Raw genomic sequence first — 115,343 nt, forward strand, 5'->3', positions numbered from 1 at the left:
GGGACGGCGAAGGCCGCCGCCGTGGCCCAGATGATCGAAGGTCCGCTGGGCGCCTTCTGCCCGGCCACCGCCCTTCAGCTTCACGCCAATGCGACGGTGATCATCGACGAGGACGCCGCCTCGGAGCTACAACACTCCGCGTACTACCGGCACACTGAGGCGAACCGGCCCGCCTGGCAGCTACCCTGAGTCCGGTGACCTTCCATCCGGCAACGCAGCCCCTCGTTCTCCACTCCGCCCGGCGCTTCACCGGGACCACCCTCGTGCCCGATGCCTGGCTCCGGGTCGAGAGCGGCGTCGTCACCGACGTCGGGACCGGGGACTCCTGGCGCGGGCTCACTGTGGGTGCCGGGACCGAGGGAGCCGGTCCGGAGGCCGGCGTGCTCGACGCGGCCGGAGCGTACGTAGCGCCCGGGTTCGTCGACCTTCACTGCCACGGCGGGGGAGGGGCGTCCTTCGAGGATGGTGACATCAGCCCGGCGCTGCGCGTGCACAGGGCGGCGGGCACCACGAGCCTCCTGGCGTCGCTGGTGACCAACCCGCTGCCCGTCCTTGAGGCCTCCCTGCGGTCGCTCGGCGCCGTCCGGGATCCGATGCTGCGCGGCTTCCACCTCGAGGGGCCCTTCCTTGCGACGAGCCACTGCGGGGCCCACCGGCCCGACTACCTCGTGGCACCCACCGTTGAGGCCGTGGACCGGCTCGTTGAGGCCGGGGGAGGGTCGCTCGTGCAGGTCACGATGGCTCCCGAGCTCGACCCCGACCTCGCGGCCCTGCGGCGCTTCGTCCACCACGGCGTGCGGGTGGCCGTCGGGCACACCGCGGCGGATTACGAGACGGCGCTGCGCGCCTTCGACGCCGGGGCGAGCCTGCTGACGCACACGTTCAACGCCATGGAGCCGCTGCACCACCGGAAACCCGGGCCGATCGCGGCCGCACTTGATTCCCCGCATGTCACCCTCGAACTCATTGCCGACGGCCTCCACGTCCACGACCCGATGGTCCGGCTGGCGTTCGCCTCCGCGCCGGGACGGGTAGCCCTGATCACCGATGCGATGGCCGCGGCAGGCGCCGGCGACGGCCAGTACACGATCGGTTCCCTCGATGTCACCGTGGCGGACGGGGAGGCCCGCCTCGCGGGCAACGGGTCAATCGCCGGCAGCACCCTGACCCTCGACGCCGCCGTCCGCCGGGCTGTGGCCGCCGGGGTCGGGGCGGCCGAGGCGGTTGCGGCGGCGACCCTCGTTCCGGCACGCGCCCTCGGGCTCCCGGGCTACGGCACGACGGAGGTCGGGGCGCGCGGGGGCGTAGTCCTGCTGGACGAGGACCTTAAGGTGCTGCGGGTCCTGTCCTGACGAGGTCGGAGTACTCGGGGTTCTCCGCCAGGAAGTGTTCGACGAAGCTGCACCCGGCGACGACCCTGAGGTTCCGGGCGCGGGCATCGGCCATGGCGTGATGGATCATGTCCGTGGCGATGCCGCGGCCCTCGAATTCCTCGTCGACGATGGTGTGCGTGTACTCGATGACGCCGTCGTGAAGGCGGTAGGCGGCCAGGCCCACCGGGGTCCCGTCCAGGTAGGCGATGTAACGGCTCTTCTCCGGGGTGTCGGTGACAGTGAGCTGTCCCTTGGGATTTCCGGAACCGGTCGTCTGCTCGCCCGCTGAATTGCCTGCCGGGCTGCCTGGCTCTGTGCCGCTGGTCATGGTGTCCCCTTCGTGAGATACCGCAAGTTTTTCACTGTGCCGGGGGCTGGTCAACGCGGGCACCCCTCCGTCGAGGGCAGTGGTCAGAGCCGCCGGACGCACTCCCCGGTGCCCAACCGGGCCAGGCCGGCGCGGTCACCGTCGGCAAAGTCGGTCACGTTGCTGTTCCGCGCGTTCATCAGCTGGTTGGGGTCCTCGACGTGATCGAGGCCGACGACGTGCCCGAGCTCGTGCATGATCACTGCGCGGACGAGGTCCGGGCCGCCCGGATAGGTGAGGATGTTCGAAAGGGCCGGGGCGTCGAGCTGCACCTGGCCGGTGACGTAGACATAGGGATTGCCCGGCGTCGTGACCGCGCTGCTGCCGCCGAGCCCGGCGGTGTCTCCCGCAAGCTCGGGGCTTTCCTGCGGCGTCGACCAGGTGATGAGGACCGGCGCCCACCGCTTGCCGTAGGCCTCGGGCTGGAAGGACTCTCGGTCTTCCGAGGGACCCTCCGACGTGGTGCCGTCATCGATGAACTGCAGCCCGGTCGCGGCGGAGACCTGCGCGACCGCCTCATCGATGAGCGCCTCAGAGCCGGCAGGGGCGTTGTCGGGGCGGACGACGTAGTGGACCGGGCGGCAGGGGTCGTAGGCGACGAAGTCCTGCTCATCGGTGGGGGCGGCGTGAAAGCGATAGGCGTCCGAGGCGGCGACTTCGGGAGGCTGCCCGAGCGGTGCGTCCGCCGCCCCGACACCCCAGGGCGGCACGCTGGCGCCGGGGAAGTAGGGCAGTGCCGCCGGGAGGATGTGCCGCTCGAAGACGCCGGGCCCGAAGTAGAGCCCTGCCACCAGGGCGATGGCGAGACCGGTACGCAGTCCGCCGCCTAAACGCCGGCGGGGCCGCGGCCTGAGCGCCGTCGGAGGGAGGGTGTGGGAGAGCGGTGGAGCGGGCGGCCGGACGTTGGACCGGCGCTGCGAGGCATGGAACTCCCGCAGCTGCTGATTCAGGGATTCTTCAAGAGCCCAGGCGGGCGTGCGGCCACTCGGCGACTGCCGTTGGGGTGGTGCGCCGTCACGCGGCGCACTCCCCGGCCGTCCACTGCCCTCGGGCTCGCTGTCGTGGGGGTACGGCATACCGACACCGGTCCTCAGCCGACGAGCTTTGCGTAGACGACGTAGTTGTCGTCGAACTCACCGGTCTCCGGGTCGAACCCGTCGCAGGTGATCAGGCGCAGCTCGGCTCCCGCGGTGTTCCCGTAGACCTTCGAGGTGGGGAAGGCGTCCTTGGCGTACTGCTCGCCACGGTCGAAGGTGAAGACCGCCTTCGTGCCGTCCTCCCGCGTCACCTCGATGGTGTCCCCGGCCTTGAGCTTACGCAGCTCGGCGAAGATGCCCGGTCCGCCGTCGGTGGCGTTGACGTGGCCCAGGAGGACCGCCGGTCCGCGCTCGCCGGGCGTCGGGGAGCCGTTGTACCACCCGGCGGGTGCGCCGGGGCCGTCCGGGGGAACCTCGAGGGTGCCGTTATCGCGCAGGCCGAGGCTGAGCAGCTCCGAGGTCGCGCCTGTCGAGGGGATGAGGAAGGAGGCCGGCCGGGACTCGGGCAGCACCGGAAGCTCGGGAACCGTCGTCGGCGTCTGGACCTGCGGTGCCGTCGTCGCCGGTGCGGGACTGGGCATGGCCGAGGGCGACGTCGTCGGCGGGTTCTCGAGCATCTGGGCCGGAGCCTCAGAGGCGCAGCCGGAGAGCAGGAAGAAGGCAACCGCCGCAGCAGCCAGGCGGCTTCTGCGGCGGCTGCCGGGAGAACTGATCATGCGTAGGACGATATCCGATTCGGTTCGACGGTGGGCGGTCAGACGCTGCCGGTGCTGCGGCGGCGGACCAGGTAGGTACCGCCGGCTGCCACCGCAAGGACGAGGCCGCCCCCGAGGACGAGCGTGCCCGTGTTGTCGTTCGCGGGCTCCTGGACGACGCCGGTGCCGACGCCGCCGACGGGCATTGTCGGAACCTGGGGCGGTGTCACCGGTGCCGGCTGGTTGTTCTCCATGATGATGCGGTCCACGATGCTGGCGTCGTAGGCGGGAGTGCCGGCGGCGTCGCAGCCGAAGCCGTCGCTGTCGGCGTCGAGTTTTGGCTGGTAGCCGGGCGTGCCGGCCGGGATGTTGTAGACGCCGACGGCGGCCGCAGCATCACAGTTGGCGAAGGGTATTGTCACGGCGGCCGTGGCCGGTGACGCCGAAAGTGCAGTGAAGCCGGCCGCAGCGGCAACGGCAAGAATTGCTGAGCTCTTTTTCACTTTTATCCCCATAACTTTTGCAGTGACAGAAGTTATCCCTGTGACGGGACACAAGGGATTCTAAGCACCCTGCACATTCTTGGGGAAGAGTTTCCGACGTCCGATATGTCTCGTTGAACTAGTGATTCGACATGCGACGAGCCGCTGGTTTTCCCGACTGCGTGGGAGGGAAAGACGCCGGCTGCGGTGGGTTCTGTTCTTTCCGTATCGAGTCCGCACCAAGGGGGTGAGCCTTCGTGACTTACTGTGACGAACCGTTCTCGACTCCACGGCCTGATCGCCCGTAGGGTCGAACCCAGAATCAAGAGTTCCAACGCAAAACCCTGGTTTGTTGGACGGCAACCCTCTCGCTGTAGCGGGGTGCCCCAGGTGAGGATTCGGCCCGGCCGGCGCAGATGACCGGAGGGCAAGTACGGCACTTCCTCCCGGTCGTGCCCTGAACGAGGGTTTCTTTGCCATGTCCTTATCCCCGCACGCCTCCGGCTCACCCCGCCGAATCCGCTTCAACGCCTTCGACATGAACTGCGTCGGCCACCAGTCCCCGGGCCTGTGGCGCCACCCCGAGGACCAGTCCTGGCGGTACAAGGACCTCCGGTACTGGGCAGGCCTCGCCGAAACGCTGGAAAAGGGCCTGTTCGACGGCATCTTCATCGCCGACGTCCTCGGCACCTATGACGTCTACGGCGGCTCCAACGAAGCGACGCTGCGCCAGGGCACCCAGACCCCGGTCAACGACCCGTTCCTCCTGGTCTCCGCCATGGCCCTGGTGACCGAGCACCTCGGCTTCGGCGTCACCGCCGGCACCGCCTATGAGCACCCGTACCCCTTCGCCCGCCGCCTCTCCACACTCGACCACCTCACCAACGGGCGGTTCGGCTGGAACGTCGTCACCGGGTACCTTCCCTCGGCGGCCCGGAACCTCGGGCAGACCGACCAGCTTGAGCACGACGAGCGCTACAACCACGCCGACGAGTACCTCGAGGTGCTCTACAAGCTGCTCGAAGGCTCCTGGGAGGACGACGCCGTCGTCCGCGACGCCGAAAGCGGTGTCTTCACCGACCCCGCGAAGGTCCACGGCATCGGCCACGAGGGTAGGTACTTCACGACGCCGGGAATCCACCTCAGCGAACCGTCCCCGCAGCGCACCCCGGTGATCTACCAGGCCGGCGCCTCCCCGCGGGGGATCGCCTTCGCCGCGGGCAACGCGGAGGCCGTCTTCGTCGGCTCGCCAACCAAAGCGATCCTCAAGGAGACCGTCGCGAAGATCCGCGACGCCGTCGAGGCCGCCGGGCGCGACCGCTACTCCGTGCGCATCTACACGATGCTCACCGTCATCACCGACGAGACCGAGGAAAAGGCGCACGCCAAGCACGAGGAATACAAGAAGTACGTCAGCTACGAAGGGGCGCTCGTGCTGCTCTCGGGCTGGCTCGGCATCGACCTGTCGGTGTACGACCCGGATGAGCCGCTCGGCAATGTGAAGTCGAACGCCATCCAGTCGGCCGTGGCGAACTTCTCCAAGGTCGAGGACGACGGCAAGCCGTGGACGGTGCGCGACATCGCCGAGTGGGCCGGCATCGGCGGGCTCGGCCCGCGCGTCGTCGGTTCCGGCGCGCAGGTCGCCGGAGAACTCCAGGCGTGGGTCGAGGAGACCGACGTCGACGGGTTCAACCTCGCCTACGCCATCACGCCGGGCTCGTTCGAGGACGTGGTGAAGTACGTGGTGCCCGAACTGCAGAAGCGCGGCGCGTACCCCACCGAGTACGTCGAGGGGACGCTGCGCCACAAGCTCTTCGGCCGCGGCGACCGGCTGCCCGCCGAGCACCACGGCAGCAGCTACCGCCTCCAGCCTGCCGCCCGCTGACTTTCCAAGGACGAACCCATGATCTCCCTGAATGAACTGACGAAAACCTACGGACGCGGTGCGGATTCGGTCACCGTGCTCGACCGGCTCAACTTCGAGGTCGGCGCCGGCGAGATCTTCGCCGTCACCGGGCCGAGTGGCGCCGGCAAGAGCACGCTGGCCCAATGCATCAACCTGCTGGAGCGGCCCACCTCAGGATCGGTGGTCGTGAACGGCGAGGACCTTTCGAGCCTTCCGGAGAAGCGGCTGCGGGCGGCGAGGCGGCGGATCGGCACGGTGTTCCAGTCGGCGAGCCTGTTGAGCCGGCGCACGGCGTCGGAAAACATCGCCCTGCCGCTTGAATATCTCGGCGTGACGCCGGGGGAGATCCGGGCGAGGGTCGGGGAGCTGATCGACCGGGTCGGCCTTGGGCCCAAGGCCCACTCGTATCCGTTCCAGCTCTCCGGCGGGCAGGCGCAGCGCGTCGGCATTGCCCGGGCGCTGGCCCTGCGTCCCGCCATCCTGTTAGCGGATGAGGCGACGTCGGGCCTGGACCCGGACACCACGAGCTCCGTGGTTGAACTGCTCAAACAGCTGCGGACCGACCTCGATCTCACGGTCGTCTTCATTACCCACGAGATGGACACGGTGCGGCAGATCGCCGATTCGGTGGCCCGGCTGGAGCGCGGGCGGATTGTTGAGACCGGTGCGCTGGTCGACCTGCTGACCGACCACGGCTCCCCGCTGGGCCGGGCGCTGCAGCCGCGACTTAGGTTTGCAGCGGCCGACGACGACGCCGCCACCTGGTACGTCACCTACGATTCGGCGGACGTGCCGGGGGACTGGATCCAGCGGGTCTCCGTGGACCTTGCCGTTCCGGTACATCTTCTCGGTGCGTCGGTCGAAACGGTTCACGGGATCAATACCGGCAGTGCAACCCTCGGGATAGCCGCTGCGTCCGACGACGCAGTCCGGGCGGTCCTGGCCAAGTATGGGTTGAGCGGAACCCCCGATGCCAGTCGGGAGACCGGCGTCGGGGGAGCACCGGTTTCACCGGTTCGATCCGGGGCGGTTCCGGCGCTGGAGGGCGCAGCGTGAGCGCCGTCGTCGGTGGGTCGATCTATGTCCCGCGGGCCGATGTGCCGGTCGCCGAGCTTCCCGCACTGCTGCTGCCCGCCTACGGCGAGACCGTGGTGATGGTCGGCATCGTGATGGCGATTGTTCTGGTGGTTGGGACCCCGCTGGGCGTCCTGCTCCACAATGCCGCACCAGGCGGGCTCTTCGAGCGGCCGGCGCTGCATGCGGTGCTGGGATGGATCATCAGCGTGGGGCGGTCGCTGCCGTTCCTGATCCTGATGGCGTCGATCGTGCCGTTCACCCGCTTTCTCACCGGAACAAATATCGGCATTGCCGCCGCCGTGGTGCCGATGTCCCTGGCCGGGATCGCCTTCTTCACCCGGATCGTCGAGAACGCTCTGCGGTCCGTGCCGCCGTCGATCGTGAGGGTGGCCCGCGCGTCGGGCGGATCGAACCTGCAGATCATGAGGTCGGCACAGTTCGGGGAGGCGGTGCCGGCCGTGCTCGGCGGGCTGACCATCCAGGTCATCGCCATGATCGAGTACTCGGCGATCGCCGGGACGATCGGGGCCGGCGGCATCGGCTACGTCGCGGTGACCTACGGCTACCAGCGGTTCGACAACACCGTCATGCTCGCGACCATCCTCATCCTCGTGGCGACCGTCGCCTTCGTGCAGGTCGCCGGCGACCGGCTGGTCCGCTGGGTGACGCCGCAGAAGCGGCTGCAGCGGGCCTGACCTACTCCTCTCCTTCCTTTTCTTTCCATTCCCGCGCTGTATTTCAGCGCGCCCCTCGAAAGGCTTTGCCATGTCTGAAAATCCATCTCCTTCCGCGTCCACCACCCCTGCCGCCTCCCCGGAGCATGGCTTCACCCTGCGGAAGCGGCGCAAGGCGCCGTGGATCGCCGGGGGTGCCGCCGCCGTCGTCGCCGCGGGCGCCTTCATCGCGGTGCCGCTGCTGAACCCCGAGCGGTCGGCCGCCGAGACCGAGGGCGCCACCCTGCTGGTGGCCACCGCCGAGGGCAACTCTGCCGAGCAGGCCCTGGTGGAGTTCATCGATGAGGAGGTGGCCCCGAAGTACGGGATCGATATCGAGTTCAAGGGGCTCAGTGACAGCAACACCATCAACCGGGCGGTGAGCGAGGGTGAGGTCGCGGCCACGATCTACCAGCACAAGCTGTGGCTGGGGCAGGTGCTCGAGGCCAACCCTGACTTCCGGGAGACGGCGGTGGGCCCGGTGTTCCGGTGGGGCTTTGGCATCTGGTCGGATAAGTACAAGACCGTGGAGGAGATCCCCGAGGGCGGGACGGTGTCGCTGTATTCGGATCCGGCGAACGAGGCCCAGGGGCTGTGGCTGCTGGAGCGGGCCGGGCTGATCACCCTGAAGGAGGGGGTGAACAAGTGGGAGGCGACGCAGAAGGACATTGCCGAGAATCCCAAGAACCTTCGGTTCCGGCTGCTGGATTTCGCGGCGCAGTCGCGGGCCCTGCCGGACCTCGATGCCGCCGTGGGGTATACGGAGTACTACACGGCGGCGAAGATCCCGCTGGAGCAGCAGATCTTCGCTCCGCCGGCCCCGGATGAGTTCGCGTCCCAGCTGACTGTGGGGACGGACTACCTGGAGACGGAGAACATCAAGAAGCTCACCCAGGCCTTCCAGGATCCTGCCGTGCAGGAGTTCCTGGCCACCGATCCGGAGGTGAAGGAGCTGCTGCTGCCAATCGAGGGGAACTGACCGGCACCGGGAGCAGGCGCTTACCGACGGGCGCGGACCAGCCTGCCGGCCTCCTGCATGGCGTGCAGGATCTGCTCGCGATGATGCGGCCGGGTATTCAGGTTTGTGGCACTGGGGTGGGGCACCGCGGTCCAGTTGAGGGCTGCGGTGCCCGGAGACCGACGGCGCAGCACCTCCCAGCCCTCCCGGGCGAAGGTACCCATGGTGACCACCCGGTCGAGGTCGGTAAAGAGCTCGACGAAGGATTCCAGATGCGGGCCCGCCTCGAGGGTGTCGGCGCGCTTGGTTGCCTTGGTGCGGGTGCCCTCGGGCAGGTACCACGGCACAATGTTCCAGAGGGCGAACGTTGCCCGGTCCAGTCCAGCCTTTTGCGTGAGGGCGTACAGGTTCGCCGCCGTTGCGTCGTTGTTGTCGATAGAGATGAATCCGGATCCCCGTGACGCCGAGGACCGGCTGCCGGGCGCTTCGAGGAGGAAGAGCACCCTGGCGTTGACGCCGCCCCCGCTGGGGTCGAACCACGGAGCCGTGGACTCCGGATCCGCCGTCGAGCCCGTGCGGGCGTGGTTCAGCGACCGCACCCAATCGTTCAGCGGCCGAACGTGCGGCTCATCGACCAGCTTGAGCTTCCGCTTCACTTCAGCAGGATCGCGATGTGCGCGCGGCCTTTTCGGCCAAGCCACGGCGGCCTCAACCGACAACGGCACAGCGCCCCGGCGTCCAGCGATGCCAAACGTGCCGTCTCCTGAATTCATGAAGTCAACCTACATTCCTCAGCGGGGGAAGGTGCACCAGGCCAGTGACATCAGGCGGAGGCAGATAGCCGCACCCCGCCCTTTCATTCTCATAAGCGAGACGTCACCTATCCAGACCTGTTGACACAAAATGTGATCCCTGTCATATTTTCCGAACAGCGCATTATGCATTGAGTTGTGCAATGCGCAATTCGGCGGTTCCCAAGGTCACACGACGTATGAGGAGACTTTCGTATCATGGCAGAATCCGGTTACGACTACGTCATTGTCGGCGGTGGAAGCGCAGGTTCAGCGCTTGCTAATCGATTGAGTGCCGACGGTAACCGGACAGTGCTTGTGCTTGAGGCAGGACGCAGCGATTATCCGTGGGATTTATTCATCCAAATGCCGGCCGCCCTCACATTTCCCAGCGGCAACCCCTTTTATGACTGGCGTTACCAGTCGGACCCGGAACCCCACATGGGGGGCCGCCGCATTGCGCACGCCCGCGGCAAGGTGCTGGGGGGATCGAGTTCGATTAACGGAATGATTTTCCAGCGGGGCAATCCGTTGGACTACGAACGCTGGGGCGCGGACCCCGGAATGGATTCCTGGGATTTCGCCCACTGCCTTCCCTATTTCAACCGCATGGAGACCGCGCTGGCCGCAGACGCCGATGATGAACTGCGCGGCCATTCCGGGCCGCTCAAGCTCGAACGGGGACCGGCGACCAACCCCTTGTTCAAGGCGTTCTTCGAGGCGGCCCAGGAGGCGGGCTACCCGCTCACCGACGACGTCAACGGCTATCGGCAGGAGGGGTTTGCCGCTTTCGACCGGAACGTCCACAAGGGGCAGCGACTCTCCGCCTCACGGGCGTATCTCCGCCCCGAACTCCGCCGCCGCAACCTCACCGTGCGCACGCGGGCACTGGTCACCAAGGTGAACTTCAGCGGCAATGTCGCAACCGGCGTCACCTACCGCAGGAACGGCCGGCTCCACACCGTGGCTGCCGGTGAGGTCATCCTTTCCGGTGGAGCCATCAACACCCCGCAGCTGCTGCAGCTCTCGGGGGTGGGCGACAGCGCACACCTTTCGTCGCTCGGCATTGAAACTGTTGCCGATCTGCCCGGCGTTGGGGAGAACCTCCAGGACCATCTCGAGGTGTACATCCAGCACGCGTGCACCGAACCGGTGTCGATGCAGCCCAATCTCAGCCCCTGGCGGTATCCGTTCATCGGGCTCCAGTGGCTGCTCGGCCGCACCGGCCCGGCGGCCACCAACCACTTCGAAGGAGGCGGCTTCGTCCGCTCGAACGATGAGGTCGCCTACCCGAACCTCATGTTCCATTTCCTCCCGGTCGCGGTGCGCTACGACGGCCAGAAGGCCGAAGCCAAACACGGCTACCAGGTGCATATCGGCCCCATGTATTCCGACGCCCGCGGCACCCTGAAAATCAAATCCACGGACCCGACGGTCCACCCCTCGCTGCTGTTCAACTACCTCTCCACCGACCAGGACCGCCGGGAATGGGTGGAGGCTGTGCAGGTAGCCCGTGACATCCTCGGCCGGCCGGCGATGTCCCGGTTCAACGGAGGCGAGATGTCGCCGGGGCCGGGCATCCGCACCGATGCGGAAATCCTTGAGTGGGTGGCCCGCGACGCCGAGACTGCCCTCCACCCGTCCTGCACGGCGAAGATGGGCCCCGAATCGGACCCTCGGGCGGTGGTGGACCCCTTGAGCATCAAGGTCCACGGCACGGAAGGACTCCGGGTCGTCGATGCATCGGCGATGCCCTATGTCACCAACGGCAATATCTACGCGCCCGTGATGATGCTCGCGGAAAAGGCGGCGGACCTGATTCTTGGCAACGCACCCCTGGCCCCGCAGCACACGGACTTCTACCGGCACGGCAGCAGCCCGCTGGCCCGCAGCTGACCCGCCCGTTGCCCCAAGGAGAACCATGACCGATATCTCGACCCAACTCCTTCGCGGACTCTATGTCGGCGGAGAATGGCAGCTGCCCCGGGACGGCCGAACGCGCCACATCAGCAACCCCGCCGACGGCAGCCCCGTGGCCGTCGTCGCCGAGGGCAGCGCCCCCGACGCCGAGGCGGCGGTCGCCAGCGCGCGGAAGGCGTTCGACGACGGCGGCTGGCCGGGGACTCCGGAAAGGGAGCGCGGGCGCATCCTCGGGCGCGTCGCTGACCTGCTGGAGAGGGACAAGGCCGGTTACGCGCGCGCCGAGGCCCTCGACACCGGCAAGCGCTACGTCGAGGCGGAATACGACCTCGACGACATCATTTCCTGCTTCCGCTACTACGCCGGCATCGCCGGAACGGACAGCGGGCGGGTCATCGACACGGGCAATCCCGCGGCCCTCAGCAGGATCGTCCACATGCCGGTGGGTGTCTGCGCCCTGATCACCCCGTGGAACTACCCGCTCCTCCAAGTCTCCTGGAAGGTCGCACCGGCCCTCCTCGCCGGCAACACCTTCGTGCTGAAACCCAGCGAGCTGACGCCGTCCACGGCGATCCTGCTGATGGAGACGCTGTCCGAGGCGGGGGTCCCCGCGGGTGTGGCGAACCTGGTCACCGGTACCGGCCCGGACGTGGGGGCCACCCTCACCATCGATCCCCGGGTGGACCTCGTGTCCTTCACCGGCGGGCTCGCCACCGGCAAACGGATCATGGAGGCCGGGGCCGGCACGGTGAAACGGGTGGCGCTGGAGCTGGGCGGAAAGAACCCGAACATTGTCTTCGCCGATGCCGACCGGGAAGCCGCGCTCGACAACGCCCTGACCGCGGTGTTCCTCCACTCCGGCCAGGTCTGCTCCGCCGGAGCGCGGCTGATCGTCGAGGAGTCGATCCACGCTGACTTCGTGGCCGAACTGGCACTGCGTGCTCGCACCATCCGTCTGGGTGGTCCGTTCGACGAGCACGCGGAGGCCGGACCGCTGATCTCCTTCGCCCACCGCGACAAGGTGCACGCCTACGTGCAGGCGGGCATTGCTGAAGGGGCGCGGCTCGTATGCGGAGGATCCGTGCCGGACGATCCAGACCTCGCCGGCGGCAGCTACTACCCGCCGACCATCCTCGACGGCTGCACCACCTCCATGAAAGTGGTCCAGGAAGAGTCATTCGGACCCGTGCTCACCGTCGAAACCTTCCGATCCGAGGAGGAGGCCGTCCGCCTCGCCAACGACACCGTCTATGGGCTCGCAGGAGCAGTGTGGACCGGCGACGGATCCCGCGCCCAGCGCGTCGCCGAGGCGCTGCGCCACGGCACGGTCTGGATCAACGACTACCACCCCTATGTTCCCCAGGCCGAGTGGGGCGGTTTCGGTCAGTCCGGAAACGGCCGCGAACTGGGGCTCCTGGGGCTGGCTGAATACCGCGAAACCAAGCACATCTGGCAGAACATCGAGCCCGGCCCCAGCGGCTGGTTCGGTTCAGCGGAAGCGGGCTGACAAGGACGTCTGCCCGATGGAGGGCCGGCTCCGGCCGGCGGGTTCATCCGCACCCCAAAGCGGAAGAGGCGAGCGCCGATCCACGGCGCAGGCTGGCATCATCGCGCGCTATTTACCTTAGGAGCTCGGATGTTAGATCGGAACAGAACGGCCGATTCCAGTGGCATGGAGGAATTCGGCTACACCCAAACGCTTGACCGGAGCATTGGAAAATTCTCGAGTTTCGCCGCCGGGGTCAGCTATATTTCAATTCTCACAGGCGTCTTCCAATTGTTCTATTTCGGCTTCGGGACGGCCGGTCCGGCCTATGCCTGGTCCTGGCCCATTGTTTTCGCCGGTCAATTGATGGTGGCGCTGTGTTTCGCGGAATTGGCCGGCCGGTACCCCGTCGCGGGATCCGTCTACAACTGGGCGAAACGGCTCAGCACCGGGACCTGGTCCTGGCTCTCCGGCTGGCTGCTGCTCGTCTCCTCCATCGTGACCCTCGGGGCTGTTGCCCTGGCCCTGCAGCTCACGATGCCGCAGATCTGGTCGGGGTTCCAGATGGTGGGCGACGGGACGGGACCCTACGACTACGCCGCCAACGGCGTCATCCTGGCCACCGTTCTGATCGCCATCTCCACCCTGATCAACGCCTTTGGTGTAAAGCTCATGACCCGGATCAACAGCGTGGGGGTCTTCATCGAACTCTTCGCCGCCGTGCTGCTGATCCTCGCTCTCGGCTGGCACATCCTCCGCGGCCCCGGCGTGATGTTCGAACCCAAGGGGTTCGGCGCGGATCACCCGATGGGCTTCCTCGGCGTCTTCCTGATCGCCGCCATGGCGTCGGCCTATGTCATGTACGGCTTCGACACCGCGAGCTCCCTCGGCGAGGAGACCAAGGACCCGAAGCGGACGGCGCCCCGTGCCATCCTGCGTGCCATCACCGCTTCCTTCATACTGGGCGGCCTCATCATCCTGTTCGGCATCCTCGCCGCGCCCGACCTCGACGACCCCAAGCTCGGAGCCGTTGACGGCGGCCTGCAGCACATCGTGCTCTCGGTGCTCGGCGGGCCCTTCGGCAAGGCCTTCCTGGTCTGCATCGTCATCGCCATCACCGTGTGCACCCTCGCCGTCCACGCCGCCGCCATCCGGATGATGTTCGCCATGGCCCGGGACAACAACCTGCCGTTCAGCAGGCAGCTGGGCAGGATCCACCCCGTCCGGAAGACGCCGACGGTCGCGGCGATCGTCATCGGCCTGCTGTCAATCGTGCCACTCCTGGTCAACATCGGCCGGCCGGCGATCTTCACCATCCTCTCAAGCATCGGCATCGTCCTGATCTACCTCTCCTACCTGCTGGTCACCGTGCCGATGCTGCGCCGGCGGCTGCAGAAGAAATGGCCGGTGGCCGACGACGGCGCCGGATCCGGCTTCAGCCTCGGCCGATGGGGGCTGCCGGTGAACATCCTCGCCGTCCTCTGGGGCGGAGCGATGATGGTGAACCTCGTCTGGCCCCGGCAGGAGATCTACAACTCCGTGCCTCCGTTCGAGTGGTACCTCCAGTGGGGCGGTGTGCTGTTCGTCGGTGCCGCGATCCTGGGCGGCCTTGCCCTGTACCACTTCCGGATCCGCCACCGCACCGGGGTGCTGCCCGAGCACCTCGCCCCGCAGCATCCCGCGCCGGTCCCCCCACCGGAGGATGACGGCCTGGATGCCGACCTCCAGACCGCCCGCTAGTTTCTGCACCTCCTCCGACCGGCACGGTGAAGGACCCGCCCCTCGGGAGGCGGGGCCTTCACCGTGCCGGGGTGCCCAGCCGCCGGGTTCCATGACCTGGCGGAACCACCGCGTCACGACAAGGCCCCGCCTCCGTACAGAGGCGGGGCCGTTGCGGTGACGGCGCCGGGACGGCGCGTTGGCAGAAATCGGGACTCAGCCGCGCAGGCGCTCCATCGCCGGATCGAACAGGGGCTCGGCCGCCACGGTGGCCCGGACCCGCTCACCGAAGTACTCGATCTCCACGGAGTCCCCCTCGGCCACCGCGGCCGGCAGCCAGGCGTAGGCGATCGGCCGGCCGATCGAGTAGCCGTAGGCGGCGCTCGTCACATAGCCGGCGGCCTCGCCGTTCACGTACACCGGCTCCTTGCCCATCACCACCGAAACGCCGTCGTCGACCGTGAGGCAGCGCAGGGCCCGAACCGCTGGCTCCTCCCGGCGGGAAGCGAGGGCACCGGCACCCCGGTAGCCCTCCTTGTCCTTGCTGACCGAGAAACCGAGCCCGGCCTCGTAGGGGGAGTGTTCGGAGGTCATGTCGGCACCCCACAGCCGGTACCCCTTCTCGAGGCGCATGGCGTTGAACGCACCGCGGCCGGCGGCGATGATGCCGTGTTCCTGGCCCGCCTCGAACAGGAGGTCCCACAGCCGAAGCCCGTGCTCCGCCGTGGTGTAGAGCTCCCAGCCGAGCTCGCCGACGTAGGAGAGGCGCATGGCGGTGACGGGGATGCCGCCGATGCTGACCTCCTTGGCGCGGAAGTAGCGCAGCGCCTCGTTGCTGACGTCGTCGTCGCTGACCTTGGCCATGACGGTCCGCGCCAGCGGCCCCCACAGGCCGATGCAGCAGGTGGCCCCGGTGATATCGGCGATGTGAACCCACGCACCGGGTTCGGCGGCTGCCTGCTGCCGTGCCTCGCGGCGCAGGTATTCGAGGTCGACATTGCTGTTGACGCCCAGCTGAAAGCTCTCCTCTCCGAGCCGCGCCACCGTGACGTCGCTGCGGATGCCGCCGTCGTCGTTGAGGAGGAGGGTATAGGTGACGGCGCCGGGCTTCTTCGCGATGTTTCCCGTGCTGAGCCGCTGCAGCAGCGCCAGGGCGCCCGGCCCGCTCACCTCGAGGCGCTTCAACGGCGTCATGTCAAAGAGCCCGACGGCGGTGCGGGTCCGCCACGCCTCGGCCGCCGAGATCTCCGAGTGGAACATTCCGGCCCACGCGCTGCGCGGCGGCGCCTGCCATTCCTCCGGGAGCTCGGCGAGCAGCGGGCGGTTGGCCTCGAACCAGTGAGGGCGCTCCCAGGCCGCCGACTCCAGGAAGTACGCCCCGAGTTCCCTCTGGCGGGAGATGAACGGGCTGACGCGCAGTCCGCGCGGGGATTCCCGCGGCTGCAGCGGGTGCAGCACGTCGTAGATCTCCACGAAGTTCTGTTGCGAGGTTTCACTGACGTAGGCATCGCTGGTCTGCACCTTCTCGAAGCGGGTCACCTCGCACCCGTGGAGGTCGGTGCGGGACTGCCCCTCGACGAGCAGCTCCGCCATAGCCTTGGCCACGCCGGCAGAGTGGGTGACCCAGACCGCCTCCGCTACATAGAAGCCGTCGACCTCGGCGGATTCGCCAAGGAGCGGACCGCCGTCGGGGGTGAAGGAGAAGATCCCGTTGAAGCCCTCGTCGATCTGCGCCCCCTGCAGCGCGGGGAGCAGCTCCTGGCTGTCCTTCCACGAGGGCAGGAAGTCGGCTTCGGTGAAGTCGAGGCGCGACGGCATGCGGTGTTCGGACATCTCCTCGGCGCCGACGCGGGGGAGGGTGTCGAGGTCCACGGGCATCGGGCGGTGGGCGTAGCTGCCGATCCCGATCCGGTCCCCGTGTTCCCGGTAGTAGAGGTCCTTGTCCTGGTGGCGGAGGATCGGCAGCCGCGCGCCACCGGGCTCGTTCTGTGCGCCGTGCCCGGGCAGCGGCGTCGTCCGAACGTACTGGTGGGCCAGGGGAAGCAGCGGCAGCTTCATGCCGACCATCTTCCCGACCTCCCGGCCCCAAAAACCCGCGCACGTGACGACGATGTCCGCGGGGACCACGCCGTCTGCGGTCTCGACGCCGGTCACCCTGCCGTTGGACTGGGCGACGCCGGTGACGGGAGTGGAGCCGATGAACGTCACTCCTGCCTCTGAGGCGCGGCTGATGAGCAGCTGGACGGCCCGGGCGGCGGAGGCCAGGCCATCTGTCGGTACATACAGCCCGCCGAGCACCGCGTCCGGCTTCAGCAGCGGGTAGTGCTTCTCGCACTCGTCGGGGTCGATCAGCCGGGCTTCGATGCCCCAGGAGGTCGCAAATCCCAGCCTGCGCTTCAGCTCGCCCAGCCTCGCCCCGGTCGTGGCGAGCTCGAGCCCGCCGACCTGATTGAAGCAGGAGGCCCCGCCTTCCCGCAGCGAGAGCAGTTTGTCCACCGTGTAGCGGGCGAAGTCCGTCATGGTCTTCGAGGGGTTGGTCTGGAAGACGAGGCCGGGCGCGTGCGAGGTCGACCCGCCGGCAAGGTGCAGCGGCCCCTGCTCGAGGACGGTGATGTTGCTCCAGCCTCGGGTCGCGAGTTCGTCGGCGAGGTTCGCTCCAACGATGCCGGCGCCGATGATGACTACGCGGGGTGATGCGTTCATTCAGGTTCTCCTGGGTGGGCGTCAGCGGAATACGACAGTGCGGGTGTTGCTCAGCAGGACCCGGTGCTGGCAGTGCCACCGCACGGCCCGGGCGAGCGCTTGCGATTCGGCATCGCGGCCCACCGTCACCAGGGCGTCGGCGTCCTGGGTGTGGTCAACCCGGAACACTTCCTGCTCGATGATTGGCCCCTCATCGAGGTCAGGGGTCACGTAGTGGGCGGTGGCACCGACCAGCTTCACGCCCCGGTCGTACGCCTGGTGGTAGGGCTTGGCGCCCTTGAAGCCGGGCAGGAAGGAGTGGTGGATGTTGATGGCGCGCCCGCGCAGTGCGGTGCACATACCGTCGGAGAGCACCTGCATGTAGCGGGCGAGCACCACCAGGTCCGCGTCGTATTCCTCGACCAGGTCGAGCAACCTGCGCTCGGCCGCCGGTTTGGTGTCGGCGGTGACGGGCACGTGGATGAAGGGCAGGCCGGCCGCCTCCGCCATGCCCCTGAGGTCCTCATGGTTGGAGACGACGACGGCGAGCTCCGCGCCGAGGCTGCCCGCCTTCCAGCGGGAGATCAGGTCGTTGAGGCAGTGGCTGAACCTCGAGACCATCACCAGCACCCGCTGCGGGCGGCCGTCGTGGATGGTGAAGTCCATCCCGAACTCGGCGGCGACCGCCGCAAACTCTTCGGTGAGGCCGGCGGCGGTCACCTCGGCCGACTCGCCGGTGAAGGCGGTGCGCAGGTACAGGTTTCCGCTGACGTGATCGTCGAACTGCTGGTGCTCGACAATGTCAAACTCCCGGTCGGCAAGGAAGCAGCTAATTGCCCGGACGATGCCAGGGCGTTCCGGGCAGACGAGGGTCAGCACGAACTGGGCGGTGCGGGTCGGGGGTGCTGTCACGGAGCCGCCGGAGGGGCGGCGTCCAAGAGCAGTTGTCACAAATTCTCCTACTGGGTGGTTTCGGCGGCGAGAGGACAGCGCTGCTTGCCGGTGGCACAGCGCTCGTCGCATTGATGCTTGGTGACCAGGTCGAACTGCGCGCCCCGGTGCTGGCTGACTCCGGAGCGGACGGCCCGTTCGACGACGGAGCTGGCAAGGCGCCGGCGCAGCGACAGCGGATCCCTGCGGAGATCCCGGGTGAGGGCGAAGCAGAGCAGCAGCATCACCAGGACGAAGGGAAGGGCGGCGATGATCGTGATCCGCTGGAGCCCGGAGAGGGCCTCCGCCGGTTCGTCACCACCGGCCATCAGCATCACCGCCGCGACCGCCCCGGTGAGGACGCCCCAGAAGATGACCAGGCCGCGGGTCGGGTGCTCGGTGCCGTTGGAGCTGAGCGAGGACATCACCAGGGAGGCCGAGTCGGCGCCGGTGATGAAGAAGATGGCCACCAGGACCATGGCCAGGATCGCTGTTGCGGCGGCGATACCGCCGGAGATGGGAAGGTTCCTCAGCAGGTCGAACAGGGCGCCGTCGAAGGAGATCGAGGGTGCGCCGTCGACAATGGTGACGAGCCCGTCGTCCGGGTCATCGGTTGCGTCGGCCGCCTGCTGGACGCCGAAGGCGGCTCCGCCGAAGATGCCGAACCAGATGACGCTGACCATGCTCGGCACGAGGAGGACGCCGGTGACGAACTGGCGGATGGTCCGGCCGCGGCTGATCCGGGCGATGAACATGCCCACGAAGGGCGTCCAAGAGACCCACCAGGCCCAGTAGAAGATGGTCCAGCCGGACATCCACTCGCGCAGCGCCTCATCACCGACGGCCTCGGTGCGCGACGCCATTTCGGCGACGTCGCGGGCGTAATCGCCGATGGCTGCGGGGATCAGGTTCAGGATGAACAGGGTGGGACCGGCGACGAACACGATCAGGGCGAGGAGGACGGCCAGCACCATATTGATGTTGGCGAGCCATTGGATGCCGCGCCGGATGCCGGAGACGGCAGAGGCAACGAAGCAGACAGTCAGGACGGCGATGATCGCTACGAGCACCGGGGTGCCGAGTTCGCCGACCCAGCCGTTGGAGGCGAGGCCGCTTCCGATCTGGAGCGACCCGAGGCCCAGCGACGCGGCGGTGCCGAAGAGTGTCGCGAAGATCGCGAGGATATCGATGAACTTGCCTGCCGGGCCTTCAACCGTCCGGCGGCCGAACAGGGAGGTGAAGGCGGCGGAGATCAGCTGGCGGCGGCCGAGGCGGTAGGTGCCGTAGGCGATGGCGATGCCGACGACGGCGTACATCGCCCAGGGATGGAGCGTCCAGTGGAAGATCGAGGTCGCCATGGCGGTCTGGATGGCGGCCGGCGTCTGCCCGTCCACGGTTCCGGGCGGCGGCGACACATAGTGGTAGAGCGGTTCGGCCACCCCGTAGAACATCAGGCCGATTCCCATGCCCGCCGCGAACATCATGGCGATCCAAGAGATGGTGCGGAACTCCGGCTTCTCCCCGTCCTTGCCGAGGGGAATGTCCCCGAAGCGGCCCAAAGCCAGCCAGAGCACGTACACCACGAAGAGGGATGCCAGGGTGATGAAGAGCCAACCCGTGTTCCGCATGACCCAGTTAAGTGCCGTCTGGGAGGTGGAGGACATGCTTTCGGTGCCGAGGAAACCCCACAGCACAAAGGCAAGGGCCAGCGCACCGGTGATCCCGAAGATCACCTTGTCGAGCCCCGCCGGGCGGGCGGGCCGGGCAGCCGTGGACTCCGAACGCCCGGTGCTCTGCTGCAGTTCGTCGAGAATCCGCTCATTGTCTTCGCTGGGCGGGAGGGGTTCATAGCCGGCAGGGTGCAAGGATCCACCCCGAAGGCCATTCTCCGTGCCTGGTGCGACAGGGATTTCGTTGCTGGTTGCCATGGCTCTTCCTTTGGATGGATGCTCGGGCGGGTCAGAGCTGGCCGTTGATGCTCAGTCCGGGCGGGAGGTTGGGGGCATCGCCTGACTCGCTGACCATAATGTCGCCGTCGACCACTGTTACTTCATGGACGCGCACGGGAAGCTTGGCCGGCGGGGCGTCCACCCTGCCCGTCCGCAGGTCAAACTTTGAGGCGTGGAGTGGGCATTCGACCTCGCAGCCCTCGACCCACCCATCGGCGAGTGAGGCGTCCTGGTGGGTGCAGGTGTCATCGATCGCGAAAAGCTCGCCGTCCTCCGTGTGGAAGACGGCGATGGGTGGCGAGGTGTCGAGACGCAGGGCATCGCCCGGCGCCAGTTCGGTGAGGGGGCATGCCTTATGCATGAAGGTGGCCTCTCTGTGGTGAGGAGCGGTCCCGGCAAGCGGTTGTTCCATATGAATCAACAAAGTCCGCGATAAGCAACAGAGTGAGCTATATCACAGGGGATGTCAAGGGTTGCTTGAGGATAGACGACCTCTTGACATGATATAGGAGCTCCCTGCAGAGTGTTCCGTATGACGAAGCACGTTGCGCATTACGCACAGCCTTCCGAGGAGTTGATTTGCAGACGCTGGTGATCGTGGGGGCGTCCCTCGCGGGGCTTTCGGCAGCACGGGCAGCGCGCGCCCAGGGGTTCACCGGGCAGCTGGTTATCATCGGGGACGAACTGCACCGCCCCTACGACCGGCCCCCGCTCTCAAAGGATTTCCTGCTCGGCAGGATTCAGGCCGAGGAGCTCGGCCTCGAAGCGGACCTCGACGAACTGCAGGCCGAATGGGTGCTCGGTGCGCCGGCAGTCTCCCTTGACGCCGCAACGCGCACCGTCCACCTCAAGGGTGGACGATCCATCGAGGCCGACGCGGTGGTCATCGCGACCGGAGCCCGGGCGCGGACGCTTCCATGCCTGGCGGGGCTGCACAATGTCTTCACCCTGCGGACGATGGCCGACGCGCAAAACCTCGCCCCGGAGCTTGTGGCCGGCAGCAGGTTAACCATCATCGGCGGTGGATTCGTTGGCGCCGAAGTCGCGGCGGTAGGGGTCGCCCGCGGCATGGAGGTCACCATCATCGACACCAAGCCCGTGCCCTTCGCCGCCCAGCTGGGTGAAGAGATGGGGGCGCATGTCGCGGCACTCCACCGGGCCAACGGCGTGAACCTCCTGTCGGATGCGGCAGTCGAGGACTACTACTGCACCGAAGGCAACGTCACCGGAATGCGGCTCGCGGACGGGCGGTACGTCCCTGCCGACGTCGTCGTTGTCGGGATCGGCGCGGAACCGAACACCGAGTGGTTGAAGGGTTCGGGCGTCCTGCTGCACGAAGGCGTCGTCTGCGACGGCATGGGACGCACCAATGTGCCCGGCATCGTCGCGGTGGGAGACTGCGCCGCCTGGTTCGACAATTCCCGTGGAAGCCACCGGCGGCTGGAGCACTGGACCGGAGCGCTCGAACGTCCGGCTCTCGCCGTCGCCGCCCTGCTGGATGCGGATGCCCCTCAGCAGCCGATGCGGCCCGGCTATTTCTGGTCCGATCAGCACGGGGTGAAGCTGCAGTTTGCGGGCGACCGTGCCGGCTCCGACCGGCTGCGGATCGAGGCGGGTGACCCTTCGGTCCACAGCTTCCTCGCCGTGTACTACAGCGGCGACCGCCCGGTGGCCGTTCTCGGGATGAACCAGCCACGCCTCTTCACGAAGTGGCGCCGCTCCCTGAGCACCACCCCGGTTCTGGCCGGGGCCGTCTTGTCGTCCTGATCGTTGCTTTCTAGTCCGATTCCTGGGAGGAGTTGTTGTGTCTGTTGAGGTAAATACGCCGAGTCTGCTCCCGACGTTGCCGGGGTACACCTATGTGGATGAAGGGGTGTTCCGGGCAGAGCAGGAACGGATCTTCGAACAGATGTGGTTCTGCGCCGTGCGGTCGGCGGACCTGGATAAGCCCGGCGCGTACAAGACGGTGCAGATCGGACGGGAGAGTGTGCTGATCTCACGGACCCGCAAGGGCGGGATCCGCGCCTTCTACAACATCTGCCGCCATCGTGGCGTGAAGCTGTGCATGGAGGAATCGGGGCAGGCCGCGCGGTCGTTCCAGTGCCCGTATCACGCGTGGACCTACGACTTCGAGGGCAAGCTGATTGCCGCGCCGAACCTGACGAAGATGCCCGACATCGACCGGGATGAGTACGGCCTGGTGAAGGTGCACCTGCGCGAGTACCTGGGGTACGTCTGGGTGTGCCTGGCCGCCGAACCGCCCTCCTTCGAGGAGGAGGTCATGGGTGCCATCGAGGAGCGCCTCGGGGATCTGCGGGCCATCGAGGGCTACGACGTGGAACACCTGAGCGTGGGCAGGCGGATCCGCTACGACGTGAAGGCCAACTGGAAGCTCATCATCGAGAACTTCATGGAGTGCTACCACTGCGCCACGATCCACCCCGAGCTGACCGAGGTCCTGCCGGAGTTCGCTGACGGGCTCGCGGCGCAGTTCTTTGTGGGCCACGGGGCGGAGTTCGGCGGAGACGTCAAGGGCTTCACCGTCGACGGCTCCGAGGGCCTTGACCGGATTCCGGGCATCGAGGAGGACCAGGACCGCCGGTACTACGCGATCACGATCAAGCCCACGGTGTTCGTGAACCTGGTTCCGGACCATGTGATCATCCACCGGATGTTCCCGATGGCGGCCGACCGCACCATCGTGGAGTGCGACTGGCTGTACCTGCCGAGCGTCGTGGAGTCCGGGAAGGACCTCACCGCCTCGGTGGAGCTGTTCCACCGGGTGAACCAGCAGGACTTCGACGCCTGCGAGCGCTGCCAGCCGGCGATGAACTCGAAGGTCTACGCGAAGGGCGGGGTGCTGGTTCCCAGCGAACACCACATCCGTGCCTTCCACGACTGGGTCGAATCGAAGGTCGGCGATGTTGCGCCGAACCGGTAGCCCTCAGCGTCCCGTGTAACCCATCTTCGAACTGATCAGCTGCCCGGCCTGTGCGAGTGATTCGACCAGGCCGGGTTTGTTGGTGGGATCGAACCGGAAGGCCGGCCCGGAGATGCTGACGGCTCCGATGACGACGCCGAGATGGTTCCGGATGCCCACGGCAATCGCACACAATCCGATCTCGAATTCCTCTATCGCCGTGGCGTAGCCGTTGTGGGCGACGTCGAGGAGTTCGGTTTCGAGCTCCTTGCGGCTCGTGATGGTGCGCAGGGTGCGCGCGGGGAGCCCCGTCTCCCGAAGGATCCGGTCCCGTTCGTCGGCCGTCAGGGAGGCCAGCAGCACCTTGCCGCTCGAGGTGGCATGCAGGGGGGTGAGGCTGCCGATCCAGTCGTAGGTCGCCAGCGTCGACGGGCCCATCGCCTGGTCGACATTCACCGCGAAGTTTGAGCGGAGCACCGCGAGGTTGACGGTTTCCTTGAATTCGCTCGCCAGCGCTTCAAGGACCGGCCGGGCCTCCTGCACCAGGCTGAGCCGGCCCGGGATGGAGCTGGCCAGGCGCAGGATGCCGAAGCCCAGCTGGTACTTGCCGCGCTCGCTGTTCTGCTGGACCATTTCGCGGGAGACGAGGGAGCCCAGCAGGCGCGATGCGGTCGACTTATGGATGCCCATTTCCTCGGCGATTTCGCTGACTCCGGCGTTGCCGTCGCGGGCCAGGATTTCGAGGATGGCCATGGCCCGGTCCACCGACTGGACGCCCCCCGCCTGGGCGATGTCGACGTCGGGATCCGGGTCGGAGCCGGGAAAATTATCTGAGGCCATGGCTCATGCTCTCACCTAATGTCCGGTGCCCGCTTCAGCCCCCGGCGGCGGGTCCGCGCTTGCCATCCCGGCGCGCAGCCGCCGCCAGGGGGCGGTTTCGGTTCGGACCGCGGGTCCGGGCCCGGCACCGTGCCTCAGCACTCGATGACGTTGACGGCGAGGCCTCCCCGGGAGGTCTCCTTGTATTTGGTCATCATGTCCGCACCGGTCTCGCGCATTGTCTTGATGGCCTTGTCGAGGGAGACCACGTGGCTGCCGTCTCCGTGCAGGGCCAGGCGCGCGGCGTTGATGGCCTTGACGCTGGCGATCGCGTTGCGCTCGATGCAGGGAATCTGGACCAGCCCGCCGACCGGGTCGCAGGTGAGGCCGAGGTTGTGTTCGATACCGACCTCGGCGGCGTTTTCGACCTGCGCGGGGGTGCCGCCGAGGACCTCGCACAGCCCGGCGGCGGCCATGGAGCAGGCGGAGCCAACCTCGCCCTGGCAGCCGACCTCGGCCCCGGAGATCGAGGCGTTGGTCTTGAAGAGGATGCCGACGGCGGCCGCGGTGAGCAGGAAGCGGACGACGCCGTCGTCGTTGGCTCCGGGGACGAACTTCACGTAGTAGTGGAGCACCGCGGGCACGATGCCGGCCGCCCCGTTGGTGGGCGCGGTGACGATGCGGCCGCCGGCGGCGTTTTCCTCGTTGACGGCCAGGGCGAACAGGTTCACCCATTCCATGGCCAGCAGCGGGTCGGCGGGTGCCTGGACCAGGTTGGCGGGCCCGGCGTCCGGGGAGGTGCCGTGTCCGGGGGTTGTTGAGGCGAAGCTGCTTGAGGCTGTGCCGGCGGACGCCGCCGCAGCGAGGGTACGGAACAGGGCCGGGGCGCGGCGCTTGACCTTCAACCCGCCGGGCAGGATTCCCTCGGCGGCGCACCCGTTCTCGACGCACTCGCGCATCACCGCCCAGAGGGCAAGCAGTTTGTCGCGCAGTTCGGCCTCGGAGTGCCAGGTGAGCTCGTTGGCGAGCATGATCTCCGGGATCGACTTGTCCTTCCGCCGGCAGATCTCCAGCAGCTCGTCGGCGCTGGTGAAGGGGTAGGGCAGCGCCGTGGCGTCGGGGACGACCTTGGCGGCTCCCTCCTTTCCGACATCGCCGGCGTCCCCGCCCACGACGAAGCCCCCGCCGACCGAGTAGTAGCTGCGCTCCCGCAGCACCGCGCCGGAGTGGTCAAGGGCCCAGAAGGTCATGCCATTGGGGTGAGCCGGCAGGGACTTGCGGCGGTGCAGCACCAGGTCTTCCTCCCAGTTGAAGTCGACCCGGTGGTGTCCGGCGAGGTGAAGTTCGGCGTTCAGGGCGGCGGCGGCCGCCTGGTCGTCGGCGGTCGACGTGTCGACGGTCTCGGGGTCCTTGCCCTGAAGGCCGAGGACGACCGCCTTGTCCGAGCCGTGCCCGCGTCCGGTGGCGCCAAGGGACCCGTACAGTTCGGCGCGCACCCGGGCCGTGGCAGGGAGGAGCCCGTCCTCGGCGAGTCCGTCGGAGAACCGCTTGGCCGCCCGCATGGGTCCGACCGTGTGGGACGAGGAGGGACCGATGCCGACCGAGAACAGGTCGAGCACGCTCAGGGCCATCAGGGGACCTCGGGGGAGGCGTATTCGCGCATCGCGTCGAGGAGCCAGTGGCCGAGGAACGTGGCGAAGGAGGCCCGGGGGAGGATGCGGTAGGTGGACTCGGCGGTTTTCCAGAGGATCACGGGGATGCCGCCGACCTCGGTGGACAAGGCGGTGCCGGCGGGGTGGATGCGAGGGTGGAGGTCCAGGGAACATCCCTTTTCGAGCACGGCGCGGGCGCGGGGTCCGGTGAGTTCGAAGGTGGTGCGGTTTGCGGAGAGGTCGACCACCTGCCCCTGCCCGTCCGCCAGCGCTTCAACCAGGGAGGGGACGAGGGTTTCGTGCGCCTCCGGCGGGGCCACGACGAGGAACTCAGTGGGGCCGAGCCACAGCGCCGAAGTGTTTGCAAGGCCGCTGGAGGTCGCCGTGCTGTCGATGCTTCCGGTGCCAGTGCCAGTGCCAGTGCCGTTGCTGCCGGTGCCGGCACCGTTCCGGGGTTCGGCCTCCAGGACGCCGTCGCCGGCCACGTCCCCGCAGCGGGACGGCAGGCCGCCGGTCACCGCCGCGATCCGCTGGCCTTCCGCGGAGCCGGGATCCACCCGGACGCCGGCCATGGTGAGGAACTCGACCTCGGACAGCTCCACGACACCGGCGGTGGAGCCGGCAACAAACGCCTCGTGCAGCAGCGACGCCGGGCTCCGCCGGAGGCCGTGGAGGTCCCGGGGGATGTCCTGCGGGGTGTCGAGTTGCTGGGTGTCAGCCATCTTTGCGGGTCCCTTCGGGGTCAAAAAGCACTGTCTCGCCGACGACGACGTCCACCAGTCGGTCCCCGGCGGCGGCCACTAGGGTTTCGCCGATTCGGTTGCGGCCGTTGGTGATCAGGGCCAGGGCGAAGGTGCGTCCGAGCGCGGCGCTGGTGTAGCTGGAGGTGACGAACCCCTGCATCGGTACTGGCTCCGGCGCGGGACCCCGGGTCAGGTCGACGGACAGGCCCTTGTCGATAAGCTGGGAGCCCTCCGGGAGGCGGAAGGTCCGGTCCACGGGCAGCACGCTGACCAGGTGCCTGCGGTCCGGTCGGGAGGCGTCCGCCCTGGCGTAGGAGCGCTTGCCGATGAAGTCCTTGACCTTGGAGACCACCCATTCCATGCCGGCGTCCTGCGGGGTGACGGTGCCGTCGGTGTCCTGCCCGACGATGGGGTAGCCCTTCTCGGCCCGCAGCACGTGCATAGTCTCGGTGCCGTACGGGGTGATGTTGTACTCGGCCCCGGCCGCCGCGACGGCCTCCCAGGTGGCGAGCCCGTACCAGGCGGCCACATTGATCTCGTAGGCGAGCTCTCCGGAGAACGAGATCCGGCAGACCCGCGCCGGAATCCCGTTGGCCAGGGTCGTTTCCCGGAAGGTCATGAACGGGAACGCCTCGGCCTCCAGCCCGCCGTCCGCCGCCAGATCCGGGGCCAGCGTGGCCAGCACCGCCCGGGACTGCGGGCCGACGACGGCGATGGTGGTCCACTGTTCGGTCACCGAGGTGCAGTGCACGTCGAGGTCCGGCCATTCGGTCTGCAGCCATTCCTCGAGCCAGTCCAGGACCTTCGCGGCGCCGCCGGTGGTGGTGGTCATGAAATAGCGGTCGTCGTCGAGGCGCAGGGTCACGCCGTCGTCGAAGATCATGCCGTCGGCCATGCACATCACCCCGTAGCGGGCCGAGCCCGGGGCGAGTTTCTTGAACGCGTTCGTGTAGATCCGGTTCAGGAACTCCCCGGCGTCCCTGCCCCGGATTTCGATCTTGCCGAGGGTGGTGGCGTCCAGGAAGCCCACGGAGTCCCGGACCGCGGCGCATTCGCGCAGCACGGCGGCGTCCATGTCCTCCCCGGGCTGCGGGTAGTACCAGGGGCGCTTCCACTGCCCGACGTCCTCGAACTCCGCGCCGTGGGCCTCGTGCCAGGGGTGGATGGAGGTGATCCGGGCGGGGTCGAACAGTTCCCCGCGCTGGCGGCCGGCGAGGGCGGCGAACGCCACCGGGGTGAACGGGGCCCGGTAGGAGGTGGTGCCAAGGTCGCCGATGCCTCGGGACGCCTCCCCGGCGTATCGAAGGGCCGCGGCGATGACGCCGATGGCGTTCACCCCGGAGGTCTTGCCCTGGTCGTTGGCGGTGCTGATCGAGGTGTAGCGCTTGATGTGCTCAACCGAGCGCATGCCGGCGCCGGTGGAACGCAGCACGTCGGCCACTGACTGGTCGCGCTGGAGATCGACGAAGTGGCGGTTCCAGTCGTCGGGCGTCCCGGACTGGCCGGGCACCAGCCAGAGCTGCCGGATGGGGGCGGATGGCTTCGGTTCGCCGACTGGTACCGATGCCGGTGCAGGCTCCGGCCCGGAACCGGCGGTGCCGAAGCCCGCGGCGGCGGCGGCCGCTGTCCCGGCGGCGGCGCCCTCGGCGAGGCAGTCGGCGAGCTCGAAGCTGCCGCGGCCGGAACCGGCGAGGTGCTGGTTGGGCACGGCCCGGGCGGGGACGAAGGCGGCGAGGTCGTCATCCCAGCGCAGTTTGCCCTGCCGCTGGGAGTGCAGGTGGACCACCGGCGACCAGCCGCCGGAGACGGCCAGCAGGTCACACTCCAGCCGCTCGGACGCGGCGGTGAGGGTGCCGTCGTCGAGGCCGCGGACGGTGACGGAGGTCAGGCGGCCGTCACCGGACGCTGCACCATTCACCACGTCGGTGTCGGCCACCGCGCTGCCGGTGAGCACCCGGATGCCGGCGTCGGCGGCGGCCTGCGCCGTCGGGCTCAGGACGGAACGGGCGTCGACGACGGCGGCGAGTGGAATGCCGGCGGCGCGCAGGTCGTCGGCCAGGGCGTAGGCGCTGTCATTGGTGGTGGCGATGACCACCCGGGAGCCGGGGGCGACGGCGTAGCGGTTAAGGTAGGTCCGGACCGCCGCGGCGAGCATGATGCCGGGGCGGTCGTTGTTCTCGAACACCAGGGGGCGTTCGAGGGCGCCCGGGGCCAGGACCACCTGCGCGGCACGGATGTGCCAGATCCGCTGCCGGGAGACGCCCGGGGTGGCGGGGGCGCTGAAGTGGTCGGTGCGGTGTTGGGCCGCGACGATGTAGTTCGAGTCGTAGGAGCCGAAGGCCGTGGTGCGGTTCAGGACCGTGCATTCGGGGGCGGCGATGAGTTCGGCCTCCACGTCGGACACCCACTCGAGGGCCGGTTTGCCCTCGATAATCGGCGCGGTGCTTGCGGGTTCGGAGAGGAGGGAGCCGCCGAGTTCTGGCTGGTCGTCGAGGAGCATCACGCGGGCCCCGCTGCGCACGGCCTCGCGGGCCGCGGCAAGACCGGCCGGGCCGCCGCCGACGATGAGGACGTCGGTGTGGACGTACTTCTTGTCGTACTCCGCGCGGTCCTCCTCGGGGTCGAGCCGGCCCCGGCCGTTGAGCAGTTCGGCGTCGAGCCCGTCCACGAGGGAGACGGTGGTGGCCGGGAGCATCGACTCGGCGACGTGGCCCGGGAAGCGGGGGGCGACCCGAACCAGGGCGTTGGGCTCCTCCACGCCGGCGGCGAGGATCCCGCGCGGCCGGTCCTCGTAAATCGAGTTGCCCACGGCGATGCGGCCGTTGGCGAGCAGGGCCGAGGCGAGGGTGTCGCCGGGGTGGCCGGTGTACTCGGTGCCGTCCACGGTGAACCGCCACAGCGTGCTGCGGTCGATCCGCCCGCCGGTGGCGAGGCGGGCAGGCTGCTGGGCGGTCATGGACGTGCTCCTTCGGGTGAAGCGGGAATGCCGGCGGGGGCGTCGGAGGGGGCACCGGGGCTGCCGGTCACGGGAGTGCCGCCGCCCGGTGGCGCCGTCGTCGGGCGGGGCTCGCCCATGCGGTAGACGGCCTGGATGTCGTAGGTGGCGGTGTCGCGGACCATGTTGAACCATTGCCGGCAGCCGGTGCTGTGCAGCCAGCGTTCGGCGAAGGCGCCCTTGGGGTTCTCGCGGTAGAAGAGGAACTCCGCCCACTGGCGGTCATCGAGCTCGTTCGGGTTCTCGGGGTAGGGCACGTGGGCCTGGCCGCCGTAGTGGAACTCGGTTTCGTCGCGGGGCCCGCAGTGGGGGCAGGGGATCAGGAGCATGTCGGCTGCTTTCTCGGTGGCAACGTCTAGTGGGCGGCGTCTAGTGGGCGACAGCGGCGGCGCCGTGTTCGTCGATCAGGGCGCCGGTCTCGAAGCGCTCTAGGGCGAAGGGCCGGTTCAGGGCGTGGGGGGTGCCGGTGGCGATGGTGTGCGCGAAGGTGAGCCCCGCGCCCGGGGTGCCCTTGAACCCGCCGGTGCCCCAGCCGCAGTTGACGAACATGTTGTCCACCGGGGTGGTGCCCACAATGGGGGAGGCGTCCAGGGTGGTGTCGACGATCCCGCCCCAGGTGCGCAGCACGTGGGCCCGGGCGAAGATGGGGAACAGCTCGACGGCGGCGGCCATCTGGTGTTCGATCACGTGGAAGGACCCGCGCTGGCCGTACCCGTTGTAGGAGTCGACGCCGGCGCCCATGACCAGTTCACCCTTGTGGGCCTGGGAGACGTAGACGTGGACGTGGTTGGACATCACCACGGTGGGGTGGACCGGCTCGTGGAGTTCCGACACCAGGGCCTGCAGCGGGTGGGACTGGATGGGCAGCCGGAAGCCGGCCATCTCGGCCAGCACGCTGCTGTGTCCGGCGGCGCACAGGCCCACCTTTTCGGTGTGGATGGTGCCCTGGTTCGTCTGAACTCCGACGACGCGGTTGCCGTCCTTGAGGAAGCCGGTGACTTCGCAGTTCTGGATGATGTCGACGCCGAGCTGGTCGCACTTGCGGGCGAAGGCCCAGGCCACGTGGTCGTGCTTGGCGATGCCCGCGCGGGGCTGGTAGGTGGCGCCCAGGACCGGGTAGCGGATGTTGTCGCTGATGTTCAGGATGGGGCACAGTTCCTTGACCTGTGCCGGGTCGAGCCATTCGGCGTCGACGCCGTTGAGCCGGTTCGCGCCGACCCGGCGGACGCTTTCGCGCACGTCGCCGAGGGTGTGGGCGAGGTTCATGACGCCGCGCTGGCTGAACAGGAAGTCGTAGTCGAGTTCCCCGGGCAGGATCTCCCACAGTTTCAGGGACGCCTCGTAGATGGCGGCGCTCTCGTCCCAGAGGTAGTTGGAGCGGATGATGGTGGTGTTGCGGGCCATGTTGCCGCCGGCGAGCCAGCCCTTTTCAAGCACGGCGATGTTGGTCATGCCGTGGTTCGTGGCCAGGTAGTAGGCCGTGGCGAGGCCGTGTCCGCCGCCGCCGACGATGACGGCGTCGTAGGAGGACTTGGGCTCCGGATTCCGCCAGAGGAAGTCGGGGTGCTCGGGAAGCTTGTCCGCGCTCACTGGGCGGCTCCAATCATTGCTGCATCGAGGTCCGCCTGCCGGGCGGGGTCATTCAGGTGGGGGTAGAGCGGGAACCGCTCCGCCAGCGCGGTGACCCGGCGGCGGAGGTCGTCCGCGTCGGTACCGCCGTCGTGCGTGTCGCCGTCGTGCGCGGCGCTGGTGAGGGCGCGGGCGATGATATCGGCCACCTCGGTGAACTCCTCGGCGCCGAAGCCGCGGGTGGCCAGGGCGGGGGTGCCGATCCGCAGCCCAGAGGAGACCATCGGGGGGCGGGGGTCGAAGGGGACCGCGTTGCGGTTCACTGTGATGCCGATGCGGTGCAGGCGGTCCTCGGCCTGCTGGCCGTCCAGGTCGGAGTTGCGCAGGTCCACCAGGACCAGGTGGACGTCGGTGCCGCCGGTGACGACGGAGATGCCGGCGTCGGCCACGTCGGAGCGCAGTAGGCGTTCGGCGAGGATCCGGGCGCCCTCGAGGGTGCGCTCCTGGCGTTCGCGGAACTCCACCGAGGCGGCGAGCTTGAAGGCCACGGCCTTGGCGGCGATGACGTGTTCCAGTGGGCCGCCCTGCTGGCCGGGGAACACCGCGCTGTTGATCTTGTGGGCGTGCTCGGCCCGGCTGAGGATCACGCCGCCGCGGGGGCCGCCGAGGGTCTTGTGCGTGGTGGTGGTGACGACGTCGGCGTACGGCACCGGGCTCGGGTGCAGCCCGGCGGCGACGAGCCCGGCGAAGTGGGCCATGTCCACCATCAGGTACGCGCCGACGAGGTCGGCGATGCGGCGGAACTCGGCGAAGTCGAGCTGCCGGGAGTACGCGGACCAGCCGGCCACGATCAGCCGGGGCCGATGTTCGAGGGCGAGGGCCTCCACCTCGGCCATGTCCACGCGGTGGTTGTCCTCGCCCACGTGGTAGGGGACGACGTTGTAGAGCTTGCCGGAGAAGTTGAGGCGCATCCCGTGGGTCAGGTGGCCGCCGTGGGCGAGGTCGAGGCCGAGGATGGTGTCGCCCGGGTCGAGGAGGGCGAACATGGCGGCGGCGTTGGCCTGCGCGCCGGAATGCGGCTGGACGTTGGCTGCCTCGGCGCCGAAGAGGGCCTTCACCCGGTCGATGGCGAGCTGTTCGATCACGTCGACGTGCTCGCAGCCGCCGTAGTAGCGCCGGCCCGGGTAGCCCTCGGCGTACTTGTTGGTCAGCACCGAGCCCTGGGCCTCCATGACGGCCGCCGGGGCGAAGTTCTCGGAGGCGATCATCTCCAGCGTGGACTGCTGGCGGTCCAGCTCCCGGGCAAGGGCACCGGCGACCTCGGAATCCGTCTCGGCGAGGGAACCTGTGAGCGCGTCCGGCATGATCTCTCCTTTGGCTTCAAGCGGCACTGCTTGTAGTATGCGACTGATATATTAGTCGTGGTGCAATAGTATGTTTGACATTCCGGGGGAGTCAAGGGTCCTGTGGTCACCCCCCCGTTCGTTGCCGCCGAAACCGAGGAGTTCGAATGACGTCGACGTTGGAGGGCCGGCTGCCGGACGGCACCGAGCGGTCGATGGCCGAGCTGGCCTACCACCAGCTGCGGGACAAGCTGATCATGCTGGAGATCCGGCCGGGCGAGGCCATCAACGACGGGCAGCTCGCCGCCGAGCTGGGCATCGGCCGCACCCCCGTCCGGGAGGCGCTGAAGCGGCTGGAGCTCGACCACCTGGTGGTCTCCTATCCACGCAGGGGCACGTTCGCCACGGTCGTGGATATCACCGAGCTTGCCGACGTGTCCGAGATCCGCGCCTCGCTGGAACCGCTCGCGGCGCGGAGGGCCGCCCAGGTGGCGACGGCCGGGATGCGCGGCGAGCTGCGCGAGACGGCCGCTGCAATTTCGGGGAACGCCGTGGCGGAGGGAAGCCCGTACGAGCTGATGCGCTTCGACATGAAGGTCCACCGCCTCATCTATCGGGCAGCGGCGAATCCGCACCTTGAGGACGTGCTGATCCGCTACGACAACCTGGCCACACGGATCTGGTGTCTGGTGGTGGAGAAGGTGCCGGCGGTGGCGGAGCACATTGCCGAGCATGCGGAGCTGCTTGAGATGATCGCTGGGGGAGATGCGGACCGTGCCGGGGAGCTGGCGCTGGAGCATGTGACGAGCTTTGAGCGGGCCGTTCGGCGGGTGCTTTGACTTCCTGAGGTTCGGGCACCGCGGTGAGGTCGCAGGCGGTCCATCGGAAAATGCCCTGGCTTGAGGGGGCTCTCGGAGCGGACCCGGGTTTTCCGGGAGACCGCGGTGGGCCCGGTGTTCCGGTGGGGCTTCGGCATCTGGTCGGATAAGTACAAGACCGTGGAGGAGATTCCCGACGGCGGAACGGTGTCGCTGTATTCGGATCCGGCGAACGAGGCCCAGGGGCTGTGGCTGCTGGAGCGCGCCGGGCTGATCACCCTGAAGGAGGGTGTGAACAAGTGGGAGGCGACGCAGAAGGACATCGCCGAGAATCCGAAGAACCTCCAGTTCCGGCCGCAGGACTTTGCGGCGCAGTCGCGGGCGCTGCCCGATCTTGATGCCGCCGTGGGGTACACGGAGTACTACACGGCGGCGAAGATCCCGCTGGAGCAGCAGATCTTCGCCCCGCCGGCCCCGGATGAGTTCGCGTCGCAGCTGACTGTGGGCACGGAGTACCTGGAGATGGAGAACATCAAGAAGCTGACAAAGGCGTTCCAGGACCCGGCCGTGCAGGAGTTCCTGGCGACGGGTCCGGAGGTGAAGGGGCTGCTGCTGCCGATTGAAGTGGAATAAGGACAGCTCCGGTTCGGTATTGAGTGTCATAGGGCAATGACTGCTATCGAGTTCAAATATCCCGCATCACTAAGCCTCTTCCTTGTTGAGCTTGCTTCGAAGCTCCTCCTTGCTCTGCGATGGTAGGCGCAAATACGCGGTCCAGAGCCGGTCAATCGGCGTGGGTCCCCGTCTTCCCCGTGCCATCCACCTCTTCAGTGTCCTTCGCTCTACTTCTCCTAAGCCGTCCGAATCGGTCAACCATCGGGAAAGGTCGTATTCCTCGGTGTCAGCGCTTCCTGCCCTGCAGCGCCTGCACTCCGTCACGAGCTGAGTCCTAACATCCCCCGAAAGCTCGCGTACGGGTCTGCGACTGACCGATAATTGTGCGCTCTCAGTTGTCGAGTCGGAGTAGGATTCACCACCGGCGATACCGCAAAACACACATTGATAGCCGTCGGCAGCAAAAGTTAGTTGTCGCTCTTTCGCGGTTATGGTCAGAATCTCGACCTTTCGTCGTTCCTCCGGTTCCCAAACCCGAACACCGGCCGACACGAATCGCTGTTCTTCGGTGTGGAGGCTAGCATCCTCGGTGCTCGCGAGGATGACCCACTCGTACTTCCGTAGGTCACGGATCCTTCGATCGACCTGAGACACTCCTGGGAACGCGTTTCTAAGCTGCTCCTTGGTGAAGGTATTTCCCTCACCTATCTCTCCCAACAGCCACAAGGCCCCGCGGATCATGGTTCCGAAGTTGAGGTGAGGGTCGTTCCATTTTGGGTGAGTCATGGTCGTTGGCCCTTCTAAGCGAACTAAGATCGATTTTGTCAGTAGCCTAGGTAACTCTAGACACACCACTACTAGTTAAAGCAGAAGGCTGGGGGATATGAGCAGGCTCACCGCACCGCCGCAGGGCGATGAAATTCGATCGATGCTTCGTGAACGACTCGAAGAAGCTGAACAAGGCGGCGGAGAGAAAATCACGATCGAGTGGCGCAATGAAGCTAAACATCTTCCAGTCATTGCGATGCCCGCGGACCTCCTGTATTACAACCCGGAGACCCACCGCATCCGAGCACAAAGATCGATGGACCCGCTCCGAGACCGGGACCTCCAGCAGAACCCTTGGGGCCCTGCTGCCCAGGAATACCTCGATCTGCTGCTAAAGTGCCAGCCTTCGAATCCCGACAAGGTCGACCCGGATTTTGATGCGCTGCGCGATGATCTCGAACAGTTCGGTCAAAAAGATCCGGGAATTGTAACGATCAACGGCGTCTTGGTGAACGGGAACACCAGGTGTGCTGCTCTCCGCGAGCTTGGCGATAAGTACATCCGAGTAGCAGTGCTTCCGGAATCATCGACTTGGGACGATGTAAATGCGGTCGAGCTGTCGCTGCAGCTCCGAAAAGAGCATAAGCGGGACTACTCCTATATCAACAGACTGATAGCAATCGACGAGCAGCTGAAAGCGAACCGGCGCCCTGACGACATCGCTAAGTATTTTCGAATCAAACCCGCCACTCTGGAGCAGGATCGGTGGGTTTATGGTGTGGTGCAGGATGCCATAGCGCGCAGTGTCACAGAAGATGGATCCTCTTTGCGGCTGATTGACTTCGAGGACCACCAGGAGAAACTTCGAGAGCTCCACCGTGCGTATGTAAAAACCGCGGCGTCGGATCGAGATGCAGCCGAGGCCCTCAAGGAGTCCAGGCTTGCAATGATCATTCTTGGTTACGCGAAAACGGACGTTCGCCTGGCGCAACCGGATTTCCACCAAAAGTATCTGGACCCTAAACTTCCGGCACATATTCGTCCTGTAGAAGCCACTTCGAATCCGGTGTCGATTCCTGGACTGCCTGAGCTCACCGTTCCCGATGATCAACCGCTGGTCAAGAGCACGCGTGAATTTACAAACACGCTCCTCCGGGCGAGGGCTTCGGCTCAATCGCCGAGCGCCCCGGCTGAGGCCGCAGCTACATCGACGGACACTCTCAACGCGGCTAAAGACGCCGTGGGCCGTGCGCTGAAACCAGCTGGTCAAGATATCCGGCTACAGCAGAGGAAACTTGCCGCTCCCGAGAGGCTGACCGACGCATGTGACGATATCGATCTGTGCGCCGGCGAACTAGCTCAGGCCAGGGCCAGCCGGGCACTCGACGACGCTGCTTTCGATGACGCCGTGATTCGGCTCCGTCAGACCCTGGTGTCGCTTGCGAAGCAGGCGGCCCGTACCTTCCCTGAGCCAGGAGACGGTGTCAGCTGGCTGCTGGAGGCCGTGAAGGAACGGTTGTGACTCGCGTGACTTCGAGCCTTGCGATAAGTCTTTCTCCGAGCGCAGCGCTAGTTCAGCTCAGTGCGACAACCGGGTACGAAGAAAGCCTTCGCAGGTTATCCCTGCGATTCAACTCGTCCCGCTACAAAAACGCGCATACTGCGGAAATTCATCTCGACGAATTCCTCTCCAACTTGGTCGAGTTAAGGTCTTGGCCCGACCCCGGAGGTGTGACTTGGGACACCGCGATGAGCACTCTTGCTCGAGACACCACAACAGACGCTCAATCCGTGAATGTTCGCATCGAGTCTGGCGTCGTTCCATCGGAGGTATCGGGTGGTGCTGTAGCGGCCTTGCTGGGGCCCGGGTGGGTGGGAGACCTTACTGCCTTCCAATCCCGCGATGTTGCCCATCTGTTGTCGCTACGGCACGGAGCGAATTTCTCAGTTCCAGGGGCAGGCAAAACACGAGTGGGGCTTGCAGTTTACGACGCTTTGCGGACTCAACGAGAGGTCAGCCGACTGTTAATCGTGGGTCCCAAGTCTTGCTATGAGGCGTGGCAGTCCGAGGCTGACGTTTGTTTCGCTCAACCACCTCGTGTACATGTTTTGGACCAGCATGTCGATGCGGGGGCTGAAGTGTTGATCGTGAACTACGAGAGACTTCAAGCACACCTTCCTGCACTCTCGCGATGGTTGAGTTCTGCTCCCAGTCTGCTGATTCTTGATGAAGCTCACAGAATGAAGCTAGGAACGGATGGAGCTTATGGTTCGGCATGCCTCGCTCTCGGTCCGCGCGCCAAGCGACGGATGATACTCACGGGTACGCCCGCACCCAACGGCGCGCGCGATCTTGAAACTCTGATGAGCTTCGTGTGGCCGGGCTACGGCAGGAGAGTTGTGACTCAGGCTCTGGGGGGAGGCGACCTGAAGCAGGCGAGCGTGGCCCTTCGCCCACTCTTCACACGAACATCCAAGTCTGAATTGAACCTGCCGCCTGTGTCGGTTGTAAGGCGGGAGTTGCCCCTGCCCCCCGTCCATAGGGAGATTTACGACGCGCTGCTGGGACAGTACTCGGCGCGTAGCGCCGTCTCTCAGGATGACTTTCGGTCGCTTGGGAAGATAATCGTCTACCTTCTCATGGCTGCGATAAGCCCCGCTCTCCTGGCCGTTGGAACAACTCGCTATGAGCCTCTTGCCTATCAGGTCCCGCCACTGCCGGTACCGAAGAATTCATCTCTGATGGGCCTTATGAAGGATCTCCCCAGCTACGAGATGTCGCCTAAGTACATGGAAACGCTCGCGATTGTGGCAGAAAATGCTGCTTTGGGACGGAAGACCCTGGTTTGGTCTACCTTCATCCGAAGTGCGAGGACTTTAGAGCAGATGCTGAAAGAGTATCGTCCTGCACTGGTCCATGGAGGGAGCGATGATCGGGCGGAGCAAATTGATCGCTTCCGTAATGATCCAGATTGTATGGTTCTGATATCCAACCCGGCGACCCTAGGTGAAGGAATCAGTTTGCATCATCAGTGTCATGACGCGGTCTATGTTGATCGTGACTTCGCGGCCGGCAGATTTCTTCAGAGCCTTGATCGAATACACCGCCTTGGTCTGTCGGCGGATACCGAAACCAGAATCACGGTGTTGACTAGTAAAGAAACCATTGACGACGTTGTTAACCAACGTTTGGAAGCGAAACTGACCTTCATGGGCCAAATACTGGACGACAGGAACGTTCAGCAGCTTGCGGATCTTGAGGAGGAGCCGTCAGTTGGCGGTGGGCTCGAGCCAGCCGATTTTCAAGCGCTGATGGGGCACCTGCGTGCCAGTCCCCTCTGACTCGGTCCTGCTTGCAGCGCAGCGCTGGATTCAGAACCTCGCTAATACCAGCGAGGTTCGTGTGAGAACTCTTTTCCATTCGCATACGTCCTATCAAGATCTCACCCCGACGCAGTATAGCGCCGGCCTAGCGTGGCTGGATGAAGTAGGGCTGACCGGCGTTTCAAGTCACTCCGGCTCGAAATCGACGATGAATCTGCGCCTCTTCTCCGCCGCAATTGGAGCTGCTCTGTGGCTGGAGAATGCCGACGTTCTCGTTTCACATCCTTCTGAGCTGCCGTCCGACGCGCTCAGGGCAGCGAGAATATTCAGCCTCACAGACGAGGAAGCCTTTGCAGTAGTGCAAAGCACCTGGGGGAAGGTTGATGCCGAGGAGCGGCTCCGGATAGGGTCAGCCGGGGAATCCGCATTATGCGCTCTACTGGCAGAAGCTACAGAATCGGAAATTCATCATGTCGCCTTGGAGTCAGACGGGTACGGATACGACGTCGCAGTGCGTCACGCGATGCAGTCAATTCACATCGAAGTTAAGACAACGACCCGTCGCGGTCGTTTAACTGTTTACCTCTCCAGGAATGAATACGAGACTATGCTGAGAGACCCATCTTGGATTATGGTCGCCGTCCGCATCGACTCCGAGTCCCGAGTAGTGGCAGTTGCCACCGTGGACAATGGATGGATCTGTGAGAATGTTCCTGCGAACATAAGTTCCTTTGGAACTTGGCAATCCACTCGGCTGGAGGTGCCACAGACGGCGATGAAGCCTGGCGTTACGCCGATTATTCCACTTGTGACGGCCGGGGTCACGTCCCTCGTTGCCTGCGAGCATAGCTGGGCTTAGCATGAGGATTGAAGCTAAGCCGTTATGCAATCAGCTGGCGATTCGATCGATTTTCTCCAAGGACTCGTCGATCGCCTTGATGTCATACTTCTCGATCGGACGACCCGCTCCTAATGCGAATGCAATCGAGTTTCCGATTGCGGACGCAACCGGGGGAGGGAAGGCGTTGCCGATCTGTCGATACACTGAAGTCTTGCGGCCCGAGAACTTCCATTCGGCTGGAAAACCTTGCACTCGGGCGACCATTTGATTAGTCAGCCGGGGAGTGTAATCCAGGGGCGTCTCAGGGCTAGGGGGTTCGTTGGCAATTCCTTTTCCATCGACCCCAAGCTGTAGCCACGCCGCCTTGGCTCGTGTAGGCCCAAGATCCGCACCTCCATGCTTTTTGGATCCGCCAACTACTGTCGGTGCTATTGAATTGGCGCGGAGCGCCCAAGCGTTCGCTCCAGCCCAGCCGCCTGATTCCATCAGAGGCTGCAAAAGTTCGCCCACGGTAGGCGTATTCTGCTGAGGCAATGGCCACTCGAATTTCTTGAAGCTGCGCCGTTTCATGGCGACCAAAATGAACCGCGGCCGTAGCTGAGGTACACCGTATTCGCTCGAGTTGAGCAACTTCCAGTCCGAGTCATATCCAAGCTTGTCTAGCTCGGTCAAAATTGACTGTCGATATGGCGCGAAGCGAACTGATGCCAAGCCCTTCACGTTCTCGAGGAGAACAGCGGTCGGTCGTGCTTCACGAACCAACCGGAGGGCTTCAGGAAATAGGTCACGCTCGTCGTCAGCGCCAAGCTGCTTGCCAGCGATGCTGAAGGGCGGGCATGGAACACCACCGGCCAACAGGTCGACCCCTCGGTGCTCGGTACCACTGATTTCCCTGACATCACCGGTATGAACGTCCCACTCGGGTCGATTTAGTCGAAGGGTTGACGCTGCGTCAACATCAATCTCGACTGCGAGCGAGTGTGTGAAACCGGCTTTCTCGAGCCCAACCGACTGCCCACCGGCTCCCGCGCAGATCTCAAGGACACTTAACTGGGGGGAGTTGTTCATGTGTTCAATCCTCTCACTTCCACCGACCCACTCGCCGTCATGATGGCTTCGTGTGTTTCAGCCTCGCATGCAGGACTGACGTTTTTGGAGCCGTAACGGTCCCTCGAACTGCCAACGGCGAACTTAGAGGCGGCCCCGCCATCGTCCAGGGCGAGGTCAAAAGTAGGGCGCGCCTGCAGTCGCGCGCTATAGCCCTGTCCCTGTCAACTACGTGGGAACTGTGCCTTGCTCGCCACTTCCGCGCTACCTCTCGCCACTACCACGCTTCCCAATTTTTCGAACTCGACCGACGACGCGTGTTTGCCGCATTGTTGACCAAGGAACGCCGCCCGGTTCTGAGACTGAGATAGTCATTGCAGAGCTAAGTCAGGCCGAATAAAGCAGGACGGTGTGCATCCCGTGGGGGATGCACACCGTGCTGCTTCATGTAGAAGATAGGCTTTCAAATGGCCAGTTCTGGCCACCGGTCCGCGGTCGGCCAGCGTCTGGGCCCGAGGGTGCCCCGCAGACGCAGCAGGTCAGCTGCTTTGCCTTCGATGCTGTTGATGCATTCTGGTGGGGTGAAGTCGTCCAGCGCGAGAATCCTTACGGTGCGAAAGGACTGCAATCGGGACGGATGACGCAGGTGTTCCCGCATCCTCCCGGCGGTGCCCTGGCTGCGGAGGGCCTGCCCGAGCCAGAGAATGCGGTCCTGGGCATCGGTAACCAGATAGATGCCCACCTGGACCCGGAGCAGGGCCCGGGAAGTCAGAACGGATTCCCCGTCGAGGTGGGCGCATTCCAACCACTTACCCGCTGCCATGGGGAACAGCGCCAGATCCCGGGAGGACAGGCGGCGCCCGGGGACTAGACCGCTCACGATGCAGCCCAACCGGTGGCATCGTCGTCCTCGTCCGGCTCATCGGCGTACTCATAATCGAGATCCTCGTCCTCGCCGATGTCCTGGACGATGAGCAGGGCAGAAGCAGATTCCTCTGTAAGTATTGCCTGCGGCGCCTTCAAATCATTGAGAACCACCTGAAGGTGCCCGGCATCCTGACGAACTGCGATGAATGCTCGGTTGAGACGTTCACTGGTGCCGGTCGCATCATCGTCGAGTGCAGGCTGTCCTGCGGCCGCTGCAGCAAGAGCAAGGTCCCCCGCGGCATCAAAAGTGCCTTTTACGGCCGGCAGCAGCTCATCGAAGGTATATGCGACAAACTTCTCGCGGGCCGTGTGCAGTAGCTCAATTTTGGTGGGCTGGCGGCGGCGGGTTTGGCCGGGATCAGGATCTGAGGCATTCCGGGCGTTTTTGGGGAAATGCTCGAGGAACCAGTGTGCGTCGGCGACTGTGCCAGCGATCGGCGCACCTGCCTCGTCCACCTGGCGCACGGGACTTGAACGGGAGCCGATTTTGCCGCTGGCGCGCCGCATCTCGCGGAAGAGCCCCAACGCCTGGGCAGGGTTGCTCAGGAGTGCTTTTCGGACATTTCCGGAGCTCCGGCGGACCAGGCCCTGTGTTTTCTGTCCCATGCCGATTGATCCCCGATCGGCCACGTACAAACCGTGGAAGGCCAACCAGTTCAGCCCGCGGGTGATGAGGAACTCCTCGAGTGCCTCAGGCCCTCCGGAGGCCGGCCTGGCTGCTGCCCGGAGCAACTGTGCTGCCGACCGGTCCGAGGGTGTCCACCCGTCAGCGATCGCCTTCGAGCTGAGCTGGCCGTCATTCACCCGCTCGCTCCATGGTTCTGGGCCGTATCCCACGCTGATTGCGGCGGTGACGAGCCGGAGACGCTGCCGGACATGCTCGAGTCGGGTCTGGCGAACGGGTGGTTCACCCAGAGTTCGGTGCACCAGGTCCGCGCTTCCACTCCTGTTGCCCGGGAAAAGCACCTTCCACAACCGCAGATCGCGCAGATCGCGCAGATCAGCATTGGTCGCAGCCCCCATGGAAATGATCTCATCCGGGGCGGGGGCATCTCCGGCCAGCCATTCAGCCTCCGCCGCGGCCAGGATGCCCTGATCGACATAGGCAGCCAGTACGGCCCGAACCTCAGCGGTGGCCCGCTCATGCGGATCATATTGCAGCGGCTGGCGCCGGTGGGAGGTGCGGTTGGGTTCCCAGACGACTCGTTCGAAGTGCTGAACGGGGTTGCCGTCAGGGTCGGTGACTTTCAGGATGAACTGGGCGGGCACCACAGCAAGCTGACCTGCCGCCCGGGCGCGCCTGTGAGCTTTCCGGCGGGGGTGGTCCGGTGGCAGGTCCGAGGGTACCTCCTCCCAGGCCTGCTTCAGCAATCGGGCCATTTTGGGCACCCAGATGGCCGATCGTGAGTACTCGGTGTCGGTCTCCTCTCCGGACGGCATCCAGTGCTCGATACCGGGTATGAAACCGAAATGTGTTCCTTCAAGGATGCCAAGGCATTCCTGGCGTGCTTGGCTCCGGTTATTGCCGATGATGGCCATTGGGTCGGTGACAACGTATTCGGTTCCATCCTTGGCGCGGAACCGGCGCTGCATGACCGCATGCATGGACGGCTCTTCCTGTCCATGCAGCAGAAGCTCCCCGTGAAGGTCCCAGGGCCGGTGCTTGTTGGCTGCCCCCATGGCTGTGGCCGACTGCGCTATCAGCGTCCGGGCGTCGTCCTCGTCGATGATTTCAGCGGTCTGAAGCAGGGCCAGCGGTTCGCCGGCCTCGCCGTATTGTGTGACCAGCTTGGGCAGCTGCATGCCTTCGGCGCCGGGTGCGGCGGGCGCAGTAAAAGCCGACCGAACCCGCTCGTTGTACTCCGTCGGGCTTCCCATAAAGCCGTGCACGCGGGCCGTGAGGATGTGGTGGGTGACCGTGGACCCGAAAGACTTCTTGCTCACTGCAGCTGTATTGAGCTGATACCGGTCCCCGGACCGTGAAAGAAAGTTCTTCGGCCGCACAAAATAGGCCGCAATGTCCTCAGCGGTTTCGATCGTCCAGCCGGAATAATCCGCAATGGCCAAAGCGAGACGTCGGGTCCAAACTGCGTCATCCGCGCCGGGATAGGGATTTTGTTCAGTGGCCAAAGTGACCATGGGGATACCTCCAGGTGAAGAGTGGGGCGGCGTGCAGTAAGCACACCGGGCTCGGACCACTCCCAAGGAGGGCAGCACGCTTATCAGCCTGTCCGCGTTGCGGCATAGACATCTCAGACAGCCGATTTCACCTGCCCGCTCCGACGCGGTGCTGAAGCCGTGTGCTGCAGTGTGCTCCAGACCATTGCGTACAACCCCTCCGATAAAACGGCACGGGGCGTAGCGGGCGAGTTCCATATTGGCCTCGCCGAGAAAAGCATAAGCCATCCAACTCAAAAGGCGCTCTTCCATGCCCCTCGGCGCGCCGCCCCTGCTGCACAGTCGGTGAGGATGCTGCATGCCCTTCAATCTATAAACATTGCACCACTGCGGAACTGTCACCTCAGGGCCGTGAATAAGTGACGCACCTGAAACCTCTCACAGGGCCCAGGGCCCAGGGCCCAGAGCCCAGAGCCCCTGCGGCCGCACCTTTGGTCAGGCCAAGTCAGCGGCCCTGGTGTCGTGCCATGTTTCGGCTGGGATTCGGGCGAAGTGCATTGATTGCTGCTTGTGGCGGTGAGGCGATTCATTCCTAGCCGCAAATCGCCGAACGTTGCCGCAGTTTTGCCGAACGCCGCCGGACGTGCATAATTGGTTGGTCGGCACTCGTTCGGCGTTTCCGAAGTTTGCCGGACGATCATTATGGAAATGCCATCGCATCAATTGCTACAACCCTAGGAGCACCAACATGACCCAAACCCCCCAGCTGCGCCCCTCATCGGGAATCCGCGTAGCCGAGTTCATCGCCAATGTCGGAGAAGGCAATAAATTCAGCAAAATCGAATTGTTCGATGCCGTCCCAGGTGTTTCGCAAGCCGACCGCCGGATGCGGGACCTGCGTGAGATGGGGTGGGTGATCGACAACTACAAGATGAACCCCACCCTGAAGCCCGATGAGTACCTGCTGAAAAAGATCGGCACCCGGATCCATGAGGGCCAGCCCCGGCCCAAGAGCGTGCGTAGGTCCGTCACTGGCCCGAAGCGCCGTCGGATTCTGGAACGGGACGGTCACACCTGCCAGGTCTGCGGAGTTCGGGCGGGGATGGACTATCCCGGGGAGCCAGGCAGGAAGGCCGTCCTGACTATCGGGCACATCATTCCAAACAGCCGCGGCGGAAGCGATGATGAGAGCAACCTCCGCGCAGAGTGCACCCGGTGTGGGGACCAGGCCCGTGACATCACCATGGACCCGCCGAGCGCAGCTTCAATATTCACCCGGGCCCAGCACGTCGGCGGGCTGAAGGAAAAGAAGCGGCTGTACGGGTGGATGGCGGCCGGTCACCGCACCCTGGATGACACCGAGGCCGTATTCAACGACTGGGCTCGCCTGCCCCGCGCCCAGCGCCTCGAAGTGATGAACCAGCTCGGCCAGCAGGTTATTACCGAAATGGAGTAGGGATACCGCTGCGCGGGCACCACCGCCCGCGCAGCGAAGTCCGGTCTCTCGGGACAGCCTCCGGGGGCAACCGAGGGAGTAGCATCTTCCTTCGACCCTCGATGGCGCAGGAGGGGTCCCCGCCTGGTTATCCTCGGAGGAGGCCATCCCACGCCTATCAAGATCAAAATCGGGAACTTACACAAATTGGCGGAAGGGTTCGTTTTGGTATTCAACACCTGGTGGACTTCCGATCCTGCTCAGCGCTTTTGGATGGAGATCACGACCCGGAAGGACCTCGGTGGAGATTTGATGGCCCCCCAGGCAGGTGGAAAAAATACCACCCAGTGGTCCTACAGCCTCACCGCGCTGGTCCAGCCGGGAGACGTAATTTTTCACTACCCCACCGAAGGGACAGATGCCGGCAGTGTCGTGGGGTGGTCGATTGTGGCCGGACCAGCACAGACGATTCCTAATGTAACCTGGCAGGCTCGCGGAACCTCGGGGCGCAGGAGGAATCAGCCGACCACCGGGCCCGGGTGGACCGTTCCCCTGAAAGACTTCACCCCCCTGCAGCCCAGGCTGAGCAAAGACACTTTGCAGAAGGCTCTCAATGAACTCATGGAGCTGCGTGGCGGGCTCGAAGCCATCCATGGAAAACCCGTCTATTTCCCGTGGACGCGGTACCGCAGCGCAGAAATGCGAGCCCAGCAGGGCTACCTCGCCAAATTTCCTGCCGAGCTCGTCGATTTCTTCGACGAGCTCCGGCCAGTCGTGCGCTCGGCGCCAGACACCGATGCGGCCGTTGACGAGCCCGAGGACTTCCGCGCGCCCGGCCGGACCGCTCCCGTCGGCCGGGTGACACGGGCACAGGACCCGATCCTCAGGGCCGCCATCGAACGACGCGCCCTTGATGTCGCGGCCGGTTATTATGCAGGAATCGGCGGAACGGACCTTATCGAACTCGGCAAGCCCTACGACATCCGAGTCACCGTCGACGGAACCGACCGCCATGCCGAAGTCAAAGGAAGCTCTATGATGATCGACACCGTCGAGCTGACTTTCAATGAAGTCCACCACGCACACGGTTACGGCGCAACCGACCTCATCGTGGTAGACAGCATCGAATGGGCCCGCAGGCCGAACGGGACAGTGATCACGCGCGGGGGCCGCATGCGTGTATGGAGCAACTGGGAGCCCGCAGCCGAATGTCTCAAAGCACGAACGTTCGCATACACGCTTCCCCCAACATATACCCCGTAACCGCATGGGCAGTCAGGTTCTGACCGCGATCAATTGGCACTCATAGGCCATACGCCGTTCAAGAAAAAGCCGCGCCTCCCGCGTGGGTGGCTGGCGGGAGGCGCGGCTTCGTCGCTTGAACTAGTGGTCAGCCGCCGTACACCAACCCGTACCTCACGAGCATGCCGTTCGGCGGAGCGTCCGGCGCCGGCAGCACGTTCGTTGTTGCAAGGAGGCCCTTCGAGTCGACCTCGACGTCGGCAGGCAGCACGGCCTGGGTGAACAGCACGGCCTTGGTCGTCCCGGCGGGCACCACCGAGATGCGGTTGGCCATGAGCTCGGCGATGAAGAGGTTGCCCTTGTCATCGAACGCGAGACCGGTCGGCGTGTGGAGGCCAACGATCACCGATGCCCCATTACCGGTCGCAGGGTCGATCTTGAGGACCGACCCTGCCATCTCACCCTCGGGCACGCCCGGAAGCGACGAAACGTACAGGTAGCCGTCCTTCCCGACCTCGATGTCAGTCGGCACCGGCTCGGAGTTGTAGGTCCTCCCGATGGTGCAGGCCGGCAGCCCGAACTCGGCGGCATCCGCCGCCGTGAGCACCGTCGGAACGGGCCCGATGAGCGAAATGAACCGAACCGCGCCGGTCGCCAGGTCGATGGCGAAGATCGAGTTGGCGCCGGCGTCGGCCACGAACAGTGTGTGACCCGTGGGGTCAAGCGCCGTCGCGTACGGATGCGAATACACCTCACCACCGTGCGGGCCCGCATAAGGAGCGATCGGCGGCGGCAGCTGGTCCAGACACGACTGGGGGGTGTTCTGCAGCCCGTACTCGGATTTCGCGTCGAAGTTATTGGCAGTCTCGAAGGCGGCGAGATCGGCGAGCACGGTCACGGCACCATTCCGGAGCACGCTGACGTTGGCGACCAGCGGCCGTGTCTCACCCGGGCCGCCCACACTTTCGGTGAAGTAGGTGTCCGGCCCGTGCGTGGTGACGCCGCCCACTTCGATATTGGGGCGTTCCACCAGGTTCATGACGACGCCATTGCCGTCGACGCTGCTCAGTAGTCCGGCGAAGTTCTGGGTGACGAAAGTCGACTCGCCCGGTCCGGCGGCAATACGCAGGGGGCCGACAAGGGCATTCGCAAGCTCCGTCTTGTCGCCGGGCGAAACGGTGCCTACGCCGTGATGCTGGACCTCGGCCGCGCCGGCAGCAACGCCGCTCCCGGCGAGGGCGACGGTTAGAAGTGTGGTGCTGAAAAAACGCGCAGTATTACCCTTCATGGGATCAGTCCTCAGGCTTTGCGGGTGATCAAGACGCGGTAAAGCGGTCCCAGCAACCGAGCAGCGGATTCCCCACTGGCGCACTGCTACCCCGGTCATCAGCCGGAAGGGCGGCGTCGCTTCATGCTATGACCGCTCTCGTCGACTGTCCACGGTATTACTCCAGTGTGATTCACGCTGCTTGGCCTTGTGTCCGCTTGCTTAGTCCGGCTGTAATTTCGGTTACAAAAATCTTTAGCGGCGGCGACAGGAACAAGAGTGGGTGCGCCGACCTACAGTGAGCGCATGGAAACGGCCAATGAAACAACCAGCGCCCCGCGGGCCCGACGACGACGCCTGTGCCCGGTCTGCCGGTCCGAGGCGTGGCGCATCGCGTACGGGATGATCATGCCTGACCAGCGGGCAACCATGCCCAACACCGTGTTCGCCGGCTGTTGCATCGAGATGCGTGAACGCCGGAACCCGAAGACGGGGGAGCGCGAACTGGGAACGCCCGCCTGGCAGTGCCAGAACCCTTCTTGCGGGCACGAGTGGTGGTGACACGGGCCGCCCAGCGTGGAGCAGTTACACGCTGGGCCAGGCGCTCCGCCTGAGCGGGGTCAGCTGTCGCAGCCCCAGCCGTCGCCGTCCCGGTCGAGATGGGGACCATAGCCGGGAGTGCTGATATTGATTGGGGCCATCCCCGCGGCACGCACTGCAGCGCAGTTCGGGTAGTACGGCGCCGGCGCCGGAACAGGAGCGACCGGTGCAGGGACGACGGGCGCTGGTGCGGGCGCGACGGGTGCCGGAGCCGGTGCTGGGGCAGGGGCCGCCGGGACCGGTGCAGGCTGTGCCGGTGCGGGGTCGGGCTCCGCGACCGGTGGCTGTACGTTGGTCGGAGCGTCGATGTCACCGCAGGACCCAAGGACGGACGCCATGGCGTCGTGCTCCGCCTGGGTGACCCACAGCCCATAGGTGGCCTTCACTGAGATCTGGGTGGCGACGTAGGTGCAGCGGAACGCCTTATTGGGCGGCAGCCAGGTGGCGGCGTCGCCGTCGCCCTTCTGCTGGTTGGTCGGGCCGTCCGTCGCCTGAAGGTTCAGTGGATCGTTTGCGAAGGCCATGCGCTGCTCGGCGCTCAGCTGCTGCGCACCCTTCTGCCACGCGTCCGAGAGTGCGACGACGTGGTCGATCTGCACCGCCGAGCTGGTGGCCTGCCCGCGGATGAAGCGGATGGTGGTCGCGGTGTACGGGTCGTCGAGCACACCCGCGGCCACCTTGCAGGGCACGCTGTTGGCGAAGACGATGTCGTAGAGCTGCAGCTTCAGGATGTCGTTCCGGGTGTCGCAGCCGTTGCGGTCGACGTCGGCCCAGGCGGTCCCGAACTGATCCCGGTCATAGCCGGTCTTCGGTGCCCGTCCCTTGATGGCAAGGGTCTCCAGCAGTGCGAGGGCCTTGGTGCCGGCAGCGGGCTGGCTCTGCGGGGCGACGGCCCCCTGCACGGTGACGGCCGGTACCTCGTCGGTGTCGAGAGGGGCGACGTCGGGTGTCGGGCTCGGCGTGGGCGCGGGCGCCTTGGTGGTGCTGGGCCGGGGCGTGGGCGTGGGGGACGGCGACGACGTCTCCGCCGGTTCGCTGACTGCGGTCTTGCCGGCCGCTGCGCTTGTATCGGGAGCGCCGGCCGGTGGGTTAAGAAGGAATCCAGCGATGAGGGTCACCACGCTGATGCCAATGGTTATGCCGGCGGCCCGGCGGTCCGGAAGGCGCAGCCACGACGGCCTTCCCGAGATTAGGGCGTAGAGGCCCGTCGCCAGGAGAACCAGCGCCAAGGAACCGAGGCCTCCGCCGGCGAGGTTCGCCGTGTCGGCGACGACGATGGTGAGGAGTGCGACCGCCACGGCGATCCAAGTGGATCGATCGATTCCGCGGCGTTTCGGCCCTTCGGGCGAAAAATTTGTGGCAGGGCTGTGCCCGAAAGGATTGCGCATGAAATTGTCCCCCAGCGAAAAAACGAATGTGTGCGCTGGTCATCCTACAGCCGCCATGGCAAGTGCTTTCGCCGGCGCGGCCGGAGGAATAGTCGCTACAGGCGGCCGGCCTTAATGACTCGGCTGAGGAATTGCTGCGTGCGCTCCTCGGAAGGGTCCTCGAAGATTCTCTCCGGCGTGCCCCGCTCAAGAATTCTGCCCTGGTGGAGGAAGCACACCTGGGAGGCGACTTCACGGGCGAAGCCCATTTCGTGGGTCGCCAGGAGCATCGTCAGTCCGCCACGCGCAAGCTCACGGATGATTTCGAGGACATCGCCGACGAGTTCCGGATCGAGGGCCGCAGTGATTTCGTCAAGGAGCAGCACCTGCGGATCCATGGCCATGGCGCGGGCGATGGCGACGCGTTGTTGCTGCCCGCCCGACAGCGCGTCGGGAAAGGCACCCACTTTGTCCTTCAACCCGATCTTTTCGAGCAGTTCCACGGCGCGCTCTTCGGCCGCGGCCTTGGGCACTCCGCCGATCATCGTCGGGGCGAGGGTGATGTTCTTCAGGACGGACATATGGGGAAACAGGTTGTAGGACTGGAAGACCATTCCCACGTTCCGACGCAGCACATTCAGGTCGACACCCCGGCCCGTCACCTCGTCTCCGTTGACGAGGATCTCACCCGAGTTGATCGTTTCGAGCGCATTGATGCAGCGCAGCAGCGTGGACTTTCCGGAGCCGGACGCCCCGATCAGGCACACCACCTCGTGCTTGGCCACTTCGAGCGAGACGCCGTTGAGGACGGGGGTGGTTCCGTAGGACTTGTGGACGTCGCGGATCTGCAGAAAGGTCATAGCGTTCCTAACTCGATCCGGCGCGCTGCCGGGCCTGGTCCCTTTCGACCAACCGGTCGACGAAGCGGGACTGCGGGATGGTGGCCAGCACGAAGATGATGGCGACGACGGTCACGGGTGAAAGGTTGAAGACCGACGACGCCACCAGCCGGGATTGGGTGAACGCATCGATGACCCCCATGACCCCGATCAGGGCGGTGTCCTTCTGGAGGCCAATGAAATCGTTCAACAGGGGCGGCATGACCCGTCGGATGGCCTGCGGGATGATGACGGTGCGCAGTGTCATGGGATAGGAGAGGCCGAGCGAGCGGGCGGCCGCCCACTGGCTCGGGTGGATCGATTCGAGGCCGGCCCGGTAAACCTCAGCGACATACGCCGAATAGGTGAGCGTCAGGGCGAAAATCGCAAGCCAGATGGGCGGCAGGTCCCGAAAGACCGGAACCTCGGCCAGTGACAGACCGAATCCGACGAGGTACAGGACGATGATGCCCGGGATGGCCCGAAAGATATCGGCATATAAGGTTGCGAGGATGCGTAGCGGACGTCCCGCCGGGCCCGGAATCATCCGCATGACGGCAATCGCAAGTCCCAGGATGAGGACAAGAATTTCGGCACCAATCGCGACACGAACGTTCACCCAGAACGCCTTGAGGACGTCCTCCCAGGCCTCGGCGATGAAGGAGCCGCGCAGAAAGGTCTGGGCGATGGCGCCGTCGTTCGTCACGGCGAAGGCGAGGAGGGCTGCCAGCACAAAGACGGCGGCGGCATAGCCAAGGCTCGTCGAGGCTGACTCACGGCCGAGTGCGGCGGTATGGCGAGCCTCGACAATGCGGTCCTGCCGCATCAGGGAGGTGCGTTCCTTTGCCCGGGTCACCGCGCGAAGCGCGGGGAGAAGCGGAATCCATCCGGCGAGGGCCGCCACGACGCACACGGCCAGAACGACCAGGTTGGATGCGCCGGTCAGCACATACAGGTTTCGCAACGCGATGCCGAAGCACACGGCCGCCACGACCGAGATCAGGACTGCCGCCACCGCCAGGCGCACAACGGGGGGCGGGGCTGATCGAACCGGCTTGAGAGGATTCGCTGCCGTATCCCGGAACGGCATCACTCTGCTCATGGGGCCTCGAACACCGGAACCTTCGCCGGATCTCCTCCGAGGGTGGGACCAAGCCAACTCGCCGAAAGCTTCTCAAGCGTTCCATCGTCGGACATCGCAGCGATCGCTTCATCCATCGCCTCGGCGTTCGGGGAGCCCTTGGGATAGATTGCCCCGTACTTTTCACCGGTCTTGTACTGTCCCACTACCTCGAGGCTGCCCGACGACGCTTTAGTGAAGCCGAGCATGATCGCCGTGTCCTGGATGGCAGCGTCGACCTGCCCGGAACTTACCGCAGTGACCATCGTGTCGGTGTCCTGGAACACGCGGGCCTCAGTTTCGGGGCGGATTGTTTCATTGACGAAGTCCACCGCCGTGGTTCCCAATGCCACGCCCGTCTTCTTCGACGTGATGTTGGAGGCCGTGATGTCGGCGCCCTTCTTGGCGAGGATGGCAACGTTCGAGTCGAAATAGGGCTGCGAAAATTCGACGACCTCCTCACGCTCGGGCGTGATGGAAATCTGCGCCATGGCGATATCGAAGTCCTTCGTCTGCCCGGCGACCAAAGCATCGAATGAGGCATTGACGACCTCGACCTTGGAGAGTCCGGCGCGGTGGGCGATATTCGCTGCGAGGCAGTATTCATACCCGCCGTCGATCTTCTCGGGCGAAATGCCCTTCCACCATCCCGGAGAGGGCAGGTTCGTCTGCACCGTGAGCGTGTCTTCGGTGACCGGCTCGATGGACACCGATCCCTTCTCTCCATAGACCTCGCAGGAGCCAAAACTTGGAGATTCGGAGGCGGCTTCACCACCGCAGCCGGTCAGGGTCAGACCCGCGGTAGCCGCGACTGCTGCGATCGTTCCAAGCCGGTATCTCGCCATGTTCCGCTTCCGTTCTGTTGCTGACCGGACTGCCTAGTCCTGAATGGCCGTACAGTAGATAGAGGAACTGTGTCGTGCATCACTGAAGTTGTCAACGCTTCGAGGAATGTTTTTCGGCCGGGAAGGTGATTCGAGGGTGGGGCTAACGTGCGACTGGTGAACCGAAAGAGCGCACAGGCGCGCCGGGTGGAAGTGCTCGACGAGACCCTCAAGCAAATCCACGAGCGGGGCATGTCGGCGCTCCGGATTGCCGACGTCGCCAGCTCCATGCAGGTGAGTCCGGCGCTGATCATCTACCACTTCGAAACCCGTGAAAACCTTCTGGTCGAAGCACTGACGCACGCCGCTGAGCGTGACCTGCTGAAGCTTCACCGCATAGTCCGGGAGCCCGCCCCACCGGCCCGCCGCCTGATGAAGGTGCTCGAGTGGTACGCCCCGTCGGGTGCGGCCCGGGGCTGGCAGATCTGGGTGGATGGCTGGGCGGCGGCGATGCGCGACAAGGCCCTCCAAAAGGTCCTGGCCGATCTCCAGGACCGCTGGGCGGCCGAGATTGTCGGCATCATCGAGGAGGGAGTGGCCGGCGGAGTCTTCACCGTGGATGACTCCCACGACGTGGTGACACGCATCACCTCGCTGCTCGACGGGCTTGCTGTGCGCATGGTTGTCCATAAAGACGCCCTCAAACGGGACGTTCTCCAGGAGTGGCTGGTGCGGCAGGTCGCCTGGGAGTTGGGCGTCGACCAGGAGGAGCTGAGGTCTCCCGCGTAATCAGGCTCTCTTGACAAGTGGGCAGGGTGCCTCCCAGACTGAATCACCATTCAGTAAGTTGGGTATCTAACCTCGGGAGCGAAGCATGCTGGGTGCAGTCGAAGCGAAGTCCACGCGGACTGCAGCGCCGCCCTTCCTCGAGGTGATTTGGACCGACCCGATCAGCGGACGGCGGGGATTCCTGGTCATCGACCGGCTGGTTCGTGGCGTCTGCAGCGGGGGACTGCGGATGCGGAAGGGCTGCACCCTTGAAGAGGTGCGGGGTCTTGCGGCCGGCATGACCCTCAAGGAAAGCCTTTACTACCGGCCGGAGAACAACTACGTACCGCTCGGGGGTGCCAAGGGAGGGATCGATTGTGACCCGCACGATCCGGAGATGCGGGAGGTCCTCAAGCGCTACCTCCAGGCGGTGAGCGCACTGCTGCAGGCGCATTGGGCCACGGGGGAGGACCTGGGTCTGCAGCAGAAACTGATCGACGATGTCGTCTCGGAGCTTGGCCTGCAGAGCTCGATCCAGGCCGTGTATCCGTTACTTCCCGACCGGGACGGCGCGATCGAACGGATGGATCGGGCGTTCCGGGTCGACGTCGAGGGCGTGGCGCTCAGTGAACTGGTCGGAGGCCTTGGCGTCGCCGAGTCGGTCCTCACGGCGCTCGACGAACTGGGCCAGCCCCACGCCGGATCCCGGGTCTTCATCCAAGGGTTCGGTTCGATGGGCGGCGGGACTGCCCGTTACCTGGCGAAGGCAGGACTGATCGTCGTCGGGATCTCCGATTCGATCGGTGTGATCGCCAATCCCGAAGGCCTCGACGTCGAAACGCTGCTCGCCACCCGGAACACCTTCGGCGAGGTCGATCGATCATCCCTGCGGCCCGGTGACCAGGAACTGCCACGCGGGAGCTGGTTGGCGGTCGACGCAGATGTCCTGGTTCCGGCCGCTGTTTCTTACTGCATCACCCCCGACAATCAGCACGAGATCACTGCGCCGCTGATCGTCGAGGCAGCGAACATGCCCGTGCTGCCCGAAGCCGAGAGAATTCTCGCCGACCGCGGCATCCGGGTGGTGCCCGATTTCGTGTCGAACTCGGCGACCAACGCATGGTGGTGGTGGATGCTGTTCGGCGATATCGACGCCAGTGTCGAACAGTCCGAGCTCAAGATCCGCTCCGAGATGCGGCGCATCGTTTCCGACATGTTCGCCCGGGCAGGGCGGGAGGGAACCACCCTCCGTGAAGCCGCGCTTGCTTTCACAACGGATCAGCTACAGGCCATCGACGCCCGGTTCGGGCTGGAATGACCACGGGAGGGGCCGCCCCGCTGCGGTTCGCGGCCGACCCAGCAACCCGGGCAGAGGCGGCCTCCCTGGGTGCGTTCCGCGATCCCGCGTCGGTCGCGGTCATCGGAGCATCGAATAACCAGCTGAAGTGGGGCTACTGGCTGGCGCGCGGCGCCCTGGCAGGAGCGGACCGCCGCGCTGTCTACCTCGTGAACCGCTCGGCCGAGACGGTGGGCGGCGCGCCGGCCTTCGCACGACTCTCGGACCTGCCCGAAGTCCCCGAACTGCTCGTGCTTTGCGTGCCACCCCGGTCGATCGAGGGAGTCGTCGTCGAGGCACTCCAGCTGGGCGTCAAGGCGTTCCTCGGCATCACGGCAGGCACTCCCGACGAAGCCCGCATCGCTGCGCTGATCCGGGCCGCCGGCGCCCGCCTTCTCGGCCCCAACAGCCTCGGACTCTATGACGGGTCAACGAAGCTCCAGCTTGCCTGGGGCCACTTCATACCCGGCCCCCTCGCCATCATTTCGCAGAGCGGCCAACTCGGTTCTGAGATCGCCAATCTCGGCGCCCGCTGCGGACTCGGAGTGTCCCGCTTCATCTCGGTGGGCAACCAACTCGACGTCACGGCGGGGGAGCTGCTTGAGGACCTGATCGACCATGACGCGACCCGCATTGTCGCCCTCTACCTCGAGAGCTTCGCCAACGGCCGGCAGCTGGTCAATATCCTCCGTGCCCTCGCGGAGACCGGCAAGCAAACGCTCCTCCTCACCACGGGCGCCAGTGAGGGGAGTCAGCGGCTGGCCCGGTCCCACACCGGGTCAATCACCTCCGCCCTGGATACTGTCGATGCGGCATGCCGGGCCGCAGGTGCCATCCGGGTCGCAACGCCAACAGAACTCGTCCATCTGGCCCACTACCTCAGTACCGCACCCAGGCCCATGGGTCGACGAATCGCCGTCATCAGTGACAGCGGCGGCCAGGGCGGCATCGCTGCTGATGAAGCGTCCGCCCGTGGCCTGACGACGCCCGTGCTCTCGGCGCAGCTGCAGTCGACACTGGCCGCGGTCCTGCCCACCGGCGCCTCCGTCTCCAACCCGGTCGACCTCGCAGGTGCCGGCGAAGCCAATCTCTCCGTATACGCGGAGCTGAGCCAGCGGATCCTCGAATCCGGCGAAGTCGACGCCGTCGTGCTCTCGGGGTACCTGGGCCGCTACGGTGAGGACACACCAACAGCGGAGCCCGCCGAACTGAGAGTCATCGACCGGCTCGGCGCGATCGCCCGGGGCTCGCGCGTGCCGGTGGTCGTACACAGCATGAGCGAGGGGTCGCGGGCCGTCGGCCGCATGCGTGAGCATGGAATTCCGGCCTTCACCGGCATTGAGTTCGCGATGACGGCGTTCGCCCAGGCGTCCCGGCTGGCCGAGTGGCCGGGCCGGACGATCGAGGACATCGACGCCGAATCGACGGTTCCGGAGCCCGGTTATTGGGCGGCCCGACGCTTCCTGACCGGCATCGGCGTCCCATTGCCGGCCGGAGTGCTCATTCGGTCCCGGGCGGAGCTCGACCAGGCCTCTGCCGCACTTGCCTTCCCTGTCGTGCTCAAGGCCGGTTGGTTGGAACACAAGAGTGAGCACGACGCGGTGCGGCTGCACCTCGGCTCATCCCGTGAACTCGCGGCCGTCTACGACGACATGCTGGCGCGGCTGGGCGCAGGGGAGTACGTGGTCGAGGAACAGGACAAGCGGCCCAACACGGTCGAGATGCTCGTCGGCGGCCGGCTCGACCCGGATTTCGGGCCGGTGATCGCCGTCGGTGCCGGGGGTACCGAAGCCGAGCTCCATCGCGATGTCTGCGTCGAGCTCGCACCTGTCGACCGCCCAACAGCGGTCGACATGATCCGCAGGCTCGCCTGCTTCCCCCTCCTCAACGGCTGGCGCGGCAGACCGGCGACGGACATCGACGCCCTCGCAGCGATCGTCGTGGCGGTGTCCGAAGCGATCGCGGCCCACACCGGCCTGAGCGAGATCGAAGTGAACCCCGTCCGCGTGGCTTCCGATGGAGCCCTGGCCGTTGATGCACTCATTCTTCCTGCCGCGGCAGACCCAGACTCAAGGAGAAAGCCATGACCATCCCGGACATCCACAGCGAGTTCAAGGGCCGCGTCGCGGTCGTCACGGGAGGTGGGTCCGGCATCGGCCGGGCCGTCGCACACCGGTATGCGGCGGCCGGCGGCAAGGTCATCGTCCTTGGGCGACGCGAGGAACCGCTCAAGGAAACCGTCGAACAGATCGTGGCCGCGGGCGGGGCAGCAGATTTCGTGTCCTGTGATGTGCGGGACGCGGCCTTCATGGCCGGGGTGATCGACGGCGTCGTGGACCGCGAAGGCCGCATCGACGCGCTGGTCAACAATGCTGCTGGCAACTTCGTCTCCCCGGCCGAGGACCTCAGCCCCAACGGCTGGAAAGCCGTGATCGACATTGTCCTCAACGGCTCCTTCTACGCCACCCACGCCGCGGCCCAACACATGCTCGCCGCGGGTTCGGGCGCCATCCTCAACGTCATCGCGACCTATGCCTGGCACGGCCATCCGGGCACCGTGCACAGCGCCGCCGCCAAGGGCGGAATTGTCGCGATGACCCGCACTCTCGCTGTGGAATGGGCCGCACGGGGCGTGCGGGTGAACTGCATCGCGCCCGGCCCCACCGAGACCGAAGGAGCAAGCCGCGCGCTGTGGGGGACAGACGCCGCCCGGACCCGGGTCCAGGCAGGGGTGCCGGCGGGCCGTTTCGCGGGCCCCGAGGAGATCGCCGAATCGGCGTCGTTCCTCCTGAGCGACCGTGCCGACTACATCACCGGCGAGGTCCTCGTCATCGACGGCGGCCAGTGGCTCGGCAAATCCATCTACACCCATGAGAAGGGCAGCGCGTGAGCCTCATGACGGGAGGGGAAGCCCTCGTCGCGGAACTGGCTGAACACGGCGTCGACACCGTGTTCGGCATTCCCGGCACACACAATCTCGCCGCGTACGCGGCCTTGTCCCGGTACGGCATGAGACATGTCCTGGTCCGCCATGAACAGGGAGCCGGGTACGCGGCGGACGGGTACGCCCGTTCCACCGGACACCCCGGCGTCGTCCTCACGACCACCGGGCCGGCAATCCTCAATGCCGCTGCCGCCGCGGCGCAGGCCTATTCGGACTCCATTCCGGTGCTCTTCATCTCGCCGGGCATGCCACTGCGCCATCCCGGCCGCGGCAACGGGCTGCTTCACGAGATCAAGGATCAGGGCGCCGCCATGGCCTCCGTTGTGGCCTACAGCCACCGCGTAACGAGCGTCGAAGAGATCCCCCTGGCCGTCGCCCAGGCCTTCGCGGCCATGTCGACCGGCCGCCCGCGGCCGGTGTACCTCGAAATACCGCTGGACCTGCTCGAGGAATCTGCCGAGGTCGGCCTGATCCCGCCTGTGTCCGCCGGAGTCCTCTCCGCGCCCGCGGAACTGGTCCGCCAGGCCGGCACAGCCCTGGCCTCCGCGGAAAGGCCCCTCCTTCTTGTGGGTGGGGGCGCAAAGGGTGCATCCGCCCAGGTCAAGGCCATCGCCGAAGCGCTCGGAGCTCCGGTTTTCGCCACGTCCAACGGCAAGGGCACCTTCCCGGAGGACCACGTCCTGTCGGTCGGAGCCGGACTGCAGCACCGGGCCGTCCACGACGCCGTGGACGACAGCGACTGCGTGCTCGCCGTCGGCACTGAACTGGCCCCCTCGGACTGGTGGTCCGGCCTGCCGGACTTCACCGGCAAACTGATCCGCATCGACGTCGACGCGACCTCGATTATCACCAACGCCGTGCCAGCCCTGGCCTTGGTGGGCGACAGTGCGGAGGTACTCGACGAACTGGTCCAGACCCTGCACGGCAGGAAGACCGATGGCGCCGCCCGCGCACGGCAGTGGCGGACGAGGGTGCAGGAGGAAGCCCGGATCGAGGGAGAGCCGTGGCTTGAAATCCTCGCGGCACTCGCCGAGGTGCTGCCGCGCGATGCGATCGTTGCCGCTGACAGCTCCATGTCCTGCTACTACGGTGCGCTGTCGAACCTGCAGCTGTTCCGCCCCGGCGCCTTCCTCTACCCCACGGGCGTCGGCACCCTCGGCTTCGGGCTCCCGGCAGGCATCGGGGCCAAAGTGGCCAACCCGGGCGCTCCCGTCGTCGTGCTGCAGGGAGACGGCGGAATCATGTTCACGGTCGCCGAACTCGCCACGGCTGCCGAGCTTGGCATCGCCCTGCCGGTCGTCATCGTCGACAACGGCGGCTTCGGAGAAATCCGCAACGAAATGGCCGACCGCAACGACCCCGTTCACGCCGTCCGCCTGGGCCACCCGGACTTCCCTGCGCTCGCCGAATCCCTGGGCTGCCACGGCGTGCGGGTGAATTCCGCCGACGACCTTGCCGCTGCCCTCAAGACGGCCCTCAGCAGTGACCGCCCAACGGTCCTGCATATCCGTGAACAGAGCCGAGCGGCGACAGCCATGGCATGACGCCCGTTTCCATCCGCCTGCCGCACCCGCACACGGCGGACTATCAAATTCACCTCTTCCGCTTCGACGACGCGCACTGACACCAGGAGAACACCATGGCAACAAAACCGACCGAGTACTGGCCGCTCACCGACGAGCAGCGGGCCATCGTCGATCTCTGCAGGCAGTTCGCCACCGAAGAGATCCGGCCTCGCGGCCGCGAAGTCGACGAGGCCGATATCATCTCGCCCGTCGACATCTTTCACAGCGCAGCGAAAGTGGGCATCACCGATTTCATGCTTCCCGAAGAATTCGGCGGCGGGGGATTCAGCGATGTCTTCACCCAGTGCCTCGTCCAGGAGCAGCTGTGCTGGGGAGACCCGGGCATCGGCAATTTCGTCTGCTCGAACGGCTTCTTCGCCGACCCCGTGCTCGCCCTTGGCACCGATGAGCAAAAGGAAAGGTGGCTGCGCCCGTTGACCGGTCCCCATGCCCCGTTCACGGCACTCGCGACGACCGAACCCGGCTCCGGCTCCGACTCCGCCTCGATCACCACGAGGGCGAAAAGGGTCGACGGCGGATACTCGATCAACGGCCAGAAAACCTGGATCTCCAACGCGGGCCTCGCCGACCAGTACGTTGTGTTCGCCAAGACCGATCCCACGGAGCGGTCCAAAGGTGTTTCGGCCTTTCTTGTGAAAAAGGGCGTCGAGGGAATGACGTTCGGTGAGCCGATGAGGAAGATGGGCCAGCGGGCCATCGTGTGCCGCGAGACCTACTTCGAAGACGTCTTCGTCCCTGAATCGGACCGACTCGGTGCTGAGGGCCAGGGATTTTATGGGCTCATGGAGACGTTCGACATTTCCCGGGTAGTCCTTGCGGCGGCATCCTGCGGTGCGGCGCGGGCCGCCTACGAGTATGCACTCGAGTACGCGCGCACCCGGACCCAGTTCGGCAAACCAATCATCGAGCATCAGGCGGTGGCCTTCCGCCTGGCCGATATGGCGACCCGCATCCAATCGGCGTGGCTGCTGACCCTTCATGCCGCCCGTCAGCTGGATGCAGGCGGAGACGTCACGGGGCTTGCCGCCATGGCCAAGCTTCAGGCGTCCGAGACGTCGATGTTCTGCACGTGGGCCGCTGTCCAGACCCTGGGTGGCTGGGGCTACTCCCGGGAGTACCCGGTGGAGCAGTGGATGCGTGACGCCAAGCTCGAGGAGATCGAAGAGGGCACCTCCGACATCATGCGCTTGGTGATCTCGCGCAATCTCTGAGAGCCGTCGATCGCAGACTCTGGGATCGCCTCCGTGTGCTTTGGGCGGACGAGCCCTTGCACCACTATTCCGCCGCATCTCCAGCCGCAACCAACCATCGAGCCTTTCGTGGGCCGACGAATATGAGGACTCATGACCTTCACTCAGATCTCCGTCGAACGGGACGGCCCGCTCCTGTGGCTGACTCTCAACCGACCCCAGTCGGCCAACTCGATCACCATTGCGATGGCTGAGGAGTTCTGCACTGCGGTGCGCCAGGCTGAGGCCGACCCCGACTGCCATGTCCTGATTCTTTGCGGGGCCGGAAGTTTCTTCTGCTCGGGCGGTGACGTACTGGGCATGGCCGGTTCAGAGGACCCGGCGGGATTCCTCGCCACTCTTGCCGGCACCATGCATGAAGGCCTGCTCGCCTTGGCGGAGTCCCGGCTGGTGACCGTCGCAGCCGTCGACGGCCCCGCCGCGGGGGCCGGCCTCGGCCTGGTGCTCAACGCCGACTTCGTCCTCGCCTCCCCGGCAGCATCCTTCCGGAGCGCCTACGGGGCGGTGGGCCTGACCCCCGACTGCGGTGTTTCCTACCTCCTGCCGCAGATGGTGGGACCCCGACGGGCTGCCGAGATCGGGCTCGGCGGAAGGGTGGCCACGGCGGAGGAAGCGCTGGACTGGGGCCTCATCAGTGAACTCGTCGAAAGCCCCGACCTGACGGGACGGGCACGGCAGCTGGGCCTGCAGTTGGCTGAAGGGGCAACCCAGGCCCTGGGGCCGACCAAGCGCCTGCTCAACGCCGGGAGACTCGCCGGATATGCCGGGCATCTCGCGGATGAACTCGAGACCATCGCCTTCATGACCTCGCATCCCGACACCCGGAACCGGATCGCGGCCTTCGCCCGCGGCGGCAAGCGCAGTGTCGGCGCGGCGCACAGCGAGGAAGGAACGCGACCTGCGGAAGTGCGGTAGCCCCAAGGTGGATGAATCGCTCCTTGAAGCGGCCTCAAAGTGATCTTCCCCGATTACGATCGCACGTCGGCTGGGCCGCCTGCTCCATCCGCAATAGCACCTAACTGCGTGTCTGCACAGGCCTGTGGACCTTCTCCAGCGCCTCGAACCGGCCCGCTATTCTGGAGGCCCGTGCGCAGCGTCGCGCCCGGATCGTCGCAGACAGGTGCACGCATGCAGCTCTCCACGCCGGAACGCCCCAAGCAGCCACTTGCCACCGCACGGTCCGAACTCGACCGCATCACCGAACTGGCCGGGGACCTCGCCGGCCAGTTCGAGCTGGTCCCGCTCCTCGAACGCGTCCTCGGCCACGCCGTCGCCCTCCTCGGCTGCGAAAGCGGCTCCATCTCGATCGTCCACGAATCCGAGGGCTATTACCGCAAGGAAGTGGATCAGGGCGTCGGCTGCCTCGAGGGCCAGACCTTCCCGCTGACCGAAGGCCTCACCGGGCAAATCGTGAAGCGCCGCGGCACCGTGATCCTCGACCGCTACGCCTCCGTCCCGACCGGCCACATCTCACCGGACGATCCCCGCTGGGGCAGTGCCGTCATCGGTGTACCCATCTCCTGGGACGGCGGGATCATCGGCACGTTCGCCATCTTCAGCGACGGCCCCGGCCGGACCTTCACCGCCGCCGATGCGTCGCTTGTGGAACTCTTCGCCAACCACGCTGCCATCGCCATCATGAATTCCCGGCTCCACAACGCCGCCGCCGGTAGGGAACGCGAAGCGGCTGTTGCCGGGGAACGAGAGCGGGCGGTGCGCGATGTCCACGAGACGATCGGCCGCTCCCTCGGTTCCCTGCTGCTCCATCTCGACCGTGCGGACAAGGCCACCCCCGCCGGTTCGCCGGCAACCCAGCACATCGATTCCGCCCGAGTCCTGGCCCACGAAGCCCTCTTCGACACCCGGCGCACGGTGCTCGGGCTTGGTCCGTCCAGCCTCGCCGGCAAAACCCTGGAGGAAGCCGTCCGCAGTGAACTGAAACGGGTGGAGGCCACCTCCTCCCTCGACGCCACGCTCTCGGTGGTCGGGCAACCCCACGACCTCGCGGCCGAGGTGGCCCACCAGGTGTTCATGATCGTGCAGGAAGCCGTGGGCAACGTCGTCGCGCACGCCCACGCCGGCATCTGCCGGGTGGGCCTGTTCTACAACGCCGCCGGAATCACCGCCGTCATCGAGGACAACGGCCGCGGGTTCGACGCCGCCGCGAAGCGCGGAACGGAAGGGTCGCCGTCGTCATCGGCCTCCCTCGGACTCCATGGGATGGCGGCCCGCGCGCACTACCTGCGCGGCGAGCTCTCCATCGACTCGACGCCGGGTTGGGGCACGAGCGTGCGCGCGGAAGTGCCGTACTCCGCGAGCGGTGAAGTGTCCCGTGAGCGGTGGCAGGTCTTGGTCGCCTGCGTCCAGCCGATGGTGCGGGCGGGCCTGGTGCGCCTGCTCGAGACCTCCGAACCGTCGGTGCAGGTGATGGGGGAGCCAGGCAGCCTCGAGGATCTCGTGGAGTCAATCTCGCTGCTGCAGCCGGATATGATCGTGCTCGACTGGGACCTCCTGGAGCAGTACACCGCCGCCCGGCAAACGGGGTCAGCGGAGGACCCCGTCGACCGGCCCGTGGTGGCAGTCGTGGATTCTCCGACACTCGATCAGCTGCGGCTGGCCGCGGCGTCGGGGGTGCGGGGATTCCTCTCAAGTAAGTCGACGCCGGCCGAAGTGGCCCGCGTGGTGGTCGCCGCCGCCCGCGGTGATGCCCTCCTCGACGGCGCCGTGTTCACCCGCTTCACCGAAGCACACGGGAACGCCGCGGCGCAGGAGGAGCGGAGCGTCCGCCTGACAGCCCGCGAACTCGAAGTCCGCGACCTGCTGGGGCAGGGCCTGGCCGACAAACAGATCGCCTCCCGGCTTGCCATTTCGGTGAAGACCGTCGAGAAGCATGTGGGCGCGATGCTGCGGAAGACCGGTGCCCGCAACCGCACCATGCTCGTCGGCCTGCAGCACCAGAGCCAGTAGGCGGGGTCAGCGGCTCAGAAGGCGGCAGCTCCCGCCGAGGCGACCTCCTGGTCCTGCTCGATGGTGCCGGTGGACACCCCGATGGCACCCATGATGCTGCCGTCGCGGACCAGCGGAATGCCTCCGGGGAACACCGCGAGGCGGCCGCCGTGCGCATCACTCAGCCCGAAGATCGGCCCGTCGTGACGGGTGGCCTCCTGCAGGTCACCGGTCTCGCTCTGGAAGGCGATGGACGTGTAGGCCTTGTTGATCGCGATGGTGATGCTGCCGATGTTTGCGCCGTCCATCCGGAGATGCGCCTTGAGGTTCCCACCGGCGTCGACGACGGCAATGTCCATCGGCTGGCCGATCTCGGAGGCTTTCGCCGCGGCGGCGTCGATGACGCGGCGGGCTTCCTCGGCGGTGACGGTTTCGAGTACTGATCCTTTAGCCATGGTTTCCTTCAATGTCGAAGTGGGGGTTGGTGGCGGGACAGCCGCGCCCAACTCAACCATCGATGCCTGCCGCTGGCGAGGTGGTGATTACCCCCAGCGACAGGGGAGGGGAACCCCCCATACCGGCCCGCCCGGAGCGGTCCTACCGTGGGAGGCAGCCTAGCCAGGAGGATTCGTTGTGGCCGTTGTACCCCTGAAAGACATCGTTGGTCCGGCATTCGAGCAGCGGTACGGCGTGCCCGCGATCAACATCTTCAATGACCTCACAATGGAGGGAGTGCTGGCCGGCGCGGTCGAAGCGAACTCGCCGGTGATCCTGCAGACCTCGGTGAAAACCGTGCGCAGCATCGGGTCCCGCGTGCTCTTCGACATGTGGCAGTCCCTGACCCGCGGCATTGAAGTACCCGTGACGCTGCACCTTGACCACTGCCCAGACCGCGCCGTCGTCACCGAATGCCTGAAGGCCGGCTGGAACTCGGTGCTCTTCGACGCGTCCGAGCTCCCGGTCGAGGAGAACCAGCGGCAGACCATCGAGGTCGTCGCCGAGGCCCGCAGCTACGGCGCCCAGGTGGAGGGGGAGATTGAGGCCATCACCGGCGTCGAGGACGACCACGGCTCCGACGAGGTCTCCAAGCAGCAGAGCCTCGATACGGCGCTCGCCTTCATCGACGCAACGGGAATCGACGTCTTCGCCCCGTCGATCGGCAACGCCCACGGCAGCTACAAGGCCGCACCCGTGCTCGACGTCGAACGCGTCACCCAGATCGTTGAGGCCCGCAATGTCCCGATCGCGCTGCACGGCGGCAGCGGCCTGAGCAGCGAGCAGTTCGCCGACCTCATCGCCCGTGGGTGCGCGAAGGTCAACATCTCCACCGCGCTCAAGGAAACCTACATGCAGTCAAGCCTTGCCTTCCTAAAGCAGGCGGAGCAGAACAACAAGTGGGATCCGCCGTCGCTGTTCAAAGCCACGCGTGCGGACGTGCTCGCCCTGGTCACGGGCCTCTGCACGCAGTTCGGCAGCGCCGGCAAGGGAGGGCGCTGAGCATGCCCACGCTCATCTTCGACTGCGACGGCGTGCTCGCCGACACCGAACAGTACGGCCATCTGCCCGCCTTCAACCAGACCTTCGGCGACTTCAACGTTCCCGTGCAGTGGAGCGTTGAGGACTACGCCGAGAAGGTGAAGATCGGCGGCGGCAAGGAACGTATGCGCAGCATCCTCACCCCGGAGCTGGCGCGGGACCTGGGCCTGAAGGACGAGGCCGCCATCGACGCCGCGATCCTCGCCTGGCATAAGCGGAAGACCGAGGTCTACAAGGAACTGGTTGCGAGCGGCGTCATGCCCGGCCGGCCGGGGATCGCGCGGATCGTGAAGGAAGCCTCCGACGCAGGCTGGACCCTCGCCGTCGCCTCGACCTCCGCGGAACCCGCCGTCCGTGCGGTCCTCACGCACGCTGTCGGGGACGACCTCGCAGCGCACTTCTCGGTGTTCGCCGGGGACATCGTGCCCGCCAAGAAGCCCGCGCCGGACATCTACCTGCTGGCCCTGAAGGAACTTGGGGTATCCGTTGCCGACACCATCGTTGTGGAGGACAGCGGCAACGGGCTGCGCGCATCCCTGGCCGCCGGGCTCCGCACCGTCGTTACGGTGAGCGGCTTCACCCGCGAGGAGGACTTCACCGGTGCCTCCCTCGTGGTCAGCTCCCTCGGCGAGTCCGAGGGCGAGCAGGCCGAGGTACTCGCGAACCCCTTCGGCGCGGACGTTCCCGGCGTCGTCACCCTCGCCACGCTGCAGGTGCTGCTGGCGCATCCCGGACCCGGCGGAACGGACTCCGCCCCAACCACCGATACGGAGACACCATGACAGCGACCGATCTCGCCGACGTCGAATACGTTGTGCGCACCCTTGCGGCCACCGCGGTGGAGAAGGAAAAAGAATTCGGGGACCTCGACGCCGTGGTCGGCGACGGCGACCTCGGCTACTCCCTGGCCCGCGGCTTTGAGAAGGTGCTGACCGACTGGGACTCGCTGAAGCGCGACGACGTCGCCACCTTCCTCCAGCAGATCGCCCTGGTCATTTCGAGCCGGATCGGCGGGACCTCGGGTCCGCTGTGGGGAACGGCGTTCCTCCGGGCCTCGGCGGCCGCGAAGGCCGTGGACACCATCGACGGCACCGCCGTCGTCGCCATGCTGCGCGGGGCCACGGACGGCATTAAGACGCGCGGCAATGCCGACCTCGGTGACAAGACGCTGCTCGATGCCCTGGTCCCGGCCACCGACGAGCTCGAACGGCAGATTGCGGCCGGTGCGTCGCCCGAGGAGTGCCGCAAGGCCTTCGCGGCGAAGACCCGCGAATGCGCCGATGCCACGTCGAAGCTCGAGGCGAAGCGGGGCCGCGCCAGCTACAGCGGGGAACGCAGCATCGGTTCGCCCGACGCCGGCGCCGTCGCGGTCGCGATCCTGATCGAGCGCATCGTGGCCGACTGGCCCTGAGTTTCCCGAACAGCCCGATCCAACCCAACGATGTGGAGGACTCATGAAGAAATTCGTCAATGACCCGCAGCAGTTTGTCCCGGAGATGCTCGAGGGCCTGGCGCTCGCGAACCCGGACACCCTGAAGTATGTGCCCGAGTACAACCTCATCATGCGCGCCGACGGGCCCGACCAGGGCAAGGTGTCGATCGTGCAGGGCTCGGGGTCGGGGCATGAGCCGGCACACGTGATGATCGTGGGCAAGGGCATGCTCGACGCCGCGTGCCCCGGCGATGTGTTCGCCGCGCCGCCGTTCGACTACGTGTATGAGACCACCAAGCTGATGGCATCACCCAAGGGTGTGCTGCTGCTGGTCAACAACTACACCGGCGACAAGATGGTGTTCGAGATGGCACAGGAGATGTCCTCGGCCGACGGCATCGAGGTTCGGACCCTGTTCATCAACGACGATGTCTCCGTCGAGGATTCCACCTACACCATCGGCCGCCGCGGGGTGGCGGGCAATTTCTTCGTCATCAAGGCCGTGGCCGCCGCCGCGGAGCGCGGGGCGGACCTTGACGAGGTCATCCGGATCGGCGAGAAGGTGAACTCGGTGACCCGCACCATGGGCGTTGCCCTCACCGCGTGCACCCCGCCGGCGAAGGGCAGCCCGCTGTTCGACCTGGGCGAGGATGAAATCGAGATGGGCGTCGGCATCCATGGCGAGCCGGGCCGGCGCCGGGCAAAGATGATGCCGGCGAACGAGATCGTCGAGGAGATCCTGGGCCCCGTGGTCAAGGATCTGCCCTTCGGCGACGGTGACCGGGTCGCGCTCATGGTCAACGGCCTCGGCGGCACCCCGATCAGCGAGCTGTATCTGCTGTACGGGCAGGCGCACAAGCGCCTGGCGGAGCAGGGCATCAGTGTGGGCCGCAGCTATGTGGGGGAGTACTGCACCTCGCTGGACATGGCAGGTGCCTCGATCACCCTGGTGAAGCTCGACGAGGAGATTGAGTCGCTGCTGATGGATCCGGCGGAGATTCCGATCCGGGTGTTCTAGAGGTTTGATGCGCGACGGCGGGGCCCGGCACCTTTGGATGCCTGCCCCGCCGTCACGCGTGCATGGCATTGGCTCAGGTCAGGATGTCCTTGGTGCTGAATCGCCCGTAGGCCAAGGCCCCGAACACCGCCATATAGCCAAGCTGCAGCAGCGCGTTGTCGCCGAAGGACTGCCACGCGATCGGATCCCGCAGGAGGTCCCCGAAATCGAACCAGTAATGGGTGAACAGCCACGGGTGCATCCACTCAAGCTGCGGCAGCGCGCCAAGGATCTGCGAGACGGCGGCCAGGGCCGCGGTCGCCGCCATGGCACCCACGGGAACCGAGGTGAGGGTGGAGATGAACAACCCGATCGCGCTCAAGCCGAGCAGGGACATTGTCACGTAAAGCGCCAGCAGCAGCAGGCGCACCGCGTAGCCGCCAAAGCTTACGGTTGTCCCGGAGAGCAGTGCCACCGGGCCGATGGGAAACAGTGCGGCCCCGATCAGCGCCCCCGTCGTCACCACCGTCAGCGTCGCAACGAGGCAGAACACCGCCGCCCCCGCGTACTTCACCAGCAGCAGCCGCACCCGCCCGGCCGGCGCGACCAGCAGGTACCGCAGCGTGCCCAGGTTGGCCTCGCCCGCGATGGTATCCCCGGCCACCACGCCGATGGTCAGCGGCAGGAACAGTGGAATCGACACGGTCAGTGCGGTCAGCGACACGAAGAGCCCGTTCTGGGTGATGCTCGCCAGGAAGGCCGGTCCGCGCCCGGGCTCGGGCCCCTCGGAGAGCCGCACCACCACCGCGATGAGGATCGGGATCGCCGCAAGGGCGGCCAGCATGGCCCAGGTGCGACGGCGGCGGAACAGCACCGAGATCTCGGAGCCCAGCAGCGCACGGCCAGCGAAGGGGCGGGCCCGCAAGACGCCGTCGTGCGCGGACGGGGGAGGAGAGAGGGATTCAGCCGGCAACGTCGAACCCCTCTCCGGTCAATGCCACGAAGCGTTCCTCGAGAGAGGCTCCGCTCACGGTGAAGCCGCGGACGCGCACGTCCGCCCGGACCAGTGCCGCGTTCACAGTCTCCGGCTGGAGGCCATTGAGGGTGAGTTCGGCCGTCACGACGTCATCCCGGCCGCCGGTCTCCGGGCTCAGCCCGAGGGACTCGAGCACCCGGCGGGCCGCGCCCGGATCGGGGGTGAGGACCCGCACGTGGGCCGTGCCCTGCGCCCGTAGTTCGTCGAGGGTGCCTTGGGCGACCAGTCGTCCGGCGCTCATGACGGCGATCTGGTCGCACATCTGCTCCACCTCGGCCAGCAGGTGGCTTGAGACGAAGACGGTGGTGCCGCCGTCGGCCAGCGAGCGGATGAGGCTGCGGACCTCACGGGTGCCCTGCGGGTCGAGGCCGTTGCTGGGTTCGTCGAGGATGAGCAGGTCCCGCGGGGTGAGCAGGGCGTTGGCGATGCCGAGGCGCTGCTTCATGCCGAGCGAATAGGCATGGGCACGCTTCCGGGCAGCATGCCCGAGGCCCACGCGCTCCAGGGCGGCGTCGACGCGCTTGTTCCGGGTGGCGCGGGAGGTGAGCAGGTCGGCGTCGTCGTACCGCTGAAGGTTCGCCCGGCCCGAGAGGAACGGGTAGATGGCCGGGCCCTCGACGAGGGCGCCGACGCGGGGCAGGACGTCCCGGGAGGACTCGGGCATGGCGCCGCCGAGCAGCCGGATCTCCCCGCTCGAGGCCGCGGCGAGGCCGAGCAGCATGCGGATGGTGGTCGTCTTGCCCGACCCGTTCGGCCCAAGGAAGCCAAAGACCGATCCCCGTGGCACCCGAAGGTCGATCTCGTCCACTGCGCGCTGGTGGCCGAAGGTCTTGGTCAGCCCCCGGGTCTCGATGGCCAGCTCGGTGGCGGCCGCACTCACGGGCGCACCCCAGGCCAGGCCCGACACCGGTCGGTTGCCTGCCCCCGCGGCGCCCCCGGCGTCACTGCTGGGAGGCAGCGATCAGCTGGTCGGCACTAACAGCCCCGGCGAAGACGCGTCCGTCGTCGGCGATGAACACCGTGACCAGCGAGGTCTGCAGGACGCGCCCGCCGTCCACCTGGATGAAGGCCTGCTGCAGCAGGGCCTGCGCCTCGGCGGCGTCCTCGCTGCTCGGGCTGGCCGTGAAGACATCCGACGCTGAGCCCGCCGGCAGGGCGACAATCGAGCTCCAGCCCTCACCGAGGACCCGCGGCTCGGTGCCGGGGTCCCGGTCGGGTGCGTCGTGATCCCGGTGTTCCTTGACCGGCACCTCGGTGACGGTGGTGCCTGCCGGGGGAGCGAACTCGAAGAGGCTCGCTTGCGGAGCACCGAAATCGATGGTGGAGAAGGCGACTGAGAACGCGGGCTCGGACTGGCCCTGAGCGGCAATGGTGAAGCTCAGGGGAACGCCGGTCTCGGAATCCACGGCGAGGGATACGGCGCCGACGAGGGTGTCGTCGGTGCTGGGGGTGAGCACAAGTTCGTAGGCGGTGCGGCCGGCCACCCGGGCGTTGTCGCCCACGGTGATCTCGGTCGACGGGTCGATGGTGGAGAGGAACTTCTCGGCGATCTGACCCGGTGTGTATGCCGCGCCCATCGGGGCCTCGGCGACTTCCGCCGGACGGACCGCGTGGGCCGCTTCCTGCTCGCGGAAGTCGTAGTACCAGACCTCGTCGTCGTTCAGAGTGACGTTGCGCTCGCCGAGCCGGTCCTGCACCTGGACCCGTGCCTTGTCGGGCCCGTCGATGGAGACCTGGGCGGTGTGGTCGGCGGTGAGCAACTCGAGGGCCGCGGCCGGACCGTCGGTGCTTCCGCCGCCTGGGCCCATGGACTGCAGCTCCGGCAGGCCAAGCTCCGAGGACTGCTCAAGGGTGCCGGAGAAGGCGCTGTCTTTGCTGTCGGCGACCAGCTCCAGGAGTTCCTGGGCGGTCTTCGCCGGCAGCTTGGGACTCGCCTGCGCGAGGTTGGGCCCGACGACGGACGCCGCCACAATGACCGCCGGGACGATGCCGGCGGGAAGCCAACGCTGCCAGTTCTTTGCCATGATCGTGCCTTCCGGGTGATTCCCTTACCCCCACGCTCTGTTAACGGTACTCCTGATAGCTGGGAGGACGCCGTGCATTTCGGGACGGGATTGATCTGGCCTGTAACGGGCACCCATTGGCTCCGGGGCCCTGACCGGAGTACTACAGGTCCAGCATATCGACTCAGACTGGCGTGCCACCGAGGCGGATGAGGCAATCAACGAGATCCCAGACGGTTGGTTGCCGTGACTGCTCCCAGCCGGGGGCCGATTTATTCGGGTGATCGGTCATGGCGCCTGAATAGAGCCAGTTCGATCTCGTCTGCTCGCACTGCTCGTTGTACGCGGGAATTTTCGGACGCCTGTGCAGCCCAGTTGGCCAGAAGTGTGCAGTATCGCTGATAGGTCTCGGGCCACCATGCAGCGGTTGGCCCCTTGGGCCACACGTCTGCGTGGAGATTCCGAGAGACCACCTGATCAAGAATCAGGGTTCTGGGTTGGGTAACACTTCCTTGGGCGAAGTATAGGAATTTGGTCGAGAAAGCCGGTCCGAACCACGGTATCCGTCCAGCGCCCCGGTCGGTGGTCAGTAGGCCGTAGGAGTCTTCTGTCGGAGCACCGTTCTTCACTGACGTCCACGCTGATATGAGGAGTTCGCCGGCCCTGTCCTGATGGGCTGCGAGCCCGTCCAGCCGCTGATTCAAACGGGATGCCCGCGGCCCTAGCCCCCAGGCGAGCGAGTAGTAGAGCAGTTGGAAGGCTCCCTCCAAACTCGGGGTTTGGTCTCCAAGGTCGAACACCTCCTGTCGCGTCACAGTGGTCCGGCCGTCATGGGCAAGCTTGCCTGCGACGGTGGGAAGCCTCCGAGCAGCAAGGGCCTTTCGCCAGCGCTCACCATCGACAGTGACGACATGACCCAGCACGGCATCCTGACCAGGCAGGTTGCTTAGAATGTCGTCGGGCAATGGAGCCTTCTCGTTGATCATGTCGTGACTCTAGGGTGTGAAGCCGACAATCCAGCTCAACGACGCCCCTTACTTGTTCACTGATCGAGACCGCGGGCCCCAAGTCGTCTCTCGGCCCCATCGATCGCGTTGCAAGCCTTTGAGCGACTTCCAAAAGGCGGAAGATTAAGATCGGGAAGGTGGTACGGTCCAATTTCGCCCAACCTATTGACCTATGGCGTCCCGTTAGGCGAGGATCAAGTAACTGGTACGAACCACTTACTTTCATCACCTTTTCAGGTGGCCATTCTGTCAATGGGAGCACAGTCAATGAAGAAGTTCTCCACCACCGCCCTCGCGCTCTCCAGCGTCTTCGTCCTCGGCCTCACCGGCTGCGGGCTCAACTCGGGGTCGGACAGTGCCGAAGCCAACGCAGCCGAGGGCGAAGTCACCGGCGAAATCACGTTCTCCACGCTTCAGCTCAAGCCCACGTTCACCGACTATATCGAAGGCGTCATCGACGACTTCGAGGCCGAACACCCCGGCACCACGGTGAAGTGGATCGACATCCCCTTCGAAGGCGCCCAGGAGAAAATCTCGACCGACGCCCAGGCCGACTCCCTCCCCGACGTCGTCAACCTGAACCCCAACTTCGCCCAGCCCCTCGAGGAACAGGGCGCCTTCGTGAACCTCGAGAAGGCGGTGCCCGACCTGAAGGACACCTACGTCGAGGGCGCCTGGGACGCGTTCAAGGTTCCCGGCGAGGAGGGCTCCTACGGCTTCCCCTGGTACCTCAGCTCCGAAGTGACCATGTACAACAAGGCGATGTTCGAAAAGGCAGGGCTCGACCCCGAGCAGCCACCGGCCACCTACGAGGAACTGTTCAACGCCGCCCGCACCATCAAGGAAAAGGGCGGCGACATCCACGGGATGCACCCGGCCCTCGAAAACCGCTTCATCCCCGACCTCGCCCGACTCGGCGTCCCCCTGATGAACGAGGACGGCACCGAATGGACCTTCAACACCCCCGAGGCCGAGGCCTACGTGCAGGAACTCGCCGACCTCTACAAGGAGGGCGTCTTCCCCTCGGATTCGCTGACGCAGGACCACTCCAAGGAGACCGAGGCCTACCAGGCCGGCCAGATTGCCCTGTTCCCCTCCGGCGCCAACTTCCTGTCCATCATTGAGGAGAACGCCCCAGACATCGCCAAGGCAACCGACGTCGGCCCCCAGATCACCGGAGACAGCGGCCCCACCAACGTCTCCGTCATGGGCCTGCTCGTTCCCGAGAGCAGCGACAACAGGGCCACCGCCCTTGAGTTCGCCGAATTCATAACCAACGCCGAGAATCAGCTCGAGTTCTCCAAGATCGTCACCATCTTCCCCTCCGTGACCGAGGCCCTTGAGGACCCGTACTTCACCGACGACTCCGACGGAACCGTCGAGTCCAAGGCCCGCCGCATCGCCGCCGAACAGCTCGAGAACGCCCGCAACCTGGTGCCCGTGCAGTTCGACGACCGCGTGAAGTCGGCCGTCATCGGCAAGATCCAACTCGCCCTCAATGGTGAATTGACCGCCTCCGAGGCGCTCGACCAGGCCGTGGCCGAAGCCAACGCCATCACCGGCAAGTGATCACCCCGGCCGGGCGGTGTCCCGACAAATCCCGGGACGCAGCCCGGCCGACCGCACCAACCGCAGCACCCGAGGGAGAGAGCAGGAAATGAAAGCCCAGTACCGCTGGCTGCCGTGGGTGTTCCTGGCCCCGGCGCTCGCCATCGCCCTCATCTTCCACATCGGCCCGTTCCTCAACACCCTGGTCCTGTCCTTCACCGACGCCACCACCCTCGGCGGAGGCAAGTTCACGGGGGTCGAGAACTACGCCGCGCTCCTCGGCGATCCGCAGTTCTGGACGTCGGTGCGCAACACGCTGCTCTACGCCGTCGTCGTCGTGCCGCTGCTCATGCTCCTGCCGCTGTTGCTCGCCGTGCTCGTCGAGAAGAACCTGCCCGGCATCGGGTTCTTCCGCTCCGTGTTCTACTCGCCCGTCGTCGCCTCAATGGTCGTCGTCGGGCTGATCTGGACCTGGTTGCTGTCCTCCGACGGCGCCGTGAACCGGGTGCTCCAGGCACTGCGCATCGTGCAGGAGCCCCTGCCGTTCCTCACCGATACCTCGCTGCTGCTGCTCAGCTGCATGCTCGTCACCGTGTGGAAGGGCCTCGGCTACTACATGGTCATTTACCTCGCCGCCCTAGGGAACGTGCCGCAGCACCTCCACGAGGCAGCCCAGGTCGACGGCGCCGGCGGCGCCCGCCGCTTCTGGTCCATCACCCTCCCGGGTGTGCGCTCCACCATGTTCCTCGTCGGACTCCTCGGCGCCATCGCCTCAATGAAGGTCTTCGCCGAGATCTTTGTCATCAGCAGCGGAACCGCCGGCCCCGGCGGACAGGCCCGCACTCTCGTGTACACCATCCGCGAGGTCGGCCTCGGGCTCAGCGGCGAGATCGGCTACGCCTCCGCCATGAGCCTGGCCCTGTTCGTCCTCACCATCGGATTCTCGATCCTTTATCTGCGCTCGCAGAGAATGGAGCAGACGCGATGAGCGCTGTCGCCACCCGGACACCCCCGGCCCGGACGACGCCGTCCCGCCCGGACCGCCCCCGCCGCAGGAGCCGGGCGAGCATCCGCCGGAAGGCCGTCAACTACGCCGTCCGCTACCTGCTGCTCGCCTTCGTGTTCGTGCTGCTCGCAGGCCCGTTCATCTGGCAGTTTGGCACCTCCCTGAAGGGCCCGGCCGAATCGATCTTCACGGCCAACCCCTTCCCGGTCTCGCCCACCGCCGAGAACTACGCCGCAGTCGCGGAGACCATCCCGGTCTTCCGCTACATCGGCAACTCGCTGATCGTGTCGACGTCGTCGGCCGTCCTTAACTGCATCTTCGCCTCGCTCGCCGGGTACGTGCTGGCACGGATCCGCTTCCGTGGCCGCACCCTCGTCGACATCCTGTTCCTGGCCACCATCATCATCCCGTTCGAGGTGATCATGGTCTCGGTGTTCCTGACCTCGCGCTCCCTCGGCCTCGTCGACAGCCTGATGGGCGTGATCCTGCCCGCGGCCGCCACCGGCCTGTCGATCCTGATCATGCGCACCGCCTTCAGCTCCCTTCCCCGGGAGATCGAGGAGGCCGCCATGATCGACGGCGCCTCCGACTGGCAGCGGTTCCTGCGGGTTGCGCTGCCCTCGGTGAAGGGCTCCCTGATGGTTGTCGCCATCTTTGCCTTCGTTTTCGCCTGGGACGACTTCCTCTGGCCCCTCGTTATTTTGAAGGACCCGTCCAACTACACCCTTACTGTGGGTATTCAGTATCTTTCCGGCACCTTCACCAGCAACCAGCGCGTGGTGGCCGCCGGAACCATGATCGCCGTCCTTCCGCTGCTGCTCCTGTTCTTCGCGCTGCAGCGGTGGTTCTTCCGCGGCGTCGGAGAAGGGGGAATCAAGGGATGAGCGCACCAAAGTACGAGATCCTGCGCACCGAACTCGAGCAGCTGATCACCAGTGGACTCGACGCCCACGCCCCGCTGCCCAGCGAGCGCGAACTGATGGCCCAGTACGGGCTCTCCCGCATGACCGTGCGCGAGGCCCTGACCCGGCTCGCCGAGGACGGCCTCGTCTACCGGGTGCAGGGGGCGGGCACCTTCGTGTCCGACCTGACCAAGATCACCAAGTCCCTCACGCTCACCTCCTTCAGCGAGGACATCCGTGCCCGCGGCATGGTGCCCGGGTCGCGGGCCAGCACGGTGACGTGGACCGAGGCCGACGCCGAGACCGCCAGCGTCCTCAATATTTCCCCGGGCGCCCGCATCGTCCACATGGAGCGGGTCCGTACCGCCGACGGGCTGCCGATGTGCCTCGAAAACGTGTGGATTTCGGCCGAACTGGTGCCCGAGGACTTCGAACTCGACGAGAACTCCTCCCTCTACGACTACCTCGAGGGCATCGGCCGCGGCCCGGTCACCGCCTCCCAGACGATCCAGGCCACCGTGCTCACCACCGACCAGGCGCACCTGCTCGAGGTCCCGCCCTACTCGCCGGCGCTCGCCGTCTCCCGGGTGGCCGCCGACGCGCAGGGCCGCGTCGTCGAGCAGGCCAAGAGCCTGTACCGCGCCGACCGCTACGACTTCCATGTCACCGTGGAGAAGGCGCGCGGACGGTGACGGCCGGCACCGCGCTCGGCATCGACATCGGGGGCACCAAGACCCTCGCCGCACTTGTCGGAAGCGACGGCGGCGCCGGGCCCGTCGATGAGATCCCGACGCGCGCCTCCTTTGGAGCGTCCCGCGTGCTCGCCGACGCGCTCGGCCTCGCCCTCACCACGGCCGGCAACCGCCGGATCGACACCGTGGGCATCGGCGCCGCCGGGGTCATCGACCACCGCACCGGCCGTGTCCTCTCCGCGACGGATGCACTGCCCGGATGGCAGGGGACCGACCTGTGGTCGGCCTTCCGGGAAGCGTTCCCGGAGGCGTCGGTCCGGGTGGTCAACGACGTCCAGGCCTTCACGCTCGCAGAAGTCCGGCACGGTGCGGCACGCAGCGCCGGCACCGTGCTTGGCGTGACCGTCGGAACCGGGATCGGCGGCGCCCTCGTAGTGCACGAGCAGCTCCACTGGGGAGCGCACGACGCCGCGGGGCACTTTGGCCATGTGCTGGTCCCCGGCGCCGAGGGGCGGCCGTGCCCCTGCGGGAAGGCAGGGCATCTCGAGGCGGTCGCCTCGGGAACCGCCATGACCGAGATCTTCCGGGAGGCCGGTGGAACTGCCGGGACCCTGCGTGACGTCGACCGCGCAGCAGCGGCCGGCGACTCAGCGGCCCGCGCGGTGCTCCACCGCGGTGCGGAGGCGCTCGGTGTGGCTTTGGGCTCGTTTGCCAACGTCTTCGATCCCGACCTCGTGGTCATCGGTGGAGGAGTCGCCGGACTGGGGCAGTGGTGGCTCGACCGCGTGCGCACCGCCGCCCGCGCCACCACCATCCCGGCCGTCGGCGACCTGCGCATCGAGGCGTCAACGGTGGGGGCCGCGGCCGTCGCGGTCGGGGCGGTCAGCGCCGCCCGCAGCCTGCCGCATCCGGCGTCGGCAGTCGGCGGCACAATGACGGCTGCCGGCGGCGTGACGGCGGCACCGGCAGGTTCGGCGCCGGCCGTCCCGGCGCCCGCCGTGTCGGCGACAGGAACCGGAGTGACCTCATGAGCATTGCGCTGATCCCCCTCGATGAGCGGCCCGTCTGCATGCAACTCCCGGCATCCGTTGCCCGCATCGCCGGTCTCGACTGCGCCCTGCCCCCGGCGAAGGCACTGCCCTCCATCCGGCAGCCCGGTGATCCCGGCGTCCTCGCCGGCTGGCTTTCCGACCGGATGGGAACCTCTGGACACGTCGTCGTCTCCCTCGAGGGCCTCGGGTTCGGCGGCCTGATCCCCTCGCGCATCGGAAGCGAATCGGTATCGGACGTCCTGAGACGGTGGTCGGCACTCGACCACCCGGGCGCGACGGTCTACGGCTTCTCCCTCGTCCCGCGCACCCCGGACTCCCTCGACGCCATGGAGGAACCCTCCTACTGGAACCCGCACGGCCCGGCGCTGCACCGGCTCTCGGGTGCCCTCGCGACGGGTGAGGGCGTCGACCAGGCGCGCGACGCGCTGCCTGAGGAGGTCCGCCGGGACTGGCTCGGACGCAGGATGCGCCAGCACACCCTGGCGCTCGCTGCCCTGGAACTCACCGGCCGCAGCGTCATCGACCACCTCGTCGTCGGCATCGACGACGCCTCGCAGCGCTCCCTCTCGGCCACCGACCAGGAAGCCCTCGAGGGCTGGGTGGAGCGGCTCGAACTCGGCGGCCGCGCACTCGTCCAGCCCGGCGCCGACGAGATCGGCGCCGTCCTCGTGGCCCGCGCCTGCCTCGACGTCCTCCGGGTCCGCGCCCCGCGCATCGGCGTGCTGTGCGCCGCCCGGAGACGCTTGAGCGGGTGGCGCCCTACGAATCGACAACGGTGCGCGAAACCATCCGTCGACAGATTGAATCCGCGGGCGCGGTGCCCGACTTCGGCGGCGGTGATGGCGGCCATAATCCCGGGGGATGGGACGCCGTGCTGGTGGTGCATGCCCCCGAGGCTCCCCGCACCCCGCACGCCGACTGGGCCGTCTCCCCGCAGGAGAGCAACGACACCGAGGCAGCCGCCGCCACCGCGCAGTTGGTGCTCGACGCCGCCGCCACCGGCGCGCCCGTCGTCGGGCTCGCGGACGTGCACCGCCCCAACGGCGCGGACCCGGCCCTCATCGCCGCCCTTGACGAGCGCGGGGCGTGGGGGAAGCTGAGCAGCTTCGCCGCCTGGAACACCGCGGGCAACACCGTGGGCACCGTCGCGGCGCAGCTCGTGGCGACCTGCGCCGGACGCGCGGCCGGCACGTACAACCCCGACGAAGCCCGCCTCGCCCTCGCCCGGAGGGTGGTGGAGGACTACGGCTGGATGTCGGTCGAGCGGGCCCGGGTGCGGGCCGAGCTCGGCTCGAATCCCGAGCTCCACGACACCGTCGAGCCCGCCGACACCCGCAATCCCGTCCTGCGCGTAGCGGAGGACCGCCTTAACGCCGTGCTGAAGCGGCCCGGGTTCGAGGGCATTTACCTGTCCGGCCTGACCCTGCCCTGGCACCGGACATTCGAGATTGACTTCACGCTGGGCTTCGGCCGATGACGCGCACCCGCCTCGCCGACGACGTCGCGGTCATCGGCGGGGGACTCGGCGGGATCGCCGCCGCCCTCGCCGCGGCCGACGCCGGCAGCTCAGTGGTGCTCACCGCCGCCGAGCCGATGATCGGCGGGCAGGTCACCTCGCAGCTCACCGCACCGCTCGATGAACACCCGCTCGTCGAATCCGCCGGCGTCACCGCAACCTACCGCCGCTTCCGGGACCTCGTCCGGGCGGCCTGCGGCGGCGCCGTCAACCCCGGTCAAGGCTGGGTCAGCAGGCTCTGCTTCGAACCGCTCGTCGGCCTGGACGTACTTGAGGAAATGCTCGAGGAGCACCTCGCTTCCGGGCGGATCCGGCTCTTCTCCGGGCATACGCCGGTGCGGGCAGTGCTGGGCGCCGGGTCCGATCCTCGAATCGAGGCGGTGGAGTTGGAGGGCCCCAACGGGTCGCACCTCGAGGTGTCCGCGGGGGTCTTTATCGACGCCACCGAAACCGGGGACCTGCTGCCCCTCACCCGCACCGCCTGGGTGATCGGCTCGGAAGGCACCGACGCCTACGGCGAACCCGACGCCGTCCCCGGGCCGGCCGACCCGCGCGCGGAGCAGTCCTTCACCTGGGTCGCCGCGCTGGTCCGCGAACCTGTTCCCCTCCCCGTAGGCCCGGCCCCCGAGGACTACGCCCGCCTACGCGATTCCCAGCCGTTCTCCCTCGACCTCGACGGCTGGGACGGTGTGACACACCGTTACCGGTTCTTCCGCGACGGCCCGGACGGAAAACCGCCCTTCTGGGAGTACCGCAGGATCCGTACCGCCGCCTCCGGCAAGCCCGAGGCGGCCGTGATCAACTGGGCCGGCAACGACTACAGCGCCCGCGGCCTGGTCGCGGATCCCGGACGCGCCACGCGGGAGGCACGGAACCTCACCCTGGCCTTCATCCACTGGCTGCGCACCGAGGTGCCCCGCGACCCCGAGGACGGGCCCGGCCCGCTCGGCACCGGCCGCGGCTACCCGGAACTGCGCCTCGCCCCCGAGCTGAGCGGCACCCCGGACGGGCTCGCGGCCGCCCCCTACGTCCGCGAGTCGCGGCGGCTGGCCAACCCCGATCCGGTCACCGAGCATGACCTGATGGCGGGCCCGGACGGGCTGGCCCGATCGTTCCCCGACTCCGTCGGGATCGCCTGGTACCACGCCGACCTGCACCCCCGGGTGGGTCACCCCAGCTCGGTGTTCAGCGAGACGGCGCCGTTCTTCATCCCCGCCCGCTCCCTGGTTCCCGCCGAGGGGGTCGGGCCCGCCAACCTCGTGATGGGCGCCAAGAACCTCGCCGCGACGCAGGTGGCCGCCGCGGCCTACCGGCTGCAGCCCGGCGAATGGGCGATCGGGGAGGCGGCCGGGGTGATCGCGGCGGTCAGTGCCGCAACGGCAGCCAGCGTGCGCGGGATCGTTCGAGACCCCGGCCGGCTCCGCGCGGTGCAGGACGCCCTCACCACCCGGGGCGCGCCGATCGCGTGGCCCGAGAACGCCGTCGCCCACCCAACCGACCTCCCAACGGCCCGCATACCTGCCGTCCCACCCCTCGTTCCCACCAGTACGGAGATCCCCAGTGCCTGAGCAGTTCCCCGCGGCAGCACCCCAGCCGGCAGGAATCCTCGACCGCCTCCGCGGCCACCTCATCGTGTCCTGCCAGGCCTACCCGGGCGAACCGCTGCGCGGCCCTGTCCACATGTCCGCCATGGCCCTGAGCGTGCTCGCCGGCGGAGCCGCCGCCGTCCGCCTCGAGGGGCCTGACGACGTCCGCGCCGTGCGTGCCGCAACGGACGCCCCGATCATCGGGCTCTGGAAGATCGGTGACACCGGCGTCTACATCACACCCACCCTCTCCGCGGCGGTCGAGGTGGCGCGGGCCGGCGCCGACATCGTGGCCCTCGACGGCACGGCCCGGCCCCGCCCGGACGGGCTCACTCTCGCCGAGACCATCCGCCGGCTCAAGGAGGCCTCCCCGGTGCTCGTCCTGGCCGATGTCTCCACCGTCGAGGAAGGCCTCGCCGCCGAGGCCGCCGGTGCCGACCTGGTCTCCACCACCCTCGCCGGCTACACCCCGTACAGCCGCCCCGGCCCCGGGCCGGACCTCGCCCTGGTCGCCGACCTCGCCGCCGTCCTCACCGTGCCCCTCCTCGCCGAAGGCCGCATCGCCACCCCCGACGACGCCGCCACCGCCCTCGAACTCGGCGCCGCCGCCGTCGTCGTCGGCTCCGCCATCACCCACCCGCAGTCGATTACCGCCCGTTTCGCCCGGCGCACCTCCGCCGTCGCCGCCACCACCGAGGAAGGCACCCGTGTCTGAACCCCAAGAGACCTGCCATGTGATCTCCCACGTCCACTGGGACCGCGAGTGGTACCGCACCTTCGACGGGTACCGGGGACGTCTCGTTGAACTGGTCGAGCGGGTGTGCGGTGCGCTCGATAAGGGCGAATACGCCTCCTTCCACCTCGACGGACAGACCGTCATCCTCGCCGACGTCCTGGAGATCCGCCCCGACCTCGAGGCGCGCCTCGCCGCGCACATCAGCTCCGGGCGGCTGACAGTCGGGCCTTGGCACGTGCTCGCCGACAACCAGCTCGTCTCCGCCGAGAACCTCGTCCGGAACCTCCTGCGCGCCCGCCGGTGGGGCACCCGGATGGGAAGGCTCTCTCCGGTGGGCTACTCACCCGACGCCTTCGGGCACCCGGCGGACCTGCCGCGGCTGCTCAACGGCTTCGGCATCGACACCGCCCTCGTCTGGCGCGGGGCGCCGCCGGAACACGCCCGGTTCCGCTGGATCTCCCCGGACGGGAGCGAGGTCTTCACGGTCAACCAGGGCTACCACCAGACCGAGACCCTCTGGGACGCTGGCACCAGCGACACCCAGCTGAAGCAGTTTGTCGACACCGAACGCAACCGGATGCCGGAGGGGCCGCTTCTGCTCCTTAACGGCGGAGACCACCTCGTGCCCCGTCCGCCGGCCGACCGGCAGGAGGCCGCCGCCGGGGCCGGCGTCGCCCTGGTCGAGACAACCCTTGAGGACTTCTTCGCCGGGGCCCGTGCCGCGGCGATCGACCTGCCCGAGGTCTCCGGCGAACTCCGCACCCTGGGCAATCGGCTCACCTTCCTGCTGCCCGGAACCCTCTCTGCGCGCACCTACGTCAAGTTGGCGAACCACCGGGTGCAGACGCTGCTCGAGCGCTTCGTCGAGCCGCAGCTGGCCCGGCACCGGCTGGCCGCATCCCTCGCCGTGGCCGGCACCCCCGCAGCGCCGGACTCCCACGCCGAACTGCTCGATGACGCGTGGGACCTCGTGATCAAGAACGCGCCCCACGACTCGATCTGCGGCTGCAGCACCGACGAGGTGCACCGCCAGACCACCGTGCGCGCCCAGCGCGCCACCGACACCGCGGACCTGCTGCTGCGCAGGCTCCTGCTGGCCGAAGGCGTCGACACCCGCCAGCACGGCGACCCGGCGCGCGAGAGCGCCGACGTCGTCGTACTCTCGGGCCACGGCACACCGGTGAGCGGTCCCGCCACCGTCGAGCTGGTGACCGAGGCCGGACGCGTGGTGACGGGCCTGCGGGACGCGGCGGGCCGGAGTATCCCGTTCGAGGTTTCCGCCACCCGGCGCGGGAAGGTCTTCGAGGCCGACCTCGACCTGCTCCCCGACAGCCGGGACACCGACACCCATACCCTCGCCTTCACGGCAGGGAACCTCCCCGCGTTCGGCTGGATGACGTTCACCGCCGAACTCGGCGAAGCCACCGCCGGGCCGGAGGTGCAGAAGAGCCGCGTCGTCGAGAGCGGACGCTTCCGCCTCGAGGTGCTCGACGACGCTTCCCTGCGCGTGCAGGACACGACCACCGGCGTCGTCCACGAGGGCGTCGGCCGCCTCGTCTCCTCCGGCGACCGCGGGGACACCTACAACTTCGACCCGGTCCCCGGCGATCTGCCCACCCTGCCCCGGGTCGTTGACGTCGAGGTCTCCCGCACCGAACTGCGCACGCGTCTGCGGATCAACGCCGTCCTGACCCTCCCCGAGGCTATTGGGGAGGACCGGGACAGCCGCAGCGCCTCTCCCATCGACTCGCCGCTGGACGTGACCGTCACCCACTGGGCCGACACTGATCGCCTCGAGTGGGCCATCACGCTGGACAACCGGGCACGCGATCACCGGCTGCGCTTTGAGACGCCGGTCGACGCCGACGCTGACGTGTGGACGGCGGACCAGCACTGGTCGACGATCGACCGGCCGATCGGCCCCGAACTCGGGCCGCTGCCGACCGAGGCCGCCCTCGAGGCCGCCCACCCGGTGGCCCCCGTGACCTCCTGGGCCTGCGTGGGCCGCGGCCCGGACGCGGTCGCCCTCCTGACCCGCGGGCTGCCCGAGGTCCAGGCCTTCCGGAACGGCGGCTCGGCGGTCCTCGCGGTGACCCTGCTGCGCGCCGTCGGCTGGCTCTCCCGCTTTGACCTGCGCACCCGCACCACCGGCGCCGGGCCGATGCTGCCGGTGCCCGAGGCGCAGTGCCTCGGGCCGATCACCGTGAACGTCGCCGTCGTGCTGGGGAAGGGCGTCCAACCGGAGAACCCCGCCTTCCTGGCCGCGGCGGCGCTCCACGCCGCTCCGCTGGCCGCCTTCGCCCTCCGCCCCGGGGTTCCGGCACCGTCGGGCCGTTCGGCACCCCGCACGGCGCCGGAGGTGACCGGCGCCCTCGTCTCGGCCTGGAAGCCCGCCGAGGAGGCCGGCGGCTCCGTGCTCCGGATCTCGAACCCCAGCGCGCTCCCGGCCTCCGCCACCGTCGCCGTCCCGGAGGGCGTCACCACCGTGCGCCAGGCCCGGATCGATGAAACTCCCGTGGAGGATCTGCCCCTGGGCGACCAGCTGCACCTTGAGCTTCCGCCCTATGGGCTGGTGACGCTTCTCCTGGGCTGACCGTCCCCATACGAAAAGCCGCGGCGAGCAGCCGCGGCTTTTCGGCGTGCCCGTAGGCGTTCCTGATAGGTACGGACCACTTAATCCGAAAAACACAAGACCCCTGTAATTAAAGGCTTCAATACGCTCAAACTGTCTTGACTTGTACGAACCACCACAACAAGATGGGATCGACCAAGGAGGTCCAATGCGAAGAAGCATCACCCACCAACGCCGGTGGCCGCTCGTTACAACCCTCAGCGCAGCCCTGCTCATCCCACTGGCTTCGGCCCCCGGCAGTGCCCTGGCCGCCCCGGCCGACGCACCGGCCGGGCCGCGTGCCGTCGCCGCCGACGGCACCGTGCAGGCCCTCGACGCCATCAACCCCTCAAGCCGCACCGCCGGCATGTTCGCCCTCTACACGCCGGAGTTCGGGCCCTCGACCAAGACCAACCAGTTCGGGGGAGAGGCGGTCCTGCAGGAGACTGCCACCGCAGGCACCTACAAGGTGCTCGATGTCTGCACCGTCTTCACCAGCTGCGCGAACAAGGGCAACAATGCGATCCCGCGTGACGGCGCCGTCCTCTCCGCCTCACCCGGCGGCACGCCGGACGTACGCACCTTCCTCCGGGACCACATCCACGTCGGAGAGCTCGTCAGCCTCGACGGCCTCACCGTGCGCTCCGTGAGCACCACCATCGACGCGACCGACCCCACCGCGGCGAGCTACCCCGGCGGCGTGGACCCCGCCTCCGGAAACTGCTACCCCGGCTGCCGCGGCGCCGAACAGCTCATCGTCTACACCGCGGCCTCCGGACGCCCCACCACGAAGACCAACGACTACGGTTACGAAGTGACTGTGGTGGACGGCCGCGTCGTCTCCCGCGGCGGCAACAACCGCGAGATCCCCGCCGACGGAATGGTCATCTCCGGCCACGGCGGACGCGGTGCCTGGCTCTCGAGCAATGCCATTCCCGGCGCGAAGGTCGCCATCGAAGGATCGACCCTGACGGTCACCATCGACGAGAGCACCTACATCTACGGCGCCGAACAGGCCCTGGTGCGTGCGGGCGACTCCCTCACGGCCGCCGGACAGAGCTGCCTCACCATCGACAACGAGGGGTCGGCCGCCGCTGCCGCTGAGGCCCGCTCGCTGCTCGACCAGGCGGCCAAGGCCTCGGAGGCGGGCGACGTCGACGGCTCGGTGGCGCTGGCCGAACGGGCCCGCGAAGCGGCCGAGCTGGCCTGGTACCGCACCGCGGAATCCCGCCCGGTCGAAGGCCGCGGCATGTGGGTCCGCCCGACGGAGACCACGCCCGCCCAGATCGCGAAGACGCTCGACGAGATCGACGCCGCAGGCGTCAACATGGTCTTCCTTGAGACGGTTTTCCAGGGCTACACCATCTACCCCAGTGCCGTCGCCAAGGACAACGGCATCGCGGCGCAGCGCCCGGAGATGGTCGGATTCGATCCGCTCCAGGTCTGGATCGACGAGGCACACGCCCGGGACATCGAACTGCACCCGTGGGTGCACACCTTCTTCGTCGGTGCGCAGTCAGTGAACGAGAACGGCGGCGCCGGTCCGATCCTCGAGGCGCACCCGGAGTGGGCCGCCGTCGAGCGCGAGGACGTCGGCAAGACCGGCCCACAGCCCTCCTCGCAGGAGGAAGGCTACTTCTTCGTGGATCCCGCCATGCCGGAGCCCCGGGCCTACATGAAGTCGATTTACGAGGAGATCCTGACGAAGTACGACGTCGAGGGCCTCCACCTCGACTACATCCGCTACCCGGTCTCGCAGCCCTGGCAGACGGCCTCCTTCTCCTACAGCGACTTCTCCCGTGAAGCCTTCGCTGCGGAGTTCGCCAAGGACCCGTACACGCTGACCCCCGCCGATCCGCTGTGGAAGTCGTGGGACGCCTGGCGCGAGGAGAACGTCACGTCATTCGTCTCCGAGGTCCGCGAGCTGCAGCAGAAGCTGGCACCCGAGACGCAGCTGTCCGCGGCGGTCTTCCCGGACCCGGCCGACGGCCTGGCCAAGAAGTTCCAGAACTGGGCCGACTGGGTGGATAAGGGCTATGTCGACGTCCTCACCGGAATGTCCTTCGGTACCTCCGCCTCATCCGTGGCACGGGATACCGAGCTGATGCGGAAGTCCGTCGGCGACGAGAATCTCCTCTACACCGCCACCTATGGTCCGTTCCGCGGATCGTCACCGGATGTGCTGGTGGACCAGACCCAGGCCGTCCGCGACGCGCACTCCGACGGCGCTGCGCTGTTCGCCTACAACCAGCTCTCCGCCCCGCAGGCGACGGCTCTGGAAGAGGGTGTGTTCCGCGTCGAGGCGACCACTCCGCACAGCGACCTGGTTGCGGCTTCCCGCGAGGCCGGCCGGTGGACCGCGGAGAACGTTTCGAAGGCGGCCGGCGCCTGCCTCCCGGAGAAGACGGCGACCAAGGTGCAGCGCGAACTTGACCGGGCCGACAGCTTCCTGGAGAAGGGAAAGCCGGCGGAGGCCGTCGAGGTCTACGCCAAGGCCGCGTCGCTGATCAGCGGATCCGCCGAGGTGCAGCCGGACTTCGCGGCCCGCATGCTGCGCGACCTCACCATGTACCAGCGGTGGAGCGGACAGGCCGCCGCCAAGTAAGCGGTAACTCCCTCAACAGCACGACGCCGGTCTGAAACCGACGGCGGAAACCGTAGGAGCGTCCCAGCCAGGGGCGCTCCTACGGTGGTTCCAGGGCTTGAATCAGGCTGCGCTCCGATCAAGCTCCGCTCGGAGCCGGCGCTTCACGCCGGCGAACGGGCGGTCGGGTGTGGCAGCCGCCCCGTTTCTTCCGCTGTGCGGGCACTACCGGAAGACCGCTTTTGAGATCCGGGCGCGGAAGAACTCGCCGTCACCATTTCCCCTTGAGGCTCCCCGCAACCAGCCGGCCCGAAGGATGGAGGGGAGGGTGATCCCATCGAACTCCGCCTCCGCTTCGATCGACACACCGAAGGGATACCGCCCCGGGGGAGAGCCTCCCGGGGTGCCCCACCGCAGCATCGACACCTCCGTCAGCGCCCCTGCCGGATCGACCTGGATCGTGACGTGCTCGGTTTCGCCGTTGATCACCCGCGTCATCACCGCAGTGTCGGGCGATGGGCCAGCGCTCCAGATTGCACTGTGGAATGCCGTGGGAACGAGGACCCCTTCGCTCGCCAGGCGGCCTCCTGCGCTACGGGTGACATCGACGCCGCGTGCGGTCACCACCGGAAGGATTCCGAGCAGCCGCCACCGCATCTGGCCGACGCCTTCGCTGAAGCGGTCATAGCCTCGAACCGGGAGACCTCCGACGCGTGCTTCGGCGGCCCAGATGAAGCCCTTCTGCGGAGCGACGATCTGGCGTGCCTGGAAGGGCCGCCACGAGGAGCCGAGTTTGATCTGCCCCGACATGGTGAGCTCCACCGAGGACCATAGCGGAGTGCCAGGCCGGAGCGAGTGCGCGAGCCACCGCTGCACCGCGTCCGGCAGTTCCGCCGTCAGGTGCGGCTCGTACAGGGGAGGATCAGGCTCTCCGGTGCGGAGGTAGGCCCATTCGTCCCGGAGCGCCGCCGGCCTCAATGCTGTCGTCATCGTTTCCCCCTCGCGCAGCTGGTTGTCCCCAGCCCGGCTACTACGCTTCCACCGGCCCGACACCCCGCACAGGGTCGAAGGACCTCCGTCGGGACTTCGCGGGATAGGCTCTTGTGGGCTTCGTGCGAGGTCCCGTATGCCATCAGCTCAAGGGGACGAGTGCACAACCTGAACTTCACGGCCATCGATTTTGAGACGGCCAACAGCAAGCGCGGATCGGTATGCGCCGTCGGGCTCACCAAGGTGCGGGCCGGGGCCGTCGCCGAGTCGCAGAGCTGGCTCATTCGGCCGCCCGCGGGAATCGACCACTTCGATGCGCGGAACATCTCCGTGCATGGGGTCCGTCCGAGGGATGTCATCGGCGCGGACTCCTGGGCGACCTCCCTGCAGCGGATCCTGGACTTCGCGGCGGGAGATGCCCTCGTTGCGCACAACGCGTCGTTCGACCGCTCCGTGTTTCGGAATGCCTGCCTGGAATCCAACCTTGAGGTGCCCGAGGTGGAGTTCCGCTGCTCGCTTGAGCTGGCGCGGCGCCGGCTGGACCTCGAGGTGAACCGGCTGCCGCAGGTCGCCGAGGCCCTCGGCTTGAGCAGCTTCCAACACCACGACGCCGGCAGCGACGCCGAGACCTGCGCGAACGCCGTGCTGGCCATCGCCCGCAGGGACGGACTCTCCACCCTTGAGCTGCTGTGGCCCGCCAAGCCCCCGAAGTCCTCCGGTTCGCACCGATACCGCAGCGAGCCCGCGCCGGCGGATCTTCCACAGCCCAATCCGCTGGCGGACCCCTCCCACCCGCTGTTTGGCCAAGTCATCGTCTTCACCGGGGAGCTCCTGACCCTCGGGCGGCCGGAGGCCATGGCGCAGAGCGCGCACTGCGGGGCGGTCAACGCCAAGAACATCACCAAGAAGACAACGATGCTCGTCATCGGGCGGCAGGATCCGAACAGCGCCCGCGTGGAAATCAGCACGGACAGCGGCAAGGAACGCAAGGCCCTGCAGTACATCGAGGCAGGCCAGGCGATCCAGGCCGTCAGCGAGAAGCAGCTGCTCGAATGGCTCGCACCTGCAGCCGGCGGTGTCGAGGATCTACTGGAGAGGGTGGCCCTTGCAGCGACCCCTGCCCTCGCGGCGCCCCCTGCCCTCGCGGCGCCCCGGGCAGGTGCCGCCGGTTCACCGCTGGAGTTTGTCGCAGCGGGCGTCCTGAGGCTTCTGGGAAGCATCCGCCGCTCGCGGTAGGTGGCCATAGGGGTTCCGGAGACGTCGGCACCCGCGGGTCTGCCTACCCCGTTGGGGGCGCCGGCGGGCGGCTTTCAATGCCGCCGGTCGTAGCGCCGCACGGCATTCTCGCGGGCATGGAGCAGCAGGGATCGTGTCTTCTCCGCCGTGGCCGTACCCGGGTTGAGGATGGACACCCAGGCCTGTGAACCGTAGACGGGATGGGGCAGGATGCGGTCCACCTCGGTAAAGTCGAATTCCGCAAGATGCTCGGCGTGCTGATCGGCCGGGTGGCCCACCAGGGCCTCGTACATCGACGATCCCACGAAAATATTGAGCCGAAAGATCCCTGGCCGGTCCAGGTCGGAGGCGGTGTCGAAGCCCGGGTAGTCGCTGACGACGATCGTCGCGAAGGGGTAGCGCCGGTACGTCGGAGCGTTGTCGTCGGGGTCATAGAAGATGAAGGTGTCGCCCCACGCGGCCTCCGGAGCGCCGGAGTCCTCCGTTGCGGTGTCCACCACGACGCCCGGCAGGTCCGAGACGAACGCGATGATCTCCTGCTCGTTCACCTGCCCAGTTTTTCAGGCAGTCAGCCAGGGGTAAAGGGCGTGGCCGTCGTGTCCCGCGCTGCCTATATTCCCGAGTCGTTGCGCGGATTGACCGTGATGATCGGCACCGGAAAGTGGGAGGCGCGGATGGGGTCGAGCATCGTGTCGGTGATGCCGGCAGTGAACTGATCAAGGTCGAAGACCTTGAAGAGTGCTTCCCTCCCAAACTTGGAACTGTCGGCCACGAAGAACGCTTCCTTCGCGATCGACCGCATGGTCCTCTTGAGCTCAATCTCGTAGCTGCTTGTGTTGAAGATTCCCTGTTCGTCAACCGTGTCGGCCCCGAAGATCGCGACGTCGACGCGCAGGTGCTCGATCTGCTGCACCGATGAGGGGCCCCACAGCGTGTAGACGTTGGGGAGCAGTTCACCCCCGATGAAGACAAGGTGGGCACTTTGCCGCTCCGCAATCTCAACGCCGATGCGCAGGTCGTTGGTGACGACGGTGAGCCGTGAGTGTTTGAGGTGCTTCGCCACTTCGAGGGTCGTCGATCCGCTGTCGAGCAGGATTGTCTGCCCATCGAGGACCTTGTCCGCCATGGCCTTTCCGATGGCCCGTTTCTCGCGCTTGTGAAGGGATTCCTTGATCGCCGACGGAGTGTCCAGATGCTTCATCGGATACGCCCCGCCGTGCGTGCGCTGCAGGAGCTCCATGCGTTCGAGCTTCTCGAACTCCCGGCGGATGGTCGATGGATTGACGTCCAGCCGCTGCGCGAGGCCTACGACCGATTGGAAGCCCTCCTCCTGCAGGATCTCAAGAATCATCGCTTGTCTGGTCATATGTCGGCTTTGGTCATCTGTCGTCCTCCTTGGCGGCAATGCAAGTATAGTACCGCGCGGAATGCGCGATATCGTGCAAATATCGCGCAGAGGCCTCCCTGAATCGTGCAAGGATTGAGCAAAATTCATTGACACCCGCGCAGACGCGACTTTAGAGTTCACCGCAGTTTCACTATCGGTGTCCCGCACGAGTGCAGCACGAGGCAGCACTGGCACCGTCACAAAGGAGTGGCAATGAAGCACGGAAATGCCGTCAAATTTCTTTCAGTGGGAGCTGCCGCCATGCTCCTTGCCTCCTGTGGCACCACCGGGGGCGGAGGCTCCGAAGGCGGAGGTTCGGGCGGAGGCGACGCTGGAGCCGCGGAGGATATGTCTATGGTGACCGTCGTCAAGATCACCGGCGTCGGCTGGTTCGACCGGATGGAGGAAGGCGTCACCAGCTTCGCCGACTCGACCGGCATCGACGCCCGGCAGGTCGGCGGCGATGACGCAAGTCCTGAGAAGCAGATCCAGATCATCCAGGACCTCATTCCGCAGAACCCGACCGCCATTACCGTGGTTCCCAACTCACCCGAGGGCCTTGAGAACGTCCTCGCGCAGGCACGGGAGCAGGGCATCGTGGTGGTCACCCACGAGGCCAGCGGCATCAAGAACGCGGACATCGACATCGAAGCGTTCGACAACAAGGCCTACGGCGCCCAGATCATGGACAACCTCGCGGAGTGCATGGGCGGTGAGGGTGAGTATGTCTCCTTCGTCGGCGGCCTCACGGCCAAGACCCACATGGACTGGGTCCAGGGCGCACTGGACCAGCAGGAGGCCGAATATCCGGACCTCACCCGTGTTGAAGACCCGATCGAAAGCAAGGAGGACGAGGGCGTCGCGTACTCGCGGGCCAAGGAGGTCCTGGCGAAGTACCCCGACATCAAGGGCTTCCAGGGTTCGGCCGGCACAGATGTCGCCGGTATCGCCCGCGCGGTGCAGGAGGCGGGCCGCGAAGATGACGTCTGCGTCATGGGAACCAGCATCCCGTCGGTGTCGCAGAAGTATCTTGAGGACGGCTCGATCGACAAAATCTTCTTCTGGGACCCCGCGCTGGCCGGCGAAGCCCAGCTGAAAATCGCGCAGCTGCTCGCTGAAGGCGAGACGGTCGGGGATGGCACGGACCTGGGAATCGAAGGCTACACCTCGCTTAAGAAGCTCGAGGGTTTCGACAACGTTGTCGTCGGCGATGCGGCGGTTGAGGTCGACGCCGAGAACGTCGGCGACTACGACTTCTAGACCGGTTCATCCCCGCACATCGGGGTCCGTGCGCTGCAGACGGGGCGCACGGACCCCGAACCGCCAAAGGACATCTTCATGACAAGCAGCAACCCGCCGACGGGGCAGCCCGGTGTGCCCGTCCTGGAAGTGCGCAATATATCCAAGAGCTACGGGGGAGCGAAGGCCCTTGAGGGGGTATCCCTCGCCCTTCAAGCCGGCCACGTCCACTGCCTCGCGGGTGAGAACGGATGCGGCAAGTCGACGTTGATCAAGATCATCAGCGGGGCCGAGCGTCCCGACGGCGGCGAAATTTTCATCGACGGCAAGCCCCACCCCTTCATGACGCCGTCACAGGCCATAAAGGAAGGAATCCAGGTCATCTACCAGGATTTCTCCCTGTTCCCGAACCTCACTGTGGCCGAGAATATCGTCCTCACCTCGGTCGTCGCGAAGCGGTCAAAGGTCTTTTCGGCCGGCAAGAACCGTCCGGCCGCCGAACGCATCGTCAAGGAGCTCGGGCTGACGCTCGACCTCGACAAGGACGTCGAACGGCTGTCCGTCGCGGACAAGCAGCTCACCGCCATCTGCCGGGCATTGGTCAGTGAGGCACGCGTCATCATCATGGATGAGCCCACGACGGCCCTCACCCACAGCGAGGTGGCCCGGCTTTTCGGCATTGTCCGCAAACTCCAGGACCGCGGGGTCGCCCTGGTCTTTGTGAGCCACAAGCTCGAAGAAGCGCTTCAGGTCTCGCAGGACCTGACAATCCTGAGGAACGGCATCCACGTTGTCTCAGGGCCCACCACCGGTTTCGACCGGCGGTCCCTCATCAAGCACATGACCGGGCGGGCCGTGAACGAGACCCGGCTCATCACGAGTCCCCAACTCGAAGAGCGACCCGTCCTCAGCGTTCGTTCGCTCTCGGTCTCGGGCGCCTTCCACGACGTGTCCTTCGACCTCCACCGGGGAGAGATCCTGGGGATCACCGGACTGCTCGGCTCCGGACGAAGCGAAATCGCTGAATCCCTGTTTGGAGTGCTTCCCGCCGATTCGGGAACCGTCGAGGTGGAGGGCAAGACTGTCCGCGTCCGCTCGATCGACGACGCCATCCGCGCCGGCATCGGCTACGTGCCCGAGGACCGGCTGACCCAGGGGCTCTTTCTGGAGAAGTCGATCGCGGACAACATCATCGCGGGGTCGGTCGATAAGCACCGCAGGGGACCGGTCCTCCTCGATTCGAAGAAGGTCTCGTCCTCCATCCGCCGGCTGTTCGATCAGCTGCGCATCAAAGCACCGAATGTGCTGGCCCCGGTCCGCAGCCTCTCGGGCGGCAACGCACAACGCGTCGTGCTGGCCAAGTGGCTCGCCAACCAGCCCAAGGTCCTGATGCTCAACGGTCCGACGGTCGGTGTCGATGTTGGATCGAAGGAAGAGATCCTCGCGGTGCTCAGGGAGCAGGCGGGAAACGGTATGGGCGTTCTGGTCATTTCGGACGACGTGCCCGAGCTCGTCACGGTGTGCAACCGGGTCCTCATCGTCCGGCAGGGCTCGGTGATTGACATCCTTGAAGGCGACGGCGTGAACGGTACAGCCATTGAGGAGCTGATGGCGGCATGAGCGAGACCCGCACGCTGCCCCGTGCCAGCGGCCTTGCCCGGTTCAAGGGCGCCAACAACGAGGGCGTCCTCGCCTTGGTGCTGGTCGTCCTCATTATCGGCATGACGATCATCAGCCCGTCGTTTTTCTCCGTCGGAACCTTCTTCGCCATCCTGCGCAGCTCGATCGTCCCTCTCGTGTTTGCGCTCGCGGTCCTCATCGTCATCATCAGCGGCGGTATCGATGTCTCCTTCGCGGCGATCGCGATCTTTGCCGCCTACACGGCGGTCAAACTTACCGGCAGCGGGAACTTCGACCCCGGGTTGATCGCCATCGTCCTCTTCGCATGCCTGATCGGGGCCCTGCTTGGACTGGTCAACGGCGCGGTGATTGCGAGATTCCGGCTTTCAACCCTCATCGTCACCCTCGGCACCCAAGGCATCTTCCGGGGCCTCCTGGTGGCTTACATCGGTTCCCGGTACATCGCGGACCTCCCCGGAAGCATGTCCGCGGTTTCGACGTCGAATCTCATCTCCCTGGAGGGCGGAGGGGCAAACGCCTACCTGCATGTCCTCGTGGTCCCGGTTGTCCTCCTGTGTGTCCTCATCGCCCTGATGCTGCGAAGGACAATGTTCGGCCGGGGAATCTACGCCCTGGGCGGTGACATGGAGGCAGCGCGCCGCGCCGGGTTCTCCGTGGTGCGGATCCAGATCGCCCTGTACGTCCTGGCTGGAGTGCTCGCCGCGCTGGCCGGCGTCTTCCACGTGATCCTCGGCCGCAACGCCAACCCGCAGGACCTCGTCGGGACCGAGCTGGACATCATCGCTGCCGTCGTTCTCGGCGGAGCCTCCATCTTCGGAGGACGCGGCTCGGTCCTCGGCACCGTGCTTGGTGTGCTGCTGGTGCAGCTGATCAACAACAGCCTCATCCTGGTCGGGGTTCCCACCGCCTGGCAGCGCACGGCGGTCGGCGTGCTGCTCGTGATCGGTGTGGGCATCCAGGCGATCTCCGCCAAGCGTGAGTCGAAACGGGTTCTCGTGAACGACGAGGTGAAGGAGTAGCCATGGCGCAGACAAGCAACAAACCCGACCTGCGGACCCCCGGCGGATTCAACGCCCAGATCGACAATGGCATGGGTGCAATGCTCGGCAGGCTGACGCGGGACCGGAGCGTCGTGCGTATGCTCGTGCTACTGGTGGCGGCGTTTGCCTTCTTCACCCTCCTGCGGCCGTCAATCTTCCTCAACCCGCTGAACCTCGAAAACATCGCTGTGTCGGCCCCCGAGATCGGGATCCTTGCCATCGCCATGATGCTGGCCATGCTCACCGGGGGAATCGACCTCTCGGTCGTCGCGATCGCCAACTTCACGGCGATCACCATCACCACGCTGTACGCGGGCCTGGCCGCTGGCAATCCCGGGCAGGCGAACTCGCTCCTTCCCCTCATCCTGCTGCTGGGGCTGGCCCTGGCCGCCGTCGCCGGCTGGTTCAACGGCTTCCTCATCGGCGTCATCGGGATCACCCCGATTCTGGCGACACTTGCCACCATGCAGATCCTCAACGGCATCGCCGTCGTCTGGACCGGTGGCCAAACCCTCTACGGCGCCCCCGAGTCGCTCAGCGTCATCGCCAAAACCACAATCGCCGGCGTCCCGGTGCTCTTCCTGTTCTTCCTGCTGATTGCCGTCGTCGTCGCGGTGCTGGTCAACGTGACACCGCTGGGTTTGAAACTCCAGCTGCAAGGCGCCAACCCCGTGGCCGCCCGGTACTCCGGCATTGGAAGCAGAGGGGTGCTCACCTCGACATATGTCACCTCCGGACTGCTGGGCGGACTCGCAGGGATCGTCTTCATCGCCCGGAACCCGACGGCAAGTGCCGACTACGGATCCTCCTACGTGCTGCTGGTGATCGTTATCGCCGTGCTCGGCGGAACCAACCCCGCCGGCGGGTTCGCCACTGTCGCCGGCGTGGTGCTCGCAACGCTCACCCTCCAGGTGGTGTCGAGCGGTTTCAACGCCCTGCGGCTCTCCGCCTATGAATATTCAATCGCCCAGGGCGTGATCCTGATCGCTGTCATGGTCGCGGATCAGATGCGCTTCCGCGCCCGACGACGTAAACGGGACCTCCAGCCCCCGGTACCAGCAGCCCCCGAAACCCAAGGAAAATCATGAAGAAACTGATTAATAAGCCCGAAAACTTCGTCGACGAGATGATCGAGGGCATCATCCTCGCCCACCCCGACATGGTGCGCACCCCGGGGGAGGACAAGCGGATTATGGTGCGCGCGGACGCCCCCCGGAAGGACAGGGTAGGCATCGTGACCGGCGGCGGCTCGGGTCACCTGCCCTTGTTCAAGGGGTACGTCGGCGCAGGGCTGTGCTCCGCCGTCGCCATCGGGAACGTGTTTTCCTCGCCCTCCTCCGACCAGATCTTCCAGGCAACCAAGGCGGTGGACGGAGGTGCCGGGGTGCTGTACCTGTACGGCAACTACGGCGGGGACGTCTTCAACTTCGACCTCGCCGCCGACCTCGCCGAACTCGAGGACATCGAGACGCTGACGGTCCTCGGGCGCGACGACGTCGCCAGCCAGCCCAAGGAGCGGTCGGCGGACCGCCGGGGCGTTGCCGGCATCATCTTTGCCTACAAGGCCGCCGGTGCCGCAGCAGAACGGGGGGACTCGCTGAAGGAGGTGGCAGCGGCGGCCGAAGACATTATCGAGAACACGGCGACGATGGGAATCGGCCTGTCCCCGACGATCCTGCCCACCACCGGGAAGGCGAGCTTCGACCTGCCTGACGGCGAGATGGAGATTGGCATCGGCATCCACGGCGAGCCCGGAATCCACCGCGGAGCGCTTGAGACAGCGGACGAGGTAGCCGAACGCCTGATGCGGCCCCTCGTCGAGGATCTCGGCCTCAGCTCCGGGGACCGTATCGCAGTCCTCGTCAACGGGATGGGCGCAACCCCTCTGGAGGAGCTGTACGTCCTGTACCGGAAGGTGCACCGCATCGCCGAGGAGCTCGGCCTCACCGTCGAGAAGCGCTACGTCGGTGAGTATGCGACAAGCCTGGAGATGGCGGGCGCCTCGCTCTCACTGCTGAAGCTCGATGACGAACGGCTTGCCCTCCTCAACGCCCCGGCGTCCTCTCCGTTCTTCCGGGAAGGGTGAGTGCCATGGACGGAGCAGCACTGAACCTTGCCATCCGCAACAGCCTTGCCGAAGTGACGCAGTACGCCGATGAACTGCGCGACCTTGACGCCGCGCTCGGCGACGGGGACCTGGGTGTCACCGTCTCACTCGGAGCCAAGGCCGTGATTCAGGCCCTTGAAGAACTTCCTGACGACGCACTGCCGGCCGAGATCGCGAAAACCTGCGCCAAGGCCTTCGCCAACGCCAACCCATCGACGATGGCGGCTCTCGTTGCAGGCGCGCTGCTGGCCGGATCACGCGTCTGGGGCGAATCGACGACCGTGTCGATCGACAGTGGAGCTGATTTCATCGCCGCTGCGGCGGACAGCATCGGCAAACGCGGAAAGTCTCAGGTGGGTGACAAAACCATCCTCGACGCACTCGCTCCGACCGCCGACGCACTTCGGGGCGCGGATACCGCGAACGAAGCCCTGGACCGTGCCATCCTGGCCGCTGGGCGCGGAGTGCGGGAAACCATCGGAATGCAGTCGATGCGCGGCAGGGCGTCCTGGCTTCAGGAGCGGAGCATCGGTCTTCAGGATCCCGGTGCAACGGCCCTGCTTCGATTCCTTGAGGCTTGGCGCGACGCCAACTGACCCGTTCCATTACATGATTGCCGGAGGTCTCTCCGGCAAACGCCGGAAAGAGAAAGCAGGAAAACATGGCACGAATCGCCTATCTGGGTCTGGGGACGATGGGCCGCGGCATGGCCGCGAACCTCGCCGCGGCCGGACACGAGGTCACCACCTGGAACCGGACCCCGCGGGACACCCCGGAACTCGACGCGGCGGGGGTCCGACGCGCGGAATCGCTTCAGGACGCGGTGAGCGGTGCCGACTATGTCCTGTACTGCCTCGCCGACGACAAGGCCGTGCGCGAGGTCGTGCTCGCGCCGGGCGGAGTTGCCGAGCTTGTCGATGAGCATTCAGTGGTCATCGACCTCTCGACAATCAGCCCCGAAACCAGCCTGGCGGAAGCGGAGGCCTTTTCGGCGCGGGGAATCTCCTTCCTCGACGCACCGGTGTTCGGATCGAAGGGGGAGGCGGCAGCGGGAGGCCTGTGGATCGTTGCAGGCGGGGCGAGGGACGTCTTTGAAGACGCCAAGGAAGTACTCGATCCCATCAGTGAGACCACCCACTACATGGGCGGCCCCGGCAACGGTGCGCGCATGAAGCTCGTGGGAAACCTGACCGTTGCTGCCCAGCTCGAGGCGCTGGGGGAATCGCTCACCCTTGCCCGCAAGGCCGGACTTGACCTGCAGGACGTCCTCGGGGTTTTCGCAGTGACTGATTTCCGCTCGCCAATCTTCGACGGAGTCGGCAGTGCGGTGCTGGCCGGGGACTACTCGCCAAGTTTCGCCCTCAAGCTCATGCTGAAGGACGCCCTCCTGGTCAAGGACTTCGCCGACGGCCTCGGAGCCCCCATCCCGGCGACCGAGGCGACCCTCGGCACCATCCGAACGGCAGTCGATTCGGGCTGGGGTGAGGAAAACGCCTCCGCCCTCATCAAGGCACTGGCAGCGGCGGCCGACGTCGAGCTGTCCGGTTCCTCATCAGCAACAGCACACCAGGAGGTCCAATGAACTGGCTGGACAAGGTTTTCGGTACGCCCAAACCCGTCATCGCGATGTGCCACCTGCAGGCACTTCCCGGTGATCCGGCCTACCGCGCGGCCGACGGACTGCAGGGAGTCCTGCGCTCCGCGCGGGCCGAACTGGCTTCCCTTCAGGAGGGCGGAGTGGACGGCATCCTGATCTCCAACGAGTTCAGCCTTCCCTACCTGACCAAGACCGAACCGATCACGGCCATCACCATGGCCCGCATCATCGGGGAGCTGCGAAGCGAGATCCAGGTTCCCTTCGGCGTCAACGTTCTGTGGGACGCCGAAGCCTCGATCGACCTCGCTGCGGCCACAGGAGCGGAGTTCGTCCGTGAGATCTTCACAGGGGTATACGCCTCCGACTTCGGGACCTGGGATACGAATGTCGGAAGGACAGTGCGCCACCGGAATGCTGTCGGCGCGCAGGACGTCCGGCTGCTCTTCAATATCGTGCCCGAGGCCGCGTCCTATCTGGGCTCACGCACCGTGGCCGACATCGCCCGTTCAACCGTTTTCAACTGCAAGCCCGACGGTCTCTGCGTTTCGGGGCTCACCGCCGGGGCGTCGACGGATTCCAGCGTGCTGCAGACGGTTAAAGACAACGCCGGTGACACCCCGGTGATCGTCAACACAGGAGTCAAGGCCGCCAACGCGCAGGAACAGCTGCGGATTGCCGATGCGGCGATCGTGGGAACCTACTTTAAGAGGGACGGTGTTTTCGAGAATGAAGCGGACCCCCGCCGGGTGGCTGAGCTGATGTCAGAAGTCGCCGCGCTCCGCAAGTCCCTGTAACGCGGCCATGAACCTCTTTCTGGGAATAGACATTGGAACCTTCGAGACGAAAGGGGTCCTTGTCGACGAGCGGGGGGTGGTGTGGGCGCAGGCCCGGCGCCGCCACGGCATCTCCACTCCGGCCCCGGGGTGCGTCGAGCAGGACGGCGACGTCGTGTGGTGGTCGGATTTTGCTGCGGTTTCCCAGGAGCTCATGGCCTCGGATGCCGCAGCCTCGGGAACCGTCGAAGCCGTGGGATGCAGTGCCATCGGCCCCTGCGTCCTTCCCCTCGACGAGGACCTGCGCCCGCTCCGCCCCGGAATCCTGTACGGCGTGGACACCCGGGCGACCGCGGAGATCAAAGCTCTGACCACAAGGTTTGGTGAGGAGGCGCTCCTCGCGCGCAGCGGGAACCTCCTCACCAGCCAGTCGGGCGGCCCCAAAATCGTCTGGATCGGAGCCAACGAGCCCGACGTCGCCGCGAAAACCCGCTGGTATGTCAGCGCCCACGGCTACATCGTCGCCCGGCTGACGGGCAGGGTCACCATGGACCATGGGACCGCCGGGTACTTCCATCCGTTCTACCGGATGGCCGACCAGAAGTGGGACGTCACCGGCTGTGAGGACCTGATCTCCCCGGCGCAGCTGCCCGAGCTCGGGTGGTCCACCGATATTGCCGGAACAGTTACTGAAAGAGCGGCAGGCGAGACCGGGCTGCCTCCGGGCGTCCCCGTCATCTTCGGAGCCGTTGACGCACCGGCTGAAGCAGTGAGCGCCTCCGTGGTCAACGAGGGCGACCTGATGCTGATGTACGGGTCGTCCACCTACATGATCAAGGTGACGAATGCGCCGATCGCCGGGAAGGTCCTCTGGTCGGCGCCCTACGTCTTCCCGGGAACCTTTGTGCTCGCGGCCGGCACCTCGACCGCCGGCACGCTCACCCGGTGGGTGGTTGACCTCCTGGGCCTCGATAACGGCGCCGGTGACAACGAACTTTTCGGGAGACTGCTCACCCTCGCCGGAAAGTCCCCGCCGGGATCCCGCGGCCTGCTGCTGTTGCCCCACTTCAGCGGGGAGCGTACCCCCGTCCATGACGCGCACAGCCGCGGTGCGCTCATCGGTCTCTCCCTCGACCACGACCGAGCCGACATTGCGCGGGCCGTCCTTGAAGGGGTGGCGCACTCGGTTGCCCACGCCCTCTCCGCCTATGCCGCCGTGGGGGAGCTGCCCCGGCGGGTGATAGCGGTCGGTGGGGGCACGAAAAACCCGATCTTCACCCAAAGCGTCACCGACATCACTGGGTTGTCGCAGAGCATCGCGGAGACTGACGGCGCGGCGGTCGGGGACGCAGCTCTTGCGGCCTTCGCCGTGGGTGCGCTCAAGGACCGCGAAAGCATCGGGCAGTGGGTGAAGCTGGGCCGGCCCATTGAACCGGACGAGGCCTCTGCCGATACGCTGAGGAACGACCACGAGGACTATGTGGAACTCTATGAAACACTTTCCGCACTCAACACAGCGCGGGCTGTGAGGCTCCATGGCCGCTGAGATGCGCTGGAAGCTGCTGGCCGCCCAGCTCGCCAAGGGAACAGGAGTGCAGCGCGGCAGCAAGGTTGCGGTGTTCGTCACCGATGCCGCGGCAGCACCGGCGGTCGAAGCGTTTGTCGAAGAGTGTTACCGGCGCGGTGCCCAGCCCCAGGTGCTGGCAACCGACGAAAAGTTCGACAGGCTCGCCGTGGACTTCGCGTCGGATGAGGTCCTCGCGGAACCGGCGCCCCTTGAGGTCGCTTCAATGGAATGGGCGGACGTGCACGTGTCCTTCCGTGCAATGCTTCCGCCCCTGGACTCCGAGGTGGACTCCCGCCGGCTGGCAGCCCAGCGCCGGGCCAAGGGAGTGGTCTCCACCCTGCGCTGGGAACAGACCCGGTGGGCTCTCGTGCGCATCCCCACACCGGAGTGGGCATCGGCTATCGGGGTCCCGTTCCAGACGCTCCTTGCCGAGTTCTTCGACGGCTGCCTTTCGGACTGGGACCAGCTCAGGCCCCGCTGGGAGACCCTATGCGGAACGCTTGAGAAAGAGGATTCGGTTCAGATCCGCACACCGGACTCCCATCTCTCCCTCAGCACGCGGGGCCGCCAGTGGGTTACCTTCGCCGGTGAGGCGAACCTTCCCGACGGCGAGATCGCGACCGCGCCCGTGGACGACGGCGTGGACGGCCATATCCGCTTCCCCGGCACCTTCTGGTTCGCCGGGACGGCAGTGACGGACCTTGAACTTGAATTTGAACGGGGCCTCGTCGTCACCGCTTCCGCCCGGCGGGGGCAGGACTTCGTGGGCGCCCTTCTCAATACCGACTCCGGGTCACGGCGGGTCGGCGAGCTCGGGATCGGGACCAACGCGGGAGTGAGAACCGCAACGGGGGACCTGCTCATCGACGAGAAGATCCTTGGAACCGTCCATATTGCCCTGGGCCGGGCGTACCCCGCCTGCGGAGGCATCAATCAGTCATCGCTGCATTGGGACATCGTGAAGGACCTCCGCTCACCCGGCTCCCACCTGACCGCGGGGAACGTCCCGCTCATCACCGACGGCCGAGTGGTCAACCCTCTCCTCCGCGCCTCCCTGGGGGCGGCCGGCTGATCGCGCCGCTGGCCCCGGGAGCGTCCGAGTGCAGCGGCACATAGCCGGAGTTCCCCGGAAGGAAGCGCCACTGGGCTAAGCTTTTCCCCATGCAACAGGGTCTCATCTACCTCATTGGTCCTTCTGGTAACCCAAATTTTGGGGATGAGTTCATCGCCGCATCATGGCTCCGGCACCTTGCCACCGCGCGGCCCGAGGCCGAGGTATGGCTGGACTGCCCGAACCCGGGCCTTGCACAGGTGCTCTTCAACGGCCTGCATCCCAATCTTCGCGTGACGAATACGCTCTGGCGGCTCGTCCAGGAAAACGCCGGACGCCCGGTCGGGGAGGCCGCGGAGATCATCACCTCGCGCATCACCGGTTTTGGTTCGCCCTATTACGACCTGGGCCTGCTGAAACTGCGCGACGCCGAGTCGTTCCACCTGCTCGGTGGAGGGTACATCAACGACAACTGGGCGAGCCACGCCGGTCTGGTTCACGCTCTGCGCGCTGTCCGCTCCCTGACCGGGGCGCGGCTGTTCGCCACCGGCCAGGGTTTGATGCCGGTGATCAGCCAAGGAGTGCCCGCCCCCGAACTGTTCGAGGACTTCGACCACGTCAGCGCCCGCGACGACGCGGGAGCCGAAGCGTACGGCGTAACGCGCGGGCTCGACGACGCGTTCCTCGGCGTCACCGAGGAGATGTCGCGCAATCGATTCTCTGACGGACTGTACGTATGCATCCAGAGCGATACGATCGACGCCGAACGCTTCGATGGCGCCGTCGATTTCGCCCGCAAGGCTGTCGAGGAGGCGCGGGAGCAGGGCCGCAAGGTCTACTATGTTGAGGCCATCCCGGGCGGGGACTACGCCGCCTACCAGCGCCTGGCCGACCTGATTCCGGAGGAGAACTTCCTTTCGTTCATGCACGTCTGGATTCACGGGCTGCCGCTCTCTCCGCACCAGACCTGGGTGACGAGCCGCTTCCACCTCCATCTCCTGGGTGCCGCAGCAGGAGGCAGAGGTATCGCCGTCGGCATGAAGAAGGGCTACTACGACGTTGCACACCGGTCAGTCGAGACCCTTGGGAGCGGCTGGGTCCTGGCCCTGGAAGACGAGACCCCCTCGATGCCCCGGGAGCGCGGACAGCTTGCGAACGATTTGTCGGTATTGGTAGCCGACAAACGGGCAGAGGCCGAACGGCTGTACCCGGCACCCACCCCCGCAGCCTCAGTGCCTCCCGCCGCTGCGCGGTTCCTCGGAGGCTCAATCGGCGGCGCCCTGAGGAACAAGCTGGCCCGCTGAGCCCTGTTACGCGTAAAGGTGTGGGACCTGCCACTGAGCGTCACACCGGTCCCTGCACACCGCGGATTTATCCTGCGGTTGCCGCGCCCCCACCGGTCCCGGAATACTTAAAGGACCGACGCGACCGAGACGCCTTCAGGGTGCGTGAAAGGCGGCGACGAAATGAACAGCAGGGCAGCGCGCGAGTACGAACGCCGCATGCAGCGTGCCGCGGAGTACCGGGCCGCACGGGAATCCGGCGATCCGCAGGGGTACCTCGCCCAACTGCGCAAGGAAGAGGCCGAGGCGTCACAATCCCGCCAGGTTTCCGACGACGAGGCACTCGCCGCGCGGGCCCGCCTCAAGGACAACGCTGCCCGGGCCGACTTCCTGGTGCGCGAGGCAATGGCGCGTGGGGACTGGGACAACCTCAAGTACGCCGGCAAGCCGATCCCCGGGCTGGGTGAGGCTCACGACCCGGACTGGTGGGTCACCGGCCTGATCGAACGCGAGAACCTTACCGGACTCGGGCCGAAGGCCATCCTGCTGCGCACCGAGGATGCCGGGCTGGATAACCGCCTCGACCATGTCTATACCGAGAAGCAGGTCCGGGACATCGTCGAGGACTTCAACCAGCGGGTCATCGAAGCGCGGCGCCAGCTCCTGGGCGGTCCGCCCGTCATCACCAAGGTGCGCGACGTCGACGGCGAGGTGGAGCGGTGGCACCAGCGGCGTACCGCAAAGGCGGCGCAGACCGCCCGGGACGAGGACGCCACCGCAGAGGAGGCCGAGCGACGCTCCTGGTGGAAGCGGGTCTGGAAGGGCACGGGCTGAGCGCGGGGTGCCTCGACCGATGCTTACTAGACGGTGCTCAGGAAGTCCTGAAGGATCCGCTGGCCCGTCCTCACGCCGTGCACCGAAACCCGCTCGTTGATCCCGTGCACGCCGTCCGAGGTCCGGCCCTCCGGATCCGCGCCCTGCGGTGAGAAGCCGTAGCAGGCGATGCCCAGCGGGGTGAACGCCTTCGCATCGGTTCCACCGCCCATGCACCGCGGCACCACCACGGCGGCCGGGTCGTGCCGCTCCAGGGCCGCCCGCATGGCCCCGAACCAGGGCGAATCAATCGGTGCCTGCACCGGCGGCTGGTGCGAGATGAAGACCCTCGAAACCCGCGGGCCCAGCAGGCCGTCAAGCACCGCCAGGGTTTCCTCCTCGGTGCCCGGCAGGCACCGCACGTCCAGTTCGGCGTGGGCGATGCCCGGAATGACATTCACCTTGTAGCCGGCATTGAGCACCGTGGGCGTCGACGAGCACCGGATGGTGGTCCGCGCCACGCCGCCGAGGTCGCCCATCCGCTCCACCGCTTCCTCAACGCCTTCCTCGGTGGTCAGGTCCACCGAATGCCCGAGCGCCGCGTTCGTCTGCTCGAGGTACGCCCTCACTGTGGGGGTCAGCACGATCGGCCAGGAGTGCTCGGTGACCCGGTGCAGCGCCTCAAGCAGGTGGATGACGGCATTGTCGGCGTTCGGCCGCGAGCCGTGGCCGGAGGTGCCCGTCGTGGTGATTCGCATGTGCATGGTGCCGCGCTCGGCGGCCGCCACCGGGTACAGCCGCACCTCCTCCCCGGTGTCCGAGGTGAGGAAGGTCGGTGCCCCGCCGGATTCCCCGATGGCTGCCTCGACGCCCGCGAACAGCTCCGGGTGTTCCGCAACGAGCCACAGGGCCCCGTAGTCGCCCTTGTCCTCCTCATCGGCGACGAAGGCGACGACGACGTCGCGCTGCGGGCCGGTGCCCTCCTCGGCCCAGGTCAGGAGCGTGGCCAGGGTCATGGCCACCATGTCCTTCATGTCGCTGGCACCCCGGCCCCAGATGTACCCGTCGCGGATCTCGCCGGCGAACGGATCGACGCTCCACTGCTCCGGCTCGGCCGGAACGACATCGAGATGGCCGTGGACAAGCAGTCCAGGCAGGGAGCGGTCGGCGCCGGGCACCCGCACGACCACCGAGGCACGCTCCGGGGTGGGGCCGAGGATCTGCGGCGCGTAACCGGCGTCGGTGAGGAGCCGGGCGATGAACTCGGCGGCGCCGCGCTCACCCTCGCTCTTGCCCTCGCCGTAGTTGCTCGTGTCGAAGCGGATGAGTGCTGCGCACAACTCGGCCGTATCGATGCTGCCCATCTGTTCCTCCGGTGCTGGGGTGCCGAGGCGTAGAAATCCGCCTCGCCTTTCGACTGTACCGTGTGATCGAACACACCTTGGTAAGTGGTTTGCATCACAACAGGCTCCTGTGTAGCTTACTTACATCGGCCGCACAGCGTGGTGACGGCCGATACTCCAGGCGGGTTCTTCTCTCACCGGAATCGGGTCCGCGGCGCTCTGCCTCGGCCACCCTGACCTGCTGGCAGGCTCAAGCGAAAGAGAAACGATGGCATCCAGGTCTCCCATCCCCACCGACGGGCCGCTGCGCCCCTTCCCCCGAGGCGCTGGGCTCCGCCGCACCGCAGGAGCAGGCCTCCTCGCCGCGGCACTCACCCTCACGCCCGGCGCACTGGCCCTTCCCGCGGCCACCGCCAGTGAAAAGGCGGAAGACACAACGCTGAAGCTCGCCCTCACCGGCGACATCGACTCCCTCAACCCCTTCACCGCCATCCTTGCGGCCAGCACCAACATCCTGCTGCTGCAGTATGAAGGCCTCGTCACCTACGGCCCGGAAAACAACGAGATCGTGCCGGCCCTGGCCGAGTCCTGGGAGACCTCCGAGGACGGCACCACCTGGACCTACACCATCGGCGAGGACCGCAAGTGGTCCGACGGCGAGCCGGTGACCGCCCAGGATGCCGAGTTCACCTTCAACGCGATCGCCGAGGACGACACCCTCAAGGCGGCCAACGGCACGCTCCTTGAGAACATCGACTCCGTCGAGGCAACCGACGACCAGACCCTCGTCATCACGCTGAACGAGGCGCAGGCACCGAACCCCGGTGCCGACCTCGCGATCGTGCCCGAGCACATCTGGTCCAAGGTCGAGGACCCCTCCACCTTCGAGAACTCCGAGAACGCGGTCGGCAGCGGCCCGTTCACCGTCGAAAGCTACAGCCCGAGCTCGGGCGTGCGCATGAAGGCCAACCCCAACTACTGGCGGGGCAAGGCCAAGGTCGACGCCGTCACCTACGTGCCCTACCGCAACAGCGACGCCGCCGTGCAGGCACTGCTCAACGGCGAACTCGACGTCGTCGGCGACCTCACCCCGGCGCAGTACAAGGCCCTCGAGTCCGAGGAGAACATCACCGTCAACTCCGGCGCAGGACGTCGCTACCAGGCGCTGAACATCAACTCGGGCACGATCAACTCCGAGGGCAAGCTCATGGGCGACGGCAACCCCGCCCTGCAGGACATCGAACTGCGCAAGGCGATCGCCCGCGCCATCGACAGCAAGACCCTGCTGGAGAAGGTCCTCGAAGGCCTCGGCGAACAGGCCACCGGCGAGATCCCCGCCGTGTACCCGCTGTACCACTGGGACACCGACGAGGAACTGCCCTACAGCTATGACCCCGAGGAAGCCAACCGGATCCTCGACGAGGCCGGCTACAAGATGGGCCCGGACGGCATCCGTCTGGACAAGGAGGGCAAGCCGCTGAAGCTCCGCCTCGCCGGCAGCAACAGCAAGCCAACCCACGCCCAGATGGCCGACTATGTGGTGCCGTGGCTCAAGGAGATCGGCATCGAGGCCACCACCGAGATCAAGGCCTCCGGCCAGCTTAACGACGACTCGATCCTCGGCAACTACGACATGTACTTCACCGGGTGGGGCATCGGGCCCGACCCCGACTTCCAGCTCTCCATCAACCAGTGCTCCTCGCGCCCGAACGCCGACGGCACCGGCGCCACCAACGAATCCAATTGGTGCTCCCCGGAGTTCGACGCCCTCTACAAGGAACAGCACACCGAACTCGACCAGGAACGCCGCAGTGAACTCGTCGTCGAGGCCCAGAAGCTGATTTACGACGCCGCCGTGAACCACGTCCTGTTCTACGCCGACTCCCTCGAGGCCTACCGGTCCGACAAGTTCGAACCGTTCACCACCCAGCCCAAGGAGGGCGGGGTCATCCTGGCCCAGAACGGCCCCTGGGGCGTCTACAGCGCGACGCCGGCCGGTGAGCTCGAAGCGGCCGGGGCAACCAGCGAAGCCAACCCCGAAGCGGTGATCATCCCCGTCGTCGGAGTGCTCGTCGTCGGTGGACTCGCAGCGTTCTTCCTGGCCAAGCGCCGCCGCGCCACCGCGGACGACCGGCAGTAACCGATGTCCAACGCGCTGAGTGCCGCCGACCTCGTCCCGGGGGAGCCGGCACTGGATGAACCACCCCGGGCGTCGTCATGGCTGCGCTACGCCGCCCTGAAGGCCGGCGGCGCCGTGGTCTCCCTGATCATGGTCGTGCTGCTCGGGTTCTTCGCCTTCCGCATCCTGCCCGGCGACCCCGTCCGCTCCCTGGCGGAGGGGCGCCGGGTCAGCGCCGAACAGATGGAACTGCTGCGTGAGCAGCTGGGGTTCAACGACCCGCTGCTCACGCAGTTCCTGCGCTACCTCACCGACCTCGCGCAGGGCCGGCTCGGCTACTCCTACACCTACAGCGAGCCGGTCCTGAACCTGATCCTTGACCGGCTCGGCCCGACCCTCCTGCTCACCGGCACCGCCGCGCTCATCTCGGTGGTCCTGGGACTGTGGCTGGGGCAGCGGGCGGCCTGGCGCCGCGGCAGCCTCTTCGACAAGACCCAGACCGGCCTGGCCCTGGTGTTCTGGTCGGTGCCCACCTTCTGGCTCGGTCTGATCCTCCTGCTGGTCTTCGGCGGCGGCCTCCACTGGTTCCCCACCGGCGGGCTGGTCACGGCCGGCACCACCGCCACCGGGTTCCCGCTGCTCTGGGACGTCGCCCGGCACATGGTCCTGCCGGTGGTCACCATGGTCGCCGTGGTCTACGCCCAGTACCTGATGGTCATGCGCGCCTCCCTGTTCGAGGAGATGACCTCGGACTACCTCCAGACGGCCCGCGCCAAGGGCCTGCGGGAGGACCTGGTGCGCCGCCGCCACGCGGTGCCCAACGCGCTGCTGCCCACCGTGACGCTGATCTTCCTCACCCTCGGCGGGCTCGTCGGGGGAGCGGTGACCGTCGAAACGGTGTTCTCCTGGCCGGGCCTCGGGCTGCTGACCTTCCAGGCTCTGTCCGCGCCGGACTTCCCGCTGCTGCAGGGCACCTTCGTCGTCTTCTCCTCGATTGTGATCGTGATGAACTTCCTCGCCGACCTGCTCTACCGCTTCCTCGACCCCCGGCTGCGTGCCGCATGAGCACGACAACCGGCTCCGCGGGCACCCGCCGCGTCAACGTCGCGGCGGCCCGGCGCCGCCAGGCCCTGGCCGACGGCTGGAAGGAGTTCGCCCGCAACCGGGCCGGCCTGGCCGGGCTGATCATCCTGCTGGCCGTCATCGCGCTGGCCGCCGTCATCCCGCTGTTCGCCCCGGCCAGCGTCCTCGACGTCACCCAGGTGACCGCCGGACGCAACGAACCGCCAAGCCTCGCCAACCCGCTGGGCACCGACCCCGCCGGGCGGTCGGTGCTGGCCCTGCTGATCTGGGGCGCCCGGATTTCCCTGGTGGTCGGCTTCGCCGCCACCCTGGTCTCCATGGTCATCGGCACGGTGATGGGTATGGCCGCCGGCCACTTCACCGGCGCCACCCAGGCCGTGCTCATGCGCCTGATCGACTTCTTCCTCGTGGTGCCCGGACTGGTGCTGGCCATCGTGCTCTCAAGCATCATCGGGCCCGGCATCGCCACCATCGTCGTCGCCATCGGCGTGACCTCCTGGGCCGGCACCGCGCGCCTGGTCCGCTCCCAGACCCTCACCGTCGAGGCCCGCCCCTACATCGAACGGGCCTGGGCACTGGGCGCTTCGGACGCGCACGTCATCGGCCGGCACGTGCTGCCCGCCGTCATGCCGCTCGTGCTGGCCAACACCACGCTCACCGTCGGCTCTGCCATCATCGCCGAATCCACGCTGGCCTTCCTCGGCCTCGGCGACCCCAGCAGCGTCTCCTGGGGCGGCATGCTCAAGTCCGCCCTCGACACCGGTGCCGCCACCGGCGGCTACTGGTGGTACGTGCTGCCGCCGGGCCTCGCCATCGTTCTCGTGGTGCTGTCCTTCACCCTCGTCGGACGCGCCCTCGAATCCGTCATCAACCCCACACTGCGAGGACGCTAATGGCCCGCCTGCAACTGAAGGACCTGCGCATCAGCTACCGGACGCAGACCGAGGGCGGCCGCGGCACCGTGGCCGCCGTCGACGGCGTCAACCTCACCGTCGAGCCCGGCGCCACCGTCGGCATCGCCGGGGAATCCGGCTCCGGCAAGTCGACCCTCGCCGTGTCGGTGCTGCGCCTGCTGCCCGCCAACGCCACCATCGAGGGCTCGATCCTGCTCGGCGAGGACGACATCTCCACGCTCAGCTGGGGCCGGCTGCGCTCGGTCCGCTGGACCGAGGCCGCCATCGTCTTCCAGGGCGCCATGCACTCCCTCAACCCGGTGCGGAAGGTCCGCGACCAGATCGCCGAGGCCCTGCAGATCCACGCCACCGGCGACGGCGCCAAGTATCGAAACGAAGCGGCCCGGACCGCCCGCGTCAACGAACTCCTCGAACAGGTCGGGCTGCCGGTGGCCAAGGGGCTGTCCTACCCGCACGAACTCTCGGGCGGTCAGAAGCAGCGCATCATGATGGCCATGGCCCTGGCGTGCGAACCGGAGGTGCTGATCGCCGACGAGCCCACGACGGCGCTCGACGTCGTGGTGCAGGCCCAGGTCCTCGACCTGCTCACCTCCCTGGTCCGCGACCGCGGCCTGTCGCTGATTCTGATCAGCCATGACCTCTCCGTGCTCGCCGCCACGTGTGAACGCATCGTGGTGATGCAGGCCGGGCGGATCGTCGAGGACGGCCCGTCCGCGGAGGTGATGCGCAACCCGCAACACGCCCACACCGCGGCCCTGGCCTCGGCGTTCCCCACCATCGGCGACCCTGCCTCGCGGCTCCGGCTGCCCACCTACACCGCGCCCTACGCTCCGACGGCGCACGACGCCGACCGGCCCGCCGACGGCATCCGGTCCGGGGGCGTCCCGGCCCGCACGGGATCCGGCCGCCGTTCCGCCGCGCCGAGGACGGATTCCCCGGCGCCGATGGCGGTTTTCCCGGTGCCCGCGCCGGTTCCCTCAGTGCCGGCGGCCGAAGCGGCGGCAGCGCCGTCTGCCGGGCCGACCCCGGTGCTTGAGGCCCGCAATCTCTCGGTGCGGTTCGGCCGCAGCGCCACCAGCGCCGTCGACGGGGTGAACCTCACCTGCAACGCCGGGGAGATCGTGGCCCTGGTGGGCCAGTCCGGCTCCGGCAAGACCACCCTGGCCCGGACCCTGCTGGGACTTCAGAAGCCGACATCCGGCGAGGTGCTCTTCCGCGGCGAACCGCTGGTGCACCGGCGCAGGGCGCTCAAGGCCTACCGCCGCGCGGTCCAGTTCGTGCTGCAGGATCCCACCGCCGCCCTGAACCCGAAGCATTCGGTGTACGAGGCGGTGGCGGAGGGCCCACGCCTTCACCACCTCGACGGCGACGAACGCGAACTGGTGGCCGCAGCGCTGGCCAAGGCCGAACTGAACCCGCCGCAGAAGTACTTCACCGCCATCCCGCAGGAACTCTCCGGCGGCCAGCGGCAGCGCGTCGTCATCGCCGGGGCCCTCGCCCTCGACCCGGAGTTCCTCGTCGCCGACGAGCCCGTCGCGAGCCTGGACGCATCGGTGCGCGCCGGGGTCCTGGCCCTGTTCCTGCGGCTTCGATGCGAGCTCGGCCTCGGCGCCCTGGTGATCACCCACGACCTCGGGCTGGCGTGGAACATCGCCGACCGGGTGGTGGTGATGTACGAAGGGCGGATCGTCGAGGAAGGGCGCGTCGAGGACGTACTGCTCAACCCGCAGCACGAATACACCCGCAAACTCCTGAGCGTCGTCCCGACCAGCACGGGCACCCCCGAGCTGTCGGTGCAGCCCGAGGCCGCCCGGTGACCGGCGGACCGGCCGCACCGCAGGGGCCGCGTCCCGAACTGCGTCCGCTGAAGGCGGGGGACCGGGTGGGACTGGTCTCGCCGTCGGGCCCGGCGGACGCCGAAAAGATCGACAGGGCCCTCCGGCTGCTCGAGGGATGGGGGCTCGAACCGGTGCTCGGTCGGCACGCCCGCGACGTGCACCCGCGTGCGCCTTACCTCGCCGGGTCCGACGCCGACCGCGCCGCCGACCTCCAGGACCTGGTCTGCGACGACGGCATCGCCGCGGTGATCTGCCTGCGCGGCGGCTACGGCGCCGTCCGGCTCCTGGACCTGCTCGACGCCGGGAAGCTCCGCTCCGCCCGACCCAAACCGCTGATCGGCTCCTCCGATGTCACCGCCCTTCACGAGTACTGGGCCCAACACCTCGGCCTGGCCACCTGGTTCACTCCGATGCCGGCCACGGACGCCGTGCTGGAGGACCCCGCCGCCCGCGACGGGATGCGCGAGGCCCTGTTCACCCCGTACCCGGGCCGGACCCTGACAGGCCCCGCGGCCGAAACCCTCGTGCCGGGCACCGCGACCGGTATCCTCACCGGCGGCAACCTCAGCCTGCTCGCCATGACCCTGGGCGCGCGCGGCCGGTCCGCACCCTCGAACGAGGGCCGGATCGGGCTGCTCGAAGACGTCACCGAGGACATCTACAAGCTGGACGGGCTCCTGACCTCCCTCCTGCGCGCGGGATGGTTCGACGGACTGGCCGGACTCGCGCTGGGCTCGTGGAGCCAGTGCGGCGAACCGCACGAGGTGAGGGCGCTCGTCGAGGAACTCCTGATGCCCCTCGGCATTCCGCTCGTCGAGGAGCTCGGCTTCGGGCACGGCCCGGCCGCCCTCAGCGTTCCCCTCGGCGTCTCCGCCACCCTCACCGCCGACGAAAGCCCACGCCTTGTCCTCTCCTGAGACCCCCTTCCCCGCCCAGCCACCCGCCGAAGGCTCCCTCGAGGAGGAGCTCCGATGGATCCTCACCGAGGAGGTCGGCGCCGGTGCGGCGCCGTCGGCGGTTGCCGCCGTCGACGTCGGTGGCCGGACCACCGGCCCGGTTGCCGTCGGCACCGCCGTCGCATTCGGTGACGGCGGCGCCGACCTCGCACCCGGGGACCGCGTGCCGGCGCGGCCGGAGACCGTCTACGACCTCGCCTCCGTGACCAAGATCGTCAGCACCGTGGCCGCACTGGCGCTGGTGGCCGACGGGGTGCTCGACCTCGACGAGCCGGTCGGCCGCCACCTGCCGACCTTCCGGCACGGCGACCGCGCATCGATCACCCTGCGCCACCTGCTCACCCATACCTCCGGGCTGCCCGGCACCTGGGAGGGATGGCGCACGCTCCCGGCCGGAACCGACCGGGCCGGCCGGCTCGAGGACCTGCTCTCGATCCCCCTGGCCACCGCGCCGGGCACGGAGTTCACCTACTCCTGCGTCGGTTTCAACACCGCGATGGCCCTCGCAGAGACCGCCGCCGGGCGGGAATGGGCAGAACTCGTGGAGGAGAAGGTGCTCGCTCCGCTGCGGCACCTCGATCCCCGGACGGCCGCGCTGACCTACCGGCCCCGGCGCGAAGACTCCGCGGCGACCGAGTACCAGCCGGAGACCGGCAGGGGTGTGGTGCGGGGAGAGGTGCACGACGAAAGCGCCTGGTTCCTGGGCGGGGCCGTGGCCAACGCGGGCCTCTTCGGGACCGCCGAGGCGGTGCTGGGGCTCGGGAACGTGCTCCGCGACCGGCCCGACGCGTTGCTTCCACCGGAGCTGGCCGACGGGTTGTGGAACGACCAGATGCCCCGCATGCTGGGTGCGCAGCGTGCGGCCGATCCGGAGATCGGCTGGCACGCCCTCGGCCTGCGCATCGGGCAGCCCGACTGGATGGGCACCGCCGGCGCCCAGGCCCGTGGGCACAACGGCTTCACCGGCACGTCGCTGATCATGGACCGGACCCGCTCGGTGACGGTGGTGCTGCTGACCAACCGCGTGCATCCGCACCGGCTTCACAACGCAATGGGCCCGTTCCGTGTCCGCGTCGCCGACGCGGCCTACTCCCGGGCCGCCCGGGAGGTGACGGCATGAGCATCGTTTCGGACTACAGCGACGGCGTCCCCTCCATCTCCTACTGTTTGACCACCTTCGAAGGGGAGGTCATTGCCGAAAGCGGTGCCGACACCCCCGTCTACGCGGCGAGTACGATCAAGCTGGCGGTGCTCATCGCCGCCCTGCGTGCCGTGGACGGGGGAAAGCTGAGGCTCAGCCAGCAGCTGACCTCCCGGCTGACATTCAATTCCTCCGCACCAGGCGGGGGCACCTTCAGCTTCGAGACCGATCCCGACGAAACCGACGACGGCATGCCTCCCGAAGGCCGGCCCGTGTCGCTGCGCGAGGTGCTGCGCCGGATGATCGTCGTCTCCTCCAACGAAGCAACCAATATGGCCGTTGAACTGGTCGGCCTCGACGCCGTCCGCGGGGCACTCGCGGTGTGCGGGGCGGCGTCGTCGAAAATGGAGCGGTTGTTCGGCGACCTTGAGGGGCTGGCCGCCGGGCTGACCCAACAGACGACCGCGCGGGACCTGACGGCCATCATGAGTGCCATCGTCACGGGCCGGGCGGCGGGCAGGTCGAGCACGCGGTTCATGGTCGAGTTGCTGCGGGCACAGGAGTACAGCCTGATCGGGCCGGCGCTTCCCGCGGAGGCGCGGTGGGGGTCGAAGTCCGGGTGGGTCACCGGAATCCGCCACGATGTCGCCTTCGTGCAGCCCTGCGGCGGGACGGACCCGCTGGGCGGCTTCATCCTCGCCGTCTGCACCCGTGCGTACGGCGAGGCGGAGGCGACGACAGCGATCGGCGCGTTGTCCCGGCTGGCCTGGGACCTGTCCCGGACGCGTCCCGGAGGTCTCCACTACGTGCTTGAGGGCCCGGCCGAGGAGTGGGCGACGGGCTGAGGCGGATACAAACGCACAACGATCCCGCCGTCGGCTTTGTACGCGCCCCGCCCCGGTGTTTCACTCGGACGGACGATGTATCGCGAGTGTCCAGGGGGACCGAATGACCGATGGAAAGATGCACAAGACGGTGCTGCGGTGGGGGATACTCCTCGGCGTTGCCGGTGTCCTGATGTTGGTTTTCAGCCCAGTGATCATCGGCAATTTCGGGACGTTCTACCCCGCCGCAGGAGCGCCAGTGGCCATGGCCGTGACGACTCTCTATTCGGCGGCATCGATCGCGTTCCTGCCCTTTTCCGCTTCCCTCGTGGCGGCATCCCTGGTTATGCGCCATGCGGAATCGCTTGCGGCGCGGAAGGAAGTGCGGCGGGACGAAGCCGCGACCGGCTAGCTCCGGAGGCGGCGCGGCAAGCACCGGGTGGGGGAGTGTGTGCCCGCCCGGTGCTTGCCGGTCAGGTGAAGTTGGCGCCGCCGTCGACGAGGATTGACTGTCCGTTGATGTAGACGCCGTCATCGGACATCAGGAATGCGATGACCGACCCGATGTCCTCCGGGGTGCCAAGGCGGGGAGAGCGGACGGTGTCCAGTACTTCCTGACGCCATTCCTCCGTGGTCGTCGCCAGTGCGGCGCCGGTGAGGACGACGCCGGGGGAGACGACGTTGGTGCGCACCCCGTGCTTGCCGCCCACGGTCGAGGCGTGCCGGGTGAGGCCGACGAGCCCGCTCTTGGCCGCCTGGTAGGCGGCGCGGACCGGCTCGCCCTGCCAGACCGCGCTGGACATGGTGTTCACAATCGATCCGCCGCCGCCTTCCATCATCACGGGCAGGGCATGACGGATGCCGTACATGTACCCGGTGAGGGTGACGTCGATGGTGTGCTTCCAGACGTCGATCGGAACAGTGGTGACGTCGGAGTCCCGACCTATGTTTCCGGCGGAGAGATCCGCTGCCACGTTGAACAGGCCGTGGAGTCCGCCGTATTCGGCGACGGTGAAGTCGATGAGGGCCTTGAAGGAGTCCTCATCCGTGACGTCGAGACGCCGTCCGGATGCGCGGCTGCCGACGGCGGTGATCGCGTCGGCCACCTCCCGGGCGGCTGCCTCGTTGAGGTCCGCCGCCACAACGATGGCGCCCTCCTCCCCGAGGCGCACTGCCGCGGCGGCGCCGATGTTCCCGGGTGCCGCTCCGGCGATGATGATCACTTTGTCCCTGAGGCCGCGCATTCTGTTTCTACTCCCGACTGGTTTCTGCACGCTGCTGCGTGTTCTTGCGTTGGATGGTCCCGAGGCTGGTTTCTCAGCGGATTGCCGCTGCGGGCACGGGGGTGGATTCCCGAAGCAGGGGAAGGACGTGTTCGCCGAGCACGTCGAGGTGCTCGTGCAGGAGCTGTTCGCTCTGCCCGCCGAAGTCGAAGGCGAACAGCTGGCGCTGGTAGTCCCCGAAGGCCTCGCGCTGCAGCTCGATCTTCTCGACGACCTGGGCGGGGCTGCCGACAATCAATCCCGTGGTGGCGGCTGCGGCTTCGAGACTGTCGCCCTGATTGAGCAGCGAGGCACGGTAGTAGGGCTCCGCCAGCCGGAACGCGTCCTGGGACTTCGGACGGACGAAGATCCCGCCGCCTGCCCCCACCGTGGCCGAGGCTCCCGGGCCGTGGCCGTGGGCTTCATACCGTTCGCGGTAGAAGTCGACGTACTGGGCGAAGTAGCTGGTGGGCATGAACAGGTTGTTCACGAAGAAACCATCACCGTACCGGGCTGCCTGCTCGGCGATCTCGGGGCTGCGGATAGAGCCGTGCCAGACGAACGGCGGGGTGCCGTTCAGTGGTCGGGGAGTAGCGGTGAAGTGGCGCAGCGGCGTCCTGTACTTCCCACTCCAATTCACCTCGTCCTCGCGCCAGAGCCGGTGCAGCAGACCGTAATTCTCGACGGCGAGGGGGATGCCCTCCTGCACGTCCTGGCCGAACCACTCGTAGACGGGCACGGTGTTGCCGCGACCGAGCATGAGGTCCATCCGACCGTTGGTGAGGTGCTGGAGGGTGGCGTAGTCCTCGGCGATCTTCACCGGATCGTTGGTGGTGATGAGCGTGGTCGCCGTGGAGAGTGTGATGGTGCTCGTTTGGCCGGCGATGTAGCCCAAGACCGTTGTCGGCGAGCTGACGGTGAACGGCTTGTTGTGGTGCTCACCGAGGGCGAAGACGTCGAGGCCGGCCTCTTCGGCGTGCTTTGCGAGCCTGGTGAGTCCCAGAAGACGTTCGTGTTCGTTGGGCTGTTGACCGGAGTTCGGATCGAACCCAATTTGCCCGACCGTGAATACTCCAAATTCCATGAGGCTGTCCTCTGTGCCGGGGCCTGCCCACCGCCGTGCGGTGGGCAGGCCGTACCTGTGCTGGTTGGCGTAGTGGGCCGGACACTACAACTCCAGAGCCCGGCCCGAGGCCATTCCGGGTTGATTCAGGCTCCGCCGGTCATCGGCCGAAACTGCTGAAGCACTTAGGCGACGGCGACCTCGGCGCGCAGCGGCTCGAGAGCCTTCGACCAGGCTTCGAGCTGGTTGAACATGCTCTCCAGCGCCGCAACCTGGTGGTCGCCCGGCTTCAGGACCGAGAAGTTTTCGAAGTCGGTGTACAGCGACAGGGCTGCCTGGTCGCGGACCGTTGCCATCTGCAGTTCAGCGGCGACGAGGCGGAGGTGCTCAACCGCGCGGACGCCACCGGTGGCGCCGTAGCTGACGAACCCGGCGGCCTTGTTGTTCCACTCAGCGGACAGGAAGTCGATGGCGTTCTTCAGGACACCGGAGGTCGAGTGGTTGTACTCGGGGGTGACAAAGACGTAGCCGTCGAATTCGGCGATCTTCGCGGCCCAGTCCTTGGTGTGGTCCTGCGAGTACTGGCCCATCAGCGGCGGCATCGGCTCGTCGAAGTGAGGCAGCGGGTAGTCCCGGAGGTCGATGATCTCGTAGCTGGCAGCGTCGCGGGTTGCAGCCTTCTCGAAGACCCAGTTGGCGACAGCTTCGCCGTTGCGCCCGGGGCGCGTGCTTCCAAGGATGATTGCGATCTTAGTCATAGTGTTCCCTTCCAGGACCAGTTGTTCGTGTGCTTGTTCAGCAAGATCTACAACCCGCCCTGAATCGGCAATATTTCCGTTTTCAACACGCACTTTAAAGTGCGTTGCAATACGCACTTTAACGTGCGTTACGCACCTGAAAATGAGAATGATTCACATGGGCTGCGTTTAGGCGTCGACGCAAGAGTCTCGGGCGGCCGGGATCGGACGTCCAAGCCCGGGCCTTCAGGCCCCTTCGGCGACGCCTGCAGGCTGCCGGGCGTACAACGGACCGATCGGCTGGCCGCTGGAAGAATTCCCAACCGCATATCCGGAGCATTTGCCCGCTCAAGCGCTTCCGCCTTTCTCGGCTTCGGAACTCCGGAGAGTCCCTAATTGTTCCGGCCGATGTTCGGGAAAACCCCGGCGCGAATTCGTAATTCGAATTTGCGCCGATGGCACCGTGCCGTTGATTCTCTCTGCCTGAATTCTGGTGGCGTCGGGACTGCAAGGGGGACCCGGCTTGCATACAGGATGGTCCGGCATAATTGGAGGGCGCGTTCCCGCGGGCGGAGTCCTCATCCCGGGCTGCGGGGCGAGCACCCGCATGCTGCCGTGGCAGGAGGCCCGCTCGGGCCGCCCGCCTCGGAATCCAGCATGGGGCGAATGAAGGCCAACAGGATCCGGAGAATCGGCAATCATGAAATTAGCTGCGGTCGAGCAGGCACAGGTCATCTGCGACAAGGAAGCAGAGACGATCGCCTTCGTGCGGGAGGTCGTCAGTCGATTGGGCGACAAGTGGACAATGGCCGCACTCGATCAGCTCGCCGGCGGGCCGCTGAGATTCACTGCGCTGCAGGCGGCCCTGCCCCCCATTTCCCACCGGGTGCTGACCGCGACCCTGCGGACCCTCGAGAAAGACGGAATGGTGACCCGCACCTCGTATCC

Annotated in this window: 99 protein-coding genes, 1 pseudogene and 1 riboswitch (2 of these 101 running past the window's edge); of the genes and pseudogenes, 63 read left to right on the forward strand and 37 right to left on the reverse strand. The window is 66.8% G+C overall.

From position 1 onward, the window contains the following. Both nagB and nagA read left to right on the forward strand, forming a co-directional pair. Nucleotides 1-189 carry the final stretch of a glucosamine-6-phosphate deaminase gene (nagB, locus tag E2F48_RS05035; protein ID WP_133402916.1) on the forward strand. 594 nt of this gene lie to the left of the window's left edge, so 189 of the gene's 783 nt are visible here — the last part of the coding sequence; its start codon lies off the left edge, out of view; its stop codon occupies nt 187-189. Nucleotides 190-194: 5 nt separating this feature from the next. Further along, nucleotides 195-1,352, forward strand: coding sequence for an N-acetylglucosamine-6-phosphate deacetylase (gene nagA, locus E2F48_RS05040; RefSeq protein WP_133402917.1), 1,158 nt, complete (start codon nt 195-197; stop codon nt 1,350-1,352). Here nagA and E2F48_RS05045 read toward each other — a convergent pair. From E2F48_RS05045 to E2F48_RS05060, 4 genes are all read right to left on the reverse strand, one after another. Further along, complete coding sequence (locus E2F48_RS05045; protein ID WP_133402918.1) at nt 1,327-1,701, reverse strand: GNAT family N-acetyltransferase; 375 nt, start codon at nt 1,699-1,701, stop codon at nt 1,327-1,329. The genes nagA and E2F48_RS05045 overlap by 26 nt on opposite strands. An 83-nt stretch (nt 1,702-1,784) precedes the next feature. Further along, complete coding sequence (locus E2F48_RS05050; RefSeq protein ID WP_133402919.1) at nt 1,785-2,816, reverse strand: matrixin family metalloprotease; 1,032 nt, start codon at nt 2,814-2,816, stop codon at nt 1,785-1,787. A 14-nt stretch (nt 2,817-2,830) separates the two neighbouring features. After that, nucleotides 2,831-3,493 carry a class F sortase gene (locus E2F48_RS05055; RefSeq protein WP_133402920.1) on the reverse strand — a complete coding sequence of 221 codons (663 nt, stop codon included), beginning with the start codon at nt 3,491-3,493 and terminating at the stop codon, nt 2,831-2,833. 38 nt (nt 3,494-3,531) lie between these two features. Then, nucleotides 3,532-3,975 (reverse strand): excalibur calcium-binding domain-containing protein, encoded by a 444-nt coding sequence (locus E2F48_RS05060; protein ID WP_165968695.1) that lies wholly within the window; start codon nt 3,973-3,975, stop codon nt 3,532-3,534. Nucleotides 3,976-4,274: 299 nt separating this feature from the next. Next, nucleotides 4,275-4,394: riboswitch (SAM riboswitch) on the forward strand. 38 nt (nt 4,395-4,432) lie between these two features. On the opposite strand from E2F48_RS05060, the gene E2F48_RS05065 reads away from it, so the two are divergent. From E2F48_RS05065 to E2F48_RS05080, 4 genes are all read left to right on the forward strand, one after another. Beyond that, nucleotides 4,433-5,839 carry an LLM class flavin-dependent oxidoreductase gene (locus E2F48_RS05065; RefSeq protein WP_133402922.1) on the forward strand — a complete coding sequence of 469 codons (1,407 nt, stop codon included), beginning with the start codon at nt 4,433-4,435 and terminating at the stop codon, nt 5,837-5,839. An 18-nt stretch (nt 5,840-5,857) separates the two neighbouring features. Then, nucleotides 5,858-6,916: a methionine ABC transporter ATP-binding protein gene (locus tag E2F48_RS05070; RefSeq protein ID WP_133402923.1), complete on the forward strand. Its 1,059-nt coding sequence runs from the start codon at nt 5,858-5,860 to the stop codon at nt 6,914-6,916. Beyond that, nucleotides 6,913-7,632, forward strand: a complete 720-nt coding sequence (locus tag E2F48_RS05075) for a methionine ABC transporter permease (protein ID WP_246018527.1) — start codon at nt 6,913-6,915, stop codon at nt 7,630-7,632. Before E2F48_RS05070 ends, E2F48_RS05075 begins: the two co-directional genes overlap by 4 nt. 70 nt (nt 7,633-7,702) lie before the next feature. Beyond that, entirely contained in the window at nt 7,703-8,629 is a 927-nt protein-coding gene (locus E2F48_RS05080; protein WP_133402924.1) for a MetQ/NlpA family ABC transporter substrate-binding protein, read from the forward strand. A 20-nt stretch (nt 8,630-8,649) separates the two neighbouring features. Here the strand turns inward: E2F48_RS05080 and E2F48_RS05085 are convergent, their stop codons facing one another. Beyond that, nucleotides 8,650-9,264, reverse strand: coding sequence for a uracil-DNA glycosylase (locus tag E2F48_RS05085; RefSeq protein ID WP_165968696.1), 615 nt, complete (start codon nt 9,262-9,264; stop codon nt 8,650-8,652). Nucleotides 9,265-9,618: 354 nt separating this feature from the next. On the opposite strand from E2F48_RS05085, the gene betA reads away from it, so the two are divergent. The 3 genes from betA to E2F48_RS05100 all read left to right on the forward strand — a co-directional run bounded on the left by betA (nt 9,619) and on the right by E2F48_RS05100 (nt 14,545). Then, the gene (betA, locus tag E2F48_RS05090; RefSeq protein ID WP_133402926.1) at nt 9,619-11,295 is read left to right on the forward strand and encodes a choline dehydrogenase; all 1,677 of its coding nucleotides are present in this window, start codon (nt 9,619-9,621) and stop codon (nt 11,293-11,295) included. 25 nt (nt 11,296-11,320) lie between these two features. Further along, nucleotides 11,321-12,826 carry an aldehyde dehydrogenase family protein gene (locus E2F48_RS05095; RefSeq protein WP_133402927.1) on the forward strand — a complete coding sequence of 502 codons (1,506 nt, stop codon included), beginning with the start codon at nt 11,321-11,323 and terminating at the stop codon, nt 12,824-12,826. Between the two features lie 165 nt (nt 12,827-12,991). Beyond that, nucleotides 12,992-14,545: an APC family permease gene (locus E2F48_RS05100; RefSeq protein WP_246018528.1), complete on the forward strand. Its 1,554-nt coding sequence runs from the start codon at nt 12,992-12,994 to the stop codon at nt 14,543-14,545. A gap of 195 nt (nt 14,546-14,740) precedes the next feature. Here the strand turns inward: E2F48_RS05100 and E2F48_RS05105 are convergent, their stop codons facing one another. Genes E2F48_RS05105 through E2F48_RS05120 form a run of 4 tightly spaced genes read right to left on the reverse strand, consistent with a single transcriptional unit; the run spans nt 14,741 to nt 20,446 of the window. Then, nucleotides 14,741-17,227, reverse strand: a complete 2,487-nt coding sequence (locus tag E2F48_RS05105; protein ID WP_133402929.1) for a GcvT family protein — start codon at nt 17,225-17,227, stop codon at nt 14,741-14,743. Nucleotides 17,228-17,248: 21 nt separating this feature from the next. Further along, a complete protein-coding gene (gene purU, locus E2F48_RS05110) occupies nt 17,249-18,157 on the reverse strand; it encodes a formyltetrahydrofolate deformylase (RefSeq protein ID WP_425455747.1) in 909 nt (302 codons plus the stop codon). A gap of 8 nt (nt 18,158-18,165) precedes the next feature. Then, on the reverse strand, nt 18,166-20,064 hold the full coding sequence (locus E2F48_RS05115) for a BCCT family transporter (protein WP_133402931.1): 1,899 nt from the start codon (nt 20,062-20,064) through the stop codon (nt 18,166-18,168). Nucleotides 20,065-20,095: 31 nt separating this feature from the next. Continuing rightward, the gene (locus tag E2F48_RS05120; protein WP_133402932.1) at nt 20,096-20,446 is read right to left on the reverse strand and encodes a bifunctional 3-phenylpropionate/cinnamic acid dioxygenase ferredoxin subunit; all 351 of its coding nucleotides are present in this window, start codon (nt 20,444-20,446) and stop codon (nt 20,096-20,098) included. A gap of 218 nt (nt 20,447-20,664) precedes the next feature. Between E2F48_RS05120 and E2F48_RS05125 the strand changes: the two genes are divergently transcribed. Continuing rightward, complete coding sequence (locus tag E2F48_RS05125) at nt 20,665-21,852, forward strand: NAD(P)/FAD-dependent oxidoreductase (protein WP_133402933.1); 1,188 nt, start codon at nt 20,665-20,667, stop codon at nt 21,850-21,852. Between the two features lie 37 nt (nt 21,853-21,889). Continuing rightward, nucleotides 21,890-23,026: an aromatic ring-hydroxylating oxygenase subunit alpha gene (locus E2F48_RS05130; RefSeq protein WP_133402934.1), complete on the forward strand. Its 1,137-nt coding sequence runs from the start codon at nt 21,890-21,892 to the stop codon at nt 23,024-23,026. A gap of 3 nt (nt 23,027-23,029) precedes the next feature. Here the strand turns inward: E2F48_RS05130 and E2F48_RS05135 are convergent, their stop codons facing one another. The 7 genes from E2F48_RS05135 to glyA all read right to left on the reverse strand — a co-directional run bounded on the left by E2F48_RS05135 (nt 23,030) and on the right by glyA (nt 32,147). Continuing rightward, a complete protein-coding gene (locus tag E2F48_RS05135; protein ID WP_133402935.1) occupies nt 23,030-23,845 on the reverse strand; it encodes an IclR family transcriptional regulator in 816 nt (271 codons plus the stop codon). 134 nt (nt 23,846-23,979) lie between these two features. Continuing rightward, nucleotides 23,980-25,455, reverse strand: a complete 1,476-nt coding sequence (locus E2F48_RS05140; RefSeq protein WP_133402936.1) for an L-serine ammonia-lyase — start codon at nt 25,453-25,455, stop codon at nt 23,980-23,982. After that, complete coding sequence (locus E2F48_RS05145) at nt 25,455-26,198, reverse strand: sarcosine oxidase subunit gamma (RefSeq protein ID WP_133402937.1); 744 nt, start codon at nt 26,196-26,198, stop codon at nt 25,455-25,457. Before E2F48_RS05145 ends, E2F48_RS05140 begins: the two co-directional genes overlap by 1 nt. Then, nucleotides 26,191-29,175 (reverse strand): 2Fe-2S iron-sulfur cluster-binding protein, encoded by a 2,985-nt coding sequence (locus E2F48_RS05150; protein WP_133402938.1) that lies wholly within the window; start codon nt 29,173-29,175, stop codon nt 26,191-26,193. Before E2F48_RS05150 ends, E2F48_RS05145 begins: the two co-directional genes overlap by 8 nt. After that, a complete protein-coding gene (locus tag E2F48_RS05155) occupies nt 29,172-29,543 on the reverse strand; it encodes a sarcosine oxidase subunit delta (protein WP_133402939.1) in 372 nt (123 codons plus the stop codon). Before E2F48_RS05155 ends, E2F48_RS05150 begins: the two co-directional genes overlap by 4 nt. A gap of 40 nt (nt 29,544-29,583) precedes the next feature. Continuing rightward, nucleotides 29,584-30,804: a sarcosine oxidase subunit beta family protein gene (locus tag E2F48_RS05160; protein WP_133402940.1), complete on the reverse strand. Its 1,221-nt coding sequence runs from the start codon at nt 30,802-30,804 to the stop codon at nt 29,584-29,586. Next, nucleotides 30,801-32,147, reverse strand: coding sequence for a serine hydroxymethyltransferase (glyA, locus tag E2F48_RS05165; protein ID WP_133402941.1), 1,347 nt, complete (start codon nt 32,145-32,147; stop codon nt 30,801-30,803). Before glyA ends, E2F48_RS05160 begins: the two co-directional genes overlap by 4 nt. Nucleotides 32,148-32,293: 146 nt before the next feature. On the opposite strand from glyA, the gene E2F48_RS05170 reads away from it, so the two are divergent. Next, the gene (locus E2F48_RS05170) at nt 32,294-32,965 is read left to right on the forward strand and encodes a GntR family transcriptional regulator (protein WP_133402942.1); all 672 of its coding nucleotides are present in this window, start codon (nt 32,294-32,296) and stop codon (nt 32,963-32,965) included. Nucleotides 32,966-33,025: 60 nt separating this feature from the next. Beyond that, entirely contained in the window at nt 33,026-33,577 is a 552-nt protein-coding gene (locus E2F48_RS05175; protein ID WP_246018529.1) for a MetQ/NlpA family ABC transporter substrate-binding protein, read from the forward strand. A 69-nt stretch (nt 33,578-33,646) separates the two neighbouring features. Here the strand turns inward: E2F48_RS05175 and E2F48_RS05180 are convergent, their stop codons facing one another. Continuing rightward, on the reverse strand, nt 33,647-34,345 hold the full coding sequence (locus tag E2F48_RS05180) for a hypothetical protein (protein WP_133402943.1): 699 nt from the start codon (nt 34,343-34,345) through the stop codon (nt 33,647-33,649). A 97-nt stretch (nt 34,346-34,442) separates the two neighbouring features. On the opposite strand from E2F48_RS05180, the gene E2F48_RS05185 reads away from it, so the two are divergent. The 3 genes from E2F48_RS05185 to E2F48_RS05195 all read left to right on the forward strand — a co-directional run bounded on the left by E2F48_RS05185 (nt 34,443) and on the right by E2F48_RS05195 (nt 38,510). Further along, complete coding sequence (locus E2F48_RS05185) at nt 34,443-35,849, forward strand: ParB N-terminal domain-containing protein (RefSeq protein WP_133402944.1); 1,407 nt, start codon at nt 34,443-34,445, stop codon at nt 35,847-35,849. 227 nt (nt 35,850-36,076) lie between these two features. Then, nucleotides 36,077-37,669 (forward strand): DEAD/DEAH box helicase, encoded by a 1,593-nt coding sequence (locus E2F48_RS05190; RefSeq protein ID WP_185149793.1) that lies wholly within the window; start codon nt 36,077-36,079, stop codon nt 37,667-37,669. Between the two features lie 190 nt (nt 37,670-37,859). Then, nucleotides 37,860-38,510, forward strand: a complete 651-nt coding sequence (locus tag E2F48_RS05195) for a protein NO VEIN domain-containing protein (RefSeq protein ID WP_133402946.1) — start codon at nt 37,860-37,862, stop codon at nt 38,508-38,510. Between the two features lie 30 nt (nt 38,511-38,540). On the opposite strand, the gene E2F48_RS05200 is transcribed toward E2F48_RS05195, so the two are convergent. From E2F48_RS05200 to E2F48_RS05210, 3 genes are all read right to left on the reverse strand, one after another. Then, nucleotides 38,541-39,560 carry a DNA cytosine methyltransferase gene (locus E2F48_RS05200; protein ID WP_133402947.1) on the reverse strand — a complete coding sequence of 340 codons (1,020 nt, stop codon included), beginning with the start codon at nt 39,558-39,560 and terminating at the stop codon, nt 38,541-38,543. A 442-nt stretch (nt 39,561-40,002) separates the two neighbouring features. Then, on the reverse strand, nt 40,003-40,419 hold the full coding sequence (locus tag E2F48_RS05205) for a hypothetical protein (RefSeq protein WP_133402948.1): 417 nt from the start codon (nt 40,417-40,419) through the stop codon (nt 40,003-40,005). Continuing rightward, nucleotides 40,416-42,605, reverse strand: coding sequence for a hypothetical protein (locus E2F48_RS05210; RefSeq protein ID WP_133402949.1), 2,190 nt, complete (start codon nt 42,603-42,605; stop codon nt 40,416-40,418). The genes E2F48_RS05205 and E2F48_RS05210 overlap by 4 nt, the downstream gene beginning before the upstream one ends. Nucleotides 42,606-43,332: 727 nt before the next feature. On the opposite strand from E2F48_RS05210, the gene E2F48_RS05215 reads away from it, so the two are divergent. Further along, a complete protein-coding gene (locus E2F48_RS05215) occupies nt 43,333-44,040 on the forward strand; it encodes an HNH endonuclease (RefSeq protein WP_133402950.1) in 708 nt (235 codons plus the stop codon). Nucleotides 44,041-44,244: 204 nt separating this feature from the next. Next, a complete protein-coding gene (locus tag E2F48_RS05220) occupies nt 44,245-45,282 on the forward strand; it encodes a protein NO VEIN domain-containing protein (protein ID WP_133402951.1) in 1,038 nt (345 codons plus the stop codon). A 127-nt stretch (nt 45,283-45,409) separates the two neighbouring features. On the opposite strand, the gene E2F48_RS05225 is transcribed toward E2F48_RS05220, so the two are convergent. Continuing rightward, on the reverse strand, nt 45,410-46,549 hold the full coding sequence (locus E2F48_RS05225) for a ScyD/ScyE family protein (protein WP_165968697.1): 1,140 nt from the start codon (nt 46,547-46,549) through the stop codon (nt 45,410-45,412). Between the two features lie 285 nt (nt 46,550-46,834). Between E2F48_RS05225 and E2F48_RS05230 the strand changes: the two genes are divergently transcribed. Then, nucleotides 46,835-47,089: a hypothetical protein gene (locus E2F48_RS05230; protein ID WP_133402953.1), complete on the forward strand. Its 255-nt coding sequence runs from the start codon at nt 46,835-46,837 to the stop codon at nt 47,087-47,089. A 59-nt stretch (nt 47,090-47,148) separates the two neighbouring features. Here E2F48_RS05230 and E2F48_RS05235 read toward each other — a convergent pair whose 3' ends face one another. The 4 genes from E2F48_RS05235 to E2F48_RS05250 all read right to left on the reverse strand — a co-directional run bounded on the left by E2F48_RS05235 (nt 47,149) and on the right by E2F48_RS05250 (nt 51,338). Beyond that, nucleotides 47,149-48,426, reverse strand: coding sequence for a GmrSD restriction endonuclease domain-containing protein (locus tag E2F48_RS05235; RefSeq protein WP_342772582.1), 1,278 nt, complete (start codon nt 48,424-48,426; stop codon nt 47,149-47,151). A gap of 185 nt (nt 48,427-48,611) precedes the next feature. Beyond that, nucleotides 48,612-49,355 (reverse strand): amino acid ABC transporter ATP-binding protein, encoded by a 744-nt coding sequence (locus E2F48_RS05240; protein ID WP_133402955.1) that lies wholly within the window; start codon nt 49,353-49,355, stop codon nt 48,612-48,614. Nucleotides 49,356-49,362: 7 nt separating this feature from the next. Further along, entirely contained in the window at nt 49,363-50,475 is a 1,113-nt protein-coding gene (locus E2F48_RS05245; protein WP_221411628.1) for an amino acid ABC transporter permease, read from the reverse strand. Further along, nucleotides 50,472-51,338: an ABC transporter substrate-binding protein gene (locus E2F48_RS05250; RefSeq protein WP_133402956.1), complete on the reverse strand. Its 867-nt coding sequence runs from the start codon at nt 51,336-51,338 to the stop codon at nt 50,472-50,474. The genes E2F48_RS05245 and E2F48_RS05250 overlap by 4 nt, the downstream gene beginning before the upstream one ends. A 156-nt stretch (nt 51,339-51,494) precedes the next feature. Here E2F48_RS05250 and E2F48_RS05255 point away from each other — a divergent pair, with 156 nt between their 5' ends. From E2F48_RS05255 to E2F48_RS05290, 8 genes are all read left to right on the forward strand, one after another. Continuing rightward, on the forward strand, nt 51,495-52,106 hold the full coding sequence (locus E2F48_RS05255; RefSeq protein ID WP_133402957.1) for a TetR/AcrR family transcriptional regulator: 612 nt from the start codon (nt 51,495-51,497) through the stop codon (nt 52,104-52,106). Nucleotides 52,107-52,191: 85 nt separating this feature from the next. Next, nucleotides 52,192-53,403, forward strand: coding sequence for a Glu/Leu/Phe/Val dehydrogenase dimerization domain-containing protein (locus E2F48_RS05260; protein ID WP_133402958.1), 1,212 nt, complete (start codon nt 52,192-52,194; stop codon nt 53,401-53,403). Continuing rightward, nucleotides 53,400-55,508 (forward strand): acetate--CoA ligase family protein, encoded by a 2,109-nt coding sequence (locus tag E2F48_RS05265; protein ID WP_133402959.1) that lies wholly within the window; start codon nt 53,400-53,402, stop codon nt 55,506-55,508. Before E2F48_RS05260 ends, E2F48_RS05265 begins: the two co-directional genes overlap by 4 nt. Next, the gene (locus tag E2F48_RS05270) at nt 55,505-56,311 is read left to right on the forward strand and encodes an SDR family oxidoreductase (RefSeq protein ID WP_133402960.1); all 807 of its coding nucleotides are present in this window, start codon (nt 55,505-55,507) and stop codon (nt 56,309-56,311) included. Before E2F48_RS05265 ends, E2F48_RS05270 begins: the two co-directional genes overlap by 4 nt. Before the next feature lie 5 nt (nt 56,312-56,316). Further along, nucleotides 56,317-57,909 (forward strand): thiamine pyrophosphate-binding protein, encoded by a 1,593-nt coding sequence (locus E2F48_RS05275; protein ID WP_246018616.1) that lies wholly within the window; start codon nt 56,317-56,319, stop codon nt 57,907-57,909. Nucleotides 57,910-58,004: 95 nt separating this feature from the next. Further along, nucleotides 58,005-59,162, forward strand: coding sequence for an acyl-CoA dehydrogenase family protein (locus tag E2F48_RS05280; protein ID WP_133402962.1), 1,158 nt, complete (start codon nt 58,005-58,007; stop codon nt 59,160-59,162). 132 nt (nt 59,163-59,294) lie between these two features. Beyond that, nucleotides 59,295-60,116, forward strand: coding sequence for an enoyl-CoA hydratase/isomerase family protein (locus E2F48_RS05285; RefSeq protein ID WP_133402963.1), 822 nt, complete (start codon nt 59,295-59,297; stop codon nt 60,114-60,116). A 213-nt stretch (nt 60,117-60,329) separates the two neighbouring features. Next, nucleotides 60,330-62,168: a hybrid sensor histidine kinase/response regulator transcription factor gene (locus E2F48_RS05290; protein WP_133402964.1), complete on the forward strand. Its 1,839-nt coding sequence runs from the start codon at nt 60,330-60,332 to the stop codon at nt 62,166-62,168. Between the two features lie 14 nt (nt 62,169-62,182). On the opposite strand, the gene E2F48_RS05295 is transcribed toward E2F48_RS05290, so the two are convergent. Continuing rightward, nucleotides 62,183-62,602 (reverse strand): GlcG/HbpS family heme-binding protein, encoded by a 420-nt coding sequence (locus E2F48_RS05295; protein ID WP_133402965.1) that lies wholly within the window; start codon nt 62,600-62,602, stop codon nt 62,183-62,185. Between the two features lie 178 nt (nt 62,603-62,780). Here E2F48_RS05295 and E2F48_RS05300 point away from each other — a divergent pair, with 178 nt between their 5' ends. The 4 genes from E2F48_RS05300 to dhaK are packed head-to-tail and all read left to right on the forward strand — an operon-like array spanning nt 62,781 to nt 66,133. Further along, on the forward strand, nt 62,781-63,644 hold the full coding sequence (locus E2F48_RS05300; RefSeq protein ID WP_133402966.1) for a class II fructose-bisphosphate aldolase: 864 nt from the start codon (nt 62,781-62,783) through the stop codon (nt 63,642-63,644). Between the two features lie 2 nt (nt 63,645-63,646). Further along, nucleotides 63,647-64,465, forward strand: coding sequence for an HAD-IA family hydrolase (locus E2F48_RS05305; protein WP_133402967.1), 819 nt, complete (start codon nt 63,647-63,649; stop codon nt 64,463-64,465). Continuing rightward, on the forward strand, nt 64,462-65,094 hold the full coding sequence (gene dhaL / locus E2F48_RS05310) for a dihydroxyacetone kinase subunit DhaL (RefSeq protein ID WP_133402968.1): 633 nt from the start codon (nt 64,462-64,464) through the stop codon (nt 65,092-65,094). Before E2F48_RS05305 ends, dhaL begins: the two co-directional genes overlap by 4 nt. Nucleotides 65,095-65,137: 43 nt before the next feature. Beyond that, nucleotides 65,138-66,133 carry a dihydroxyacetone kinase subunit DhaK gene (dhaK, locus tag E2F48_RS05315; RefSeq protein ID WP_133402969.1) on the forward strand — a complete coding sequence of 332 codons (996 nt, stop codon included), beginning with the start codon at nt 65,138-65,140 and terminating at the stop codon, nt 66,131-66,133. A 73-nt stretch (nt 66,134-66,206) separates the two neighbouring features. Here dhaK and E2F48_RS05320 read toward each other — a convergent pair whose 3' ends face one another. The 4 genes from E2F48_RS05320 to E2F48_RS05335 form a co-directional block, all read right to left on the reverse strand. Continuing rightward, nucleotides 66,207-67,037 carry an ABC transporter permease gene (locus E2F48_RS05320; protein ID WP_281274793.1) on the reverse strand — a complete coding sequence of 277 codons (831 nt, stop codon included), beginning with the start codon at nt 67,035-67,037 and terminating at the stop codon, nt 66,207-66,209. Between the two features lie 37 nt (nt 67,038-67,074). Next, nucleotides 67,075-68,028, reverse strand: a complete 954-nt coding sequence (locus tag E2F48_RS05325; RefSeq protein WP_246018530.1) for an ABC transporter ATP-binding protein — start codon at nt 68,026-68,028, stop codon at nt 67,075-67,077. A gap of 61 nt (nt 68,029-68,089) precedes the next feature. Continuing rightward, nucleotides 68,090-69,172, reverse strand: coding sequence for a LolA family protein (locus tag E2F48_RS05330; RefSeq protein WP_133402971.1), 1,083 nt, complete (start codon nt 69,170-69,172; stop codon nt 68,090-68,092). 251 nt (nt 69,173-69,423) lie between these two features. Then, nucleotides 69,424-70,137, reverse strand: coding sequence for an 8-oxoguanine DNA glycosylase OGG fold protein (locus E2F48_RS05335; RefSeq protein ID WP_133402972.1), 714 nt, complete (start codon nt 70,135-70,137; stop codon nt 69,424-69,426). Nucleotides 70,138-70,410: 273 nt separating this feature from the next. On the opposite strand from E2F48_RS05335, the gene E2F48_RS05340 reads away from it, so the two are divergent. The 10 genes and pseudogenes from E2F48_RS05340 to E2F48_RS05390 all read left to right on the forward strand — a co-directional run bounded on the left by E2F48_RS05340 (nt 70,411) and on the right by E2F48_RS05390 (nt 84,412). Continuing rightward, nucleotides 70,411-71,727, forward strand: coding sequence for an ABC transporter substrate-binding protein (locus tag E2F48_RS05340; RefSeq protein WP_133402973.1), 1,317 nt, complete (start codon nt 70,411-70,413; stop codon nt 71,725-71,727). Nucleotides 71,728-71,815: 88 nt separating this feature from the next. Further along, the gene (locus E2F48_RS05345) at nt 71,816-72,694 is read left to right on the forward strand and encodes a carbohydrate ABC transporter permease (RefSeq protein WP_133402974.1); all 879 of its coding nucleotides are present in this window, start codon (nt 71,816-71,818) and stop codon (nt 72,692-72,694) included. Beyond that, nucleotides 72,691-73,596, forward strand: a complete 906-nt coding sequence (locus E2F48_RS05350) for a carbohydrate ABC transporter permease (protein ID WP_133402975.1) — start codon at nt 72,691-72,693, stop codon at nt 73,594-73,596. Before E2F48_RS05345 ends, E2F48_RS05350 begins: the two co-directional genes overlap by 4 nt. Then, nucleotides 73,593-74,306 (forward strand): GntR family transcriptional regulator, encoded by a 714-nt coding sequence (locus tag E2F48_RS05355; protein WP_133402976.1) that lies wholly within the window; start codon nt 73,593-73,595, stop codon nt 74,304-74,306. Before E2F48_RS05350 ends, E2F48_RS05355 begins: the two co-directional genes overlap by 4 nt. Beyond that, nucleotides 74,303-75,337: an ROK family protein gene (locus E2F48_RS05360; protein ID WP_133402977.1), complete on the forward strand. Its 1,035-nt coding sequence runs from the start codon at nt 74,303-74,305 to the stop codon at nt 75,335-75,337. The genes E2F48_RS05355 and E2F48_RS05360 overlap by 4 nt, the downstream gene beginning before the upstream one ends. 38 nt (nt 75,338-75,375) lie before the next feature. Further along, a pseudogene (locus E2F48_RS05365) lies at nt 75,376-76,835 on the forward strand (DUF4127 family protein). After that, nucleotides 76,832-78,442 (forward strand): FAD-dependent oxidoreductase, encoded by a 1,611-nt coding sequence (locus E2F48_RS05375; protein ID WP_133402980.1) that lies wholly within the window; start codon nt 76,832-76,834, stop codon nt 78,440-78,442. Before E2F48_RS05365 ends, E2F48_RS05375 begins: the two are co-directional and overlap by 4 nt. Further along, nucleotides 78,435-79,175 (forward strand): N-acetylmannosamine-6-phosphate 2-epimerase, encoded by a 741-nt coding sequence (locus E2F48_RS05380; RefSeq protein WP_185149794.1) that lies wholly within the window; start codon nt 78,435-78,437, stop codon nt 79,173-79,175. The genes E2F48_RS05375 and E2F48_RS05380 overlap by 8 nt, the downstream gene beginning before the upstream one ends. Beyond that, nucleotides 79,168-81,789, forward strand: a complete 2,622-nt coding sequence (locus E2F48_RS05385; protein WP_133402981.1) for a glycoside hydrolase family 38 N-terminal domain-containing protein — start codon at nt 79,168-79,170, stop codon at nt 81,787-81,789. Before E2F48_RS05380 ends, E2F48_RS05385 begins: the two co-directional genes overlap by 8 nt. 187 nt (nt 81,790-81,976) lie before the next feature. Then, complete coding sequence (locus tag E2F48_RS05390; RefSeq protein WP_133402982.1) at nt 81,977-84,412, forward strand: glycoside hydrolase family 10-like protein; 2,436 nt, start codon at nt 81,977-81,979, stop codon at nt 84,410-84,412. Between the two features lie 204 nt (nt 84,413-84,616). On the opposite strand, the gene E2F48_RS05395 is transcribed toward E2F48_RS05390, so the two are convergent. After that, the gene (locus tag E2F48_RS05395) at nt 84,617-85,381 is read right to left on the reverse strand and encodes a DUF6544 family protein (protein WP_221411629.1); all 765 of its coding nucleotides are present in this window, start codon (nt 85,379-85,381) and stop codon (nt 84,617-84,619) included. Between the two features lie 159 nt (nt 85,382-85,540). Here E2F48_RS05395 and E2F48_RS05400 point away from each other — a divergent pair, with 159 nt between their 5' ends. Next, nucleotides 85,541-86,617 (forward strand): exonuclease domain-containing protein, encoded by a 1,077-nt coding sequence (locus tag E2F48_RS05400; protein WP_165968698.1) that lies wholly within the window; start codon nt 85,541-85,543, stop codon nt 86,615-86,617. Between the two features lie 74 nt (nt 86,618-86,691). Here E2F48_RS05400 and E2F48_RS05405 read toward each other — a convergent pair whose 3' ends face one another. Both E2F48_RS05405 and E2F48_RS05410 read right to left on the reverse strand, forming a co-directional pair. After that, nucleotides 86,692-87,165, reverse strand: a complete 474-nt coding sequence (locus E2F48_RS05405) for a DUF6194 family protein (protein ID WP_133402985.1) — start codon at nt 87,163-87,165, stop codon at nt 86,692-86,694. A 62-nt stretch (nt 87,166-87,227) separates the two neighbouring features. Beyond that, nucleotides 87,228-87,983: a DeoR/GlpR family DNA-binding transcription regulator gene (locus E2F48_RS05410; RefSeq protein WP_133402986.1), complete on the reverse strand. Its 756-nt coding sequence runs from the start codon at nt 87,981-87,983 to the stop codon at nt 87,228-87,230. 234 nt (nt 87,984-88,217) lie between these two features. Here E2F48_RS05410 and E2F48_RS05415 point away from each other — a divergent pair, with 234 nt between their 5' ends. The 12 genes from E2F48_RS05415 (at nt 88,218) to E2F48_RS05470 (ending at nt 101,136) form a co-directional block, all read left to right on the forward strand. After that, nucleotides 88,218-89,264 carry an autoinducer 2 ABC transporter substrate-binding protein gene (locus tag E2F48_RS05415; protein ID WP_133402987.1) on the forward strand — a complete coding sequence of 349 codons (1,047 nt, stop codon included), beginning with the start codon at nt 88,218-88,220 and terminating at the stop codon, nt 89,262-89,264. Nucleotides 89,265-89,342: 78 nt separating this feature from the next. Then, on the forward strand, nt 89,343-90,863 hold the full coding sequence (locus tag E2F48_RS05420) for a sugar ABC transporter ATP-binding protein (RefSeq protein ID WP_133402988.1): 1,521 nt from the start codon (nt 89,343-89,345) through the stop codon (nt 90,861-90,863). Then, nucleotides 90,860-91,903, forward strand: coding sequence for an ABC transporter permease (locus E2F48_RS05425; protein WP_133402989.1), 1,044 nt, complete (start codon nt 90,860-90,862; stop codon nt 91,901-91,903). The genes E2F48_RS05420 and E2F48_RS05425 overlap by 4 nt, the downstream gene beginning before the upstream one ends. A gap of 2 nt (nt 91,904-91,905) precedes the next feature. Continuing rightward, nucleotides 91,906-93,012 (forward strand): ABC transporter permease, encoded by a 1,107-nt coding sequence (locus E2F48_RS05430; RefSeq protein WP_246018531.1) that lies wholly within the window; start codon nt 91,906-91,908, stop codon nt 93,010-93,012. After that, complete coding sequence (locus E2F48_RS05435) at nt 93,009-94,010, forward strand: dihydroxyacetone kinase subunit DhaK (RefSeq protein ID WP_133402990.1); 1,002 nt, start codon at nt 93,009-93,011, stop codon at nt 94,008-94,010. The genes E2F48_RS05430 and E2F48_RS05435 overlap by 4 nt, the downstream gene beginning before the upstream one ends. 5 nt (nt 94,011-94,015) lie before the next feature. Beyond that, entirely contained in the window at nt 94,016-94,627 is a 612-nt protein-coding gene (locus E2F48_RS05440) for a DAK2 domain-containing protein (RefSeq protein ID WP_133402991.1), read from the forward strand. A gap of 65 nt (nt 94,628-94,692) precedes the next feature. Further along, the gene (locus E2F48_RS05445; protein ID WP_133402992.1) at nt 94,693-95,613 is read left to right on the forward strand and encodes an NAD(P)-dependent oxidoreductase; all 921 of its coding nucleotides are present in this window, start codon (nt 94,693-94,695) and stop codon (nt 95,611-95,613) included. Beyond that, nucleotides 95,610-96,422, forward strand: a complete 813-nt coding sequence (locus E2F48_RS05450; protein ID WP_133402993.1) for a BtpA/SgcQ family protein — start codon at nt 95,610-95,612, stop codon at nt 96,420-96,422. Before E2F48_RS05445 ends, E2F48_RS05450 begins: the two co-directional genes overlap by 4 nt. 7 nt (nt 96,423-96,429) lie before the next feature. Continuing rightward, nucleotides 96,430-97,947: an FGGY-family carbohydrate kinase gene (locus tag E2F48_RS05455; protein ID WP_133402994.1), complete on the forward strand. Its 1,518-nt coding sequence runs from the start codon at nt 96,430-96,432 to the stop codon at nt 97,945-97,947. Then, nucleotides 97,937-99,040: an aminopeptidase gene (locus E2F48_RS05460; RefSeq protein WP_133402995.1), complete on the forward strand. Its 1,104-nt coding sequence runs from the start codon at nt 97,937-97,939 to the stop codon at nt 99,038-99,040. Before E2F48_RS05455 ends, E2F48_RS05460 begins: the two co-directional genes overlap by 11 nt. A gap of 89 nt (nt 99,041-99,129) precedes the next feature. Continuing rightward, entirely contained in the window at nt 99,130-100,323 is a 1,194-nt protein-coding gene (locus tag E2F48_RS05465) for a polysaccharide pyruvyl transferase family protein (RefSeq protein ID WP_133402996.1), read from the forward strand. A gap of 162 nt (nt 100,324-100,485) precedes the next feature. After that, nucleotides 100,486-101,136 carry a DnaJ family domain-containing protein gene (locus E2F48_RS05470; protein WP_133402997.1) on the forward strand — a complete coding sequence of 217 codons (651 nt, stop codon included), beginning with the start codon at nt 100,486-100,488 and terminating at the stop codon, nt 101,134-101,136. A gap of 26 nt (nt 101,137-101,162) precedes the next feature. On the opposite strand, the gene E2F48_RS05475 is transcribed toward E2F48_RS05470, so the two are convergent. Continuing rightward, complete coding sequence (locus tag E2F48_RS05475; RefSeq protein ID WP_133402998.1) at nt 101,163-102,479, reverse strand: M20/M25/M40 family metallo-hydrolase; 1,317 nt, start codon at nt 102,477-102,479, stop codon at nt 101,163-101,165. A 247-nt stretch (nt 102,480-102,726) separates the two neighbouring features. On the opposite strand from E2F48_RS05475, the gene E2F48_RS05480 reads away from it, so the two are divergent. From E2F48_RS05480 to E2F48_RS05515, 8 genes are all read left to right on the forward strand, one after another. Continuing rightward, nucleotides 102,727-104,598 carry an ABC transporter substrate-binding protein gene (locus E2F48_RS05480; RefSeq protein WP_133402999.1) on the forward strand — a complete coding sequence of 624 codons (1,872 nt, stop codon included), beginning with the start codon at nt 102,727-102,729 and terminating at the stop codon, nt 104,596-104,598. A 3-nt stretch (nt 104,599-104,601) separates the two neighbouring features. Next, a complete protein-coding gene (locus E2F48_RS05485) occupies nt 104,602-105,642 on the forward strand; it encodes an ABC transporter permease (RefSeq protein WP_133403000.1) in 1,041 nt (346 codons plus the stop codon). Continuing rightward, a complete protein-coding gene (locus tag E2F48_RS05490) occupies nt 105,639-106,553 on the forward strand; it encodes an ABC transporter permease (RefSeq protein WP_133403001.1) in 915 nt (304 codons plus the stop codon). The genes E2F48_RS05485 and E2F48_RS05490 overlap by 4 nt, the downstream gene beginning before the upstream one ends. After that, nucleotides 106,553-108,391 carry a nickel ABC transporter ATP-binding protein NikE gene (gene nikE / locus E2F48_RS17585; protein WP_133403002.1) on the forward strand — a complete coding sequence of 613 codons (1,839 nt, stop codon included), beginning with the start codon at nt 106,553-106,555 and terminating at the stop codon, nt 108,389-108,391. The genes E2F48_RS05490 and nikE overlap by 1 nt, the downstream gene beginning before the upstream one ends. After that, nucleotides 108,388-109,329 (forward strand): S66 peptidase family protein, encoded by a 942-nt coding sequence (locus E2F48_RS05500; RefSeq protein ID WP_221411630.1) that lies wholly within the window; start codon nt 108,388-108,390, stop codon nt 109,327-109,329. Before nikE ends, E2F48_RS05500 begins: the two co-directional genes overlap by 4 nt. Next, a complete protein-coding gene (locus tag E2F48_RS05505; RefSeq protein WP_133403003.1) occupies nt 109,316-110,488 on the forward strand; it encodes a serine hydrolase domain-containing protein in 1,173 nt (390 codons plus the stop codon). The genes E2F48_RS05500 and E2F48_RS05505 overlap by 14 nt, the downstream gene beginning before the upstream one ends. Further along, nucleotides 110,485-111,354: a serine hydrolase gene (locus E2F48_RS05510; protein WP_133403004.1), complete on the forward strand. Its 870-nt coding sequence runs from the start codon at nt 110,485-110,487 to the stop codon at nt 111,352-111,354. The genes E2F48_RS05505 and E2F48_RS05510 overlap by 4 nt, the downstream gene beginning before the upstream one ends. 103 nt (nt 111,355-111,457) lie before the next feature. Continuing rightward, nucleotides 111,458-111,745, forward strand: coding sequence for a hypothetical protein (locus E2F48_RS05515; RefSeq protein WP_133403005.1), 288 nt, complete (start codon nt 111,458-111,460; stop codon nt 111,743-111,745). A 61-nt stretch (nt 111,746-111,806) separates the two neighbouring features. On the opposite strand, the gene E2F48_RS05520 is transcribed toward E2F48_RS05515, so the two are convergent. From E2F48_RS05520 to E2F48_RS05530, 3 genes are all read right to left on the reverse strand, one after another. Then, the gene (locus E2F48_RS05520; protein ID WP_133403006.1) at nt 111,807-112,577 is read right to left on the reverse strand and encodes an SDR family NAD(P)-dependent oxidoreductase; all 771 of its coding nucleotides are present in this window, start codon (nt 112,575-112,577) and stop codon (nt 111,807-111,809) included. A 73-nt stretch (nt 112,578-112,650) separates the two neighbouring features. Then, nucleotides 112,651-113,679, reverse strand: a complete 1,029-nt coding sequence (locus E2F48_RS05525) for a CE1758 family FMN-dependent luciferase-like monooxygenase (protein WP_133403007.1) — start codon at nt 113,677-113,679, stop codon at nt 112,651-112,653. Nucleotides 113,680-113,843: 164 nt separating this feature from the next. Next, nucleotides 113,844-114,416, reverse strand: coding sequence for an NADPH-dependent FMN reductase (locus tag E2F48_RS05530; RefSeq protein WP_133403008.1), 573 nt, complete (start codon nt 114,414-114,416; stop codon nt 113,844-113,846). A 679-nt stretch (nt 114,417-115,095) separates the two neighbouring features. On the opposite strand from E2F48_RS05530, the gene E2F48_RS05535 reads away from it, so the two are divergent. Further along, a protein-coding gene (locus tag E2F48_RS05535) for a winged helix-turn-helix transcriptional regulator (protein ID WP_133403009.1) crosses the window boundary here: on the forward strand, nt 115,096-115,343 show its 5' portion. 169 nt of this gene lie beyond the right edge of the window; 248 of the gene's 417 nt are visible here — the first part of the coding sequence; its start codon is at nt 115,096-115,098; its stop codon lies beyond the right edge, outside the window.

Source organism: Arthrobacter crusticola (assembly GCF_004357995.1).
GTDB classification, from domain to species: domain Bacteria; phylum Actinomycetota; class Actinomycetes; order Actinomycetales; family Micrococcaceae; genus Arthrobacter_D; species Arthrobacter_D crusticola.

Excerpts from the sequence above, each read along its gene's own strand:
- E2F48_RS05245 (WP_221411628.1), bottom strand. The coding sequence starts at position 50,475 with ATGAGCAGAGTGATGCCGTTCCGGGATACGGCAGCGAATCCTCTCAAG.
- E2F48_RS05095 (WP_133402927.1), top strand. The coding sequence starts at position 11,321 with ATGACCGATATCTCGACCCAACTCCTTCGCGGACTCTATGTCGGCGGA.
- E2F48_RS05105 (WP_133402929.1), bottom strand. The coding sequence starts at position 17,227 with ATGAACGCATCACCCCGCGTAGTCATCATCGGCGCCGGCATCGTTGGA.
- E2F48_RS05230 (WP_133402953.1), top strand. The coding sequence starts at position 46,835 with ATGGAAACGGCCAATGAAACAACCAGCGCCCCGCGGGCCCGACGACGA.
- E2F48_RS05195 (WP_133402946.1), top strand. The coding sequence starts at position 37,860 with ATGAATCTGCGCCTCTTCTCCGCCGCAATTGGAGCTGCTCTGTGGCTG.
- E2F48_RS05420 (WP_133402988.1), top strand. The coding sequence starts at position 89,343 with ATGACAAGCAGCAACCCGCCGACGGGGCAGCCCGGTGTGCCCGTCCTG.
- E2F48_RS05465 (WP_133402996.1), top strand. The coding sequence starts at position 99,130 with ATGCAACAGGGTCTCATCTACCTCATTGGTCCTTCTGGTAACCCAAAT.
- E2F48_RS05155 (WP_133402939.1), bottom strand. The coding sequence starts at position 29,543 with ATGCTCCTGATCCCCTGCCCCCACTGCGGGCCCCGCGACGAAACCGAG.
- E2F48_RS05275 (WP_246018616.1), top strand. The coding sequence starts at position 56,317 with ATGACGGGAGGGGAAGCCCTCGTCGCGGAACTGGCTGAACACGGCGTC.
- E2F48_RS05460 (WP_133402995.1), top strand. The coding sequence starts at position 97,937 with ATGGCCGCTGAGATGCGCTGGAAGCTGCTGGCCGCCCAGCTCGCCAAG.
- E2F48_RS05120 (WP_133402932.1), bottom strand. The coding sequence starts at position 20,446 with ATGCATAAGGCATGCCCCCTCACCGAACTGGCGCCGGGCGATGCCCTG.
- E2F48_RS05520 (WP_133403006.1), bottom strand. The coding sequence starts at position 112,577 with ATGCGCGGCCTCAGGGACAAAGTGATCATCATCGCCGGAGCGGCACCC.
- E2F48_RS05045 (WP_133402918.1), bottom strand. The coding sequence starts at position 1,701 with ATGACCAGCGGCACAGAGCCAGGCAGCCCGGCAGGCAATTCAGCGGGC.
- E2F48_RS05530 (WP_133403008.1), bottom strand. The coding sequence starts at position 114,416 with ATGACTAAGATCGCAATCATCCTTGGAAGCACGCGCCCCGGGCGCAAC.
- E2F48_RS05135 (WP_133402935.1), bottom strand. The coding sequence starts at position 23,845 with ATGGCCTCAGATAATTTTCCCGGCTCCGACCCGGATCCCGACGTCGAC.
- E2F48_RS05355 (WP_133402976.1), top strand. The coding sequence starts at position 73,593 with ATGAGCGCACCAAAGTACGAGATCCTGCGCACCGAACTCGAGCAGCTG.
- E2F48_RS05450 (WP_133402993.1), top strand. The coding sequence starts at position 95,610 with ATGAACTGGCTGGACAAGGTTTTCGGTACGCCCAAACCCGTCATCGCG.
- glyA (WP_133402941.1), bottom strand. The coding sequence starts at position 32,147 with ATGCCGGACGCGCTCACAGGTTCCCTCGCCGAGACGGATTCCGAGGTC.
- E2F48_RS05065 (WP_133402922.1), top strand. The coding sequence starts at position 4,433 with ATGTCCTTATCCCCGCACGCCTCCGGCTCACCCCGCCGAATCCGCTTC.
- E2F48_RS05410 (WP_133402986.1), bottom strand. The coding sequence starts at position 87,983 with ATGACCAGACAAGCGATGATTCTTGAGATCCTGCAGGAGGAGGGCTTC.
- dhaL (WP_133402968.1), top strand. The coding sequence starts at position 64,462 with ATGACAGCGACCGATCTCGCCGACGTCGAATACGTTGTGCGCACCCTT.
- E2F48_RS05445 (WP_133402992.1), top strand. The coding sequence starts at position 94,693 with ATGGCACGAATCGCCTATCTGGGTCTGGGGACGATGGGCCGCGGCATG.
- E2F48_RS05295 (WP_133402965.1), bottom strand. The coding sequence starts at position 62,602 with ATGGCTAAAGGATCAGTACTCGAAACCGTCACCGCCGAGGAAGCCCGC.
- E2F48_RS05455 (WP_133402994.1), top strand. The coding sequence starts at position 96,430 with ATGAACCTCTTTCTGGGAATAGACATTGGAACCTTCGAGACGAAAGGG.
- E2F48_RS05055 (WP_133402920.1), bottom strand. The coding sequence starts at position 3,493 with ATGATCAGTTCTCCCGGCAGCCGCCGCAGAAGCCGCCTGGCTGCTGCG.
- E2F48_RS05305 (WP_133402967.1), top strand. The coding sequence starts at position 63,647 with ATGCCCACGCTCATCTTCGACTGCGACGGCGTGCTCGCCGACACCGAA.
- dhaK (WP_133402969.1), top strand. The coding sequence starts at position 65,138 with ATGAAGAAATTCGTCAATGACCCGCAGCAGTTTGTCCCGGAGATGCTC.
- E2F48_RS05240 (WP_133402955.1), bottom strand. The coding sequence starts at position 49,355 with ATGACCTTTCTGCAGATCCGCGACGTCCACAAGTCCTACGGAACCACC.
- E2F48_RS05270 (WP_133402960.1), top strand. The coding sequence starts at position 55,505 with ATGACCATCCCGGACATCCACAGCGAGTTCAAGGGCCGCGTCGCGGTC.
- E2F48_RS05170 (WP_133402942.1), top strand. The coding sequence starts at position 32,294 with ATGACGTCGACGTTGGAGGGCCGGCTGCCGGACGGCACCGAGCGGTCG.
- betA (WP_133402926.1), top strand. The coding sequence starts at position 9,619 with ATGGCAGAATCCGGTTACGACTACGTCATTGTCGGCGGTGGAAGCGCA.
- E2F48_RS05515 (WP_133403005.1), top strand. The coding sequence starts at position 111,458 with ATGACCGATGGAAAGATGCACAAGACGGTGCTGCGGTGGGGGATACTC.
- E2F48_RS05470 (WP_133402997.1), top strand. The coding sequence starts at position 100,486 with ATGAACAGCAGGGCAGCGCGCGAGTACGAACGCCGCATGCAGCGTGCC.
- E2F48_RS05340 (WP_133402973.1), top strand. The coding sequence starts at position 70,411 with ATGGGAGCACAGTCAATGAAGAAGTTCTCCACCACCGCCCTCGCGCTC.
- E2F48_RS05510 (WP_133403004.1), top strand. The coding sequence starts at position 110,485 with ATGAGCATCGTTTCGGACTACAGCGACGGCGTCCCCTCCATCTCCTAC.
- E2F48_RS05265 (WP_133402959.1), top strand. The coding sequence starts at position 53,400 with ATGACCACGGGAGGGGCCGCCCCGCTGCGGTTCGCGGCCGACCCAGCA.
- E2F48_RS05145 (WP_133402937.1), bottom strand. The coding sequence starts at position 26,198 with ATGGCTGACACCCAGCAACTCGACACCCCGCAGGACATCCCCCGGGAC.
- E2F48_RS05100 (WP_246018528.1), top strand. The coding sequence starts at position 12,992 with ATGGAGGAATTCGGCTACACCCAAACGCTTGACCGGAGCATTGGAAAA.
- E2F48_RS05180 (WP_133402943.1), bottom strand. The coding sequence starts at position 34,345 with ATGACTCACCCAAAATGGAACGACCCTCACCTCAACTTCGGAACCATG.
- E2F48_RS05415 (WP_133402987.1), top strand. The coding sequence starts at position 88,218 with ATGAAGCACGGAAATGCCGTCAAATTTCTTTCAGTGGGAGCTGCCGCC.
- E2F48_RS05390 (WP_133402982.1), top strand. The coding sequence starts at position 81,977 with ATGCGAAGAAGCATCACCCACCAACGCCGGTGGCCGCTCGTTACAACC.
- E2F48_RS05290 (WP_133402964.1), top strand. The coding sequence starts at position 60,330 with ATGCAGCTCTCCACGCCGGAACGCCCCAAGCAGCCACTTGCCACCGCA.
- E2F48_RS05480 (WP_133402999.1), top strand. The coding sequence starts at position 102,727 with ATGGCATCCAGGTCTCCCATCCCCACCGACGGGCCGCTGCGCCCCTTC.
- E2F48_RS05475 (WP_133402998.1), bottom strand. The coding sequence starts at position 102,479 with ATGGGCAGCATCGATACGGCCGAGTTGTGCGCAGCACTCATCCGCTTC.
- E2F48_RS05150 (WP_133402938.1), bottom strand. The coding sequence starts at position 29,175 with ATGACCGCCCAGCAGCCTGCCCGCCTCGCCACCGGCGGGCGGATCGAC.
- E2F48_RS05440 (WP_133402991.1), top strand. The coding sequence starts at position 94,016 with ATGGACGGAGCAGCACTGAACCTTGCCATCCGCAACAGCCTTGCCGAA.
- E2F48_RS05425 (WP_133402989.1), top strand. The coding sequence starts at position 90,860 with ATGAGCGAGACCCGCACGCTGCCCCGTGCCAGCGGCCTTGCCCGGTTC.
- E2F48_RS05200 (WP_133402947.1), bottom strand. The coding sequence starts at position 39,560 with ATGAACAACTCCCCCCAGTTAAGTGTCCTTGAGATCTGCGCGGGAGCC.
- E2F48_RS05250 (WP_133402956.1), bottom strand. The coding sequence starts at position 51,338 with ATGGCGAGATACCGGCTTGGAACGATCGCAGCAGTCGCGGCTACCGCG.
- E2F48_RS05050 (WP_133402919.1), bottom strand. The coding sequence starts at position 2,816 with ATGCCGTACCCCCACGACAGCGAGCCCGAGGGCAGTGGACGGCCGGGG.
- E2F48_RS05210 (WP_133402949.1), bottom strand. The coding sequence starts at position 42,605 with ATGGTCACTTTGGCCACTGAACAAAATCCCTATCCCGGCGCGGATGAC.
- E2F48_RS05185 (WP_133402944.1), top strand. The coding sequence starts at position 34,443 with ATGAGCAGGCTCACCGCACCGCCGCAGGGCGATGAAATTCGATCGATG.
- E2F48_RS05335 (WP_133402972.1), bottom strand. The coding sequence starts at position 70,137 with ATGATCAACGAGAAGGCTCCATTGCCCGACGACATTCTAAGCAACCTG.
- E2F48_RS05260 (WP_133402958.1), top strand. The coding sequence starts at position 52,192 with ATGCTGGGTGCAGTCGAAGCGAAGTCCACGCGGACTGCAGCGCCGCCC.
- E2F48_RS05280 (WP_133402962.1), top strand. The coding sequence starts at position 58,005 with ATGGCAACAAAACCGACCGAGTACTGGCCGCTCACCGACGAGCAGCGG.
- E2F48_RS05430 (WP_246018531.1), top strand. The coding sequence starts at position 91,906 with ATGGCGCAGACAAGCAACAAACCCGACCTGCGGACCCCCGGCGGATTC.
- E2F48_RS05070 (WP_133402923.1), top strand. The coding sequence starts at position 5,858 with ATGATCTCCCTGAATGAACTGACGAAAACCTACGGACGCGGTGCGGAT.
- E2F48_RS05395 (WP_221411629.1), bottom strand. The coding sequence starts at position 85,381 with ATGACGACAGCATTGAGGCCGGCGGCGCTCCGGGACGAATGGGCCTAC.
- E2F48_RS05435 (WP_133402990.1), top strand. The coding sequence starts at position 93,009 with ATGAAGAAACTGATTAATAAGCCCGAAAACTTCGTCGACGAGATGATC.
- E2F48_RS05225 (WP_165968697.1), bottom strand. The coding sequence starts at position 46,549 with ATGAAGGGTAATACTGCGCGTTTTTTCAGCACCACACTTCTAACCGTC.
- E2F48_RS05525 (WP_133403007.1), bottom strand. The coding sequence starts at position 113,679 with ATGGAATTTGGAGTATTCACGGTCGGGCAAATTGGGTTCGATCCGAAC.
- E2F48_RS05375 (WP_133402980.1), top strand. The coding sequence starts at position 76,832 with ATGACGCGCACCCGCCTCGCCGACGACGTCGCGGTCATCGGCGGGGGA.
- E2F48_RS05330 (WP_133402971.1), bottom strand. The coding sequence starts at position 69,172 with ATGGCAAAGAACTGGCAGCGTTGGCTTCCCGCCGGCATCGTCCCGGCG.
- E2F48_RS05215 (WP_133402950.1), top strand. The coding sequence starts at position 43,333 with ATGACCCAAACCCCCCAGCTGCGCCCCTCATCGGGAATCCGCGTAGCC.
- nikE (WP_133403002.1), top strand. The coding sequence starts at position 106,553 with ATGGCCCGCCTGCAACTGAAGGACCTGCGCATCAGCTACCGGACGCAG.
- E2F48_RS05190 (WP_185149793.1), top strand. The coding sequence starts at position 36,077 with ATGAGCACTCTTGCTCGAGACACCACAACAGACGCTCAATCCGTGAAT.
- E2F48_RS05140 (WP_133402936.1), bottom strand. The coding sequence starts at position 25,455 with ATGGCCCTGAGCGTGCTCGACCTGTTCTCGGTCGGCATCGGTCCCTCC.
- E2F48_RS05080 (WP_133402924.1), top strand. The coding sequence starts at position 7,703 with ATGTCTGAAAATCCATCTCCTTCCGCGTCCACCACCCCTGCCGCCTCC.
- E2F48_RS05350 (WP_133402975.1), top strand. The coding sequence starts at position 72,691 with ATGAGCGCTGTCGCCACCCGGACACCCCCGGCCCGGACGACGCCGTCC.
- E2F48_RS05285 (WP_133402963.1), top strand. The coding sequence starts at position 59,295 with ATGACCTTCACTCAGATCTCCGTCGAACGGGACGGCCCGCTCCTGTGG.
- E2F48_RS05345 (WP_133402974.1), top strand. The coding sequence starts at position 71,816 with ATGAAAGCCCAGTACCGCTGGCTGCCGTGGGTGTTCCTGGCCCCGGCG.
- E2F48_RS05115 (WP_133402931.1), bottom strand. The coding sequence starts at position 20,064 with ATGGCAACCAGCAACGAAATCCCTGTCGCACCAGGCACGGAGAATGGC.
- E2F48_RS05490 (WP_133403001.1), top strand. The coding sequence starts at position 105,639 with ATGAGCACGACAACCGGCTCCGCGGGCACCCGCCGCGTCAACGTCGCG.
- E2F48_RS05485 (WP_133403000.1), top strand. The coding sequence starts at position 104,602 with ATGTCCAACGCGCTGAGTGCCGCCGACCTCGTCCCGGGGGAGCCGGCA.